The sequence below is a fragment of the Janthinobacterium agaricidamnosum genome (assembly GCF_003667705.1).
In the GTDB taxonomy this organism is placed as follows: Bacteria; Pseudomonadota; Gammaproteobacteria; order Burkholderiales; family Burkholderiaceae_D; genus Janthinobacterium.
Map to the genome: position 1 here is coordinate 4,067,337 of NZ_CP033019.1, position 112,704 is coordinate 4,180,040.

The window sequence follows — 112,704 nt, forward strand, 5'->3', positions numbered from 1 at the left end:
CTTGTCCAGCATGTCTTCTTCCAGTTCCGTCGCTTCGTTCAGGGATTCGATGCCTTCGCGCACCAGCACGTGGCAGGTGGTGCAGGCGCACGATTTTTCGCAGGCGTGCTCGATGTCGATGTCGTTTTCCAGCAGGATGTCGCAAATGGACTTGCCGCTTGGTGCTTCGATGACGGCGCCGTCCGGGCAAAGCTTGGCGTGCGGCAGGATAACGATTTGTGGCATGGTTTCTTCTTTCAGTCTGTCATTCGGAGCGCCGCCGCGGCGAGTGCCTGCGGCGTGCTGTTCAATTAGTGTTATACGACCTGATCCAGCGACTTGCCGGTGAGAGCAGTACGCACGCTGCGGTCCATGCGGCGCGAGGCGAAATCCTCGGTGCCGTCGGCCAGTGCCTCGATCGCCAGTTTTAATGCCTGGTGGTCGATGGCGCCGCTTTGCGACTGCGCAATGGCGTCGCGCACCTTCTGCATCAAGCCATCGACAGCCACGCGCTCGGCGTCGTCGAGCAAGCCGCCGTCCTCGTCCAGCGCCGACTGCGTGGCCAGCAGGATGCGTTCCGCTTCCACCTGCTCTTCGCGCAGCGCGCGCGCCACCATGTCGGTGTCGGCCGAGGTGTACGAATCCTGCAGCATGCGGGCGATGTCGTCGTCGCCCAGGCCGTAGGCCGGCTTGACGCTGATCGACGCTTGCACGCCCGAGCGCAATTCGCGCGCCGAGACGGACAGCAAGCCGTCCGCATCGACCTGATAGGTGATGCGGATGCGCGCGGCGCCCGCCACCATCGGCGGAATGCCGCGCAATTCAAAACGCGCCAGGGAACGGCAATCGCTGACCAGTTCGCGCTCGCCTTGCAGCACGTGCACGGCCAGGGCCGTCTGGCCATCTTTAAATGTCGTGAATTCCTGGGCGCGCGCGCACGGTATCGTCGAATTGCGCGGAATGATCTTTTCCACCAGACCGCCCATGGTTTCGATACCGAGCGACAGCGGAATCACGTCCAGCAACAGCCAGTCGTCGCCGGCGGCACGGTTGCCGGCCAGCAAGTTCGCCTGGATGGCCGCGCCCAGCGCCACCACTTTATCGGGGTCGATATTTGCGTGCGGCGTCGTGTGGAAGAATTCGCTCACGGCGCGCTGCACGTGCGGCATGCGCGTGGCGCCGCCCACCATCACCACGCCGTCGACGTCGTCCGCATCCACGTTCGCGTCGCGCAGGGCTTTCTTGATGGCGTTCATGGTCTTGGCCACCAGGTGCTGCGTCATGGCGGCAAAGTCCGCGGCCGTGATGCGCAGGTGGATCTCTTCGCCCGAGTTCAGGGCCGCGTCGATCATCGTTTCCGGCTTGGTCGACAGCGTTTCCTTGATTTCGCGCGCTTTCACCATCAGGATGGCCGTGTCTTCGTCCGACAGCGGCGCCAGCTTGGCCTGCTCGCTGATCCAGCAGAACAGGCGGCGGTCGAAATCGTCGCCGCCCAGGGCCGAGTCGCCGCCCGTGGACAGCACTTCAAACACACCCTTGCTCAGCTTCAGGATCGAGATATCGAAAGTGCCGCCGCCCAGGTCGTACACGGCGTACACGCCTTCGGAGGCGTTGTCGAGGCCATACGCGATGGCGGCGGCCGTCGGCTCGCTCAGCAGGCGAAGCACATTGATGCCGGCCAATTGCGCCGCATCTTTCGTCGCCTGGCGCTGCGCATCGTCAAAGTAGGCGGGCACGGTGATCACGGCGCCCACCAGGTCGTCGCCGAGCGAGTCTTCCGCGCGCTGGCGCAAGGTGGCGAGGATTTGCGCCGACACTTCGACGGGGCTTTTCACGCCGGCCACGGTTTTCAGCTGCACCATGCCAGGCGTATCCTGGAAGTCGTACGGCAGGTTTTCCGCGTAGGCGATGTCGGCCAGGCCGCGGCCCATGAAGCGCTTGACGGACACGATGGTGTTCTTCGGGTCGGTGGTTTGCGCGGACAGGGCCTTGTAGCCGATGTTGGCGTGGCCGTTCGGCAGGTAGCGCACGACGGACGGCAGCAAAGAGTGCCCTTCTTCATCGTTGAGCACCTCGGGAATGCTGTTGCGCACGGTCGCGACCAGGGAATTGGTGGTGCCAAGATCGATGCCGACGGCCAGGCGGTGCTGGTGCGGCGCGGTCGACATGCCTGGTTCGGAAATTTGCAGAAGTGCCATTGTATTCGTGCCTCGATTAATTTTTTGCGTGATGCAGCTGATGCCTGGTGCGCATTATAAGACGGGGGCCGGACTGGCGCTTGGCACGCCGGTCAAGCGATCGCCGGGTCAAGCCTCGATGGCCTCATAGGCAAAACGCACTTCCTCGCCGAATTTATCGAGGAACATCAGGGCGCGCACGCTTTGCGCCGCATTCACGTAGTCGGCGGCGTCGAGCTGGGCGGCCACCTGGGCCAGCAGTGCCTTGCGTTCGCCGCGCAGCTGGCGGTCCAGGGCGTCGAGCGCGTCGGCATCCTTGCCCGCGCGCGCATCGCCCAGTTCCTCGCGCCATTCCATCTGCTGCATCAGGAAGCTGACGGGCATGGCCGTGTTCGATTCCGTCTGCAGGTCGACGCCATTGAGTTCGCACAGGTATTGCGCGCGTTTTTGCGGGCTTTTCAGGGTTTGATAGGCTTCATTGGCGCGCGTGGCCCATTGCATCGCCACGCGCTTTTCAGCGCTGCTGGCGTTGATGAAACGGTCCGGGTGGACCTTGCCCTGCACGTCGCGGTAGGCCGCGTCGAGCGCGCTCATGTCGAGCCCGAACTGCGCCGGCAACTGGAATAATTCGAAGTGGTTTTGCATAATTGTCAGTGGTCGCTGTACCGCAATCGATGGGTACAGCGCACCGACCGGGGTCTTGCCAGCTGGTTAAATCCTGAAGGACTCGCCGCAGCCGCAGGCGTCTTTTTCGTTCGGATTGTGGAACTTGAAGCCTTCGTTCAAGCCTTCGCGCGCGAAATCGAGTTCCGTGCCGTCGATGTAAGGCAAGCTTTTCGGGTCGACGAAGACTTTCACGCCGTGCGATTCGAAGACGCTGTCTTCGGCCGCCGCCTCATCGACATATTCGAGCTTGTAGGCCAGGCCCGAGCAGCCCGTGGTGCGCACGCCGAAGCGCAGGCCCATGCCCTTGCCGCGCCGTTCGATATAACGGTTGATGTGTTTCGCCGCTTTTTCGGTCAGTGTGATCATGTATTTCTCCGTAACTGCCCCGGCCTTGCGGCTGGGGCGGGCTACCAACGATTAAGCTGCTGCAGGGTGACGCGTTTGATAATCCAATACCGCCGCCTTGATGGCGTCTTCCGCCAGGATGGAGCAGTGGATCTTCACTGGCGGCAGGGCCAGTTCTTCGGCGATCTGCGTGTTCTTGATGGCCAGCGCCTGGTCCAGGGTTTTACCTTTGACCCATTCCGTTACCAGCGAGCTCGACGCGATGGCCGAACCGCAGCCATAGGTCTTGAATTTCGCGTCTTCGATCAGGCCATCGGCGCCGACCTTGATCTGCAGTTTCATCACATCGCCGCAGGCGGGCGCGCCTACCATGCCGGTGCCGATGGTTTCATCACCCTTGTCGAAAGCGCCCACGTTGCGCGGGTTTTCGTAGTGATCGAGTACTTTGTCCGAGTAAGCCATTTTGATGCTCCTTTAATATTCTTGCCGGCCCCGTTCACGAGGCAAATTTATCTTCAAGTGCCTGGAAAACCGTAGCGAGCGGCAGTGAGTTGTGGCCGAGAAGCGGAACTGTGCTGTAGCACAGTGAGCATCGCAGGCCGCAAATCGCGACGCGCAGTAGGTTTAACAGGTGCTTTTAGTGGGCTGCCCATTGGATCGAATTAATGTCAATTCCTTCTTTGAACATGTCCCACAGCGGCGACAGCTCACGCAATTTGTGTACTTTCGATTTCAGCAGGTTCACGGCGAAGTCGATGTCTTCCTCGGTCGAGAAACGGCCGATGGTGAAGCGGATCGAGCTGTGCGCCAGTTCGTCGCTGCGGCCCAGGGCGCGCAGCACATACGATGGCTCCAGGCTGGCCGAGGTGCAGGCCGAACCGGACGACACGGCGATATCCTTGATCGCCATGATCAGCGACTCGCCTTCGACGTAGTTGAAGCTGACGTTCAGGTTATGCGGCACGCGGTGGTCCATGTCGCCGTTGATGTAGACTTCTTCGATCTCTTGCAGGCCCTTGGCCAGACGGTCGCGCAAGGCCTTGATGCGGCCGATTTCGCTGTCCATCTCTTCCTTGGCGATGCGGAAGCTTTCGCCCATGCCGACGATCTGGTGCGTCGGCAAGGTGCCCGAGCGCAGGCCGCGCTCATGGCCGCCGCCGTGCATCTGCGCTTCCAGGCGTACGCGCGGCTTGCGGCAGACGTACAGGGCGCCCACGCCTTTCGGGCCGTAGGTTTTGTGCGCCGTGAAGGTCATCAGGTCGACCTTGGTCTTTTGCAGGTCGATGACGACCTTGCCCGTCGCTTGCGCGGCGTCGCAATGGAAGATGATGCCTTTCGAGCGGCAGAACGCGCCGATCTCGTCGATTGGCTGGATCACGCCGATTTCATTGTTCACCAGCATCACCGACACGAGGATGGTGTCCGGGCGCACGGCCGCGGCCAGCTGCTCGACGGTGATCAGGCCGTTGTCCTGCGGTTCCAGGTAGGTCGCTTCGAAGCCGATGCGTTCCAGTTCGCGCACCGTGTCGAGCACCGATTTGTGCTCGGTCTTGACGGTGATGATGTGCTTGCCCTTGGTCTTGTAGAACTGTGCCGCGCCCTTGATGGCCAGGTTGTTGCTTTCCGTCGCGCCGGACGTCCAGATGATTTCGCGCGGATCGGCGTTCACCAGGGCCGCCACGTGGCCGCGTGCCTCTTCCACGGCTTTTTCCGCCGTCCAGCCATACATGTGGCTGCGCGATGCCGGATTGCCGAACTGCTCGCGCAGGTAGGGAATCATCTTGTCGGCGACGCGTGGATCGATCGGCGTGGTGGCCGAGTAATCCATGTAGATCGGGAAATGCGGTGCGGTTTCAAAGTGCACTTGTCCTACGTTTTTTTCTGGGGCGTTCATCAATAACTCCTGCAATCAGCAACTTGGTATTTTGTTATGTTCAACCGATGGCGGCGTGGTTACGGTGCATCACCATCACGCTTTGTTCGGCAATCTTTTGTCTCTGCTGGTCGACCAGGTCCTGCAAGGACACAGAATCCAGATAATCGACCATTTTTTCGTTGAGCGTGGACCACAATTCATGCGTCATGCAGCGCGCGCCCGTGGCCGCGTCGGCGCCGTGGCAATGCTCCTTGCCGCCGCACTGCGTGGCATCGAGCGGCTCGTCGACGGCGATGATGATGTCGGCCACCGTCACCTTGTCGGCACGGCGCGCCAGGCTGTAGCCGCCGCCCGGACCGCGGATCGATTCGACGATCTCATGCCGGCGCAGCTTGCCGAACAGCTGCTCCAGGTAGGACAGGGAAATCGACTGGCGCTGGCTGATGCCGGACAAGGTGACCGGTCCCTTGCCCTGGCGCAGGGCAAGATCGATCATCGCTGTCACGGCAAAACGGCCTTTTGTAGTCAGACGCATACATCCTCTGGTCAACTGGTTTAAAATATTGCGGTTTTTCAACTCCTCAAACCCCGAGTAGTTGAATGATTTAGTCAAGTATAACAAATTCGGCGGGGTTTGTCAGAGCGCCCCTCGATGACCACAGGGCTGGAAGGGGCATGGCCGGCCGCGCCAGGCGCGGCGGCATCAGGAAAACAACAATACTGCTCAGGCACGCAGAGCGCTACGTACTTTCATTAACTCAAACCCCAGCAGGTTCAAGCCGTCCCAGGTGGCGGGGTCCAGGATGCGCGGATTGTCCGACGCCAGGCCCACGCCCCAGATGCGGTCGACGGGACTGGCTTCGACGATGACGCGCTCGCCCGTGCCCAGCAAGAATTTGCGCAGCGCGGCTTTTTGCGAGAACTTGGCGAAGTTGCCATCGAAGACGATGCCGGCGCGCGCCGCCTCCCACGCCCTGGCGTCAAAATTGGCCACTTCGCGCCCCAGCTTCTTCACTTCCGACGGCCGGGCGGCCGCCACGATGCGCGCCTGCACGGCCGTGTCGCCGAACAGGGCCGCCTTTTGCGCCATCATGTAGTGCTCGGCCGTGGCATACGTCACGCCAGCGAGGCTGAACGGCGACGGAAACCACTGGCTGAAGCAGCTTTTGTCGGGCACCTGCGGCTGCGCCGGCGTGTGGCCCCAGAAATACAGATAGTCGGGCTCGCCGCCCGCCGCGATCCACGCCTTCAATTCTTCCACGTTACTGATTTGCATATTCCCCGCACTTCCGCCAGACAGGCGATGATTCAAGCTCAAGCACGCAACAGTTGCATCGGCCCAAACAGGGCCTGCATGTCGCTGTTGCCGATAAAGGACAGATTATACGGATGTTCCGCCGTCACCTGCGGCAAGGCTGCGGCCACCGGCAAGCGTTTGATGAGCTCGGCAATCTTGCCCCACAGCACCAGTTGCGGCAAGGCCGCCCCGCCCTGCTGCGCCAGCGCTTCCAGCACCACCTGCAGGAAGGGCAGCCAGCCGCGCGCATCCTGCACGGGCGGCACGTGGGAACGGAATACCAGCGCCGCGTTGAGCAACAAGAAGCCCTGCTCCGTCATCTTGCGCTGCAAGTCGGGCAGGGTCTGGATGACGCCGCTGCCGGCTTGCAGCGCGGCGGCGGCCACGGGCGCCATGGCGACGCCCGAGGTGTCGCCAGCCTGCAGCTGGCCATCGGCCACCAGCAGCATCTTCATGAAGTTGCGCAAGGAGGTGGCGCGGTTGACGGGTTTCGACAGGCCCGTGGCCGACCACAGGCTGCCGACGGCGCCATCCATGAAGCACACGCCCGTGGCGCTGTCGGCACGCGGATACGGCCCCTCGCCCACCAGCACGTAGCGCACCCGCGCCAGCGGCAGGGCAAAGGCGGCGAACAGCCGGCCCTGCGTGGGCAGGTAATCGTCAGCGGCCAGCGCCGGCAAATAGGCGGGATCGGCCGCCATCACGGCGTGCAAGCCGCGCAGCAGGACGGGACGCCAGGAAGCGTGCGCCAGGGACAGGGCATCGGTGATGCTGGCAGGAACGGTTGTTGCGGTCATGGCGCGTCAGTAAAATATTTGGGCAAACGCAAATTGTAGCCTACCGGCAAGCAGGCATTGACTGCACAAAATCAATTCCGCATAAAAAAGCCCCGGCCTGCATGCTGGCCGGGGCGGCTTACGTTTGATGCGGCTCAAACTTACTCGGCGTCAGGCTGCTGCGACGGATGGGCGACGGCAAAGGCCGGCAAGCCGGCGCAATGCGCGTGGATGCGCGCCACGCGCGGGTACGGCGCCAGGTCGATGGCGAAGCGCTGGGCATTGAATACCTGCGGCACCAGGCAGCAGTCGGCCATCGTCGGGCTGTCGCCATGACAGAACAGGCCAACTCCGGCCGGATCGCCCTGCGCCAGCAGCGCTTCCACGGCCGCCAGTCCCTCGGCCATCCAGTGGCGGTACCATTCCTGCTTGGCCTCGTCCGACAGCCCCAGGGTGTTTTTCAGGTATTTCAGGACGCGCAGATTCGTCAACGGATGGGCGTCGCAGGCAATCGCCAGCGCCAGCGCGCGCACGCGGGCGCGTCCCAGCGCATCCGCCGGCAGCAGCGGCACGGCTGGCCGCGTTTCATCTAGGTATTCGAGCATGGCCAGCGACTGCGTCAGGATGGCGCCCTCGTCGTCGAGCGCCGGCACCAGGGCCGACGGGTTGACGGCGCGGTAGGCCGGCAGCAGCTGCTGGCCGCCGTCCTGCAGCAGGTGCACGGGGATGCTGTCGTAGGCGATACCCTTCAAATTCAAGGCAATGCGCACGCGGTAGGCGGCCGAACTGCGGAAATAGGTGTACAGCTTCATGGGGCGCCCTCCCCTCAGGCGCGGCCGGCGTACAGGGCCACGGTTTGCTCGATGCTGCCGAAGATGCTGGCGCCCGCCGCGTCGCGCATCTCGATGCGCACCGTGTCGCCGAACTGCAGGTAAGCCGTCTTCGGCGCGCCGTGTTCGATGGTTTCATACATGCGCACTTCGGCCAGGCAGCAGTAACCGACGCCGCCGTTTTCGATGCTGGAGCCGAACAGGTTGCCCTGCTTGTTCGACACGGTGCCGGAGCCGACGATGCTGCCGGCGCCCAGTTCGCGCGTCTTCGCCGCATGGGCGACGAGCTGCGCAAAATTGAAGGTCATGTCTTCGCCCGCATTCGGTTTGCCGAACGGTTTGTCGTTCAAGTCCACCAGCAGCGGCAGGTGCAGCTTGCTGTCCGCCCAGTCGGCACCCAGTTCATCGGGCGTGACGGCGACGGGCGAAAACGCGCTGGCCGCCTTCGACTGGAAGAAACCGAAACCCTTGGCCAGTTCGCCCGGGATCAGGTTGCGCAAGGAGACATCGTTGACCAGCATCACCAGGCGGATCGCTTTCGCCGCGTCGGCCGCGCCGGCGCCCATGGCCACATCGCCCGTGATCACCGCCACTTCCGCTTCCAGGTCGATGCCCCACTCTTCCGACAGGGCGAAGATGGGGTCGCGCGGGCCGATAAAGCTGTCGGAGCCGCCCTGGTACATCAGCGGGTCCGTGTAGAACGAGGCCGGCACTTCCGCGTTGCGCGCCTTGCGCACCAGTTCCACGTGGTTGATGTAGGCCGAACCGTCGGCCCACTGGTAGGCGCGCGGCAGCGGCGAGTGGCACAGATTGGCATCAAACGGCTGCGCGTCCGGCGCCTGGCCCGCGTTCAAGGCCGCGTAGGCGGTTTCGAGCTTGGGCGCCACAGCGTCCCAGTTGTCGAGCGCCGCCTGCAGGGTGGGAGCGATGGCGGCCACGCGCTGGTACTGGCGCAGGTCGCGGCTGACGAGGATCAGGGCGCCGTCGCGGCTGCCGTTTTTCAGGGTTGCGAGTTTCATGGAGTGTGTTCCTTTTGAGGCGTAGTGTTCAGATGGATGCCGTGGGCGGCGCTCAGGCTTCGGCCGGCGCGTGCATCCAGGCGGCGTGCTTCGGCGCGCGGCGCGTCTGCGACCATTCTTCCAGCATTTCCCATTTGACGGCGTCTAGTTTGGCCATCATCTCGGGCGTGCCCACGTTGGCCGCCAGTTCCAGGCGGTGGCCGTTGGGGTCGAAGAAATAGATCGACTGGAAGATGGCGTGGTTCACCGGGCCCAGCACCTCGATGCCGGCGGCTACCAGGCGCTCCTTGGCGGCCAGCAGTTCCTCCATGCTGCCCACTTCCAGCGCCAGGTGCTGCACCCAGGCCGGGGTATTGCGGTCGCGGTCCATCGGCGGCTGCGTCGGCAGTTCAAAAAAGGCCAGCACATTGCCCTGACCCGCGTCGAGGAAGACGTGCATGTACGGGTCCGGCGCCTTGGTCGACGGCACCAGGTCTTCGGCGATGGCGAGGACGAAATTCATGTTCAAATGCTTGACGTACCACTCGACGGTTTTCTTCGCGTCGATGCAGCGGTAGGCGACGTGGTGGATTTGCTTGATCTTCATAATGTCTGTCTCCGATGGATGGCGGGTTTTTCAGCTTTTCACCATTAGAATCGAGTTACAGCTATCATACAAACAATTTTTAACCATCGATTTATCGGATTATCTTATGAGTCCCAGCCTGCGACAGATGCGCGCCTTCGTGGCGCTGGCCAAGACCGGCAGCTTTACCCTGGCCGCCGAATATCTGCACGTGACGCAATCCGCCTTGAGCGGCTTGATCAAGGAACTGGAAAGCGTGCTGGGCGTGCGCGTGGTCGAGCGCAGCACGCGCAAGACGCAGCTGTCGGAAATCGGCCGCGAACTGTATCCGCTGTTTGAAAAGATGATCGAGGACCTCGACGGCGCCATGGCCGGCATCGCCCAGCGCAAGGCCCTGAAGACGGGCCTGGTGCGCATCGCCGCGCCGCAGATGATGGCGTGCACCCTGCTGCCGGAAGTGATCGCCGCCTACCGCCAGGCGCACCCGGAGGTGCAGCTGCGCCTGGTCGACTGCCCCGTGGAAAACGTGTCGGCGCGCGTCTTCAGCGGCGAAGTCGATTTCGGCATCGGCCCCGAGCGCGATCCGACGGCGGAAATCGCCGCGCAAGTGCTGTTCGAGATGCCCTTCGTACTGGTCTTCCCCGAGCAGCATCCGCTGCAGCAGAAAGAGCGCGTGACCTGGGCCGACGTGGGCGACTACCCGTTCATTTCGCTGCAGGGCCAGTTCACAGAGCGTTTGCTGCGCGACATGCACGGCGCGTTTCGCGAACTGTCGCTCAATCCCTATAACGAAGTGACCTTCATGACGACGGCGCTGGCCATGGTCAGCGCCAACCTCGGCATCACGGTCTGCTTGCCGTACGCGGAACCGATGGTCAAACTCTACAAATTGCACATGCGCACCCTGCACGAGCCGGAACTGACGCGGCGCTTTTTCGTCTACACGAAGACGGGGCGTTCGCTGTCGCCGGCCGCCGAAAGCTTCATGGCCTTCCTGTTCCGCTTTGTCGAGACGCACGAGTGGAACGTGGGAGCGGGCGGCCCGGCCGCCCGCGACACCCCGCCGGCCGGCGGCCTCGCCGGCGCCCCTTTATAATGGCGCATCGCCCCTTATCCGCTTGCACCATGACCCAGCCTGACCAGCACGCCCTGTCGCCCACCGACGCCGCCACCATCGCCATCAACCAGCGCATGAACAAATTCGACGGCCATGAGCAGGTGTGGCTGTTCGGCTATGGCTCGCTGATCTACAAGGCGGACTTCCCCTATATCGAACGGCGCCCCGCCAGCATCGAAGGCTGGACGCGGCGCTTCTGGCAAGGTTCGCACGATCACCGGGGCACGCCGATGGCACCGGGCCGGGTCGCCACCATCGTGCCGCAGGCGGGCGCCGTGTGCGACGGCATGGCGTATCTGATCACGCCCGAAGTCTTCGCCCACCTCGACCACCGCGAAAAAAACGGCTACCTGCGCCTGGCCACCGACATCACTTTCGACGATGGCAGCAAGGTCGAAGGCCTGGTGTACATCGCCAACGAGGAAAACGCCGCCTTCCTCGGCGCCGCATCGGAACTCGATATCGCGCGCCAGATCGCCCGATCAAACGGCCCCAGCGGTCCGAACAGCGAGTACCTGCTGCACCTGGCCAGCGCCCTGCGCGAACTGGGCAAGAGCGATCCGCATGTCTTTTCCATTGAGCAACATCTGGCGCAGATGCAGGAACAGGATAATGCCGCACGATAGCGCCGCAGCGCACCCCTGCGGCATCAGCGCTGACGCTGGTTTAACTTAAAACAAATCCAGCTGCCCCGCATTGCCTTTTTTTACTTTTGCACCCAATGGCGGCACCACCAGTGGCCGGCGGAACTGCGTGCAATCGAGCTGTTTGAAGCGGCCACCCTTGCCGTGCAGCCCCAGCCGGTGCACGGCCTTTTCAAAGCGCTGGCGGATGAGGTCGGCCCACACGCCTTCGCCCCGCATGCGCGCGCCGAACGCGCTGTCGTAATCCTTGCCGCCACGCATTTCGCGCACCCGGTTCATCACGCGCTGTGCTCGTTCCGGGAAGTGCGCTTCCAGCCATTGCTGGAACAAGGGACTCACTTCCCACGGCAGGCGCAGCACCACGTAATGGGCGTGGATGGCGCCCGCGTCGCGCACGGCTTCGAGCAGTTGCTCGATTTCCGGCTCCGTCACGAAAGGAATGATGGGTGCGATGCTCACGCCCAAGGGGATGCCCGCGTCCGTCAGGGTGCGGATGGTACGCAGGCGCCGCGCCGGTGCGGCCGCGCGCGGCTCCAGCGTGCGCGCGATGGCCGGGTCCAGCGTCGTGACAGTGACGGCCACGGCCGCCAGGCGCCTGGCCGCCATGGGCGCCAGTATGTCGATATCGCGCTCGATCAGCGACGATTTCGTGATCAGCGCCACGGGGTGATCGCACTCGTGCAGCACTTCCAGCACGCGCCGCGTCAGCTGTCGTTCCCGTTCGCACGGCTGATACGCATCCGTGTTCACGCCCAGGGCGATCGGTTCGGCCACATACGACGGCCTGGCCAGTTCGCGCCGCAAGAGTTCGGGGGCGTTCACCTTGGCGTAGATGCGGCTTTCGAAGTCCAGGCCCGGCGACAGTCCCAAATAGCTGTGCGTAGGGCGGGCAAAGCAATAAATACAGCCATGTTCGCAACCCCGGTAGGGGTTCAGCGACACATTGAACGGCAAATCGGGCGAAGCGTTGCGCGTGAGGATGGTGCGCGCCTGCTCGTCGCTGACCTGCGTCTTCCAGGTCGGCGCCGCCTCCACATCCGCCTCGTCCAGGCCACCCACGCTCCAGCCATCATCGAAACCGGCGCGCGCATGCGCCTCGTAGCGCCCTTGCAGGTTCGAGACGGCCCCGCGCCCCTTGTGGGCTTTCAGCGATTGCGGCGGCAGTATGGCTTGCCCGGCGAAGCCGTCATCGTGCTCTGGAATGATTGCTTTCATGAACGGCCCCATCAACTGTATATACGTACAGTATACTATGCCGCTGTGCGGCCAAGATCAAGGGCTACCGTACTGCCGTTTCAAGCTTTTTCGCCGTGCGACATGACATAACTCAACTGCTGCGCGACAAAGCCGTCAAATGCCGTGATCAGGGGAACGAAGCGGGAAGCGTCCTGCTCCAACTGCATCAGGGCATAGCACGTCGCTTCCAGGGTCGATAACTGGTCTGGCGCATGCGCCTTGCGGATCAGATAATGGGAAGCGGGTGTATCGCGCAGCGGCAGGCGCGGCAACTGTTGCAACAGGGGATTCAGATACAGCATCTTGCGGCTCTTGCGCCAGGTGGCGTCCAGCACCACCAGCCGCAATTGGCTCGCAAATCGGGGCGGATCGAGCAAGATGGACGGGTCGAGCGCTGGCGGCGGCGCGATGCCCAGCGAACGGTCGCCTGGCGTATCCGGGTACAGCAGCACATTGTGCTTGTCGGCCAACAATTGGGCAAGGGTGTCGGGGGCAAACTGTTCGCCCGTCAGCAGGCGGCTGTTGGGCAGGCTCAGATGCAGCAAGCGGGCGCTGCCCTTGGCGTTGTGGACTTCCAGCGGATGCTGGAGGATCAGCACGTCCACGGCGTGGGCGACGGGGGCAGTCCAGCGGCAAATGCAGCTGGACGCAGCGCGCAGGCAGACCGGGCAGCGTGCCCGTTTGGCGGGTTCAGCCTGGAAGGAGGATGCGGCGCCAGGGCTGGCGATCGCGCTGGAAATAGAGCGGGAGGTACGGCGGGTGGTCATGGCGGAGCGCGTTCGCGGCTGTCTTCAAGCCGCGATTGTAGCGCCCACGCCATTCCAAGGGGAACCTGCGCTTAAAACTCTTCCCAGTCGTCGGCACCGGATGCCACCGGCGTCTTCGGTGTGCGTGCACGCACAGCGTCCGCTGGCGCCGCCTTGCCCGGCGCAGGCGCGGCCACGGAGGGTGCCGGCGTCCGCGGCGTGGCGTGCCGCATGGCAGGCCGCACCGCAGCTTTGATGGGCTCAGACGCCGTCACGGACGGAGCAGCACTGGCCGATGCATATTGCTGCGTGGCATCGAGCTTGAACACGCCCACCACGTCGGCCAGCTTGGCTGCCTGTTCCTGCATGGATTCGGCCGCCGCCGCCGCTTCTTCCACGAGGGCCGCGTTTTGCTGCGTTACCTGGTCCATCTGGCCGATGGCCCGGTTGACTTGTTCGATGCCGGTGCGCTGCTCATCGCTGGCGTCGGTGATCTGGTTCATGATCTGCGTCACGTGGCTGATGCTTTGCACGATCTCGTCCATGGTGCGGCCCGCCTTGTCCACCAGTTGCGAACCGGCCTCGACCTTTTGCACGGAATCGTCGATCAAGCCCTTGATTTCCTTGGCCGCCGCGCTGGAGCGCTGCGCCAGGTTGCGCACCTCGGAGGCCACGACGGCAAAACCACGGCCCTGCTCGCCGGCGCGGGCTGCTTCGACGGCCGCGTTCAGGGCCAGGATATTCGTCTGGAAGGCGATGGCGTCGATGACGCTGATGATGTCGACGATCTTGCGCGAGGAATCGTTGATCGAGCCCATGGTGCTGACCACTTCCGAGACCACCACGCCACCCTTGCTGGCGATCTGCGAGGCGTCGATGGCCAGCTGGTTGGCGCTGCGCGCATTGTCGGCGTTGAGTTTCACGGTGGAGGTCAGCTCTTCCATGGACGATGCCGTCTCTTCCAGCGAACTGGCCTGCTCTTCCGTGCGCGACGACAGGTCCAGGTTGCCGGCCGCGATTTCGCTCGACGCCGTGCTGATCGATTCGGTGCCGGCGCGCACCTGGCCCACGATACTGACCAGTTTATCGTTCATGTTTTTCAGCGCGTGCATCAATTGCCCCGTCTCATCGCGGCTTTCCACGACGATATGGCTGGTCAGGTCGCCGGCGGAAACGGCTTGCGCCACCTCGACTGCACGCGTGATGGGACGCGTGATCGAGCGCGTGATCCAGTAGGCGCAGGCAATGCCCAGCAAGATGGCCACCACGCCCAGCGAGATCAGCAGCAGGCGGCCGTTTTCGTAGCGCGAACGAATTTGCGCAGCCGTTTCGTCGAGCAATTTGGCTTCCAGCAGTTCCAGCTTCTTCAACGACGCCAGATAGATGTCGCGCTTGGCGACCATGTCGCCTTCGTACAGGCGCTTGCCCAATTCCAGATCGCCCGCATTCTTGGCCTTGAACACATTCTTGCGTACTTCCGTGTAAGCCTTGCGCGTGCTCAGCACCTCCTGGTACAGCGATTGCTCTTCGGCATTCAGCTCGCTTTTGCCGATAGCGTTCTGAATTTCCGTGGCGCGTGCCGACGAGACGGCCATTTCCTGTTCAAACTGCTTCTGGTGTTCGGGATCGCCGACTTTCCAGGCCGCCGCCGTGCGCGCCGCGTTCACCTCGATGACCTTGGTCCATTCACCAATCAGGCGCTCGTTGCGCACCTTGACGTTGACCAGCGCATCGGTTTCCTTGCTGGCGCTTTGCATCTGCACGATGCCCACCACGGTCAGGGTCGTCAACAGGAGCAGGACGGCGGCAAAACCGCCACCGAGACGTACGCCGATTTTGAGGTTTTTCATTGCGTGATTCCTATCTGAAAAAAACAATGCACAGACGCCACGAAACCGACCTGCTGCTACGTATCAATATAGCAGGCATCTGCCGTGCGGCAATCACGAGCGGCGACGCAACGGTAGGCGCGTCACCAGAATGGCAGCACGCCGCAGCGCACCACTTTGGAGCAGATTGTGAGTGAATCAGAGTGGTATTGCAAGAAATAACATGCAGAAAAGCAACAACCAGAAGACGGTATGCCGCCACGAACGGGCGGCAGGCAAGCAAGGTCAGTTTTGCTTCACATAGATCAATTTTGATGTATCGAAACCCAAGCCACCGGCTTTCTCGATCAGGCGCCGCTGCAAGGCAAGATCCATGGTGGGCGTGCGCGACAGCAACCAGAAGTAGGACTTGTCGGGGCCGCTGATCATGGAATAGCTGTAATCTTGCTGGTCCAAATCAAACACGATGTAGGAACCATAGAAGGGCCCGAAAAACGACACTTTCAGGTAGCCCACGTCTTTCTTGTCGACGAAATACGCCTTGCCTTCCGCTTCCTTCCACTTCGCGTCCGCATCCTTGTAGCCGCGGTTGAGCACTTTCAGGCCGCCATCCTGGCGCAGGCTGTAGTCGGCCGTCACGTGGCTCAGGCCCCGCTCGAACGAATGGTCGAGGCGCGCGATCTCATACCATTTGCCCAGATAACGGGTCGTGTCGAAATTGCTGACAGGTACAATATTCTCGGGCCGGCCTACGCAGCCGGCCAGCACGAGCACACATAGCAATAATATTCTTTTCATGTTTTTCTCCATCGGGTTGAATCAGTCAGGGCAGCAGCGCGCGGTCCAGGATGCGGCGGATTGCGCCATTGGCTTGCATGCGCACGATGGCGGCATTGAATTGTTCTATAAAGTCATCGCGATAAGGGTAGGCGGCAGGCCGGCGCTCCGTAAAACCCAGGTGGCCCTGCTGGCTGGCCAGCTGCGCGGTTTCCTGTATCGCCTGCATCGGCGTGCCCGGCGCACCCTCGCGCCGGATGCGCTGCAATTCCCACTGCGCCGACAGGCGGTCGCTGACATAGCAATCGATACGCCCGCGCATCAGCTTGAGCAGATTCGTGCGCGTGCCCTTGGCCGTATCGAACACGATGCTGGCCGCTTGCAGGGCTGCCGTCTGTTGCGCATCGCCCAGCAAAAAACCCGCGTTCACGCCGATGTGCAGGCCGCCGTAATCGGCGGGCCACTGCCGCAGCGCCCGTTTCGCCAGCACGTCCTGGTTGCACAGCACCACCAGCTGCTCCATCAGCAACGGCACGGAATAGCGCACGTACGGCCGCTCGCTGCGCCACGAATACGGCGGATACAGGGCAAACGCCTCGCCTGTCTGCAGCATCAGCACGCCCCGTTTCCACGGCACGGGACGCAGTTGCACCGCATATTGCGGCATCGATTGCACGGCTTCGCGCACGATCTCCGTGTAGATGCCTTTCAGCTGGCCGTTGTCGACGTAGGAGTACGGCGGATAATCGTCGTCGCCATAGATCACCAGCGGCGTCGCCCCCTCCGCCCGCGCACTGGCAGCGAGGAACAGGCATAGCGCGGCAGGCAGGATGAACATTCTGGACATGCCGGAAGATTAGCATGGAAGCGCGAAAACCGATCATCCGTTCGCGCTGTTCGTGCCCAGCATTTCGTCGAGTTGCGCCAGGGTGCTTGAATCCTTCACCACGGCGCGCAGCCACAGGTGCAGCGGCAGCTCGCCCCAGCTGGCAGCCTTGTCGGCCAGGTAGGCGACGGGGCTATGCGGCTCCGTGCGGCGGAAAAAATCGGCCACCTGACGCAGCTGGGCCAGCGCCTGCTGGCGCTGCACGATGGCGCCCCCGCCTGCGCCTGCGTCAGCGCCCTGGCCAGCGGCCCTCGGCACACCGGCAAAGTCCGCATCCGGTGACAGCGGCGCGATGAAATGAATGGCGTTTTCCAGCGCTTCGCGGGCGGCGCGAAAACTCGGACCGTCGACGCCGAAACGCGCGTCGACGCTGCGCTCGAACGCCAGCAGCGACTGCATGCAGTACTGGGCATCGGCCAGCAAGGCGTCGGAAAAGGCGCGCGAGTTCCTTTGCCGCGCCGCCTCCATCTGCGCCAGGGGCACGCCTTCGTCGTGGCGCGCATCGCCCCAGCCCTGCTCCGCCGCGCCCGGCACCAGGCTGGCGGCCGCACGCTGGCGCGCCGCATCGAAATCCTGCAGCGAAAACAGGCCGTCGGCGCCTTCCGTCAGCGGGATCTCGCGCAGCAGCTGCGGCGTGCGCGAGAGCAGCCAGAAGACATTGCCGATGCGCTGTTCCTGGTCGCCCTCTTCCGCCGGCGGATACAGGCCATCCCAATAGCGCTCGCACAGGCCGGCCAGCAGCGCGTAGCCGTCGCCCAGGCCGCGGAAGTGGCGCGTTTTCGCGTGCGCCTCGGCCAGCCACACGGCCACGCGCAAATCCTTGCTGTGCGTGGCGATCAGCTGTTCGCAGCGCGTCGCCACGAAAGGCCAGTCGGCTTCCTTCAGCGCCGTCACCCACTCGCCCTGGTCCAGGCTCGGGTCGTCGTGCTGGCGCGCGCGCGCGATGGCGTCGAGCTCCTGGCTGAAGGTGATGTCTTCGCCGCAGGGACTGACGGCGCTGACGGGGTGCAGCAACTGCTCCAGATTGAACATGGTGCCCTCCGCAGGGTGACGTTACTTGCTGACGTTATTTGATGGTGTATTTGAACTGCCCCTGCTTATTTGCAGTGACGCGTATCGACGCGAGCGGCTCGCCTGCCGCCATGCGCGCCAGCACCGCTTCGGCGATCGCCGGCAGCAGGCTGCCGTTCAGAATTTGATCGACATTACGCGCGCCCGAATCGACCTCGGTGCAGCGCGCCAGCACGGCGTCGACCAGGCCAGCATCGTGACTGAACTGCGCCTGGTGGTTGCGCGCGATGCGTGCGCCTATCCTCGCCAGCTTCAGGGCGATGATTTCGGCCAGCACCGCGTCGTTCAGGGGATAAAACGGCAGCACTTTCAGGCGCCCCAGCAGGGCCGGCTTGAAGTGCGCCACCAGTTGCGGGCGCACCAGTTCTTCCAGCGCGGCCGGCGTGGGCAAGTCTTGCGCGACCCGGTTCAGGCAGGCGGCCATCATGGCGCCGGACCCCAGGTTCGACGTGGCGATGATGATGGTGTTGCGAAAATCGACTTCGCGCCCTTCCGCATCATCGAGCACGCCCTTGTCGAACACCTGGAAGAACAATTCGAGCACGTCGGGGTGGGCTTTTTCCGCCTCGTCGAGCAGCACCACGCTGTAGGGCTGGCGCCGCACGGCTTCCGTCAGCACGCCGCCTTCGCCATAGCCGACATAGCCGGGCGGCGAGCCTTTCAGGCCCGCCACGCTGTGCGCTTCCTGGTACTCGCTCATATTGATGGTAATGAGCTTGCGCTCGCCGCCGTACAGCAGATCGGCCAGCGCCAGCGCCGTTTCCGTCTTGCCCGTGCCCGACGGCCCCGTGAACAGGAACACGGCTTGCGGCTTGTTCGGGTCGTCCAGGCTGGCGCGCGCCGTGCGCACGCGCTGCGCCACCGCGTCGATGACGTGGTCCTGTCCCAGCACCCGTTCGCGCAGCGCGCCCTCCAGGGTCAGCACCGTGCGGATCTCGTCCTTGAGCATTTTTCCCAGCGGGATGCCGGTCCAGCCGGCGACGATGCCGGCCACCACCTGCGCATCGACTTCCAGCGGCGACAGCGGCGCCTCTCCCTGCAGGGCCGCCAGCTCTTCCTTCAGCGCCAGCAGGCGCGCCGCGCCGATCTCGCCCGGCCGCTCGCCGCGCAGCTGCGCGCGCAAGTCGCCAATCTGCGCCACCAGCGTTTTTTCGCGCTCCCAGCGCTGCGCCAGCGCCGCGATCTGCGCCTGTCCTTCGTCATGCTCGCGCCGCAGCTGCGCCAGGCGCACGGCGCCGGCATTGTCGGGCGCTTCGCCATCGGCCGCTTCGCGGCTCAGGGCGGCGATTTCCGCACCGATGCGTTCCTGCCGCCGGTGCGCGTTTTCCAGCTGCGCCGGCGTGGCGCGCTGGCCCAGCGCCACCTTGGCGCACGCCGTATCGAGCACGCTGATGGCCTTGTCGGGAAGCTGGCGCCCGCTGATGTAGCGGTGCGACAGGCGTACCGCCTCGACGATGGCGGCGTCGCGCACGCGGATGCCGAAATGGCGCTCCATCAGCGGCGCCATGGCGCGCAGCATGGCGCAGGCGATGTCTTCGCTCGGCTCTTCCACCTTCACCACCTGGAAGCGCCGCGCCAGCGCCGCATCCTTTTCAAAGTACTTTTTGTACTCGCTCCAGGTGGTGGCGGCGATGGTGCGCAGGGCGCCGCGCGCCAGCGCCGGTTTCAGCAGATTGGCCGCGTCGTTCTGTCCCGCCTGGCCGCCGGCGCCGATCATGGTGTGCGCCTCGTCGATGAAGAGGATGATCGGATGCGGGCTTTTCGTCACCTCGTCGATGACATTTTTCAGCCGGCTTTCGAACTCGCCCTTCACGCTGGCGCCGGCCTGCAGCAAGCCCATGTCGAGCGCGTGGATGTGCGCGCCCTGCAGCACCTCGGGCACGTCGCCGGCGGCGATGCGCAAGGCCAGGCCTTCCACCACGGCCGTCTTGCCCACGCCCGCCTCGCCCGTGAGTATCGGATTGTTCTGGCGCCGGCGCAGCAGGATGTCGACGGCCTGGCGTATCTCGGCCTCGCGGCCGATCACGGGATCGAGCTTGCCGTCGCGCGCCAGCTGCGTCAGGTCGGTGGTGAACTGGTCCAGCGCCGGGGATTTGCTGGCCAGGGCGGCAACAGGATCTTCGGACAGGTCGGCAAGCTGCGGCACCGCCGCGCTTTCCTCTTCATCAGAACCTGCCGTCAGCTTGTCCGGATGGTGTTTCAACTGCTCCACGCTGAAGCGGGCGAACAGCTTCGAGCCGCGGTACGCGAGCTGCGACAGTTCCGGCTCCGTCAGCAGCGCCAGCAACAGATGGCGGCTGCGGATGGGCCCTGGCCGCGTCGTGTCCAGCGAAGCGATCAGCCAGGCGTGTTCGAACAGCAGCGGCAAGTGCCGCGAAAACACGGGCGTGCGCGCGCTGCCCGTCCTGAAGCCGCCGATCTCGCGGCGCAGGTCCGCCTCCAGCGCCGTCAGGCTGATTTCGCTGCGCCGCGCGATGGTGACGAAATCGCTGCGCTCCTGCTCCAGCAGCGCCAGGAACAGGTGCTCGACATCGACTTCGTACTGGCCCAGTCCCACGCAGATGGCGGCGGCGCGGGTGGCGGCCGTGCGCGCCGTGTCATTGAGTTTGGCGATCAAGGTTTTCAAATGATTGCTCATGCGGCGGCTCCCTTGCGGTTGATCGAATAGCGCAGCGACGACGGCTGCAGCACGGCGTCGAAATTCACCGCCTCGCCGCCGGCCATCACGGCCAGGGTGCCGCTGATGACGAAGCCGACGCGGTTGATGCTGCCCGCTTCGCGCTCCAGGCGGGCGCGTACATTGCGCAGGCGCGGTTCATGGCGTTCGATGGCCGCCTTCAGCGCGGCGCAGATGCGGGCGCGGTCATCGCTGCTGGACAGGCACATGCCGGCGAAATCGATGAGGCCATAGTTGACGATGGAGGCCGCGCATTCCGGATAGGCGTCGAGCGCGCCGGGCGGCAGGGCCACGCGCGTGTTGAGCAGTTCCTCCAGGTCGCGCGCCACCGCATCCTTCAATTGTTCCAGCGACAGGCGCACCGCCACGCCGCCCGCCGCACCGCCGCCGTCATCCATCAGGCGGTCAAACAGGCCAGGTACATAACTGTCCATGCGCTCTCCTGAAAAATCGGCGCGGCGCGCGGCGAAGGTGGCCGCCGCGCGCCGCGCACCATGGATCAAGCCACGCGGTTCGCGGCCAGGTCCCAGCCGCCCGAAGTATTGCCGCCGGCGCCGCCCGTCACTTTTTGCTGCGTGTATTTCCACTTCACTTTCGAGAATTTGAAGCCGACGTGTTCACCGAGGATGTCGCCTTCTTCCACATTCGGCGTCACGGCGCCGATCAATACGTTCTCGATTTCGATTTCAAAATACTTGACGCGCTCCCCTTGCCCGTCGGCGCGCATGAATTCGAAGCGCGCCTTGGGGATGGTCTTGCCGGCCGAGCAGGTCTGCAACAGCACCGGCGAGGCCAGGTCGGCCAGCTTGGAGATGACGATGTCTTTGTGTTCGCAGCGTTCGGCCGTGTGGCCGCCGCCCGTCGAGGCGGTGGCGGACTTCGGCTGCTCGACGCTCCAGCTGACCGATTTGCATTCGATCCAGTCCTTGTGCTTGTCATCGGTGGACTCGCCCTTGATGCCGTCTATCTGCAGATATACATCGATTGCCATGGTGTGCTCCTCTGGTTGAAAGATGGGTGATTCAGGAATTGGTCGACTTCGGCAACTCCGCGACCAGTCGGAGCGAAACGGATAATTCATCGAGCTGGAAGTGCGGCCGCAGGAACGACACGGCGCGGTACACGCCGGGCCGGCCCGGTACTTCATGCACCTGCACGGACGCCTCGCGCAACGGGAATTGCGCCTTCTGTTCCTGGCTGGCGTTATCGTCGAGCAGCACGTACTGCATCAGCCAGCGGTTCAGAAAATCTTCCACGCTGGAGGCGGCGGCAAAGCTGCCGATCTTGTCGCGCATCATGGCCTTCATGTAATGCGCGATGCGCGAGACGGCGAAGATGTACTGCAGCTGCGACGACAGCACCGCGTTGGCGTTGGCCGCGTCGCTGTTGTACTTGCGGCTTTTCTGCGCCGACTGCGCGCCGAAAAACGCCGCATACGCCGTGTTCTTGCAATGCACCAGCGAGATGAAGCCCAGGTCCGACAACTCCTTTTCGCGCCGGTCGGTGATCGCCACTTCGGCCGGGCATTTCAGGGCCACGTCTCCCTCGTCCGTCTTGAAGGTGTGGGTCGGCAGGTCGTCCACCAGACCGCCGCCCTCCACGCCGCGGATGGCGGCGCACCAGCCGTAGTCGGCAAAGGCGCGCGTCAGCTTGCTGCCAAACGCATACGCGGCGTTACACCACAGGTATTTGTGATGGTCGCTGCCGTCGACTTCCTCGACAAAGTTAAAACCGTCGACCGTGGTGCCGTCGACGGGATTGAACGGCAGCCGGCCCAGGAAGCGGGGCAAGGTCAGACCGACGTAGCGCGCGTCCTCGGATTCGCGGAAGGCTTTCCATTTCGCGTACTCGACGGTATCGAACACCTTGGCCAGGTCGCGCGGCTTGCCCAGGTCACCGTAGCTTTCCAGGCCAAACAGTTCCGGCGCAGCCGAGGCGATGAAGGGCGCGTGCGCGGCGGCGGCGACGTGCGACATCTGCTCGACGAAATACATGTCTTCCGGCTGGCGCGAGATGGCGAAGTCGCCCAGCAGCGCGGCAAATGGCGCACCGCCGAAAGTGCCGAATTCCTCTTCATACACCTTCTTGAACATGCTGCTCTGGTCGAACTCCAGCGCGGCCTGGAAATCCTTCACCAGTTCGCGCTTGGTGGCGTTGAACATGCGGATCTGCAGGCGCGTGCCCGTGTCGGAATTGCCGACCAGGTAGCGCAGCCCCGTCCAGCTTTGTTCGAGCTGCTGGAACGGCGCCGCGTGCATGATTTCGCTGAGCTGGGCCGAGATCAGGCGGTCGATCTCCGCCACGCGCGCGTCCAAGGTGGCCGACAGGCTGCTCGACATCAGCACCGTGCCGTCGAGCACCTGGGCCACCAGTTCCGAGATCAGGTCACGCGCGCGCGCATGTTCGGCACCGGACTTGGCGACGCGGCTTTGCTCGACGATCTGGTCGAGCAAGTCGGTCGCGGCCGGCGCACCGGGCGTGGATACTGCTAGGGCCTCTGCCTGGGTACTCATCTCAATCCTCCTGCGCTGGGAACTGCGGTTTCAGGGTAGCCAGGCTGTCCGTGTTGTTCAGCACTTCCGTCAGCAAGTCTTCCAGCTTGTCGTTGCCGGCCAGCTTGTTGCGCAGGTCGGCCAGCTTGGTGCGCGCCTCGAGCAGCTTGCGCAAGGGATCGACCTGGCGCACCACCGATTCCGGGCGGAAGTCGTCCATCGAGCGGAAGTGCAGATCGACGGCGAACGTGCCGCCCGCCTCGCTGATACGGTTCGGCACGGCGAAACGGGCCACCGGCTCCACGCCGGACAGCACTTCGTCGAAATTGGCGCTGTCGATGGAAACGAACTTGCGGTCCTTCAGGCGTTTTTTCTCGCTGTCAGGGTTGCCGCCAAAGTCGCCCAGCACGCCGACCACGAAGGGCAGCTCCTTGTTTTCAATCGCGTCGCCGATCTCGACGTCATAGGTCATTTGCACGCGCGGCGCGCGTACCTGCTTCAGGCGTTTTTGCACGCTGTCGGACTTGGACATGTCGCTTCCTTTGCAAGGAGATGGTGGGGATGCTCGCTTATTTCAGGCCGCTGAACGGGTCGGCCGCGCTGCCTTGCTGCGCCGCGCCCTTCGCCGCCGGCGTACCGGAACCGGCCGCGCGCTTGCCGGCCGCCGGCGGGCGCCTGGCCGGCGGCACCAGGACGTCTTCGCCTATGCTTGCGCGCAGCAGCTTGGCCAGGTCCTGCGCTTCCGAGCGCAACGAACCATTCAGATTATTTTGCCGCGACAGATCGGCCAGCGCCTTGCCGGAAAGGCGCAAGCCGCTGACGGCGACGATGCTGTTGGCCACCTTGTCGTCCGGGTCGCGCTCCAGCGCTTCAAGCGCATGGCCGATGGCGTCGCCGTACTGGCCGCGGTCGAACTTCATCTGCGCCATTTGCAGCCACGGCGCCTTGTCGGCGGGATAGCTCGCGCCGCCGCGCTGAAGCAGGGTCATGGCACGCTCGTACTGGCCGGCGCGCGCCGCCGCATCGGCGTCGCTCATCACTTGCGCCAGGGTCGGTGCGGCAGGTTTTGGGGACGCCGACTGATCCGGCGTGGCGCAGGCGGCCAGCAGCAAGGCGCTGGCAAGGCAGACAATACGGAGCGATATCGTGGCTGGCTTCATCGGGGTACTCCTTCACGTGGAGGACGCTACCGCTGGGAAAGATGGGCGGCGTGAAGACTATTATTGATCGGCAATTTTTTACCAAATTGAGATTAATCAGCAAAGAAGAAGTTCCACGCTACAGCCGCGCAGGACGACATGAATCCTGATCTGGCGCAGTAATTGTCTTGATCGCAGACCGATCTTGCGCCAACGCAAGCAGGTCGCCCGTGCATGCGTTTAAATGACTGCAACACTTTTGTTTCCACACTACATCTTGCAAAGGTCGCCCATGCCACCTGACGCCCTGCTCCGCCCGGCCCGCGCCACCGCGCTACCGCTGCTGGCATTGCTGCAAGCGTTGCTGCTGACCGGCTGCGCGGGCGGCGCCATCGGCACCCTGGCCAACGCGGCGCTGCAAATGGCCGGCGTGGCCAAGCCGCCGCCGGAACTGCCCGACGCGCAGCAGCCGCCGCGCAATGTCAGCATCCGCCTGCACGCGGCGCAGCGCCTGAACACCGATGCCGACGGCAGGCCGCTGGCGCTGGTGGCACGCATCTACAAGCTGCGCCAGAGCGCAGCCTTCGAGCAGGCGCCTTACGACAGCTTCCTCGACGCGCAGCGCGAAAAAGCGGCGCTGGGCGCCGACCTGATGGAAGTCAAAGAGGTGCTGCTGGTGCCGGGCCAGCGCTACGAAGTACAGGAAAAAGTCAGCAAGGAAGCGTATTTCATCGGCGTCGTGGCCCTGTTCCGCGCGCCTGCGACACAGCGCTGGCGCGCCACCTTTGCCGCCCCCGACGCGGAACGCAGCGGCATCACCGTCGGCCTGCATGCCTGCGCGCTCAGCATCAGCGGCACGTCCACGCTGTCGGCCCCGCGCTGCCAATAGCACCAACAGACACGCCACACATTCAAGGAGAAACGAGATGGGCATGGCAGCGAAAGTCTTGTGGGGAGAAGGCCTGTTCCTGCGGCCGCAGCATTTCCAGCGCCAGGACCAGTATCACGAAGCGCGCCTGCATCACACGGCCAGCGCGCTGCATCCCTACCTGTGGGGCGTGGCGCACATGGAGTGGGACCTGGCGGCGCTGAAGACGGGCACCCTGCGCCTGCAGGCCCTGTCGGCCATCTTCCGCGACGGCGAAGTGTTCGAGGCGCTGGGCGACGGCGCGCCCGGCAGCGATATCCTGCCCCCGCCGGTGGACCTGGAAGCGCTGCCGCCGGCGGTGCAGGAAGTGACGTATTACGCGGCCCTGCCCATCCTCAACCGCGAAGGCATGAATTACACGGCGCAGGCGTCAAATGCGGGTGCGCCGGCGGCCACGCGCTTTGCGCATGCCATGCGCGCCACGCCCGACCTGTTTACGGAGTCCGCCGTGGCCGACGTGGCCTATCTGAAAAAGACCGTGCGCCTGATTCCCGACAGCGAGGCGCGCGGCTCCTACGACTGCCTGCCGCTGATCGCCCTGCGGCGCACGGTATCGGGCGGCTTCGAACCCCTGCCCTCGTTCATGGCGCCCAGCCTGGCGATCGCCGGCGCGCCGCGCCTGCAAGGCGTGCTGGAACACCTGCTCGACGCCTTGCAGGCGAAAGTGAGCGCGCTGCACGGCCACCACCGCGAACCGAGCCGCAACGTGATCGAATTCCGCTCGGGCGACGTGTCCTCGTTCTGGCTGCTGCACACGGTCAGCACGGCCGCCGCCGCGCTGATGCACTATGTGCGCCACCCGGCCCTGCATCCGGAGCGCCTGTACGAGGCGCTGCTGGGCCTGGCGGGCGGCCTGCTCAGCTACTCCAAGCACTACACCCTGGCCAGCCTGCCCGCCTACGACCACGCGCAGCCGGGCGCCTGCTTCGATGCCATCGACGCCATCATCCGCGAACTGCTCGACACCGTCATCTCGTCGAAGTATTTTTCCATCGCCCTGCTGGAAGACAAGCCCTCGTACTACCTGGGCAAGCTCGATTCGGGCAAGATCGATCAGCACACCACCCTGTACCTGGCGATACGCGCCGCCATGCCCGCCATCGAGCTGGTGGACGTGGTGCCGCTGCGGGTGAAAGTAGGCGCGCCCGACGACGTGGAAAAATGCGTGCTCACGGCCATGCCCGGCCTGAAACTGTCGCATGCGCCGCAAGTGCCGGCGGCCATTCCCGTGCGGCCCGACACCTATTATTTTGCGATTGAAAACCGCGGCGCGCTGTACGAGCAGATGTTCAAGGCGCAGTCGATTTCCGTCTACGTGCCGGCCGGCATACGCGACCTGCAGCTGGAACTGATCGCGGTGACGGCATGAGCCAGCTCATCGAACGGCGCGCGGCGCCCTCCCTGCTGGGACCACGCGGTGCCGCCCCGGCAGGCAGCAGCCGGCATGCGGGCAGCGCCCTGCTGGACCTGATGCACGAAGGCTTTTACATGCTGTTCATGCTGAAGCACGGTTCGGCGCCCGGCGACGAGCAAAGCTTCATGGACCGCATCACGGCCTTCCTCGACGACTTCGAACGCGAAGCGAAGAAGATCCGCGCCGATGGCGACGATATCGAGGCGGCCAAGTATGCGTTCTGCGCGGCCGTCGATGAAATCATCCTCGCCTCGCCGTTCGCCCTGCGCAAGCAGTGGGAGCGGCGCCCGCTGCAGCTGCTGATCTTCGGCGACCAGCTGGCCGGCGAACACTTCTTCGACCGCCTCGACGCCTTGCGCGGCAAGGGCGCCATGCGCGTGCAGGCGCTGCAGGTGTTCCACATGTGTTTATTGCTGGGATTCCAGGGCAAGTATGCGATCGACGGCGGCGAAAAACTCAGCTATCTGACGGCGCGCCTGGGCGACGAGATCGCCCACATCAAGGGCAAGAGCCGCGGCTTCGCGCCGCGCGCGGAACGCCCCGACCAGGTGGTCAACAAACGCGGCAGCGACGTGCCGCTGTGGGCGCTGTCGAGCTTTTTCGCCCTGCTGGCCATCTGCGCCTACCTCGGTCTGAAAACGCATCTGACGCGCGGCACGCAAACGACCCTGGCCGCGTATGCGGACCTGGTCAAGCTGGCGCCGCGGCCCGCGCACCTGACCATTACTCTGCCCTGATCAGTGGGCGCGGATCATTGAGCAATGCGGAACTCGATGCGCCGGTTCCTCGCCCGGCCATCGGCCGTGGCGTTGCTGGCCACGGGACGGTCCGGCCCCTGGCCCGACACCAGCACGGTATCGGCCGCGACGCCCTTGCTGGCCAGGTAGGCGCGCACGGCTTCGGCCCGTGCCTGGCTCAGGGCCACGTTGCTGGCGCGCAGGCCCGTGTCGTCCGTATGGCCGATCACCTCCACCTTGCGGCCCCGCAGCCTGAGCATGGCGGCCGCCATATCGTCGAGGATGGCCTGGCCGGCCGGCGTGATGGTGGCCTTGCCGCTGTCGAATTCAATGATGCGTTTATCGAGCGCCGCATCGAGCAAGCCCTGCTCGGCCTCGGCCGCCTTGACACGCAAGCCATTGTTGACGGTGTAGGTGGGATTGAGGCTGGTGGCGATATCGCTGGCGATCTGCTGGCGCTGCGCCTCGTTCGCCACTTCGCCGCGCACGCTGACGTTGTTGCCGGCTATGCTGATCTGCCCCCGTGAAATCAGCTTCAGGTTCGGCGCGATCAGCTTTTGCACGTAGCCGTTCCAGTTGGCCGGCACCGCCACATTGCCGATGCTGATCTGGTCGACCACGCGCTCGGCGCCATACAGTTCGCGCAGGCGGCCCAGCACGGCCGCCTTGCCCGCCTCGTCGGCCAGGGTGCCCGTGACGAGGATCTGGCCCGGCATCGGCGTCTGCGGCGCTTGCGCCTGGGCGTGGCAGGCAGTGGCGGCAAGCTGCAGCAGGAAGAAAACGGTTGGTTTCATCGCAATCCCTCAGGTAAAGGTATTCGTGAACATGGCGCAGGCCGAGCGCAGCGACAGCTGCTCCTGCTGCAAACAGGCGGACAACCGGCGCAGCGCCGATGCGTGTCCCAGCTGCTCCTCGACCCAGTCGAGCTGGTCGAAGATGATCAGCCGTTCGCTGCCGGCCTGCGGATCGATCAGCGCGCGCAAGCCATGCGGGTCGGCGCCGCAAAAGCCGATCACCAGCACGGGCGCCTCGTCGAGGTGGGAAAAGAACAGCGCCAGTTCGAAATCGGCCTGGCGCAGGAAAGGCGCGATCAGATGCAGCCAGAAGCTGGCCACCAGTTCGCGCAGCTGCGCGTCTTGCGGCAGCGGCAGCACCAGGCTTTTTTCCAGGCGCGGCAAGCCGCTCCGCCGCACCGGCTGCAGCAGCAGGCCCAGGCCCAGCAGCAATTCGCGCACCGTCACCGGGAACGCGGGCGAAGCGAGCATCGTTTGCAGGCCATGCACGGTCTGCGCCTGCAAAAAGGCGGCCAGCCGCGCCGCGTGCTCAGGCGCGGCCGGTTCAATTTCCACCACGTTGCCGGCCAGCGCCAGCAAGGCCGGACCCGGCTCCGGGCTGGCCACGATACCCTGCGACAGCTGCTCCACGCGCTGCCACAGCGGCGCCAGCGCCAGCGGGCTGCAGCCGACAAAGGCTTCGGCGGCGTCGATTTCCAGCGCGCCCATGGCCATGAAGGGGAAGCGCCGCTGCGACTGGTCGTTGCTCGCTTCGAGGCGCCCGGCGATGGCGCGCCGGCTGCGCGTGCCGACGAAGGCGAAGCGCAGCGGCGGCAAGGCGTCGTAATTGAGCTTCCAGCGCGGCTCCACCGTCAGCGCAGTCATGACCTGCGCCAGCCAGTCGTCGAGCAGCTGCACCAGCGCGTGATTGTCGCAAGCCTTGATGAAATCGCCGCGCGCGGGGATCTTGCCGAAGTAACCGAGGCGCACCTGCTGTTGCGCGCGCATCATGGCGACACTCCCGCAGTCGCGGCGATGACCGGCACAGGAGCAGGCGCACCCACGATGGTCTCGGGCAGCTGCATGCCGCGAAAGCCCTGCTCCTGCACCGCCGCAGTCCCGCCCGCACCCGTCGCCGTCGTTTCCGCGCTGCTGGTGATTTTCAGGTCGACCGCCACGGCCACCTCGCCGCGCGCCCAGCGCAGTTCGAACACGCCGCCGTCCTTGCGCTTTTTGCTCGCCGCATCGATCATGCGCTTCAAGCCGAACTGCCCCGGCTCGTTGAACAGTTCCACCGTGCGTCCGTCGAAGGTGACGGCCGTGATGCGCGCCCCCTGCATGCCCGTCGCGCCCTGCGGCCCCGGATGGACCATGTTCGTCCACTGCGCCGGCGTGTTGCGGTAGCGCAGCTGCTGGCCGTCGATCTCCACCGTGTATTCCAGCGTGCCCGGTGCGGGCGACGGCTGGATCTGGAACACGGTTTGCGCCGCCGTCGACGTGGCCGCCACGCCGCCCGCGCCCAGCGGCGCGATCCAGCCGGGGAAGCGCGCCACCACCTGCGGCGACAGGCTGATGCCCATGTCGGCCCAGGTACGCGGCGCCAGCACGTCGCCGCGCCGCACCACCAGCGGCCCCATGGACGTCGTGACGAATTTCGCCACCAGGCCTTCCGGACCGAAGAACTGGCCGATCTCCAGGTTGCTCGCCTCGATGCGCGCCGTGGGCGCGAACGGATACTTGTTGGCCAGCGATTTCTGGAACGGTTCATATACCTGCGCCGCCCAAGTCTTGTTGATATCGAGTTCGGCCGGTGCGACGATGACGGCAAAGGTCTGCATCAGCGGGCGCACGAGGATGGGACGTATCGCCTGCTTTTGCGCGTCGCTCATCCCCGTGAGCAGCTGCTCGTCGACCAGTTTCAGGGCGTCGGCCAGCTCGGAGCCGCTGCCCTCCAAGGTCTGCTGCATGAACTGGCGCGCGCCCGGTCCTGCGTCTCCCTGGTTCTTCAGCAGGTTCAAGCGGCTGCGCAGTTTCGACAGCGCTTCCAGGTAGGCGCGCATCAGCGAGGCATTGTTGTCCCTGGCCGCCACCAGCTTGCCCACGCCGGCAAATTCGCGTCCCACGGGGCCCATCGGTTTGTCCAGGCGCGCCGGATCGAGCTGCGCATTGACGCCGGGATTGGCCGTCAGCTGCGACGGCGCGCGACGCAGCACGGTTTCCTTGAACCAGGCGATGATGCCCCGCTCGGCCTTGCGCAATTGGGCATTTTGCAGCGCCGGGTTGTCCCACGAGGTTTCTTCGTAAATCGTCGTCAGCAGTTTGGCGATCGGCGACGACTGCGGGTCGCCCAGGCGGTTCATCGCCTGCACGGCGCCGTCAAAACCCTTCAGGTCGGCGACGGCCACGCCCTGCACGAATTTTTGCCATTCGCGCGCGTAGTCGGCCTTGTACATGGCCACCAGGTTTTTCTCGATCTGCTCCGGGCTGCCTTCCAGGGTCAGGTCGTCGGTGGAAGCGCTTTTCAGCACCCAGTCGGCGCTTTGCAGTTCGCGGTTGGCGGCATCGCGAAACGCGCCCTCGACGAACTTTTCCCAGGCCTGGCGCGTAAAGGCGCCGGAGACGGCGTAGCTGCCCGCCAGCAGGGCCTGATCCTGTTCGCCGACGATGCGCGCCACCGTCATGCCGGGAAAGCGCGTCGAAGCGCGCGCCTTGATGTCGGCATACACGCGCTCGCGCGCCGGCATGCCGCGCACCACGCGGCGCAGGTTTTCGCGCGCCTGGTCGACCAGCGCCAGCTTTTGCTCGATGCGCGGCCAGGACGGGTCGCCGATCTGCGCCAGGTAAAACGTCAGCAGCCGTTCGGCGCTGCGTATCATCTGCTCGCGCGGCATGGCGCCCCGGTTGCCCTCCAGCCAGCCGCGCCAGAAGCGCGTCATCTGGTCGTTCAGGTGACTGCTCTCCGCATGCGTCTTGTCAGCCAGCATCAGATAGGTTTTCAGCGCGTTGTAAGCGTCTTCCACATTCGTCGCGCTGGCCGCCTGGTATTGCACGCTGCGCGGCGCGGCGGGAGCCGCAGCGGGCGATGCGGCGCCCGGCGTCTGCGGCGTGCGCGCCGTGGGCTGCAGCTGGTTGGCGCTGGCGTTCATCTCGAACAGCAAGGCTTCCAGCGCGCCCGCCACGGGGGTCAGCATGACCTGGCGCGCGCCGGCGAAATATTCCTCGCGCAGCTTGCGCTCCAGTAAATCGCCCTGATACAGGCCCAGGCGCAAGGACCACGGCCTTTGTTCCCGGTACGCTTCCAGCTGCTCGATGCGGTCCTGCAAGATCTCGAGCGCTTCCAGGCGCGATTGCAAGTCCAGGCGCTTCTCCTGCAGCTTCACGACTTTATTCAGATCGGCCTCGACGTTGGCCACCAGTTGCCGGTTGCCCAGGTAGGACCAGCTCCAGCCGCCCAGGCAGGCGCCCAGCGACACGGTGGCGGCAAAGAACACGGCATATTTGAAGCGCAGCCTGGCGCGGTTGGCATAGGTGGCCACCAGGTGCTTGTCGGCAAAAATCACCTTGCGGAACAACTCCAGCAGGAAATAGCCATGCTGGCGCGCGCCCGATGGCGCCGTGGCCGGGGCCGGCGCGAAGGCCAGGTCGAAGCGGCGCGCCACCTGCTGCGAGGAGGCACTGACGGGCTCGCCCTCCTGCAGCGCGCTGGTCAAGTAAAAGCCGCGGAACACGGGCTGGAACTGGAACGGGTTTTCCTCGAACAGGGTGGCGATGAAGGCGCGCAGGGCCGGCTTGATGGCGGCAAATTCCAGCGGGAAGGTGAACACGCCGGGCGCCATCGTCTTGCGTTGCCGGTGCGCCATGTTGGCCAGGCTCAGCTCCGTCAAGCCATCGTGCAATTCATCGAAGCTCTGGTCGAAAAAACTCAGCAAGTCGGCCGTGGGCAGCTTGCGCTGGTAGGGCATGGTGGCGCCCCATACGCGCTCGCGCTCGCTGCGTTCGGCATCGGCAAAAAACTCCGTGAAGCCGGCGATCAGGTCCGCCTTGGTAAACACGATGTACAGGGGCGCGAACACTTCCAGGCGCTCGATGACGTCCTGCACGCGCTTGCGCAGGCTGCGCGCCAGCTGCATGCCGACGTCGGGGTCGCCCTTCAATTCGGCGATGCTGACGGCGATGAGGATGCCGTTGATGGGCGCCTTGCGCCGGTATTTTTTCAGCAGGTCGAGAAAGCCGAACCACTCGCCCCGGTGCTCGTCGACGACGGAATAGCGCCCTGCCGTGTCGAGCACGATGCCGTCCGTGGTGAAAAACCAGTCGCAGTTGCGCGTGCCGCCCACGCCCTGCACGATCTTGCCGTCGGCGAAAGGAAACTGCAGGCCCGAATGCAGGATGGCGCTGCTCTTGCCGGCGGCCGGATTGCCGATGATCATGTACCACGGCAATTCGTACAGGGCGGCGGCGCCCGACTTGAGGCCCAGCTTGGAGGTCTTGATGGTCTCGATGGCGGCCAGCATGCCCGTGCGCACGGCATCGAGTTCGCCCTGCTGCGTGTTGCTGGCCGTCGAGGACGAGGCCGCCTGCGCGGCGGCGATCTCGGCCTCGTTGAGGATGGCCTGGCCCAGCGCCTGCGCATTGCGCCGCGCGCGGCGACGGCGCCACAGCCACAGGCCCAGCCACGTGACAAAAGCCAGCAGCAGCAAGGCCAGCGCCCAGATCAGCGCCACTTCCAGCACCTCGGCGCCCAGGTACAGGGACACGGCCAGCGCCACGAAGCCGAAGATGGTCAGATTGCGGCTGTCGGTGAGGAAATGCCAGAGTCGTCGCAGCATGATGAGCCCAGAGTGAGGTCGCAAAACAGGAGGAACGCCGCCGCGCAGCGAGGCGGATTCGGCCCATGCTGACAGCAATGCGGCGCGCCTTTGTTGACATACGACAAGTATCTGGTGCCAGCGCACGGCCCGCGCCGGTGTGCAATTGACGCTGCGCAAGTAAGCTTGCAGCGGTGAAATTCAGGCCGGTACGCGGCGCTAGAATGGCTGGCGCGGCTTACTTGCCCGGCCCGCGCGGTTGCGGCAATTCCGTGTGGCCAAAATCCATCATGGTCCAGCGCCCGCCCCAGCGCAGGCCTACCGATTCGGCCGTCACGCCATATAAACGGTAGCCGCGCATGGCCCAGGCATTTTTTTCAGAAATGATGAGCTTTCCTTCATGCATGAATGCGCAATCGGCGGCCAGGCCGTACTGGTGATAGCTCTGAAACGCCCTCGCGTTGGTCACGTTCGGGCCTGCCGCCGCCAGCTGGTCCTGGCGCGCGGGGCTGCGATAGCCCTCCAGCAAGACCATGTCATAGCCATGCACCTCCTTCATGATCTTGAAGACCAGCAGCAGGCGTTGCGCGAAATCGTGGTCGAGCAATTGCCAGTTGCGGCTGGCGCCGCCCAGCAGCGGGCGCAGCTGCGTGACTTCGGCAGTGGAAAACAGCAGCGGCGGCAAGGTCGGTGGCGGTACCAGCTGTTCGCCCTTAAGCAAGTCGCTGACCTGGTCATTGATGACGTGTTGCTGGTCGGCATAGCCGCGCAGGGCGATGCGGTCGCTGGACAGCCAGGCCAGCAGCGGGGGCACGATGACCAGCACGCTGCCTGCCAGGCTCAGCCAGCGATGCCGCCACAGCAGCCGCCATGCACGCGACATGCCCGAGCCCGTGTGCTGCTGCATGCGCTGCCACTGCGCGCCGCCTCCCCGCTGCAACCCTTGTGCGCGCCGCTGCATGCGCCAGCCCAGGTTGACGAGCGTGTGCAGCACGATGGCGCGGCCACCGGGAAACAGCAGCAGCCAGCAAGCGAGACAGGCGAGCAGGAAATACATCAGGACCAGGGCGACAAACATGGGGCGCTCCGTGACGGGAATCGGCGGGGCCGGGCAATCCATTGCTCGGCGGTATCGTTAGATCGTAGGCGTCCGCGGCCCGCATGAGCGCGGTTTACATCAAGGTCAGTCGAATTTGATCCATTGCGGAGGTGATATTTTGTCTTTACTGAAAACCGGAGATGGCCAGGCGCGCGGTCCTGACCTGCTGAGCAAGGCCGGCGCGGCTGGCGCGCGCATCGAAGGCAAGGGCATCCTGTCGCAGCTCGAGCACGGCGCCGCCGCGCCCGCAGCCATGCCGGCCCCGCGCTGGCGCCCCGGCTGGCGGTACGGCGCCGCCGGCGCACTGTGCCTGGCGGTGCTGATCATGGCCGTGCTTGCCTACGACACGGAGGTGCCGCCCCTGCCGCCGGCGCCCGTCACAGCCATGACCGAGATTCCGCCCGCGCCAGCAGCAACGGCGCTGCCGCACGCGGCACAGGCGGCCACCATCGTCAATACGGCGGCGCCGCCCTTGCCTGCTGCGGTCGCCGCGAACGCAAGCGCGCCGCCGAAGACGCCGCCGCCCGCGCGCCAGGCGGTCGCCCGCCCACAGGGAGCGAAACCGGCCGCCGCATCCGGCGACAGCGACGTCGCCTTGCTCACGGCGATGGTCGCGCATGCGCACCGGCAGGAAGGCATGGCGCCGCCCGTGCGCGACGTGGTGCTGCGCAGGCAGGAGCAGGGACAGGAACAGGGACAGGAACAGGACACGGCGGAACTGTTGCGGCGCTGTCAGCAGCTGGGCCTGATCGAAGGCATGCTGTGCCGTTCGCGCATCTGCTCGGGCCGCTGGGACAGCGATCCCGCCTGCCATTGAACGCCTGGGCGCCGCATGAAACCTCAGGCGCGCTCGGACACTTCGATCAGGTTACGGTCCGGGTCGCGCAGATACACGGAGCGGATGGGCCAATTGGCGCCCGTGCGGGACACTGGTCCTTCCTCGATGGCAATGCCCAGCGCCGCCAGATGGGCGATGAACACGTCCAGCGGCACGGCCGCGATGAAGCACAGGTCCAGCGCGCCGGGCGTGGGCAGGTCCGCCTTGGGCAGGAATTCCTTGCCGGCTTCATGCAGATTGATCTTTTGCGCGCCAAACTTGAAAGCATGGCGGCCGGTGCCGAACGTTTCCAGCTGCATGCCCAGCACGCGCGTATAGAAATCGATGCAGGCCGGTTTGTCGCGGGTGGTCAATACCAGATGATCGAGGTGGTCTATCATATAGTTTTCGGGTGAGCGGCCGCGTCCATGCGGCCTTGCAAGAAACCTTCCATCAGCGCCAGCAATGCCTGCGGCTGCTCCTGGTGCGGCGTATGCCCGCACTGCTCGACCATGGCGGGCATGGCGTTGAGGGCCTGCGCCACGATCGTGTCGACCTGGGCCGCGCTGCCGTACTGGTCCTCGCTGCCCTGCACCACCAGCGCCGGGCATTCGACGGAAGGCAGCAGGTATTCGATGTTCCAGAACTGGAAACCGTAGCTGAGCCAGGTGTCCGACCAGGCCTTGAAGATCGATTCCGTCTTGTCGCCATGGTATTTCGCCAGCGCCCGCAGCTTGCCCGCGCCAAACGCCGCGTCCGCCACGCGGATGCCATCGAGCGTGATGCCTTCGACAAACACGTGCGCCGCCTCGGTAATGATGCCACGCAAGCGCGGCGGCTGCTGCGCCGCATAGATCAGGGCGATGCTGCCGCCATCGGAGTGGCCGACGAGAAAATGGTCCTGCCCCGGCAGCAGTGCCGCCAGCACTTGCGGCAGTTCGCACAGCGCATAGTCGTGCAAATAATGGAGTTGGCGCCGCGCCGCCAGCGGCGACGACCGCCCATAGCCATGACGGTCATACAGCAAGCCGCGGCACCCCGTCGCCTGGCATAGCTGCGCGGGAAAATCTTTCCACATCGCACAGCAACCGAGTCCTTCGTGCAGGAATACCAGGCAGGGCTTGACGGGGTCGCCTTCGATCAGTTCGTAATAGATATCGGTTTCGGCACTCAGGTTCAGTATCGGCATGGGCTAGGCTCGCAACGGGTTCCGTATCGGCAGGTCGGCTGGGCCTATTGTGCCATTGTCCTGCGCCGCATGCGTGGCGGCCCCGTAAAAATAGCCTGGGGGAAAATATCTTGCCGCCTGCTTGCAAGGTGTTTGCGCCAGCACAATCGCACGCCGCTTTTCCGGCGGCCCAGCGCGCTTTCCGCCCCCGCGTATGCCTAGAATGAATTACTCCAACAGCATGGAGCAGGCGGCTACCTTATCAGCCAGGACGTGACACTGGCCGTCACGGCAGCACAGATAGGGCGTCTTGCCGCACGACGACAGGCGCGGCGTCCAAACTATCGATCAGGAGTACATCATGGAAATGAAAGTAGAACATCGCACCGGCAGCAACCTGGCACTGGATGAAACCGATACGCCGATGGAGCAGGAAGGCCAAAGCGCCCAAGGCGCGGCCGCACAGGACTTGAACCTGAGTCCCGCTGCCTTCACCACCTACTATACGTGGACGGCCAATGGCGTGCATCCTTCGGTCAACTTCGCCAATGCCAATGTGCACGCCAATTCGCGCGTATTTCTCAATATCAGCGAATATGGCGCGAATCCCCAGGACCGTTTCATCGGCGCCGCCCGCATGGCCGTGTATAACATCGCGCCATACAACGGCGGCTTCCGCGCCTGGGTAGAAATCTCCTGGGGCAGCCCGCTCAAGGTGCGCTTCGACGTGTTTGTCGATCCCTGATCCGGGCATCATTGCGCGTACCCCTGCCACCAGCGGGATGGCATCGTGCAGGCCGTTGATACACTGACGGCATGGCAAGCATGGATGAAAACCATGCGCACATGACAAAAGGGCCACGTGTTGCCACGTGGCCCTTTGCTGCTGCTTGTTCTGGCTCCCCGACCTGGACTCGAACCAGGGACCTGCGGATTAACAGTCCGTCGCTCTACCAACTGAGCTATCAGGGAAAGGAGGCCGAATTATATACGTCAAAATTTCCCATGTCCAGTCGTTACTACATGGTTGCCGCATGGCCAGCAAAACAGGCAGCCAGGGAGCATGCCTCGCCAGGCGGCGGGCCCCGTCTGCGCGCCGCCAGGCAAGATAGTAGAATAGCCATGCCTTGCCGATACGCAAGGCGCACAACGGCATGCCGGCAGCGGGGCGTCAACCACGCCGCCGCGCGGACATGCGCTTGCAAGGTTCGCCTTGCCCCTGGCTGACTGCTCTTACCCGACATGACAGAATCAAGCGCAACCCTGGTAGACAAGGCCGGCAGCGGCGACAGCTCGGCAGAAATTGCCGAACATATGGCGGCCGCCATCGTGGCGCGCCAATTGCCGCCCGGCACGCGGCTGCGCGAAGAGGCGCTGTGCCGGCTGTATGGCGTCAGCCGCACCAAGATCCGCGCCGCCCTGCTGATTCTCTCGAAAGACAAACTCATCCGCATGGTGCCCGACAAGGGCGCCTTCGTCAGCCAGCCCACCGAAGCGGAAGCGCGCGACATCTTTGCCGCGCGGCGCATCATCGAAGCGGCCCTGGCGCGCGAATTCGTCGCGCAGGCCAAACCTGCCGACTACAGGATGCTCGATCGGCACCTGAAAGCGGAACGCCTGGCGCTGGCGCAAGCGACGCCGCTGCGCTCGCAACTGCTGGGCGACTTCCACGTCTTGCTGGCCGATATCGCCGGCAACGCCGTGCTGCGCGACATCGTGCGCGAACTGGTGGGCCGCAGCTCGCTCATCACCATGCTGTACCAGTCGGGCCACGCGGCCGCCTGCTCGTGCGACGAACACGGCCGCTTTCTCGATGCGGCACGCAGCGGCGACGCCGATCTGGCGGCCCACCTGATGGTCGAGCACCTGGCGCACGTGGAAGCGGCCTTGCGCTTCGACGGCAGCGCCGGCGACGCAAAAAAAGACCTGGTCGCCGCGCTGCTCATGTAAGCGGCGCTAAAAGAAAAGGCCGCCCTGCTGATGCACGGGCGGCCTTGTCACTGCTTGCAGGCAAACTTGCTATTCGCCCAGGTAGATGAACTTGAACAGGAAGATGGCGGCGATGATGTAGGCCACTACCGATACCTGCTTGCCCTTGCCCGTCAACAGTTTCAATACCGCATAGGTGATGAAACCGAAGGCCACGCCGCTGGCCACCGAATACGTAAACGGCATCATCAGCGCCGTGATGGCGGCCGGGATGCTTTCCGTGCTGTCATCCCAGTCGATGAAGGTCAGTTCGCGCAGCATCAGGCAGGCCACGTACAGCAGCGCGGGCGCCGTCGCGTACGGCGGCACCGTGTGCGCCAGCGGGGCGAAGAACAGGCTGCCCAGGAACAGCAGCGCGACGGCGACGGCCGTCAAGCCCGTGCGGCCACCCGCTTGCACACCGGCAGCGCTTTCGACGAAGGCGGTGGTGCTCGACGTGCCCAGGCAGGCGCCGGCGGCGATCGCCGTGCTGTCGGCCAGCAAGGCCTTGTTCATGCGTTCCATCTTGCCGTCTTTCAACAAGCCGGCACGGTTGGCCACGCCCATCAGGGTGCCCGTCGCATCGAACAGTTCAACCAGGAAAAATACCAGCACCACGTTGACGATGCCGATCGACAGCGCGCCCATGATGTCGAGCTTGAACAGGGTCGGTTCGATGGCGGGCGGCGCCGAGACGATGCCGTTGAACTGGTTGCCGCCAAAGAAGAAGCTGGCGATGGTGATGGTGAGGATGCCGATCAGGATGGCGCCCGGCACTTTCAGGCGGTCCAGCGCGACGATGATGAAGAAACCGAGGATGGCCAGGATGGGCGCCGCCTGGTGCAAGTCGCCCAGTGCGATGATGGTGGCGGGGTTCGACACCACCACGCCCGCGCTTTTCAGCGAAATGATGGCCAGGAACAGGCCGATACCCACCGTGATCGCCGTGCGCAGCGCGGGCGGGATGCTGTTGATGATCATCTCGCGTATCTTGAACAGGCTGACCAGGATGAACAGGCAGCCGGAAATGAAGACGGCGCCCAGCGCCACTTCCCAGCTCATGCCCATGCCCTTGACCACCGCATACGAAAAATACGCGTTCAAGCCCATGCCCGGCGCCAGCGCGATCGGGTAGTTCGCGTACAGACCCATGATCAGTGTGCCGATGGCGGCCGCCAGGCAGGTGGCGACAAACACGGCGTCTTTCGGCATGCCCGCGTCGCCGAGGATGGTCGGATTGACGAAGATGATGTAGGCCATCGTCAGGAACGTGGTCAGGCCGGCCAACAGCTCCGTGCGCACATTGGTCCCGTTGTCCGTCAGTTTGAAATAGCGTTCCAGGAACTGCATGATTAACCCCTTGTTTTGGTAAAACCGCGCGCCTGGTCTTGGACTATGCGCATCTTTTTTTCTTGCAACAACTACTTACTTGCTTACTTGCTTACTTGATTACTTGCCTGGCGCGCCGGCCGGCTTGAAGGCCCACCAGCGGCTGCCCGCAAAATTCCAGACCAGCCCGATGCCCGTCGCCAGCACCTGCGCCAGCCAGTAATACCAGCCCAGCTGGTGTACCAGCAGCCACATCAGGCCCGTATTGATGCACCAGCCGATGCCAAGCAGGGTGAAATACTTGCTGGCCGCCTCGCCATGGCCCTTGTCGCTTTTAAACGTGAAAAAGTAATTCAGGAGGTAGTTGACGACGGAACCGAGGATGTAGCCGATGCCGGACGCGGCGGCGGCGCTGATGCCCGCCCATTCCACGCCGCCCCACAGCACGCTGTATTGCACGGCCGTGCCGGAAGCGCCGACGGCGGCGAAACGCAAGAATTGGTGATGCAGGGAATGGGACATTGTCAATTTTCAAATGAACGATAGCAGGATCGGGCCAGAATAAAAAATGGCTACGATTGCTCGTAACCATTTTTCAGCCTGCATTTTACTGCAAGTTGCGCCCAACGTTCATATTCGCCGCCGATACTCCACGGCTCCGATGCCTATTTCTTGACTTGACGGCACCGGCGAAGCCACACGCACAGCGCGATCAGCAGCAAGATGACCGCGATGCCGCCCGGCAGCATGAACGGCTGCGCCCGCGCCAGCAGCGGTTTTTCGCCGCCGCTGCGCGCCTGCGCCACGTAGGCAGGCGTCACCGACACCTCCGGGTTGCCGTACTGTTTCAGCACGTAATTGGCGATCGAAGCGATCTGCTCATCCGTCAAGGGCTGCACGTACGAGCGCTGGTCAAAGCGGGGCATGAACGCTTCGTGCTCTTCCCCTTCGATCTTGCGTTCGACGCCAAACAGGATGGCCGAGACCAGGTTGGCCGGCGTGTTGCCGCCCGTGGCCGTGTTGTTGAACAGGGCCGGATAACTTTGCCCCGTGCTGCCGGTGCCGCTGGCCGAATGGCAGCTGGCGCAATAGCCGGAAAACAGCACGGCGCCGCTATTCAAGGAGTGACGCTCGGTGGCAGCGGCCATGCCGCGCAATGCCGCTTCCTCGCTGGCGGCGCTGCCGTGGCTGAAGGCAGCCTTGGTCTGCCCCGGCGCGCGCACGGGCGGCACGGTGCGCAACCAGGCCACGATGGCGGCCACGTCGTCGTCGCGCAAAAATTGCAGGCTGTTCTGGATGGCTTCGGCCATGCCGCCCGCCGCCTGCCCCTTGCCTTCCACGTGACCCGTCTTCAGGTAAGCCGTGAGCTCCGCATCCGTCCACGCGCCGATGCCGCTGACCTTGTCGGACGTGATGTTCGGCGCATGCCAGGAGCCGAGCGCGGCACCCGCCAGGGTCTGGCTGCCGATTTCCGCCATCAGCGCGTTGCGCGGCGTGTGGCAGGCGCTGCAGTGCGCCAGCCCTTCGGCCAGGTAGGCGCCGCGGTTGATCTGCGCGCTCTTCGCCGGATCGGGCACGAAGCGTTTATTGTCGAGGAACAAGGTGTTCCAGCCCAGCATGGACAGGCGCACATTGAACGGGAATGGCAGGGCCGTCTGGCGCGCCGGCTCGTCGACGGGTTTGACTGCCTGCATGAAGTAGTAATACAGGTCGCCCACGTCCGTATCCGTCAGCTGCGCATAGCTGGTGTAGGGCATGGCCGGGTACAGATGGCTGCCATCGGCGCGCACGCCTGCGCGCAGGGCGTGCGCAAAGTCGGCTTCCGTGTAGTGGCCGATGCCGCCTTTTTTGGAGGGCGTGATATTAGTGGCATAAATCGTGCCCAGCGGCGAATCGATAGCGTAGCCGCCCGCATACGGCTTGCCGCCCGCTGCCGTATGGCAGGCCATGCAGTCGGCCGCGATGGCCAGGTAGCGGCCCCGCTCCAGCCGTGCATCGGGCTTGGCGGCTGTGCTTGCGGCCGGCGCGGCCGGACGGTCCGGCGTCAGGGTGACGGGCGGCGCCGGCGGCACAGGTGGTAAAGCACGCGCGGCCAGCGGCAAGCCGGCCGCCAGGGTCAGGCCCAGCAAGAAACGGCGCATCATGCAGCCTCCCTTGCCAGGGTGCGGGCGATGTCGTCGGCCGCGCGCAAGCCGAGCGCGGCCATGCTGAGGGTCGTGTTGACGACGCTGGCCGACGGCATGGCGCCGCCGCCCGGCAGCCACAGGTTGGCGTGGTCGTGGGCGCGGCAATTGCCGTCGACCACGGAGTCAAGACGGTTACTGCCCATGATGACGCCGCCCATGATGTGGTTATTCGCGTTCAGGCTGTCGGTGATATGGAATTCCACGGCGCCGAACAGCTTGCCGATGTGTTCGAGCTGCGCATGCGCGGCCTTCGCGCCATCGCGTACGTAATCGCCTACGTCATAGTAGATGTCGGGACAGGCCAGGCCCAGCGGGTCCTTGCGCGTCTTGCTCAAGGTCAGGCGGTTGTGCGCTTCGGGCAGCGGTTCCAGGCTGATCGACAGGTCCACGCCGAACGCGGCGCGGCGGCGGATCTCGTCGTCGAGGTCCTTGCCCACCAGGCCCAGCTTCAATGACTGCTGCGTTGCAGGTCCCACCCTGGTGATATTGTTCAAGATCATCTTGTTGGCCGAATACTGTGCGCGGAAGGCGCCGTCGCGCGGGCCCACCAGGCAGCTGCTTTGCGCGGGGCCTCGGCCCGTCCAGATCGGTTCATTGGCCAGGAAGGTACAGTGGAAACCCGAGTGGTCCATCATGTTGCGGCCGACTTGATCCGAACTGTTGGCGATGCCGTTCGGATTATTCTGGTTCGCCGCCAGCAGCAGCAAACGGGGCGTTTCGATGCCGTTGCAGGCGATGACGAAGGCCTTGCCCGTCGCCATGTGCGACTGTTTCTTGGCGTCATACCAGTGCACGGCCGTCACGCGGTTGTTCTGGTCCGTGTCGATGCGGTAGACGACGGCCTCGGCCAGCACGCCCGCGCCTTTCAGCTCGGCCCGCTCCACGTGGTGGATGCCGTTGTACATGGCGCCGATCGGGCAGATCGGCTGGCAATTGTTATTGCCGCAGCACGTGGGACGGCCCTGCCATGGGCGCGTCGAACGCCCTTGCGGAATCGGCACGGAACGGTAGCCGTGCGGGTTGACCACTTCGGCGAAGCGCTTGTCGCCATAGCCCCAGGGAACCATGTCCATCGGGTACGGCGCGCTGCGCTCGCTGGGCGACTGCAAGGCGGGATCGTTGGGGCCGGCCACGCCCATTTCCTGCTCGGCGCGGCAATAGTAGGGCTCCAGTTCCTCATAGGAAATGGCCCAGTCGCGCCCGACGCCGTAATCGCTCTTCATGCGCATGTCCGACGGCAAATGGCGCCAGCACGACGCGGCCCAATGCCAGGTCGTGCCGCCCACCGTGCGCAGATAGCCCTGCTGGAAACTGCTGCCGCTGGGGCCGGACAATTCCACATAGTTATTCTTCGGAAAATACAGAGGCGCGGGCGCATTGTCCGCCTGCGGATACAGGCCCTGGAAGTCGGAACCGACGCGGTTCTCGAACGGCATGTTGCGCCAGTTTTCCACGGCTTGTCCCCGCTCGATGCGCAGGCCCGCTTCCAGCATGATCACGGAATGGCCTTGCGCGGCCAGCTGGTCGGCCATCATGGCGCCGACGACACCCGTGCCGACGATGACAACATCGGCGACGACGTCGCCATTACTCTTGAATTGCGGTGATTTCATTTTGCTTGCTTGCCTTTCGGTTCGGGAGTGCCGGTAGTGGCCGGGGCCGGTACGGGTTTGGGCGCCACGGGCGCGGAGACGCGCACGGCCGGCGGCGCCTTCAGCCACCACAGGGGGCCGTAATTGCAATAGGTCGGCACGACCTGGCCATCGGCCACCGTGCGGTACATCAAGGCTTCCGCATACGCGACGACGATGGACTTCGTGCCCTGCTCAGGATGGCCGGTGACGGTGCCCGTGTACCAGGCGGCAACGATGGCCAGCGCCAGCTCACGCAAAGCCGCATCGGCGGCGCTGGCGGCGGCCAGCAGGGCCTTGGCTTCCTGGCCCGTGACGAGCAGCGCGCCCAGTTGCGGCAAGCGCTCGGCGAAGCCGGGCAGGTTCGTGCGCATGGCTTGCTCGATGCGCGCCGCCGTCGCGGCGGACAGGTCGCGGTGGCCCGTGATGGTTTGCGACAAGGTGTAGAACAGCATCGTGGCAGGCGCCCGGCCGGGCGCCGGAGCGCTGGCTGGCGCCGGCATGGCGGCCGAGAGCGGATTGCTCCAGAAACCGGCCTGCGCCAGCAAGGCGGCCAGGCCGATCAGGGCGTGGCGGCGGCTGATCCGGGGAAGGGATGAAACGGATGTTGCAGATGGTTCGCTGCCTGGATAGTTCATGAGACTCCCGCAAGACTTGTTGTTTTATTGACTTCGATGATTGCGCCACATTGCATTTGCGCATAAATGGAACCGGTTCCACATTATCCTACAGAAGTAAATTGTCTGCCAATGTAGTATTACTATTGAGAATTTGCCCTGCGCGATGCCGGCATGGATGCCAGCTGGCTGCCCAGCAAGAACATGTGCCGACCAGGGGCGAGATAGCGGCATCGCACGAGGGCGGCGTCCGGCGATATCGACGGCCATACGGGCCTCGTGCCAGTCAGGCTGTACCACGATTTATGGGGCCGCTTGGGCATCGCCCCCACGCCGGCACAGCTGCAGACGCTGCGCAGGAGGCAATGGTCACGGCGCCGCGGCATTTTCCTCGCGCCACTTGCGCACCATCTCGCTGCTGATTTCGCGTTCGTAGCAAATGGGGGCATAACCGCCCTTCCTGCTCCATGCGCTGCGTCCTCCGCAAGCGCTGCCATTCTTGGCGGCATGGTAGGGACAGGGGCAGCGCCCCGGATAGGCGGCAATCGATTCGGCGATGATCTGCTGCTTGACCTTCGCTTCGGACAAGGGCTGGCGTCCCTGGCCGCCGGCAAGGGGCGCATAGACGATGCCGGCGGCCAGCATCAGCACCAGGGCGCAGATATTCTTCATGGGAAGGCTTGTGTTCCTCGAGAGGCGGCAAATATGCCCTGCAAGTATGACAGATGCTTTTCGACACATCTGCGTGCAATGTCACAATGCAAAAAGCCCAACCGGTGAAGGCTGGGCTTTTCGATACTGCTGATGTTCTGGCTCCCCGACCTGGACTCGAACCAGGGACCTGCGGATTAACAGTCCGTCGCTCTACCAACTGAGCTATCAGGGAAAAGAGGCCGCATTCTATAGCGCAAATTTTCAGTTGTCCAGATTTACGCGAAAAAAATTATGCGCGGCATACCTCAGCCCGGATTTTCCTGCGGATGATAGTCGAACACGAGTACGCGGCCCAGCCATGGCTTAAGCAGCTCGACAAAAGCCTGGTGCGCGGCATGGGTCAGATACGCATCGCGCGCGCCCGTATCGGCAAAACTCAAGCTGAAGCAATCGGTAAAGCCGTCATCGAGGCCTTCCGGGCTGACGTTCGGCCCCCATTCGAATTGCAGCACGCCGGGGATGCGATGTTTAAGCTGGGAAAATTCATAGACCAGCTCGGCATGCTTGGCCGGTGTGATGTCCTCAAGAAAATCACAGAGAACGATATGGCGCAACGGGATAGAACAGGTCATGGTGGCAACTCTCCTATGGGGTTGCATTCAGGATAGCGCAAAACGGGAAAAGACACAGGCCGCAGCCTGCCATGGCGCCACTGCGGACGCGCTGCAGATATTTTTCATATGCAACATGTTATTCGGATAACATCCTACATGGACACCCCATACCTGCCAGCAACCATCCATACCAGCCCATGACAAAAAACAGCATAATGGCCGTGTTATTCATCGCCTTGATTCCATTTTATGCATGTAAAGCACAACCCGTTCCGCTTGCCATCGACGCGCTGCTGACTCCCGACATTGGCGGGATAAAGCAGTTTGTGGAAATCAAAACAGATGACTCCAACAAGCCTGCTCTTCTCTTTTTATCGGGCGGGCCGGGAAGTTCGATGATGAAAAATGCGGATGCGTTTACCGCCATCCTGAAAAAGAGATTTACGCTTGTGCAATGGGACCAGCGCGATGCAGGAAAAACCCTGAAACTGAATCCATCGCCACGCCAGCCTTCCGTCGCGCAGATGGAGCAGGACACGTACCAGGTCATCACGTTTCTACAAAAAGAGCTCAAGCAGCAAAAAATATACTTGCTGGGCAGTTCCTGGGGCAACGTCCTGGGCTTTTATATCGTCAAGCATCATCCGGAACTGCTGCATGCTTATTTCGCGTCCAATCCTGTCGTGAGCCAGCTGGAAAGCGAGAAAGAATTGCTGAAAACCTTGAAAGTGCATTTCAAGGACAATGCCGTCGCCAGCCAGGAACTGGACAGCGTTAGTTTCCCGTTTGCAAGTGACGAAAGCATGTTTTATTTAAGGAAATGGCTTTTTTACAAGGATGGCAAGGAATTTGCCACGAGCGAGGGCTTCAAGACGGGCTTTCTTCAATGGTCGAAAACCTGGTCGCCAGCCTGGAACGAGGTCATGAACATCGATCTGCCCAGGACCTTGAAGAGCGTTGACTGCCCCGTGTATTTCTTCGTCGGCAAAAACGATATCCAGACCTCGACCAGGATCACGCAAGCGTATTTTGAAACATTGAAGGCGCCAAAGAAGGGGCTGTTTTTCTTTGACCATTCCGGGCATCAAATTCACCAGGATGAACCGGTGCAGTTCCAGGAAGCCATCATCAAGACATTGGATGCGGCGCCGAAGTCCTGATACGACGCCCCGTCACGGGACACCAATCCCGGAAGCGGACAGGCTGGCCTGGTCGCCGGCAATGCTGGCGGCGGCCTTGCGGATCAGCGTCGCCACCGCATGGGCTTGCGAAATGTAAATGGCATGGCTGCCGGCGACTTCGACCACCTTCGAGCCCGCGCGTTCGGACATCTTGCGTTGCATCGCCGGCGCAATCATCTTGTCCTCAGTCGCCACCAGGTACCAGCTGGGCTTGCTCCTCCACGCTGGCGCGCTGACCACGCCGGTCAGCGCGGCCACTCCCCAGGGCACTTGCGATACCGCCATGAAGCGGGCCTTGTCCCTGGGCACATCGGCCGCGAAGGCGGCCGCAAACTTTTTCTGGTCGAGCAACAGGAAGCCATCGTGCGGCGGCAAGATCGGCGGCACCGGTGCGCCAGGCGGGGCATTCTTCAGCAAGGAATCGACGGACTCGCCTTGATCCGGCACAAACGCCGCGATGTAGACCAATGCCTTGACCTTGGGATCGTTCCCCGCTTGCGTGACCACGGCACCGCCATACGAATGACCAACGAGGACCACGGGACCCGGCGACGCGGCGATGACCCGTCCGGTCGCGGCCACATCGTCCGCCAGCGATAGCGTTGGGTTTTGCACAATGGCAACGTGACAACCCTCGTCACGCAGCGCCCGGTAAACGGCTTCCCAACCCGACCCGTCGACAAAACCGCCATGCACGAGCACGATCGTTGCCGACCCAACACTTGTGACCTCATCCATTTCAGCCCCTCCAGGAAGTTGAAGGCGATGACAGGCCTGCCGGCGCCTTGTCGCCTCCAGCATAGCGCCGGGTGCCTGGCGGCCTATGCGCGGGATCAAGAGTAATGACACGGATGCCTCATGCATGCTCTGAAACGCAAAAAGCCCAACCGGTGAAGGCTGGGCTTTTCGATACTGCTGATGTTCTGGCTCCCCGACCTGGACTCGAACCAGGGACCTGCGGATTAACAGTCCGTCGCTCTACCAACTGAGCTATCAGGGAAAAGAGGCCGTATTATATAGGGCAAGCAAGCACATGTCCAGATTCCCCCAGGGAAATTTCTATTCCGGACAGCAGCTGCCCGCCGACAGCGCAAAAACAAAAAAGGCCACGTTTTTCAACGTGGCCTTCCGAATTCTGGCTCCCCGACCTGGACTCGAACCAGGGACCTGCGGATTAACAGTCCGTCGCTCTACCAACTGAGCTATCAGGGAAAAGAGGCAATATTATATGTCGCTTGTTCCATATTTGCAAGATGGATACTGCATCTTCACAAACACGGCCAGCGCCGACTTTCTATTGCCATCAGCGCCACACTTGCATGCAGCGCCGAAGAAGCAAGATCTTAAAGCACTTTGGCGATCGCGTCAATAACGATGTCGATGTTGCGCGAATTCAATGCTGCCACGCAGATACGGCCCGTGTCGACGGCGTAGATCGATTGCTCGCGCAGGGAAGCCACTTGTTCCTTGCTCAGGCCCGAGTACGAGAACATGCCGATTTGCTGGCGCACGAATTCGAAGTCGTGGCCTGGCGCCTTGGCTTTCAGCTTTTCCACGAAGGCATTGCGCATTTCGCGGATGCGCACGCGCATGCCGGCCAGTTCCTCTTCCCACAGCTGGCGCAGTTCCGGCGTGGCCAGGACGGTGGCGACCACCTTGCCGCCGTGGACTGGCGGGTTCGAGTAGTTGGTGCGCACGACGCGCTTCAGTTGCGACAGCAGACGGGCCGCTTCATCGGCGCTGGCGGCGACGACGCTCAGCGCGCCCACGCGCTCGCCGTACAGCGAGAACGATTTCGAGAACGAGTTCGACACCAGCAGCGGGCCGCCCGCGTCGGCAAAGCGGCGCACCACGGCGCCGTCTTCGGCGATGCCGTTGGCGAAGCCTTGATAGGCCATGTCCAGGAACGGCACCAGGCCGCGCGACGTGACGACGGCGATGATCTGGTCCCACTGGGCCACGCTCAGGTCGGCGCCGGTCGGGTTGTGGCAGCAGGCGTGCAGCACGACGATGGAACCGGCTGGCATGGCGTTCAGGCTGGCCAGCATGCCGTCGAAGTTCACGCCATGGGTGACGGCATCGTAGTAGGTGTAGTTATTCACAACGAAACCGGCGTTCTCGAACAGCGCGCGGTGGTTTTCCCAGCTCGGGTCGCTGATGTAGACCTGGGCACCCGGCGCGAAGCGCTGCAGGAAGTCGGCACCGATCTTCAGTGCGCCCGTGCCGCCGATGGCTTGCACGGTGACGGCGCGGCGCTCTTGAATTACAGCGCTATCGGCGCCAAATACGAGTTCTTGCACCGCCTTGTCGTAGGCAGCGAGGCCTTCGATCGGCAGATAGGTGCGTGGGGCGGCCTGTTCGATCAGGATGGCTTCCGCCTTGCGTACGCAAGCTAACAGAGGCACTTTACCGTTGTCGTCATAATAGACGCCAACGCCCAGATTGATTTTGGCGGGATTCTGGTCCGCGTTAAATGCTTCGGTGATGCCCAGGATCGGGTCGCGTGGGGCCATCTCGATGGCGCTAAACAGACTGGCAGAAACAGTTGGGTTCGTCATGATAAGATTGGATTCGATTGGAAGCAGGTTCACAGCGGAGTTGTAGACAGCGCCCCGAAATACAACGCCAGGGCCGCCAGCAGAGCACTATTCTAACAAAGGTCTGATTCACATGCCCGAATTATCTACCGCCAGCGAGGCGGAAAGCGCAATTATCTCTTTCCCGGACTCCCCCTTCAAGCTGCACCAGCCCTTCCCTCCGGCCGGCGATCAGCCCACGGCAATCGACCAGCTGTCAGAAGGGATTGCCGACGGACTGGCCTTCCAGACCCTGCTGGGCGTGACCGGTTCGGGCAAGACCTACACCATGGCCAACGTCATCGCGCGCATGGGCCGGCCCGCCATCGTCTTCGCGCCGAACAAGACCTTGGCGGCGCAGCTGTACAGCGAGTTCCGCGACTTTTTCCCGCAGAACGCCGTCGAATACTTCGTCAGCTACTACGATTACTACCAGCCCGAAGCCTACGTGCCGCAGCGCGACCTGTTCATCGAAAAGGACTCGTCGATCAACGAGCATATCGAGCAGATGCGTTTGTCGTGCACCAAATCGCTGATGGAGCGGCGCGACGTCATCATCGTCGCCACCGTCTCGGCCATCTACGGTATCGGCAATCCGAACGAATACCACCAGATGATATTGACCCTGCGCGTCAAGGACAGGGTCGCCCAGCGCGACGTCATCGCGCGCCTGATCCAGATGCAGTACACGCGCAACGAGGTCGATTTCGGCCGCGGCACCTTCCGCGTGCGCGGCGACACGATCGACATCTTCCCCGCCGAGCATGCGGAGCTGGCCGTGCGCCTGGAAATGTTTGACGACGAGATCGAATCGATCCAGCTGTTCGATCCGCTGACGGGCCGCGTACGGCAAAAGATCCCCCGCTTCACCGTGTACCCGGGCTCGCACTACGTCACGCCCCGCTCCACCGTGCTGCGCGCCGTCGAGACCATCAAGGACGAGCTGCGCGAGCGCCTCGAGTTATTCCGCAAGGAAAATAAACTGATCGAAGAGCAGCGGCTGGAACAGCGCACGCGCTTCGACCTGGAAATGATGGCGGAAATCGGTTTCACCAAGGGTATCGAGAACTATTCGCGCCACCTGTCCGGCGCGCTGCCCGGCGAACCGCCGCCGACCCTGGTCGATTATCTGCCGCCCGACGCCCTGATGTTCCTCGACGAGTCGCACGTGCTGACGGGCCAGCTGAGCGCCATGTACAACGGCGACCGCTCGCGCAAGACGAACCTGGTCGACTATGGCTTCCGCCTGCCGTCCGCGCTCGACAACCGGCCCTTGAAATTCGAGGAATTCGAACAGAAGATGCGCCAGACCGTGTTCGTCTCGGCCACCCCGGCAGACTACGAAAAGAACCACTCCGACCAGGTGGTCGAACAGGTGGTGCGCCCCACGGGCCTGGTCGACCCGCAAATCATCGTGCGCCCCGCCAGCAGCCAGGTGGACGACCTGATGTCGGAAATCGTCGAGCGCATCAAGAAGGACGAGCGCGTGCTGGTGACCACCCTCACCAAGCGCATGTCCGAGCAATTGACGGAATACCTGGGCGACCATGGCATCAAGGTGCGCTACCTGCACAGCGATATCGAAACGGTGGAGCGCGTGGAAATCCTGCGCGACCTGCGCCTGGGCACCTTCGACGTGCTGGTGGGGATCAACCTGCTGCGTGAGGGCCTGGACTTGCCGGAAGTATCGCTGGTCGCCATCCTCGACGCGGACAAGGAAGGCTTTTTGCGCTCCGAACGCAGCCTGATCCAGACCATCGGCCGCGCCGCGCGTAACCTGAACGGCACGGCGATTTTGTACGGCGACCGCATCACGGACTCCATGCGCCGCGCCATCGACGAGACGGAACGCCGCCGCGCCAAGCAGATCGCCTTCAATACGGCCAACAACATCATCCCGATCGGTGTGAAGAAATCGATCCGCGAAATGATCGACGGCGTCTACAGCCCGCAGGAAGCGCGCGAGACCCTGCAGGTGGCGCAGGAAGCGGCGAAATTCGAAGCGATGAGCGAGAAACAGGTCAGCAAGGAAATCAAGCGCCTGGAAAAACTGATGGTCGACCACGCCAAGAACCTGGAGTTCGAAAAGGCGGCGCAAGTGCGCGACCAGCTGCACATCCTCAAGCAGCAGCTGTTCGGCGCGCCCGGCACCGACAATGTGGCGTCGATACTGGGCAAATAAGCCCCACGCGCTGGCATGGCGCAGGTCGGATTAGCTGGCTGACAGGCCAGCGCAATCCGACATCAGCACTTAAACCAACGCCAGCAATATTGTCGGATTACGCGGCGTGCCGCCGCTAATCCGACCTACGCGGCTTCATGCTTTCACATCCTCGATATACGCACGGATGATGCTGGCGAAATCCGCATCGGCCGTCAAGCCCAGCGACTCGGCCCGTGCCGTGTCCCAGGCGCCGGGCCAGCTCTTGACGATGCGCTCGACGGCCGGATCGGGCGCATAGCTGATGCGGGCAACGACGTCCGCGCCGGCGACTTGTTCCAGCGCGGCGATCATCTCGCCCACGCTCACGCTCAAACCCGGCAAGTTCACCGTGCGGCTGGCGCCAAAGGCCTCGCCCGCCAGTTCGTGGCCGGCGATCAGCGAGGCGATGGCGCCGCGCGGCGACAGCAGCCACAATCGCAAATCGGTGGACACAGGGCAGACGGCCGCCTCGCCATTCAACGGTTCGCGGATGATGCCGCTGGCGAAAGACGACGCCGCCTTGTTCGGCTTACCGGGACGCACGCTGATGGTGGGCAGGCGCAGCACGCGGCCATCGACAAAGCCGCGGCGGCTGTAGTCATTGAGCAGCAATTCGCCGATGGCTTTTTGCGCGCCGTACGACGATTGCGGGTTCAGCGCGGTGGTGTCCTGCACCACGTCCGGCAGCTTGCCGCCGTAGACGGCCACGGAGCTGGTGAAGACCACTTTCGGCTTGTGCCCCAGTTCGCGGCAGATATCGAGCAGCAAACGCGAGGCATCGAGGTTGATGCGCATGCCCAGCTCGAAATCGGCTTCCGCCTGGCCGCTGACGATGGCGGCCAGGTGGAAGATCGACGCGGTCTGCGCATCGATGGTGGCGCGCATCAAGGCGCCATCGGCGATGTCGCCCGTGACCACTTTGACGCGCGCATCGTGGAAGTCATGCGCGGCCACCACGTCGACCAAAACCAGCTCGCTGATCGCTTGCAGCTGGCCGTGGCTGTCCGTCAAGCGGCCTTGCGCCAGCAACTGGCGCGCCAGGCGCTGTCCCAGGAAACCGGCGCCGCCGGTAATCAGTACTTTCATCTTCATGCTCCTTGTTTGTTGTTGTATGCAGCGAGCCAGCCCAGGCCATCCTCGGTGCGCCCGCGCGGACGGTATTCGCAGCCGATCCAGCCCTCGTAGTCGAGCTCGTCGAGCAGCCTGAATAAATACGGGTAATTGACTTCGCCATCGTCCGGTTCATTGCGGGCCGGGACGCTGGCGATCTGCACGTGGCCGATGCCGTCGAAGTTGTTTTGGAACGTCATGGCGATATCGCCCTCGACGATCTGCGTGTGATAAAAATCCATCTGCACCTTGACGTTGGGCGCGCCCGACTCCAGGCGCAGCGCATGGCCCTGCGCCTGCGTGACGAGGAAATAGCCGGGCATGTCGCGCCCGTTGATCGGTTCGATCAGGAGCTCGATGCCATGCTCGCCCACGGCTTTCGCCGCGTACCGCAGGTTGGCCAGGTAGGTGGCGCGGTGCAGAGCGAGGTCGGCGCCCACGGGCAGCAGGCCCGCCATCATGTGCACGCGCGGCGTGCCCAGCGCCAGCGCATATGCGATGCCCTGTGCCACGCCAGCGCGAAATTCCGCTTCGCGGCCCGGCAGCGAGGCGATGCCCCGCTCACCGGCCGCCCAGTCGCCCGGCGGCAGGTTGAACAGCACGTTCTGCAGCTTGTTTTCGCGCAGCCAGCCGGCCACTTCCTGCGGCGCGTGATCGTAGGGGAACAAAAATTCGACGCCCGTGAAACCCGCTTGCGCGGCGGCGGCAAAGCGCTGCGGGAAAGGCACTTCATTGAACATCATGGTCAGATTGGCGGCAAAACGGGGCATGCGTGTCTCCTTGAATTCTATAGTTCGAGTTTGAATGTCTGCTTCAGATCCGCGATCTGCGCCGCGTCGAGCGGACGCGTGGGCACGTCGCGCAGCAGCAAAAACAGCTTGGCCGTCTCTTCCAGTTCCTCGGCCGCATACACGGCCGCTTCCAGGCTCGTGCCCGACACGACGGGACCGTGATTGGCCAGCAGCACGGCCGAGTGCTTGCGCGCCATGGCGCCGATCGCGCCCGCCAGCGCCGGGTCGCCCGGACGGTGATACGGCACCAGCGGCAAGCGCCCCACCTTCATCACAAAGTATGGCGTGAGCGGCGGGATGCAGTCGTCATGGTTCAAGCCGCACATGCACGACACGGCGGCCGAATGCGTCGAGTGCAGGTGCACGATGGCGCCCGCGCTGCTCCGCTCTGCGTACATGGCGCGGTGCAGGAACGCCTCCTTGGACGGCGGCGCTCCGCTGATCAGCTTGCCATCCCAATCGAGCTTGGACAGCTGCGCCGGATCGAGCCGGCCCAGGCTGGCGTTCGTCGGCGTGAGCAGCCAGCCGTCGGACAGGCGCACGCTCAGGTTGCCGCTGCTGCCCGCCGTCAAGCCCCTTTCGAACAGGGACTTGCCGAAGTCGACGATCAGCTCGCGCTGGCGCGATTCCGTGGCGCTCATGCCAGCACCTGCCAGGCCTTGCTGAAGAAATCCACGGTGCCGAAATTGCCGGACTTGAGCGCCAGCGCCAACGGTGCCCTGCCTTCGTCGCCCGGCGCTGGCAAGGCTAGCGTCCAGGGCACGCCGGGGTCGATTTCGGGGCCGATGCGCAAGCCGGCAATGCCCAGCGCTTTCACCACGGCGCCCGAGGTTTCGCCGCCGGCGACGATCAACTGGCCCACGCCGAGGCGCACCAGTCCCTGCGCGATGGCGGCCAGGGCTTCCTCGACGAGGGCGCCGGCACGCTCCACGCCCAGCTGCGCCTGCACGGCGCGCACGGCGTCCGGCGTGGCCGTGGCATAGATCAAAATGGGGCCTTGCGCCAGGTGTTGATTCGCCCAGGCCAGCGCCTGCGCCACCACGGCGTCCACCACCTCGCCGCCCGCGGCCAGCGACAAAGGGTCGACGTGGAAGGACGGCGCCAGTTCGCGCAGGTGCGCCACCTGCTGCTGCGTGGCCACGGAACAGCTGCCCGAGATCACGGCGCGCAATCCGGAGGCCGGCGGCAAGCGCCCCGCCTGGCCCGCAGGCGATGGCGACAACTGGCCCCGCTGTCGAAAATTCTGCGGTAATCCCAACGCGATGCCGGAACCGCCCGTGATCAGTTTCAAGTCGGCGCAAGCGGCACCGATGGCTTCCAGGTCGCGGTTCGACACGGCATCGACGACGGCGAAATGGCAGCCCTGGCCGCGCAAGTCCGTGAAGCGCTGGGAGATGGCGGCCGCGCCCTTCTCCACCACACTGTAATCGGCCAGGCCCACCTTGGCCTGCACCTGCTGCTGCAGCACGCGCACCAGATTCGAATCCGTCATCGGCGTCAGGGGATGGTCGCGCATGCCCGACTCGGCCAGCGGCACGTCGCCGACGAAGAGGTTGCCCTTGTAGATGGTGCGGCCGTTGGCGGGAAACGCGGGGCAGGCGATCGTGAAGTCCGTGTCGAGCGCCCGCATCAGCGCTTCGGCCACGGGACCGATATTGCCGCGCGGCGTGGAGTCGAACGTGGAGCAGTACTTGAAGTAGAACTGGCGGCATCCGGCTTGCTGCAGCCAGGCCAGCGCGGCCAGCGATTCGGCCACCGCCTCTTCCGGCGCATTCGTGCGCGACTTGAGCGCGATGACGACGGCATCGACGTCGGCTGGCGGCGGACCTTGCGGCACGCCGATCAGCTGCACCGTGCGCATGCCGGCCTTGACCAGCATGCCGGCCAGGTCGGTGCCGCCCGTGAAATCGTCGGCGATACATCCCAGTAATACAGTCATCATGATTCCTTTTTGATTCAGTTACGCTTTCGCCGGCAGATCGATACCGGGGAAAGTTTTAATCACGGCCGCATCGTCCTCGCCGCCAAAGCCAGCGGCCGACGCCTGCATGAACATCTGGTGCGCCGTGGCCGACAGGGGCAGTGGAAAGACGCTCTTTTTCGCGTAATCGAGCACGATGCCCAGGTCTTTCACGAAAATGTTCACGCTTGATAACGGCGTATAGTCGCCCTTCAAAATGTGCGGCACCCGGTTCTGGAACATCCAGGAACTGCCGGCGCTGTTTGAAATGACTTCGTACAAGGCATCGGCGTCGCAGCCGGCGCGCAAGCCCAGCGCCATCGCTTCGGCGGCGGCGGCGATGTGCACGCCGGCCAGCAGCTGGTTGATCATCTTGACTTTCGAGCCCTGCCCCGGCTGCTCGCCCAGGCGGTACAGCTTTGCACAGATGGCGTCGAAAATACCGGCGCAAGCGTCGAACGCATCGGGCGCGCCGGCCGCCATCACCGACATCTCGCCGGCTTGCGCCTTGGCCGCGCCGCCGGAAATGGGCGCGTCGATGAAGCGCAGTCCCATGGCCGCCAGGCGCGCACCGAGCGCTTCGGCAAATTCGGGCGCCACGGTGGCGCAGGCGATGACGACGCTGCCCGGCGCCAGGGCGCTGGCCGCGCCGTGTTCGCCAAACAGCACGACCTCCGTCTGCTGCGCATTGACGACGACGATCAGCAAGGCTTGCACCTGCGCCGCCAGCGCGGCCGGCGATTGCGCCGCATGGGCGCCCTTGTCGACCAGCGTTTGCACGGTTTCCGGGCGCACGTCGCAGGCATGCACGTCGAAGCCCGCGCGCAGCAACGATTGCGCAATGCCCATGCCCATGGCGCCCAGGCCGATCACGCCCACTTTTTTCATTTCCACGTTCATCTGCTACTCCAGTCTTATTTGTTCACCAGCTTGGCCGGCACGCGCATGATGATGAATGCGCCGATCACCAGGATGCCGGCCAGCAGGTAGATGGCGATGTCGGTCGATTGCGTCAGGTCCTTGATCGAACCGATCATGTACGGCGCCGCGAAGCCGGCCAGGTTGCCCACCGAATTGATGGCGGCGATGCCCGCGGCGGCCGAGACGCCGCCGAGGAAAGCCGTCGGCAGGCTCCAGAACATCGGCGAGGCGGCCAGGATGCCGCCGGCGGCGATCGTCAGGAAGAAGATGGCCCAGCCCGTGTTGTGGGCGCCGGCCAGCGCGCTGCAGACGATGGCGGCGGCGCCGACCACCAGCGGGATCGCCATGTGCCAGCGGCGTTCGCGGTATTTGTCCGAGCTGCGGCCCAGCAGGATCATCGACGCCACGGCCACGGAGTACGGAATCGCCGTGAACAGGCCGATATTGAGCACGCCCGTCACGCCGGCCGCCTTGATCAGGCTGGGCAGCCAGAAGGTCAGCGAATACTGGCCCATCACGCAGCAGAAATAAATCAGGGCCATGACCCAGATGCGCGGGTCGGCGAACATGGCGCGGATCGACGGGTGCGATACCTTGCCCTGCGCTTCCGTGGCAATGCGCTGCTCGAGGATGACTTTTTCGTCTTCCGTCAGCCACTTCGCGGCGCGGATGCTGTTATCGAGGTACAGCAGCACGGCCACGCCCATCAGCGCGGCGGGTATCGCTTCGAGCACGAACATCCACTGCCAGCCCGCATAGCCGTGCCAGCCGGCGAAGGTTTCCATGATCCAGCCCGACAGGGGGCCGCCGATCAGGCCCGCCACGGGGATGGCGGCCATGAAGGTGCACACCATGCGCGCGCGGCGCTCGGACGGATACCAGTAGGTCAAATAGAGAATGATGCCGGGGAAGAAGCCCGCCTCGGCGATGCCGAGCAGGAAGCGCATCACGTAGAACTGGGTTGGCGTGGTGACGAACATGAAGGCGCCCGAGATGATGGCCCAGGTGATCATGATGCGGGCGATCCACACGCGCGCGCCGATCTTGTGCAGCATCACGTTGCTGGGCACTTCGAACAGGAAGTAGCCGAGGAAGAACACGCCGGCGCCCAGGCCGTACACGGTTTCGGAAAACTGCAGGTCGGCCAGCATTTGCAGCTTGGCGAAGCCCACGTTGACACGGTCGAGGTAAGCGACGATGTAACACAGCATGAGGAAGGGGATGATGCGCCAGGTCACCTTGCGATAGACGGCGTCGTCGATGGTTTTCTGGCTGGCGGCCACGCCGGCCGGCTGCCCGGGCAATGCTTGTGATACGTCCATGCTTGTCTCCTGATCGCTGGGGGATCGACCGTGCCGGGTTTTTATGGTCCACCGGAGGTGGCTGGCAACTTGTCTAAAATTTGTATGGATGTATATTATGTGTGTGTTTTGTGTGTGTCAAGCTGTATATTCCATATAATGGCAAGCAGGCAAGCCCGCATAAAAACCGCTAGCACAAGGATGCACCCGATGGACCGCACGTTCCGCTTTACCCTTCCCCCGCCGGAGCCCGCCGCGGGCAGTTTCACCACCGGCACGCTGGGTGCGCGGGTGGCGGCACGGCTGCGCCAGCAGATTCACAACGATGGCCTGGCCGGCGGCACGCGTCTGCCGTCCGAGCAAGCGATGGCAACGCACTTCGGCGTCAGCCGCACGGTGCTGCGCGAAGCCATCGCCCTGCTGCAGGCGGACGGCATCGTCGCCACGCGCAAGGGCAGCGGCACGTTCGTCTGCGCGCAGGATGGCGCGAAGACTGGCGAACGGGGCGACGAGCTGACGGAGCAGTCCGTGCAGTCGCTGCTGAATCTGATCGAGGTGCGCCAGGGACTGGAAGCGGAAATCGCCGCGCTGGCGGCCGTGCGGCGCACGCCGGGCCAGCTGGCCGACATCGAACACGCACTGCGCCGCATCGAGGAAGCCGTGGCGGCCGGCGTCGACGGCGTGGAAGAAGACGTGCGCCTGCACCTGTGCATCGCCGAGGCGACGGGCAACCCCTACTGGCCGAAATTCGTCGCCATGTTCGCCGACCCGATTCGCTCGGCCGTCAAGGTGACGCGCGCGAATGAAGCGCGGCGCACGGACTTTTCCATCGAAGTGCGGCGCGAACATGAAAAGATCGTGCAGGCGATCGCCGATGGCGACCCGCAGCGGGCACGCCAGGCGGCCATGGAACACATGCAGCACGCGGCCGAGCGCGTGCGCCTGGCCGACCGCGAATTCTGGCGCGGCGACGGCGGCGCGCTGGCGCGCACGCTGGGGCGCGATCCCATCATGCAAAAATAAGATCTACGTCACCGCCTCACCTGCGCTGCGCTCATGCCCGCCGCCCCTGCTTTCCTATGCTCGCGCTCATCATGTCGAACAGGGTGCGTGACGCGGGCGGCATCGCGTGCTGATGCCGGCTGATCAAGCCCAGCGTGCGCTTGACGGCGGGATTGACGAGGGGCACGCCGACCACCGCGCCTTGCCGCTCCGGCAGAATCGACAGGCCCGGCACCGCCGCCACGCCCAAGCCCGACTCCACCAGCGCCAGGATGCCTGACACGTGGTTGATCTCGCACGAGATCCACGGGTGTTTTTCCACGCCGGCCAGCGCCGCATCGAGCACGCTGCGGTCGCCGCTCGACTTGGCCACCGAGATATAGCGTTCGTCGACGGTATCCTTCCAGCTCAGCTTCTTGCGCTTGGCCAGTCTGTGATCGGCCCGCATCGCCAGCACGTAGGTCTCGACGTAGATGGGCTGGAAATGGATCTCCGGATTTTCCGCGCCCGTAAAGCTGATGCCGAAATCCGCCTCGCCAGACAGCACGAGGTTGAGCACGTCCTGCGCGCTTTCGTCATGCACGCGCACGCGAATTTTCGGAAACTGCGCGCTGAAGCGCTTGAGCACGTCCGGCAGGAAATGCCACACGGCCGAGGGCACGCAGGCGAATGTCACCGTCCCCGTGCGGTGCGCGGCCAGGTCGGCCACTCCCAGCACGGCATCTTCCAGGCCGTTGAGCGCATCGCGCACGTTTACCAGGAACACCTGCCCCACATTGGTCAGCTGCACGCGCCGTGTGGTGCGCTCGAACAGCTTGACCCCCAGCGCATCCTCGAGTTTTCGATGCGGCGGCTGAGCGCCGGCTGCGACAGGAACAGGTCCGCCGCGGCCTGGCGAAAGCTGTTGCGCTCCGCCACGGCCACAAAAGCCTGCAAATCATGAAGCTCGTAATTGATGCGCTGCATGCATTAATCCCCGGGAAAATTGCAATTATCAAATTATGCCATTTCAACGATGATGGGGTCTGAATGCTGAGCCTCGCCAAGAAGGCCTGAACTGAAAAAGGAGACATGATGCGACACCATTCCACGTTCGCGCTTTTACCGGCGGCCGGCGGCACGACGCTGCCGGCGTCACGGAAACACACCTCAACAACCGCCACGGCACGGGCTTGACACCCGGCCTCATGAAAAAATTTTAACATCAGGAGAACCATCATGCCTCAGCATACTCTGCTGCAAACCTCGCGCCCGCTGCTCGCGGCGCTGGTGCTGCTGGCCGCCGGCGCGGCCCATGCCGCCGACATCCGCGTGGTCAGCTCGGGCGGCTTCGCCCAGGCCTACAAAAACCTGGCGCCCGCCTACGAACGCGCCAGCGGCGACCAGTTGCTGTCCGAATGGGGACCGTCGATGGGCACCATCAGGAATGCGATCCCGGCGCGGCTGGCGCGCGGCGAGCCGATCGCCGTCGTCATCATGGTCGGCGACGCGCTCGACAAACTGATGCAGGAAGGCCGCCTCGTCCCCGGCAGCAAGGTGGTCCTGGCCAATTCGCCGATTGCCTGCGCCGTGCGCCACGGCGCGGCAAAGCCCGACATCAGCACCTCCGAGGGCTTGCGCAGCGCTTTCCTGCAGGCGCACAAGGTGGCCTATTCGGACAGCGCCAGCGGCGAATACATCGAGAAGCAACTGATGAAGACACTGCACATCGCGGAGCAGATGCAGGGCAAGGCCGCCAAAATTCCCGCCACCCCCGTCGGCGAAATCATCGCGCATGGCGAGGCCGATTTCGGCTGCCAGCAGCGCAGCGAGCTGCTGCCGGTCCAAGGCATCGACATCGTCGGCCTGCTGCCGCCGGAAGTGCAGCTGATGACGCAGTTTTCGGCGGCGCTGGTCCCGGGCGGCAAGGAACCGGAAGCCGGCCGCGCCTTGCTGCGCTTCCTCGCCGCCCCTGCCAACGCCGGCGCGATCGAAGCGACCGGGCTGCAGCCGGCATCGGCACCAGCGACAGCAACGCACTAGGCGACGTCACTCATCTTTCATCGAGGTAAATCATGGCCATTCCATCGACCGCCGCGCCCCTCGCCGAGCCGACAGCGCCGCGCACACAGGCACGCCCTCCCTCGCGCATCGCCACCGTCATCCGGGTGACGAGCGGGAACTTCATCGAAATGTACGATTTTTTCCTGTTCGGCTTTTACGCGACGTATATTGCCAAGGCCTTCTTCCCCGCCACCAGCGAATACGCGGCCCTGATGATGACCTTCGCCACCTTCGGCGCGGGGTTTTTCATGCGGCCGCTGGGCGCCATCATCCTCGGCAGCTATATCGACCGCATCGGCCGGCGCAAGGGACTGGTGCTGACCCTGGCCATCATGGCTTCCGGCACGGCGCTGATCGCCTTCGTGCCCGGCTATGCGACCATCGGCTTGCTGGCGCCGTTCCTCGTGCTGATCGGGCGCTTGCTGCAAGGTTTCTCCGCCGGCGTGGAGCTGGGCGGCGTGTCGGTCTACCTGTCCGAGATGGCGACACCCGGCAACAAGGGCTATTACGTCAGCTGGCAATCGGCCAGCCAGCAAGTCGCCATCATCTTTTCCGCGGCGCTCGGCTACTATCTCAACGCAACCTTGAGCAAGGAATTCATCGCGGACTGGGGCTGGCGCATCCCGTTCTTCATCGGATGCTCCATCATCCCCGTGGTGTTCTACATCCGCCGTTCGCTGCAGGAGACCGAGGCCTATCTGACGCGCAAGTCGCATCCGACGTTCCGGCAAATGCTCAAGACCATCAGCCTCAACTGGCCGCTGGTCGTCAGCGGCGCGATGCTGATCGTGCTGACGACAGTGGCGTTCTATCTGATCACCGTCTACACGCCGACCTTCGGCAAGAGCGTGCTCAAACTGAGCACCGAAGACAGCCTGCTCGTCACCTTGTGCATCGGCCTGTCGAACTTCCTCTGGCTGCCCGTCATGGGCGCGCTGTCCGACCGCATCGGGCGCTGGCCCATCATGGCCGCGTGCGCGGCGCTGACGATGCTGACCGCGTACCCGTCCCTGTCCTGGCTGGTCGCCCATCCCAGTTTCGAGCACATGCTGATGGTCGAGCTGTGGCTGTCCTTCCTGTACGGCAGCTACAACGGCGCCACCATCGTCGCGCTGACGGAAATCATCCCGGCCAGCGTGCGGACCACGGGCTTTTCGCTGGCCTACAGCCTGGCCACCGCGCTGTTCGGCGGCCTGACGCCGCTGGTGTCGACCCTGCTGATCGAGAGCACCGGCGACAAGGCGGCGCCAGGCTACTGGATGGCGGGCGCCGGCGCCATCAGCCTGCTGGCAACGTGGCTGATCTATCGAGGCATCGTCAAGGAGCGCCATCCCGTTCCAGCCTGAACCAGTACGGCCTGGCCAGACGGCGCATTACGGCCAGGCTGGCCGGCGCATGTGGAACAGGCTGGCCGGTCCGATCTCGAAATAATCGGCCGGGCCGCCGCCGCGCAAGATCGGCGCGGCGGCGGCCGTGTCGTACACGCCGTCGACCAGCAGATGGTGCGCGATGTGCACGCCCACCACCTCCCCCAGCACCAGCCAGCTGCCCACGCCTTGCCCGTTCACACCCTGCAGCTCGATGATCTGCGTGCGCCGGCATTCGAAGGACACGGGGCTTTCGGCCACGCGCGGCACGTCCACGATGCGCGAGGCGGCCGGCGTCAGGCCGGCCAGCGCGAATTCGTCGACTTCGGGCGGCGCCGGCGCGCAACTGGCGTTCATGGCCTCGGCCAGCGGACGGGTCGCCAGGTTCCACACAAACTCGCCCGTCTGTTCGATATTGCGCAAGGTATCCTTGCGGCCGATGCTGGAAAAGCCGATCAGCGGCGGATGGTAATTGAAGGCGTTGAAAAAGCTGTACGGCGCCAGATTGAGCACGCCCGCACTGCTGCGCGAGGCGATCCAGCCGATCGGACGCGGCCCCACGATGGCGTTAAAGGGATCGTGCGGCAGGCCGTGGCCCTGCGCAGGTTCATAAAAATGGATGGGGTCAAGCACGCGGATTCCTGAAGTCAAAGGAAGTCAACGGCGCCCGGGATGGAACGCCTGGAACGACAGCTTACTGGAATTGCCGCCACCGCGTTGCCAGCCCGCCGGCGCGCCGGGTGCGCTCGCGCACGCAGCGCGACAATTGTATGGCGCACGGCCCTTGGCCTCGCTTATGATGGGGCAACTCAACCCTTATCATTGCGCTATCGCCCATGCCTACCCTCACGCTGCACCAGAAAGTGTTCCTGCTCCTCTTGAGCATCGTCACCATCGGCTTCGGCTGGATATTGGCGCCGTATGCGGGCGCCATCTTCTGGGGCGTCATCCTGGCGATCCTGTTCGCGCCCGTGTACCGCTGGCTGCTGGCCAAAACCCGGGGCCGCGCCGGCCTGGCGTCGCTGCTGACCTTGCTGTTGATCATCGTCATCGTGATCCTGCCGCTGTCGCTCATTTCCGTGTCGCTCGTGAACCAGGCGGCCAGCGTGGTGGAGATGGTGCGTTCGGGCGAAATCACGGTCGCCATGTTCTTCAATAAAATCATGGCCGTGCTGCCGCAGTGGCTGATCAACCTGCTCGAGCGCTTCAACCTGACCAGCCTGGCGAGCCTGCAGGACAAGCTGGCCGAGGGCGCCACGCAGGTAAGCCAGGTGGTGGCCGTCAAAGCCATCAATGTGGGCCTGTACACCTTCGAATTCCTCACCAGCCTGTGCATCATGCTGTACCTGCTGTTTTTCCTCATGCGCGATGGCTCGACCCTGTCGGCCCGCATCAAGAACGCCGTGCCGCTGAGCCGCAAGTACAAGCAGCGCCTGTTCACCAATTTCACCACGGTGATCCGCGCCACGGTGAAAGGCAACATCCTCGTGGCGATCGCCCAGGGTGCCCTCGGCGGCCTGGCGTTCTGGTTCCTCGACGTGCCGGCGCCCCTGCTGTGGGCCGTGCTGATGGCCTTCCTGTCGCTGCTGCCGGCCGTCGGCGCCGCCCTCGTGTGGGCGCCCGTGGCAGCCTATTTCCTGGCCACGGGCGCCATCTGGCAAGGCGCCGGCCTGGCCGCCTTCGGCGTCTTCGTCATCGGCCTCGTCGACAACGTGCTGCGCCCTATCCTGGTGGGCAAGGACACGAAGATGCCCGACTACGTGGTGCTGCTGTCGACCGTGGGCGGCATGGCCCTGTTCGGCCTGAACGGCTTTGTCATCGGCCCCGTGGTGGCGGCCCTGTTCATCGCCTCGTGGGACCTGTTCGTCTCGGCCAGCGAATTCCAGGCTGAGGATTAAAGCCTGGCACTGGGGGAGCGGGCAATGCCACGGCGCCGACATCAGCATGGCCCGGACCGCTTGCATTGATCCGGTGATTGCACTATCGTTGCTGCACGCGCGTGTTGCCAACCTTGCACAGGAGATCCCACCGTGTCGCTGATCCTCTACGGCCATCCCTTTTCCTCGTACACGCAAAAGGTGCTCATCGCCCTGTACGAAAACGCCATACCGTTCGATTTCCGCCGCCTGGCGCCGGACATGCCGCAGCACCTGCAGCAGTGGCTGGCGCGCTGGCCGCTGCGCAAGTTTCCGCTGCTGGTGGATGGGGAGCGCAACGTCGCCGAGACCAGCATCATCATCGAATACCTGCAGCTGGCCCATCCCGGCCCGCTGCGCCTGCTGCCGGACGACGCCATGCAGGCCCTGGACGTGCGCTTTCTCGACCGCTATTTCGACCTGCACGTCATGACGCCCGTGCAGCATGCCGTCGGCGCCGCCCTGACGGGCGACCCGGCGAAGACCGAGGAAGGCCGCGTGTTTGCCGGCAACAAGCTGGACCTCGCCTACGCCTGGCTGGAAACCCGCCTGGCCGGCAAGACGTGGGCGACGGGCGAAGACTTTACCTTGGCCGACTGCGCCGCCGCTCCGTCGCTGTTCTATGCGGACTGGACGCAGCCGATTCCCGCCACGCTGCCCCTGCTGCGCGCCTATCGCGCCCGCTTGCTGGCCCGTCCATCGTTCGCCCGCGCGGTGGAAGAGGCACGTCCGTACCGCCACCTCTTCCCCCTGGGTGCGCCGCAGCGCGACTGACCTTGTTCAGTAAACCTGTTCAGGCAAACACGGGCCGGAAAAAACTGCGCTCGTAGCTGACGATGCAGCGCGTCTCCTCGGCATAGCGGAAGGCGGCCTGGCATTCGGCGTCCTGCATCGAATCGCTGCGGTACTGCTCGTACAAGGCCAGGCTGGGAAACGAGAACATGGCCAGGGCCACGTTGCTCGCGCCTTCCGATGGCAAAAAGTAGCCGTGGTGCTGGCCGCCGAAGCGTTCGACCAGCGGTATCCACAGCTTGCCGTAGGCTTCGAATTCCCGCAATTTATACGGGTCGATGATGTAGCGCAAATAACAGGTGATCATGCGGTTTCCTTGTGTATGTTCAACTCCATCAGCATGCCGGATTCCCAGGAGCCGATGGCGGACAATGGCGAGCCAGGCAAAAAGTCCAGCGCGCAGGGATACGTAAATTCTTCCTGCTCCAGGACGCAGAGCCCGGGCCAGCCATACAACAGCAGCTTGCCCTTGCCGATGCGTCCCAGCGCGCTGCCGTCGGGCAGCCAGCGCAAGGCGTCGCCCGTGCCGCCGCCCGCCTCCACCGGCACCGTGGCCAGCCGGCGGCCATCGGCCAGCGCATATACCGACAGGAACTCCTCTCCACCCGCGTGATGCAGCGCGGCCAGGGACGCTCCGTCGGGCGATGGCGCGCACGACTTCAGTCCTGGCAGCGACAGCACCTTGCGCCCGCCGCCCGCCCGCAGGGGCCAGTCCCATACGCTGCAGTAGTCGGGCGGCTGCACCTGCCCCTCGTCCACCGATTTGACGCCGTGCAGGACCAGCAAGCGCCGCCCGCCATCGATGGCGTGCATGGCGCGCAGCATCTCGCCCGGATGCGCCTGCGTGAAGAGCAGCTCGCCCGTCTGCGCGTCGCGCAGCCGCAGGCTGCCATCCCAGCCCCCATCGGCAAGATACTGCCCGCACGGCGACCACGCGGGGCCGCAGCCTTCGCCATCCTTCCTGTTCTGGAAATTGAGCAGCAGTTGTCCCGTCTGGGCATCCACCACGGCCAGCAGGCCCGTCGTGCTCTTGATGGCCAGCCGGCCCCCATCGGGCGAAAAGGCAAAGCCCGACATGTGCGCGATGAATTTGCCGCGCCACAGTTTCTGGCGTGCCGCCACGTCCCACAGGACCAGGTCGCGCCCCAGCACCGCCAGGCGCGTGCCGTCGGGCGAGAACCGCACGCCGTAGCTGCAGCCCAGCTTCAGCGGCTTGCGCGCTGCCGTCATGGGCGCGCCAGGCGGTAGACGACGCTGTCGATATCGTAATGACGTTCCATGCCCACATATTGCATGCCCAGGCGCGTCATGACCTTGATCGAGGCGGCGTTGTCGGGATGGGCCACGGCCACCACTTCCGGCGCGCCGACGACGTCGAACGCATGCGCGACGATGGCGGCCGCCGCCTCGCTGGCATAGCCCTGCCCCCAGCCCGTGCGCGCCAGGCGCCAGCCGATTTCATGCGGTTTGCTTTTGTCGCCATCGAGATGCTGCAGGCAGGCCATGCCCACCATCTCGCCGTCATCGAGGCGGATCAGCGCCCACCACGAGTAGCCCCACTCGGCCCAGCGGCCCGTGATGCGCGTGATGGCCGCGCGCGTATTTTCTTCCGTCTCGGGCTGGCCCGCGTTCAGGTAGGTCATCACCTCGGGATCGGTGTTGAGCGTGCGCATGCGCTCGTAGTGGCTCTCGTTGATCGGTTCCAGGCGCAGCCGCGCCGTCGTCAGTATGGTCATCGCATTTCCTTGGACGAAAAAAAAGACGATACACGATCGTCTTTTTTTTGCAAGCGCGCACGCAATTACTTGCCTGCTTCGCCCTTCTTGATCCACGCCGCCAGCTGGTGCGGACGCAGGCCGTCGTAGTCTTCGAACGGCTGATGGATCCACGGATTATGCGGCAGTTCGTCGAGGAAGTAGTCGGGACGCACGACGGAGCAGCCCTTGAGCCAGATCACGGCCGATTTGACTTCGGTCACGTCAGGGAAGTTTTCCTTCAGGTGACGCGTGACCTTGTCCAGCGTGACGCCGGAATCGGCCAGGTCGTCGACCAGCAGGATGCGGCCGGCCAGCGGGCCCTTGGTCATGGTCATGTACTTGGCGATATCGAGGTCGCCGCGCACCGTGCCCGCGTCTTCGCGGTAGGAGCTGGTCGACAGGATGGCCAGCGGCAAATCAAAAATGCGCGAGAACACGTCGCCAGGACGCACGCCGCCGCGCGCCAGGCACAATACCTGGTCGAATTTCCAGCCCGATTCATAGACCTTGAGCGCCAGGCGCTCGATCAGGCGGTGGTACTCTTCCCAGTTGACCCAGAGATGTTGATCGTTCGATTGTGGGGTAGTCATGATAGTGAAATCTTATTATTAGCGTGATTAAAAAAATCCGCCTTGCGGCGGATTGTGTCCAGCAGCTTACTCGAATGGGTGGCGCAGCACGATCGTTTCTTCACGATCCGGACCGGTCGAAACCATGTCCACCGGTACGCCGACCAGTTCTTCGATGCGCTTGATGTAGGCGCGCGCCGTGGCAGGCAGGGCCGCCAGCGATTTCGCGCCGACCGTGCTTTCCGTCCAACCCGGCATCTCTTCGTACACGGGCACGCAACGGGCGGCTTCTTCAGCGCCCGATGGGAAGATGTCCGTGGCCACGCCGTCGATGGTGTAGCCGGTGCACAGTTTCAGCGTTTCGATACCGTCCAGCACATCCAGCTTGGTCAGGCACATGCCCGTCACGCCGTTGATCTGCACGGAGCGGCGCAGCAAGGCGGCGTCGAACCAGCCGCAGCGGCGGGCACGGCCCGTCACGGTGCCGAATTCATGGCCGACTTGCGCCAGATGGTGGCCAACGCCCGCATCCGTTGGCAGTTCCGACGGGAACGGGCCGGAACCGACGCGCGTCGTGTAAGCCTTGGTGATGCCCATGATGTAGTGCAGCATGCCAGGACCGACGCCCGAACCGGCGGCGGCATTGCCGGCCACGCAGTTCGACGAGGTGACGAACGGATAGGTGCCGTGGTCGACGTCGAGCAGGGAACCCTGCGCGCCTTCGAACAGCAGATTCGCACCGGCCTTGTGCGCCTTGTACAGCGCGCTCGACACGTCGGTGACCATCGGACGCAGACGCGGCACATAGGCCAGCGCGTCGTCGAGGGTCTTCTGATAGTCGACTTTCGGCGCCTTCAGGTAGTTTTCCAGCACGAAGTTGTGGTAATCGAGGTTTTCGGCCAGCTTTTCGGCAAAGCGCTTCTCGTTGAGCAGGTCGGCGATACGGATCGCGCGGCGCGCCACTTTGTCTTCGTAGGCCGGGCCGATGCCCTTGCCGGTGGTGCCGATCTTCGCATCGCCACGCTTGGCTTCACGCGCCAGGTCGATCGCGGTGTGGTAAGGCAGGATCACGGGCGCCGCGTCCGACACTTTCAGGCGCGAGGCAACTTCGACGCCGACCGCTTCGAGCTTGTCGATTTCGCGCAGCACGTCCGGCACGGAAACGACCACGCCGTTACCGATGTAGCAGGCGACGCCTGGACGCATGATGCCCGACGGGATCAGCTGCAGTGCGGTTTTGACGCCGCCGATGACCAGCGTGTGGCCTGCATTGTGGCCGCCCTGGAAGCGCACCACGCCTTGGGCGTGATCGGTCAACCAATCGACGATCTTGCCTTTACCTTCATCGCCCCATTGGGTGCCGATGACAACAACGTTCTTTGCCATAATTTTCTTTGACATCACTCAACCTAAGTTTTTAAGAATCCAGCTACTACCATTATCGGCAAGTACCAGCACGCGATCGCACTCGAACTCGTCTTGTTCATTACTGTGACCCGGCATACTCTGGATCACGACCTCGCCCGCCTTGCGCAACTCGGCGATTTTTTCCTTCAATTCTGGCGCGCTGCCCCACGGCGCGCGGATCGAATGCTTCCGTTCCGCGGTCGGCAACAGGCGCGCCAGTTCGCGCAAATCGAGCGAGAAGCCGGTCGCGGGACGTGCCCGGCCGAACGCTTCGCCGACGTGGTCATAACGGCCGCCGCGCGCAACCGCGTTCGGCAAGCCTGGTACATACAGCGCAAACATCGCGCCGCTTTCATATTGGTAGCCGCGCAGGTCGGCCAGGTCGATCGCCACTTCGGCGCGGCCCAGCGCGGATCCTGCCAACGCGGCCAGTTCGGCCAGCGCCTTGAGCACGCCCGGCAGCGGCGGCAGCACTTCGCGCGCACGCGCCAGCACGTCGATGTCGCCGTACAGGTTCGGCAAGGCCAGCAGCGCATCGCGCGTGACGGCATCGTAGGATGCGGTCACGGCACGCAGGCCCGGCGCATCTTTCGCGCGCAGCAAGGCGTACAGCGCAGCTTCGTCGCGCCCGGCGGCGGCGTCTTGCGCAATGATAGCGCGCAACAGGCCGACGTGCGACAGATCCAGGCGCACGCTGTCGAAACCGGCCAGTGCCAGCGAAGCGAGCGCCAGTTCCTGGATCTCGGCATCCGCTTCCAGGCCGGCGTGGCCATAGATTTCGGCGCCGATCTGCAGCGGTTCGCGGGTGGCGTGCAGGCCCGACGGACGGGTATGCAGCACGCTGCCGGCGTAGCACAGGCGGGTGACGGTGGCACGGTTGAGCAGGTGGGCGTCGATACGCGCCACTTGCGTCGTCATGTCGGCGCGCAGGCCGAGCATGCGGCCCGACAGCTGGTCGACCAGTTTGAACGTGCGCAGGTCGGTATCCTTGCCAGCGCCGGTCATCAGCGATTCCAGATACTCGAGCAGCGGCGGCATCACCAGTTCATATCCGTACAGACGGAAATTATCCAGCATGAGGCGGCGCAGCTCTTCGATCTTGCGCGCTTCCGACGGCAGAACATCGGCAATATTTTCGGGCAAAAGCCAATTCGGCATGAGGGAGCGAGATACGGAAGAAAGTTGAAAAAATGCATCATGCGAGGCAGCGGCGGGCGCGCCAGGCAAGAGGCCGAACCTGATATTTTACGCGAAAACACGGGCCTTTAGGGATAAGTTGTCCGAAACGCTGCCGCACGGCCCTAAAAACACCGCATTTTACGCCTTCCCGCAACAACTAGACGGGCACAAAAAAACGGGGCCGGCATCAATGCCGGCCCCGCTGCTGCCGCCCCCGTCCTTGCGGCCGGGTGCAGTGCGATGCTGTCTTACTTCTTGGACGGAGCGGCCGTGCCGTTACCCTTGAAGTACTTGAAGAATTCCGAACTCGGATCGACCACCATCACGTCGCCCTTGTCCTTGAACGTGGCGCGGTAAGCTTCCAGGCTGCGGTAAAACTTGTAGAACTCCGGATTCTTGCCAAACGCTTCCGCATACACCTGCGACGCCTTGGCATCGCCCTCGCCGCGGATCTTCTCGGCTTCGCGATACGCTTCGGCCAGGATCACCGTGCGCTGCTTGTCGGCGTCGGCGCGGATCTTCTCGGAGTCGGCCGAACCGGTCGAACGCAGTTCATTGGCCACGCGCACGCGCTCGGACTTCATGCGCTCGTACACGGAGTTGTTGATCTGCTCGACGTAATCGACGCGCTTCAGGCGCACGTCGACGATGCCTACGCCGATAGCCTCGGCCTCGGCCGCCACCTTGGCCTTGATCGCCTGCATCACCTTGCCACGCTCGCCCGAGATCACTTCGCGCACCGTGCGCTTGGTGATTTCATCGTTCAGCGCCGCCTTGACGATTTGCGACATGCGGTTGCGCGCACGGCTTTCATCGCCGCCGAAGCTGCGGAAATAGGTCTTCGGATTGACGATGCGCCACTTCACATACGCGTCGACGAGGATATTCTTCTTCTCGGCCGTGATGAAGCGTTCCGGTTCCGGCGTATCGAGCGTCAGGATACGCTTGTCCAGGTAGATGACGTTCTGGAACGGCGGCGGCAGCTTGAAGTACAAGCCTGGCTTGCTGATCTCGTCCTTGACTTCACCGAGGGCGAAGACGATGGCGTATTTACGCTGATCGACGACGAACACGGTCGAGGAAAGGAGCATGATCGCGATGAAGCCCGCGATCAGGGCGGCAACGATACGGTTCATTAGCGGCTCTCCCGTTCACGCGAAGAGCGGCTGTCACGGCGCTGATTGACTTCTACTGTCGGCATGGCTTCCTGTGGCAAAACGGTGTTGGCTGCGGGTGTCGCGGCAGCACGGGCGGCGGCAGCGGCAGCATCGGTGGCAGCCGTCTGGGCGATCAACTTGTCGAGCGGCAGATACAGCAGATTGCTGCCCGTCTTGGCGTCAACCATGACCTTGCTGGCACTGCTGAACACTTGCTGCATCGTTTCCAGGTACATGCGGTCGCGCGTGACAGCCGGCGCCTTCTGGTACTCGACCAGCACCTGCTTGAAGCGCGACGCGTTACCTTCGGAGTTCTCGGTCACCATGGCCCGGTAGGCCTCTGCTTCCTGCACCAGGCGGAATGCTGCGCCGCGGGCTTTCGGAATGACGTCATTGGCGTAGGCCTGGCCTTCATTCTTCTGGCGTTCACGGTCCTGGCCTGCCTTGACGGCATCGTCGAAGGCGGCTTGCACCTGCTCCGGCGGCTGCACGGCCTGCATCGTCACGTTGTTAATCAACACGCCAGCCTTGTAATCTTCAAGAATCTGCTGCATCAATTTCTGCGTATCAAAAGCCACTTTTTCGCGGCCTTCATACAGCACGAAGTCCATCTTGCTGCGGCCGACCACTTCGCGGATCGCCGTCTCGGCGACCTGGCGCAAGGTGTCTTCCTGGTCGCGCAGGCTGAACAGCCATTCCACGGGATCTTTCAAGGTGTACTGCACCGCGAACTGGATGTCGATGATGTTTTCATCATCCGTCAGCATCAGCGACTCGCTGGCCTGCTTGTTGCGCAGCGAGGTGCGATAACCCACTTCCACCGTGCGCACCTGCGACACGTTGACGGTTTCATCGGTCTGGAACGGATACGGCCAGCGCCAGTTGAGACCGGCGGGCGCCGTGCGCGTGTATTGGCCAAACGTCAGCACCACGCCGCTCTGGCCCTCTTGCACGATGAAGGCGCCGCTGGCGAGCCAGATGAAGACGGCGATCACGCCAACGACGCCGGCGGTGATGCCGGCCCCCTTCATGTCGGGGCGCGGGCCATTGCCGCCACCGTTGTTATTGCCGCCGTTGTCGGGACGGTTCTTCTGTCCGAAAAAGGCGTTCAGGCGCTGATTGAAATCGCGCCACAACTGATCGAGGTCCGGCGGACCTTCGCCGGGCTTTTTGCCTTCTTGGGCTTTCTTGCCGTCGTCCTTGCGATTGCCCCAGCGGGGATCGTTCAGGGACAACTTCAAGCCTGTTTTTTTGAGTAGGGAGACAAGCATAACTATCGTGTTCCGACTTGGGAGTGGGTGGAAATCCTATCGTCCTCGCCAGGCTCTTCGTCCTGGTCCGGGGCGGCGCCATCGTGCTGGTCGTACTGACCGTCAAACTGATCTTCCTGCGGTGCTTCGTCGTTCTGATACAGGTGGGCAGAACGGGGCGCCTTCCTGGCCATCTCGACGATCGCATCGCGCAGCAGGTCGAGCCCGCTGCCCTTCTGCGCACTGACGAACACGCGACTGATCGTAGCATATTCGTCGCGTTCCACCGAAGGCTCCAGCCCGGCCGCATCGATCTTGTTCCACACGAGGATTTGCGGAATATGATCGGCGCCGATCTCTTTCAAGACCAGGTTGACCTGCTCGATCTGCTCCATGCGCACCGGCGACGCGGCGTCGACGACGTGCAGCAGCAGATCGGCATGAATGGTTTCTTCGAGCGTGGCGCGAAAGGCAGCCACCAGCTGGTGCGGCAATTCGCGTACGAAGCCGACCGTGTCGGAGATCACCACGTTGCCCACTTCCTGGCCCAGGTAAACCCGGCGCGAGGTGGTGTCGAGGGTGGCGAACAACTGGTCGGCGACATACACGCCGGCCTTGGTCACGGCATTGAACAGGGTCGACTTGCCGGCATTGGTATAGCCGACGAGGGACACCGAGAATGTGTGATTGCGGCCGCGCGCGCGGCGCTGCGTTTCGCGCTGCTTGTGCAGTTTTTCCAGGCGCGCGCGCAGGGCCTTGACACGGTCGCCGATCAGCCGGCGGTCGGTCTCGAGCTGCGTCTCGCCGGGACCGCGCAAGCCGATACCGCCCTTTTGCCGTTCCAGGTGGGTCCAGCCGCGGATCAGGCGCGTGGCCAGATGCTGCAGCTGGGCCAGCTCGACTTGCAGCTTGCCCTCGTGGCTCTTGGCGCGCTGCGCGAAGATGTCGAGGATCAGGCTGGTGCGGTCGAGCACGCGCACATTCAGGCGCTTTTCCAGATTGCGCTGCTGGGCGGGCGAGAGGGCGTGATTGAAGATGACGATTTCCAGGCCATCGTTGACGACGACGTCGCCAATTTCATCGGCCTTGCCGCTGCCGACGAAATACGCGGAATCGGGACTGGAACGCTTGGCCGTGATGGTGGAAATCGGGTCCGCGCCAGCCGAACGCGACAACAGCATGAGTTCCTCCATGCTGGCGGCGAAGTCGCTGTGACCGAAGTCAACCCCGACTAGTGCCGCGCGCATGATGGCATCTGATGAGTTGCGGCGAACGCCGACGCCGATGCAAACGCATCAGCGCCGCTGGCGCGGACGGGGGCGATGGAGGGTGAAAGGCGCTGGGCCGTCAAGCTCAACGCTTTACTCCGCTTCAGATTCAATATTGAGATTGACGGCACGGGCCGGCACCACTGTCGAGATGGCATGCTTGTACACCATCTGTGTCACCGTATTGCGCAGCAATACGACATATTGATCGAACGATTCGATATGGCCCTGCAATTTAATGCCATTGACCAGGTAGATCGAGACAGGAACATGCTCTTTGCGTAATGCATTGAGGAATGGGTCTTGTAACAGTTGCCCTTTGTTGCTCATAACAGCTCCGTTGTTTATGTTGTTGTGTAAGAATTGGAGGCGACTCGCTTGATTTCAAGTGCTCTCACACCTTTCAAAGAAAGAAAGATGCGTCATAGCTACTGTAACCTGTTTTCGCGATCGCTGTCGCGCATGGCGCATTAACACTTTATTATTTCCGTGCAAATAACCATTGAATTGGCTGTCGGCGCCGCATTATCTCCGCGGCGCCTTAATATGCACTTAATCCAGCTGTTAACTCATTACTTGCTTGGCGTGCGTGCAAACGGGTTTTTACCCGTACGCAATTCGATGCGCAGCGGCGTGCCGACCAGGGCAAACGTATCGCGGAAATGTTTTTCCAGATAACGCTTGTAGGGATCGCCAACGGCGTCGAGCGCATTGCCGTGAATAACGATCACAGGCGGGTTCATGCCGCCCTGGTGGGCATAGCGCAGCTTCGGACGGATCGAACCCTTGCGGCGCGGTTCCTGCTTCTCCACGGCTTCGATCAGGGCGCGCGTCAGCTTCGGCGTCGACAGGTCGCACATGGCGGCCGCATACGCGGCGTTGAGCGACTTCATCAATGGACCGATGTTGGTGCCCTTCAGCGCCGAAATGAAATGCATCTGCGCGAACGACAGGAAATCGAGCTTGCGGTCGATATCGATCTTGATTTCATCGCGCTGGTGCGATTGCAAGCCATCCCATTTATTCACGGCCACGACCAGTGCGCGGCCCGATTCCAGGATAAAACCGGCGATATGCGCGTCCTGCTCCGAAATATCCTGCTGCGCGTCGAGCATCAGCACGACCACGTTGGCTTCGGAAATCGACTGCAGCGTTTTCACCACCGAGAATTTCTCGATCGCTTCAAACACCTTGCCGCGGCGGCGGATACCGGCCGTGTCGATCAGGGTGTATTGCTGGCCATCGCGCTCGAACGGGATTTCGATCGAATCGCGCGTCGTGCCCGGCATGTCGAAGGCGATCACGCGCTCTTCGCCCAGCAGGGTGTTGATCAAGGTCGACTTGCCCACGTTCGGACGGCCGACAAGGGCGATCTTGATGCCGCGGTCGGTCTTTTCCAGCTCTTCAGGCTCATCCGGACGCTGCGCGAACGCCAGGTCCAGCATCACTTCGACGAGGTCGTTGACGCCGTCACCGTGCGCCGACGAGATCGCATACGGATCGCCCATGCCCAATTCATAGAATTCGGACACGACGGCCGTGTAGCGCATGCCTTCGCTTTTGTTAACCACCAGCAAGACCGGGCGGCCGCTCTTGCGCAGGAAGTCGACGATGGTCTTGTCATGCGGGGTCAGGCCCTGACGGCCGTCCACGATGAACACCACCACGTCGGCCTCGGCCACGGCCTGCTTGGTCTGCAGTGCCATCTGGTGCATGATGCCTTCCTTGGCGACGGGTTCGAAACCACCCGTATCGATGACGAGGAAGGGACGTTCGCCGACACGGCCTTCGCCATAGTGACGATCGCGCGTCAACCCAGGCAAATCCGCCACCAGCGCATCGCGCGAGCGGGTCAGACGATTGAATAAAGTCGATTTCCCAACATTGGGTCGACCTACTAGTGCAATTACCGGCTTCATTGTATTACTCGACCGCGAGAGCGGTCACTGTCCCTGATTGGGTTTGAAAAATCAAATTCGAACCGGCAACGACGGGAGCCGAAACAATCGGGCTACCGTCGGTGCTGACACGACCTATTAATGCGCCATCTTCCCGTGACAGGAAGTGGATATAACCTTGATAGTCGCCGACGGCGACGCTGCGGCCGTAGGAGGCCGGCGTCGACAGGCGGCGGCGCGCCAGCGCCTCATTCTTCCAGGCGCTCTGGCCGGCTTCGCGGCTGAACGCCACCACGGCACCCTGGTCATCGGCAACAAACACGAAACGCTGGTCGACGGCGACGCCCACATCGGACGAAATCGGCTTGGTCCAGCGCGGCACACCCGTGGCGGCGTCGAAGCAGCCCGCCTTGCCCTGATACGTGACGGCGCACACTTCGCCTTCGAACACCACCGGCGTGCCGGCGATGTCGGAGACGCGCTCCAGTTCGGTGGCGCCGCGCGGTTCGCTGACGACGATCTCCCAGCGTACCACACCGGTCGCTGCCGTCAGTGCCAGCAGCTTGCCGCCCGGCTGGGCCACGTAGATGTTCGCGCCGCCCAGCACCATGCCCGGCGCATTGCGCAAGGTCAATGCCGGCGTGGCGCGCTGCACCGTCCATTTGCGTTCGCCCGTCTTGGCGTCGAAGCCGACGATGCGGTTGTCCACGCTGCGCACCACGACCACGCCCTGCCCCACGACGGGCGCCGTCAATACTTCGCTGGACGCCTGCGCCTTCCACAGCTGCTTGCCATCGGCGTCAAACGCCAGCACGGCGCCCTTGGCGGCGCCGACGGCGACGACGGCACCATCGCTGCCGGCACCCGAGGTGATGTCGCTGCCGGCCTTGATGCGCCACGTTTCACGGCCGCTGGCCGCATCCAGGCGCGCCAGCGCGCCATCGGCGCTGACCACGTACAGGCTGCTGCCGGCCAGCGCAGGCGTCAACGCGTACACGCCGGCCTTGCCGATCGAATACTTCCAGGCGTCGCGCACGGCAATGCTCGATTTTAACTCGACCAGCTTGGCCGGCTCGACTTTCGGATCTTTCGAGGCGAACGGGTTCCAGGACGAGCAACCGGCCATCAGGGCCAACAGACTTGCAGCTACCAGCTTTTCAGTGACACGCATAAGTGTTATCCAACCTTTTTCTTGTACTTGTAAGGGCAAGGCAGGCGGCGCACAACGCCGCGCGGCCGCACCACCATCAGTGTTCCTGTCAGGCGGCGGCCTTGTCAGCCTTGGCCTTGTCTTCCGGTACCGTGCCGCCGATCGCTTCCAGTTTGACCTGGATCAGTTGACGGCCTGGATTGTTCCTGTCCGTCGCGGCTATCGCGGCCAGGTAGGCCGTGCGGGCATCGGCCAGCTTGTTTTGCGCCACCAGGATGTCGCCCTTGCGGTCGGCCACGGCACCGGCAAATTGCGCCACGGTGGCCGTCGCCAGCACCTTCAGCGCTTCATCGTAGGCTTTTTCGTCCAGCAGGACGCCGGCCAGACGCAACTTGGCGATGGCCTTGTACTCTTCCGTACCGTGCTCGGCCACCCATTGCAGCTGGGTCTTGGCCGTTTTCAGGTCGTTCGCGTCGAACGCCACCTTGGCCGCGGCCAGGGCGCTCATCTGTGCATATGCCGTACCGCTGAAACGCGATTGCATGTCGCTGGTCGCGCGCATCACCTTGGCCGTGTCCTTGGCGGCGATGGCGTTCTGCAGTTCGTCGTACAGCTGGCCCGCTTGCGCGGCCTGCGTGCGCTGGTAGTACTGCCAGCCAGCCCAGCCGCTGTAGCCGGCCAGCGCCACGATCAGGACCCAGGAGGTCAGATTGCCATTGCGCTGCCACCAGGCCTTGAGGGTTGCCAGTTGTTCTTGTTCTTCGTGATCGTATGCCATGGGTCGTCAGTTTGAATGAGTAGTTGATCGAGGGTAGTACGGTCTTGCTGCAAATTAATGGTGGTGATGCACGTGGCCGCCAGGACCGTGGTCGTGGCCGCAATCGTGGTCGCCGATGATCTGGTCCACCACGTAATCGACGACATCGTCGAACGGCACCGTGCTCTGCTGCGCGCCCGCATCGGCTTCGCGCATGGCTTTCACCGTCGCGACGTTGTTGGCGATTTCATCGTCGCCCAGGATCACGGCAAACGCCGCGCCGCTGGCATCGGCCTTTTTCATTTGCGTCTTGAAGCTGCCGCCGCCGTTGCTCGCTGCGCAATGTAGCACAACGTCCAGGCCCGCATCGCGAATCCGCTCGGCCAGCACGAACGCTTGCAAGCCGGCCTGCTCGCCCTGGTGCACCAGGTAGACGTCGCACTGGGCCGGCGCTTCCGGCTCGGCCGCATCCTTCATCAGCAGCACCAGGCGTTCGACGCCCATGCCGAAACCGACGGCGGGCGTCGATTTGCCGCCGAACATTTCCACCATGCCGTCATAGCGGCCGCCGGCGCAGACCGTGCCTTGCGCGCCCAGCTTGTCGCTGACCCACTCGAACACCGTGCGGTTGTAGTAATCGAGGCCGCGCACCAGGCGTGGATTGATGGTGAACGGGATATTGTTGTGGTTCAAGATCTTCTGCACGCCGTGGAAGTGGGCCAGCGATTCCTCGCCCAGGTAATCGAGCAGCTTCGGCGCGCCATTGACCAGGTCCTGCATGGCAGGGTTCTTGGTGTCGAGGATGCGCAGCGGATTGCTGTGCAGGCGGCGCTTGGCTTCTTCGTCGAGCAGCTCGCTGTGGCTTTCCAGGTAGGCGATCAGGTCGGCGCGGTGGCGCAGGCGCTCGGCCGCGTCGCCGATCGAGTTCAGTTCCAGGCGGATGCCTTCCAGGCCCAGGTCATCCCACAGACGGCGCGACAGCATGATGATCTCGGCGTCGATGTCCGGGCCCGTGAAACCGATGGCTTCCACGCCGAACTGGTGGAACTGGCGGTAGCGGCCTTTCTGCGGGCGTTCGTGACGGAACATCTGGCCCTTGTACCACAGGCGTTTCGGGCCTTCATAGACGAGGTTGTGCTCGACCACGGCGCGCACCACGCCGGCCGTGCCTTCCGGGCGCAAGGTCAGGTTATCGCCGTTCATCGAATCGGTGAACGAATACATTTCCTTTTCCACGATATCGGTCACGGCGCCGATGGCGCGCGCGAACAATTTCGTCTCTTCCACGATCGGCGTGCGGATTTGCTGGAAACCGTAGCTTTGCAGAACGGACTGGGCCGTATTTTCAAACAATTCCCACAGCGGGGCGTCGGCGGGCAGGATATCGTTCATGCCTTTGACGGCGGTGATTTTATCGAGCTTTTTATTTTCGGACATAGTGTTCTTCTTTGCTTTAACTTGATTGCCGGATTACGCGCGTAGCGCTAATCCGACCTACGCTGCTGCGCCGTAATGGCTTTTAACATAATTGAGGACGATGTCCTGGAATTCCTCGACGATGCGTTCGCCGCGCAGGGTGACGACTTTTTCGCCGTCGACAAACACGGGGGCGGCTGGCGACTCGCCCGTGCCGGGCAGGCTGATGCCGATGTTCGCATGCTTCGATTCGCCGGGACCGTTGACGATGCAGCCCATGACGGCCACGTTCATCGCTTCCACGCCCGGATACGATTTCTTCCACTCCGGCATCTGCTCGCGCAGATACGTCTGGATGTTGTCGGCCAGTTCCTGGAAGGTGGTCGACGTCGTGCGCCCGCAGCCGGGACAGGCGATCACCATGGGCGCGAACTTGCGCAAGCCCATGGTTTGCAAAATTTCCTGGCCGACGATCACTTCGCGCGTGCGGTCGCCGCCCGGTTCCGGCGTGAGCGAAATGCGGATGGTGTCGCCGATCCCCTCTTGCAGCAGCACGGCCAGGGCCGCCGTCGAAGCGACGATGCCCTTGCTGCCCATGCCCGCTTCCGTCAGGCCCAGGTGCAGCGGATAGTCGCAGCGCTGCGCCAGTTCGCGGTACACGGCGATCAGATCTTGCACACCAGAAACTTTGCACGACAGGATGATCTTGTCGCGGCCCAGACCCAGCTCTTCGGCGCGCACGGCGTTTTCAATCGCCGACGTCACCAGCGCCTCGTACATCACGGCTTGCGCCGGCCATGGATCGGCACGGCCCGCATTTTCATCCATGATGCGCGCCAGCAAGGCCTGGTCCAGGCTGCCCCAGTTCACGCCGATGCGCACCGGCTTGTCATACTTGCAAGCCACCTCGATCATTTGCGCAAATTGCGTGTCGCGCTTGGCGCCCTTGCCCACGTTGCCCGGATTGATGCGGTACTTCGACAGCGCGCGCGCGCAATCGGGGTAGTCGTTGAGCAGGGTATGGCCGTTGTAGTGAAAATCGCCCACCAGCGGCACGTCGATGTCCATCTTGTCGAGCTGCTCGCGGATGTAGGGCACGGCCGCAGCCGCTTCCGGACGGTCCACCGTCAGGCGCACCAGTTCCGAACCGGCACGCGCCAGTTCCTTGATCTGGATCGCCGTGCCGATGGCATCGGCCGTATCCGTGTTCGTCATCGACTGCACCACCACGGGGGCGTCGCCGCCCACCCAGATCTGGCGCTGGCCGTGCGCGATCAGCACCTTGCGGCTGTCGCGGCGGCCGGATGGGCCGGAGCCGATCGCTGTTTTCGAGGTAGCCATAATATTATCTTCTGAGTTTGCTTGAACGATTACTGCAATTATTTGATGCTGACACGCGAGATCGTGCCGCCGGCCACGGTCGGCAGATCCAGCTTGGCGCCGCGCAAGGTTGCCTGCACGACACCCGGCTTGCCCACCACCAAAGTGGCCGGTCCCGTGATATCGAACGTTTCCGTGCTGCCCGCCTTGACCATGCGCGAAATCAGCGGAGAAGCGCCGGGACGGCGGATCTCGACCCAGGAATCCTGCTCCACCTTCAGCACCAGCGCATTCGCGCCCACGGCAGCGGCAGCAGCGGGCGGCGTGACGGCAGCCGTCGCCGCTGTCGCCGGAGCTGGCACGGCGGCTGGCGGCACGGCGGCGGCCGGCGCCGAAGCGGCGGCAGCGGCAGGTGCGCCCGTCTGCGTATCGTTGCCTGGCGGCGGCGGCACGGAAATCAGGGGCACGGACGGCGACTGCACGGGCGTCAAGTCCTGGCCCGGCTTGATCAGGGTCGTTTCCACCGGGCCTACTTCCGCATGCGCGGTTTCCTTCTCGGCGTGCGAGGACAGCAGGCTGGCCGGCACATAGCCGAGTTTATAGGCGCCAAAGGCGGCCGCCACGACGACGGCCACGGCGCCGGCGATCCAGATTGGCGTCTGGTTCGACGAGCGCTGCGTCATCGACGGGAAACGCGATTCCGAGAACGTGGCGGAAATCTCGCGCCGCACGGGCGCGGCCGGGTCTTGCGCCGGCGCCGGATGGACTTCGATCATGGCCACCAGCGGCGCCGCGTCGAGACGCACCACCTTGGCGTAGGCGCGCACGAAACCGCGCACCACGGCCACGTTCGGCAAGGCCGCCATGTCGCCTTCTTCCAGCGCGATCACCTGGCGCGGCGCCAGCTTGAGCTGGTCGGCCACCTGCTCCACGGGCCAGCCCAGCGCTTCGCGCTGCGCCTTCAACTGTGCGCCTGCCAACGCAAGATTGCCCTGGGGCTGCTGCTGAGGCGTTTCTGCCCACTCTGAATTCATTGGTATCCCTGTCTCACTCATCAAACGCCCCATTTTGATAAGCAGCATATTCGGGGGAGCCGGAATGGTGGTTGCGCAAATGCGCCCCCAGGCCAGCTTCCGCACCCGCATCCCCGAGCTTATGCTGCACCTTGATCCCGAGCCACAGCACATCGGCCGTCTGGCTCTCCATTGTCGCTACTTTACCGAGCCGCTCAAGGTAATGAGCCGCTTGCCGGTAGTCTTGCTGTTGGTAATACACGCGCACCAGGCCGGCATACGTGATTGCCGCGCCAGGTGCGATGCGCTCCGCCTTGAGCCAGTAGTCAGCGGCACGCGGGTAATCTTTCATGACCAGGCTGCACGCCGCCGCATTATGCAGCGCCAGTTCAGGCGTGCCATAGGCGGCATCTTGCAATGCGGCATCGAAATACGCCAGCGACTGCGCCGCGCGCCCGGTCTGGCACAGAAACTGGCCATAATTATTGCTCAACTCGGGATTGTGGGGCGCGAGGCGCAATGCGTAAAGAAAATCTTTTTCAGCAGCCCCAGGTTGATGCATGGCAGCAAAAATCAGGGCGCGCATGCCGCGCACCTGGACGTTGTCCGGCACCAGCTGCACCGCCTGCTCTGCTTCGGCCAACGCCACCACAAACTGATCCTGCATATAATAGGCGCTGGCCAGCTGCAAGCGCAAGGCGGCGCGCTGCTCGACAGATGCAGCTTGCTCCTTGTCTGCGGTGGAAGCACAGCCGACCAGCAGCACAGCCAGGCAAACAGCGGCCACAGCAAGCGAGCGTTGGTAAGCCATGCCTTCCCTCATCAGGAGCGGATCTCCACGATCTTGCCGAAATTGGCGCCAAATTTCTGTTGATACTCAGTCATCTTTTCCATGCGTTCCTGCACCCGCGTGCGGTCCTTGACTTCGCCGGCCAGCTGGCCGCAGGCCGCATCGATATCGTCGCCGCGCGTCTTGCGCACGGTGGTGATGATGCCGCCATCCATCAGCACCTGGGCAAACGCCTTGATGCGCGGGTTTTTCGAGCGGAACAGGCCCGACTCGGGGAACGGGTTGAACGGAATCAGGTTGAACTTGCAGTTCACGCCGAACTCGCGGTCTTGCACCAGCGCCAGCAGTTCGCGCGCGTGCTCGTCGCTGTCGTTGACGCCGTCCAGCATGCAGTATTCGAAGGTGATGAAATCGCGCGGCGCGAATTCCAGGTAGCGCTTGCACGCCGCCATCAATTCCTTCAGCGGGTATTTCTTGTTCAGTGGAATCAGCCCGTCGCGCAAGGCGTCGTTCGAGGCGTGCAGCGAGACGGCCAGGGCCACCGGAACTTCCTGCGACAGCTTGTCCATCATCGGCACCACGCCCGACGTCGACAGGGTCACGCGGCGGCGCGACAGGCCGTAGGCGTTGTCGTCAAGCATCAATTTCAGGGCCGTGACGGTCGGCTCAAAGTTCAGCAGGGGCTCGCCCATGCCCATCATCACCACGTTGGTGATCTGGCGCTCGCCTTTCGGGCCCGGTTCGATGCCCTTGGTGCGGCGCAATTCGAACTCCGCCATCCACAGCTGGCCGATGATTTCGCCGACGCTCAGGTTGCGGTTAAAGCCTTGCTTGCCCGTCGAGCAGAAACGGCAGTTCACGGCGCAGCCGGCCTGGGTCGAGATGCACAGGGTGCCGCGGTTTTCTTCCGGGATGAACACGGTTTCCACGGCATTGCCATTGCCCACGTCGACCAGCCACTTGCGCGTGCCATCCGTCGACGTGTGGTCGCTGATGATGGCAGGGGCGCGCACTTCGGCGCGCGTAGCCAGCTTGTCGCGCAGCGACTTGGCCAGGTCCGTCATGGCGTCGAAGTCGGAGGCGCCGAACTGGTGTATCCAACGTTGCAATTGTTTCGCACGAAACGGTTTCTCTCCCAGCTCGGCGCAGTAGGCGATGAGTTGCGCGGGATCGAGGTCCAGCAAGTTGGTGAGAGTCGTCGTATTCATGATCTTGTCTATTCTAAAAATCCGTCCCCGCGCGCATCAGGGGCAAAGCACCACAGCGCAGCGGGAACAGGGGGTGATAAGTTATTTCACAGATAACGCCAGGAAATAACGTTATCTAAGGCAATTAAGCCTTCAGTTCTGGGAAGAAGTAAGCGATTTCCACTTTAGCAGCTTCGACAGCGTCGGAACCGTGTACGGCGTTAGCGTCGATCGAATCGGCGAAATCGGCGCGGATCGTGCCTTTTTCTGCTTTCTTCGGATCGGTCGCGCCCATCAGGTCACGGTGGGCCAGAACGGCGTTTTCGCCTTCCAGGGCTTGGATCATGACTGGACCGGAAACCATGAAGTCGACCAGATCCTTGAAGAAGCCGCGCTCTTTGTGCGCTGCGTAGAAGCCTTCAGCTTGTTCGCGCGACAGTTGGGTCATGCGTGCTGCAACGATTTTCAGGCCAGCGTTTTCAAAACGGGTGTAGATTTGACCGATTACGTTTTTTGCAACTGCGTCTGGTTTGATGATCGACAGGGTGCGTTCGATTGCCATGTGTGAAAACTCCAATAAAAGTAAGGTTTAAAACGGTAAATTGATAACTCAATCAACCTTTGATTTTACCATACTCCACCCCATATCACCCAGACGGGCAGGGGCATCTTGCCGCCCTGTCCCTGTTTAATGAAATCTTAAGCTGCTTTTTTGGCAAATTCCGGCCCCCATGCTATCCTTGGGTAAAGCAGTAATTTGAATTGACAACACGGAGGCACTATGAATCAGAACATGCAACGCACCTTTGACCTGTCGGGGGGCATGCAGCAAGTCCGCCACCAGGTCTTGCGCAACACTTACTGGCTGCTGGCACTGTCCATGATACCGACCGTGCTGGGCGCCTTCATCGGCGTGCAAATGCATTTGCCGATGCTGACCGGTGGCATGGGCTTCATCATCTTCATGGCCGTCGCATTCGGCTTCATGTACGCGATCGAGAAAACCAAGAACTCGGGCCTCGGCGTCGCCGTCCTGCTGGGCTTTACCTTCTTCATGGGCCTGATGCTCACGCCTATCCTGACGCGCACGCTCGGCTACTCGAACGGCGGCATGCTGATCATGACGGCATTCGGCGGCACGGCCACCATCCTGGCCGTGATGGCGACGATCGCCACGGTGTCGAAGCGCGATTTCTCGGCCATGGGCAAATGGCTGTTCGCCGGCGTGATCGTGCTGATCCTCGCATCGGTGGCGAACATCTTCCTGGGCCTGTCGGCACTGTCGATCGTGATCTCCATGGTCGCCATCGCCATCTTCTCGGCCTACATCCTGTATGACGTGCAGCAAATCATCAACGGCGGCGAGACCAACTACATCTCGGCCACCCTGCGCATCTACCTGGACGTGTACAACATCTTCACCAGCCTGCTCTCCCTTCTGGGCTTCGCTGGCGGTAGCCGCGACTAAGCGCTAACGCAAAAACGCCCAGGGCGGCGTTGCAGTGCTTTGCCCTGAACGTTTTATGCGCTGCGCTTATGCGCCAGAGCATGAAAACAAAAGCCGACCCGCGGGTCGGCTTTTTTACGTCCGTTCAAATTACTTGATCTTCTCCGCCACCTCGAGCAAGCAGGCGCGGGCGCGGTCCAGGGTCGGGTTGTCGCGCTGGGCCGCATACACGGCGTAGGCGGAATGCGAGAATTCTGGCGCGTCGCGCACGCGGTACAGCAAGCCTGCGTCGAGATACGGCTGCGCGCTGCCGATGCGAAAGTAGCTGGCGCCGCCCACTTCCAGCAGGTACACGAGGGCCAGCGGGCCCAGCGAGATCGACACGGGCGGGCTGCTCAGTTCAGGATACGCCGCCTGGTGGTTGGCCGCGAAGCTGGGTCCCCAGTCGACGTACACATAGGTATCGGCCTGCATCTGCCCGTCGGCGCGCGTGGTCACCATCACCAGCTTTTCCTCGGCCAGCAATTCGCTGGCCAGACCCGGGCGCTGCGGCGGGTTGTACAGCACGGCGAGGTCCAGCGAGCCGTCGTGCACGGCGTCGAGCAGGCGCGCGGGACTGTCGACTTCCGCCCGCAGGGCGATCTCGGGGCAGTCGCGGCTCATGCGTATCAGCCAGTCGCCGAGCAGCGGCTGCCACAAACTCAGCTCGCAGCCGATGCTGACGGCGTCATCGCGCCCCGGCGGCAAGGCCACCTGATGGCGCGCCCGCTCCCACACCTGCACCATGGTGGCCGCGTGGCGCATGAAACGCTCGCCGGCCGAGGTCAGGCGCGCGCCCGCCTTGTTGCGCACGAACAATTGGCGCCCCAGCTGCTGCTCCAGCGTGCGGATGCGGGCGCTGACGGCGGTCTGCGTCACGTGCATGCGTTCGGCCGCCATGATGAAGCTGCCGCAGGAAGCCACTTCGAGGAAGGTACGCGCTTGATTGATGTCCATCAAGCCATCATATCAGCTGACGCGCATCTCAACTGACACGCTCGTAGCCACCCAATACGCCCTGCTTCGACAAGACCCACTGCCACAGCTGCAGGTCGCGCGCGCGGAAGGCGCCCGCGCAGGACAGCAAATAATATGACCACATGCGGTGGAAGCGCTCGCCCAGCTGGGCCGCAAACTGCGGCCACGCCTGCTCAAAGTTCGCATGCCAGGCCATCAGGGTCTTGTCATAGTCGGCGCCGAAGTTGTGCAAGTCCTCTGCCACGAACAGGTCATCGATAGCGTCGCCGATCTGGCCGATGGAGGGCAAGTCGCCATTCGGGAAGATGTACTTGTCGATCCATGGATCGCACGCGGAATCGCGCTTGTTCTTGCCGATCGTATGCAGCAGGAACAGGCCGCCGTCTTCCAGGCAGCGGTGCGCCACTTGCATGAAGGTGCGGTGATTCTTGTGCCCCACGTGCTCGAACATGCCGATGCTGACGATGCGGTCGAATTTTTCATCGGTGTCGCGGTAATCCTGCAGGCGGAAGTCCAGGTTTTCTCCGCCCGGCATGCCGCGCGCGTAGGCGACCTGCTCTTGCGAAATCGTCACGCCCACGCATTGCACCTGGTATTTTTCCGCCGCATAGCGCATGAAACTGCCCCAGCCGCAGCCGATGTCGAGCACGCGCATGCCCGGTTCCAGGCGCAGCTTGCGGCAGACCAGATCGAGCTTGGCTTCCTGCGCCTCGGCCAGTTTGCCGGCGTCCTTCCAGTAGCCGCAGGTATAGGTCATGCGCGGATCGAGCATGGCCGCATAGAAGGCGTTGCCCAGGTCGTAGTGCTCCTTGCCCACCATCCACGCGCGTCGCTCCGTCTGCAGGTTGAACAGGCGCGCGTACAGCGCGTGGAAGGCCAGGCGCATGGGGCGCACGTCGTCGGCCACCCTGGCGCGCAGCAGATGGCAAAAGAATTCGTCGAGCTGCTGCGCATCCCAGTCGCCATCCATGTAGGCCTCACCCAGGCCCAGGTTGCCGCTGGCGAAAGCCCGTTCGGGTACGCCCGGTTTGCGCAGCTGCATGTCCCAGGCGGCGCGGCCATTCAAGTGGATATCGGCGCGGGCCAGCAGCTCGGCCGCTTCGCGGGTCAGCCGCGTGTCGAGCTGGAGTTCCGTACTACTTGCCGGTGCTTGCTGTAACTGTGTCATTTGCTGCGTGTTCATGCCCTGCCGCCTCCAGATGGTTGTCGGTGCTGGCGCACGCCGGCAAGTCATTCAGGTGCCCGGCGGCGCACCAGCCATCAAATTATCCGCCCGCCATGACCATCTGGATAATGAAACATCATGGTCATTCATATCAAAATAATTGCTGCAAAATGATTTCAATCAATTATTTTATGGAAATATCTTATACAGGAAGCGCACCGTAGCATGAAAAAAGCCGCCTGTTCGGCGGCCGTTCCCTGCGCGTTCGCGGCAATGCGCAGGCCAATCAAAAGTCGTGATTCGGCGGATACTTGCTGTAAAAATCGTTATCCCATTTGAAGTTGGTAAACGCCACCGTCATCGACACGTCGAGCGCTTCGACGAAATGCCAGCAGCCAACGGGCAAAAACAGGATTTCGCCCGGCGCCAGCACGCATTCGCGCACCTGCACGTCGGCCATCAGCGGATAGCGCTGCAGGTCGATGGCGCGTCCGTCGACGGGCGTAAAACAGTGACGCTGGTTGTACACGCGCGCGACCTCGCAGGCGGCCATGATGCGCAACCGCTTGCGCCCTTTGACTTGCGCCATGAAGTTGTTCGTCAGGTCATGGTGGAACGGCGTCACCGTACCAGCCGGGCCGAACCATAGAAAACCCGTCGGGCCGCCACTCTGCTCCAGGTACTCGGGCAGCTGGCCGATATCGTCCCACAGCTCGCGCAAGGCTTGCCGGTTCTGCGAATTGTTATTTGCCGTCATATAGAAATCATTGGTCGCACCGCTACCCTCGACCAGGCTCGCGTACTCGCCGAACGCCATCTTGCGCTTGTGCGCCACGCTGTTCATTTCATACTGGGCATCCGCTTCGCGGCCGAACTGCACTTCCACTTCACGCTGCGCAAAATGGTCGCGGAAGTAGGCCGGGCTCCACTTGGCCATGGCGGGCCACTCATCCATCATGCCCGTGATGATGACGGGCTGGTTGGTCGAATAGTATTCGTCGAGGAATTCCTGCGCGGAGAGCCTGTCGCGGCGGGGAATCTCGGGCGGGCGCAGCTGGTTCAGCTTGCGCTGGATATCGATCACCCAGTCGCGCTTGGCCAGGCGGTTCGACAGGCGCACGGCGCCGGCCAGGTAGGGACTGTGCAGCGCCAGCTCCACTTCGCGGCGCGCCAGGGTTTCCGTGATGCCGGCCTTTTGCAGCACCGGCATCAGCGCCGACGGGTGGCTGCCCAGCATGAGGTTTTCCGCAATCCAGCTGCGCCACTCGCGGCTCAGTTCCTGTTCCTGTTCCTGTTGCTTGACTCCGAATGCCGATACCGCCGCCATCGCCCGTCTCCTCTTTTTTTATATGAACAAGCGGCCGGGTCGCAATGCCACCCGGCCGCATCCTGCTACGCTAGCACACGGTTAGCGTACCTTCCACACCTCGGTCGCCAGCACGCCATTCGCGTCGCCATCGAGTTCCCACGAGAACGCGCCGCGCAAGCCCTGGTCCTTCACGTATTTCACCTTGGTGCCGATGACGGTCGGATCATCATAGCTCCACCACTGGCCGCCCGCCCCCGTGTACAGGTACAGCTGCTTGGTCACGGGATGGTAGTAGCGCGTGCCGGCTTTGGCGACGAGGATTTTATAGTCCTCGATACCCGACTCGTACGTACCCGGCGCCGTGCCCGTGGCCGCCTGGTACAAGCCATCGCCGTTCGGTCCCGGCGCCACGCCCGTCCAGCCGCGGCCATAGAACGGTATGCCCAGCAGCAGCTTGTCGCGCGGCACGCCGGCGGCAATCATGTACTGCACCGCCTTGTCGCCCACGTATTCGCGCGCCATGCCCGTTGACGGATCGGCAGGGTCGGCAAACAGCTGGGCGTTGAAGTTGGTGCTGTTTTCCCAGCCGCCGTGGAAGTCGTACGTCATCAGGTTGATCCAGTCCATGTACTGCGAGTACAGGGCCGGTTCCGTGTTGTCGATCTTGTCCTTGCCGGCACCGACAGCGGCCGTCAACAGGTAGCGCTTGCCGTTGGCGGCGCCGAGCGCATCGAGCTGGCTGCGGAATTCCGCCATCAGCAAGGTGAAGTTGCGCTTGTCGTTGGGGCTGACCGTGTTGTACGGCTGGCCGCCGCCGACCGGGTATTCCCAGTCGATGTCGATGCCGTCAAAGATGTTGGCCGCCGCACCCACGCCGCCGCGACCGCCCTGCACCGGCAGGTTGCCCTTGATGTAGATATCGATACACGAGCGCACCATCTGCTTGCGCAGCGCATCGGTGGCCGAACCGACGGAGAAGTTCTTCGACCAGCTCCAGCCGCCCAGGGAAATGAACAACTTGAGGTTCGGGTGCGCCGCCTTCAGCTTTTTCAGCTGCAGGAAGTTGCCCGACAATGGAGCGTCCCACGGAATGGCCTGGCCATCGACGGTGCGCTTCGGCGTGCGGATGTAGTCGGCCTCTGCATCGCCGCCCGTGCCCGCGTCCGGCGAATTCGGATTCGTCGCGCCCGGCTCCGTCTTGGTGATCATGCCGCATTCGTAGCCGCCGTTTTTCGGATAGATATTGCCGAAGGCATAGTTAATGAAGGTCAACTTGTCGGCCACGCCGCTGGAATGCACGTTCGCCACCTCATAGTCGCGGCCATATACGCCCCATTGGGCGAAATAGGAACCGACTTCGCGGCCGGTTGGTGTCGGCGTTGGCGTCGGCGTCGGGGTAGGTGTCGGGGTTGGCGTTGGAGTCGGCGTTGGAGTCGGCGTTGGAGTCGGTGTCGGCGTTGGCGTCGGGGTTGGCGTCGGCGTGGTGCTGCAGATTTCCAGGCTGGTCCACGGCTTGCCCGTGCCGGCAGCGCCGCTGCTGGTCGACGGGTTGTCGCCCTGCGTCCAGTAGTTGGCGCGGTAATTCGTGCCCGCATAGCTGACGGTGGCGCCCGCGCTGTAGGCCGTGCCGGCTGCCCATGCCAATGCGCAGGTGCCGCCGGTTGGTGTCGGCGTCGGAGTGGGTGTCGGGGTTGGATTCGGCGTCGGGGTGGGCGTCGGGGTTGGCGTGGGAGTCGGTGTCGGGGTCGGCGTAGGAGTTGGCGTAGTTCCGCCATCGCACGTGCCGCCGGCGCTCCACAGGCTAGGCGTGGAAACGGGGTTCCAGCCCGAGCCCACGTGGTCGGTCTGCGTCACCAGGGCCGTGTAATTGGCGCCCAGGTAAGTGACCACCGTGCCCGCGTTGTACGTGCCGCCCTCTTGCCACGGCACGCAGGCGACCACCGTGCTGGCCGCCAGCAATTGCGAGCCAGCCGGCGCGCTGGCATCGCCGCCACCGCCGCAAGCCGCCAGCACGCCACCGCTGGCCAGACATATCATCATGTTCCTGATCGTTTTTTTGAGTATTAAATTTTCCACGCTGTCTCCTGTTCAGGTTTGCGGAAATACCACTCTGCTTCGATAAAAAGCTACCCTGTGATTTTGTTTTTCTGCAGTTGCAAGAACAGCATGCTGCTGAAAAAATAGGCGGTCAAGTGGTTTTGAAGTGGCCTCGAAGTGGGCAATACCACTTCGCACAAAAAGCGCAGCGGCTTATGCGAACGGCGTGTTGTCCTACTGGACAATCAAAAAACGGCAGAGGGAGGATGAAAAAAGACGCTGGATCGGGAAAAGACAGACCAGTTTTTTAATACGCTGTAAGTGGTATTGCTGTTGCTTGCTACGCCGTTGAATACGGCAGCGGCGGGTGCCTGCAAAGCCACCCGCCGAGCCAGGCAGAATTATTGAGGCAAATCAAACACTGCCATGGATTCCACGTGCGAGGTATGCGGGAACATATTCACCACGCCCGCCTTGCTCAATACATAACCCGCTTCCAGCGCCAGGATGCCGGCGTCGCGCGCCAGGGTCGACGGGCTGCACGACACATACACGATACGCTTGGGCAGCAGGTCCGGACGCACTTGCGACAGGCCGACAAGCGCCTGGCACAGGGCCATGGCGCCATCGCGGGGTGGGTCGACGAGGATGCGATCAAACCGGCCCAGCGCGATCAGGTCGTCCGTCGTCACTTCGAACAGGTTACGCGTCGAGAACGAGGTTTTTTCCGCCAGGCCATTGGCCAGCGCGTTTTCCAGCGCCCGCTCCGTCAGGGTGGTGCTGCCTTCAATACCGAGCACTTCGCTGCCTTGCGTGGCCAGCGGCAACGTAAAATTGCCCAGGCCGCAGAACAGGTCGGCCACGCGGTCGGTCGGCTGCACTTCCAGCAAACGCAGGGCTTTCGATACCAGCACGCGGTTGATGTGGTGGTTCACTTGCGTAAAATCAACAGGCTTGAACGGCATCTTGACGCCGAATTCCGGCAGCAGGTAGTGCAATTGCTTGTCCAGCGGATAGAACGGCACGGCCGTTTCCGGGCCCTTCACCTGCAGCCACCATTGCACGCCGTACTCGTCGGCAAAAGCCTTCAATTTCGTTTCATCGTCCGCCGTCAATGGCGCCATGATGCGCAAGACCATGGCGGTGACATCTTCGCCGACAGCCAGCTCGATCTGCGGCATCTGGTCGAAGATCGACAGCGACGCAATCAAGCCGCGCAGCGGCAGCAGCATGGCCGAGATGTGCGGCGGCAGGATTTCACAGCTATCCATGTCGGCGACAAACGCCGATTTCTTTTCGTGGAAGCCCACCAGCACGGCATCTTTCTTCTTGACGTGGCGCACGGACAGGCGCGCGCGGTAGCGGTAGCCCCAGGTCGGACCATACATGGGGCGCATGATGCTTTGCGGACGTACCTTGCCGATATGCCACAGGTTGTCTTCCAGCACGCGCTGCTTGATCGCCACCTGCGCTGATGGTTCCAGGTGCTGCATCGAGCAGCCGCCGCAATTGTCGAAATGCTTGCACTTGGGCGTCACGCGCATGGACGATTCGCGGTGCAGCGCCGTCATGCGGGCCATTTCCCAGTTTTTCTTCTTCTTGAACGTCACAAAGCTGACGCGCTCGCCTGGCAGCGCGCCTTCGACAAACACGACCTTGCCCGGCGAGCCGTCTTCGTTCTCAATATGGCCAACGCCACGGGCGTCCATGTCGAGCGATTTGATTTCGATGATATTTTCTTGCATAGCGATCAATAGGTAAGAGTGGGCCAGGACGCAGGGCCGCGCTGGAACTTGCAAACAATGGGGGAAAGGTCAGGCGCCGCGAGCGGGGCGTATGATAGCAGATGCAGCCCCGGAAATACCGGGACCGGGCGTCCTAGAGCAGAGAGTCGCGCACGACGCCGCGCGCGGCCATAGCCCGTTTGAGTTTAATCAACGCTTCCTGCTGGATCTGGCGCACGCGCTCGCGCGTCACGCCCATTTCCTCGGCCAGGGTTTCCAGTGTGGCCGGATCGTCGTTGTCGAGGCCGAAACGGCGCATGATGACGACCCGTTGCTTGTCGGGCAGCTTGGTCAGCCAGTCGCGCACCAGCACCGTCATTTCATGGTGTTCCGCGCGCGCGTCGGGGCTGTCTTCGCTGGCGCCCGGTAACATGTCCATCAGCGACGACTGCGGATCGTTGTCGAGCGGCGCGTCGAGCGATGTGGCGTGCTCGGACAGGGCCAGGATATCCTGCACCTCTTCCACGGGACGGCCCACGAGGTGAGCGATATCTTCCGCAGTGGCATCCTTGCCGTCGTGGTGCTGGGCTTCCAGGTGGTATTTGCCGCGCAAGATTTGATTCAGTTCGCGCACCATGTGCACGGGCAGGCGCACCGTGCGCGCCTGGTTCATGATGGCGCGCTCGATGCTCTGGCGTATCCACCAGGTGGCGTAGGTAGAGAAACGGAAACCGCGCTCGGGCTCGAACTTGTCGATGGCGCGCATCAGGCCGATGTTGCCCTCCTCGATCATGTCGAGCAGGACCACGCCGCGGTTGATGTAATGCTTGGCGATCGACACAACGAGGCGCAGGTTGTGCTCGATCATGGTTTGCCGGGCTTCGAAATTGCCCTGCTTGGCCAGGGTGGCGTAATGCACTTCTTGCGCCGCCGTCAGCAGGGGCCGCGTGCCGATCTGGTTCAGATAGTGCTGCGTGGTATCGGTCGACAGCTCGGCCGCCAGCACCTTTTTCAATTCATCGACACTTTCGACCACCACGCTGACGCTGGCTACCTCGCCGCCCTCGCCCGCGTCGACGGCGTCAATGCCGTCGAGCTCGCCGGTATCGTCCGTCACGACTTCATCCGCCCCGTCTTCCGGCAGTTCCGGGTCATCGTCCAGCTGATCGTGCGGCGCGTGTGTCATTGCTTTACCTAACGGTTAGGCAGGAATTTCGAAGGGTCGACAGGCTTGCCCTGCTGGCGAATTTCAAAGTGCAGCTTCACGCGGTCGGCATCGGAATCGCCCATTTCAGCGATGGCCTGGCCTTTGTTGACGTTCTGCCCTTCCTTCACCAGGATGCTGCGGTTATGCGCATATGCCGACAATAAACTATTACTGTGCTTCACGATGACAAGATTACCATAACCACGGATTCCGCTCCCGGCATACATGACTTTTCCCGCGCCGGCGGCCACCACTTGCTGGCCCGCCTTGCCGGCGATATCGACGCCCTTGTTCTTGCCTTCGTCAAAAGTGCCGATGACCTTGCCTTCGGAAGGCCACATCCAGCTGATCCTGTCGTCGCCAGGCGCCGATGCGGCAGGGGCTGCAGCGGCGGCGGCCGGTGCGGCGGCGACAGTTGCTGCCGGCCCGGGCGCCGGCTTGGCGTCGCCGGTGCCGCCATCGGCGCGCAGCTCGGCCAGGGTGGCGTCGGAATACGCGCGCTTCTCGCCGCGCGGGCCCGTTTTCTTCGGCACGGCAGGCGCGGCCGGCTTGATTTCCGTCGACGGCGGCATCACGACGGCCGACGTTTGCGCGCCGCCTGTCTCGCCAGTCGGCGGCAGCACGCGCAACACCTGGTCGACCTTGATGTCGTTTGGATTGCTCAAGTCGTTCCAGGCCACCAGGTCGCGGTAATTCTGGCCGTGCTCGAGGGCGATGCGCAACAGGGTGTCGCCGCGCTTGACCGTGTAATAGGCCGGATCGCGGTCGCGCGGATCGCTGGCGGCGGCACTGCTGCTCGATGGATGGCGCTCAACGACGGGTGCCTGGACGCCCGTCGTGCCGCAACCGCTCAACAGCGCGGCCAAGGTGATGCTACATAGAAGTATGTTACTTTTCTTAATCATTCGCATGTAATTATATGTCCTGCTTGCTAGCTGATCCGGGGATCATATGGTGCCCGGGCGCAAAGGCACGAAATGGCAATCTTCCAGGGTTTGGCTAGTCCATTCCATTTTCCCCACCCGGGTAATGAGTTGTAAGTGTTGCAATTTAGCCCCCACCGGCGCAACCAGACGCCCGCCGGGCGCCAGCTGTTCCAGCAAGGCTTGCGGGACTTCCAGGCCGGCTGCGGCAAGGATGATCCCGTCGAAGGGCGCCGCCTGCGGCAGGCCAAGCATACCATCTCCGTACTGCAAGCGCAGATTCGACACGCGCAGCGGGCGCAAATTGGCCTTCGCCAGCTCGTGCAGGGGCCGGATGCGCTCGATCGAATACACCTCCTTCGCCACCAGCGACAGCACCGCCGCCTGGTAGCCGCAACCCGTGCCGATTTCCAGCACGCGCTGCAAGCTGCCGCCCTGGCGCATCATCTCGATCATGCGCGCGACGATATACGGCTGCGAGATGGTCTGGTGGTGGCCGATGGGCAAGGAGGCGTCGATGTAGGCTTGCGACGCCAGCGCCTCGTCCATGAACAGGTGGCGCGGCACGGCTTGCAGGGCGTCGAGCACCACCTGGTCCTTGACGCCCTGCTTCGCCACGCGGGCCACCATGGCCCGGCGCACGGCCTCCGAGACGAGCGGGTTTTGCCGCGGCGGCGACACCACGGCCGGCTGCGCCCGCTCATTGGCGATGGCTTGCGCGCGCGACGGCGCGATGGCCGCGTGCGCGCCATACGGCTGCGCCACGCCGCGCGCCGCGTTTTGCGCCGCATTCTGCGTGGCCGTCTGCGGCGTGGCGATCCTGGACTGGGCCAGCGACTGCCCCCCGCCCTGCCTGGCGGGCTTGCCGGCCAGCGAATCGAGGGAAAGGGGGAAGGTGCGCGGCTTGTCAGTCATAGTGAGCGGTCATGCCAGGCCTTTCGCCAGTGCATCGAGTTGGGTGGTATGGGTCAGGTCGATCTGCAGCGGCGTGATCGATACTTGTCCATGTTCAACGGCGTAAAAGTCCGTGCCCGGGCCGCCTTCCTTGGCCGCGCCGGCGGGGCCGATCCAGAAGATTTCACGGCCACGCGGGTCGAGCGCGCGGATCACGGGCTCGGCCGAATGACGCTTGCCCAGGCGCGTGGCCGCCATGCCTTGCAATTGCTCGTAAGGAATGGCGGGGATATTCACGTTCAGCAAATACGGTTTCTGCAGGGCGTCGAACTGGCGCTCGACGATTTCCCGCGCCACGCGGGCGGCCGCGTCCAGGTTGGCCCAGCCGAACTGCGACTGGGAAAAGGCGATGGCGGGAATGCCGAACAGATAGCCTTCGGTGGCGGCGGCCACAGTGCCCGAGTACAGGGTGTCGTCGCCCATGTTGGGGCCATTGTTGATACCGGACACCACCAGGTCGGGACGTTCGATGAGCATGCCCGTCAACGCCACGTGCACGCAGTCGGTGGGCGTGCCGTTGACAAAATAAAAGCCGTTGGCAGCCTTGTGCACGGACAAAGGCCGGTCCAGCGACAGCGAATTGGACGCGCCCGAACGGTTGCTGTCGGGCGCCACCACCACGATGTCGGCAATGGGCGCGAGCGCGTCGGCCAGGGCCGCCAGGCCTGGCGCCAGGTAACCGTCGTCGTTACTGATAAGGATTCTCATAACGAGATTTTACCTGAAGCAATGCCCACACTGCGCATGCCGCACGCCGATAGGCAGCATTTTTTGTGCCGCCGCGCGAACCTGGCGCGCAAGCTCAGCGCTGCTCGATGCGCGCCTCCGACAGCGCCCCTTCCAGCGCCTGCACCTCATCCTCCTGCAAGGCCAGCAAGGCATTCAGGTCGCCTTGCAACTTGTACATTCTTTTCAGCTGCGCCATGCCGCGCCTGCGCAGCTTGCCCGGCACGCCCGGGCGCAGCAGGCAGGACTTCAAATGTTCGGCCAGTTCGCCCGCCTGCGCATACTGTTCCCGTTCGATCATGCCTTGCAACATCGAGATCATGCTGGCCAGGGTGTCCGGCTCGGCCGCATCCTGTTCGTTGGCGCGGCCGGCCAGGATGGTTTCCTGCAAATGCCGCGCACCGTCGAGCACGCTGTCCGCATGCCCCGTGACGGGCGCATTCAAGAGCCGGTCGCTGCCGCTGAGCACGGCGTCTTCCAGCAGGCGCGCCGCCTCGCTGTCGCCCTGCTGCTGCAGGGTGCCGGCCAGTTGCTTCTTGCTGTGCAAGGTATCGAGGTGGTCTTCGCCCAGCAGGCGCGCATGCACTTCCAGCACCTGCTCCTGCACGCTGCGCGCCGCATCGAGTTCACCGCGCCGCAGCAGCGCCTCGGCCAGCTTGCGTTGGCTCATCAAGGTTTCCGGATGATCGAGCCCGCGCGTGCGCTCGCGCGCCGCCACCTGGTCTTCATGCAGCTGGCGCGCGCCGGCCCAGTCACCCTGCCCGGCCACGATATCGGCCAGCAAGTCGCGCGTGGACAGGGTGGTCGCATGGTCGCTGCCCAGGCGCCGCTCCTGCACCCGCAGCACGGCGGCGAGCAGGCGCCGCGCACCCTCCAGATCGCCTTCGCGTCCCAGCACCTGCGCCAGGGCCAGCTTGCTGCGCAAGGTATCGCCATGCTCGGCGCCAAACAGGCGCTCGCGCGCCGCCACCACCGTGCCCAGCAATTGCCGCGCCTGCGCCAGCCTGCCCATGCGCAGCAAGGTGGCGGCGCGGCCATCCATCGCATCCAGGGTCAGCGGATGCTCGCCGCCCAGCTGGCGCACATAGGTGGCCAGCACCGTATCCTGCAGCAGCAGCGCCGCCGCCAGCTCGCCCTGCAGCAACAGGGTTTTCGCCAGGCAAGCCCGGGCGGCCAGGGTATCGGGATGCTCGCTGCCCAGCACGCGCTCGCGCACGTCGAGCACGTCTTCTTCCAGGAAGCGCGCTTCATCGAGCTTGCCCAGCTGGCGCAGCAGGCGTGCCATGCCGCTCTTGCACGCCAGGCTGTCGGGATGCTCCTCGCCCAGCAGGCGCACGCGGATCTCGACGCTCTGGCGAAAGGCGTCGAGCGCCTGCGCGCTGCGTCCATCCTTGCGGTACAGCTCGCCCAGACGGGCCAGATCGCGCGCCAGCGGCAGGGCCACGGCGCGGCCCGGTTCCAGCTGCAAGGCCTGGCGCGCTTCGCTGATGGCGCCCAGCAAGGCGATTTCGCGGCTCGACTGCCAGGGGAAATAGCCGCCCGTCAGCCAGTGCAAAAAGGCTTCGAAGGTGCGCGTGAGGGAAAAGCGGTCGCCGCCCTGGTCGATGCGCACGGCCAGCTGCTCGCCATAGGCAAAGGTTTTCGTCTGCTGCAGCTGGACTTCGTCGAAATAGCTGTCGAGGGCGATCTGCGGCAAGCCGTAGGACGTGCGCAGCAGGCGCTCGAACATGGGCTGAAAACCGGCGATGCCCTTGTGTGCGTCGCCGCGGCGCCACTCGGCACGCTGCGCCCCGTCGCCCATTTCTATGCGCGACGGCAAGGGGTACACGAGCAGCGGACGCTGTTCATCTTCATGGCTGCGGCGGTACTCGATGGCCCGCGTGACGAGCGCGTCGACGCCTTCCAGGCTTTGCCGGTTCGGCGTGAAGACCACCACCAGCTTTTTCGGCAGCAAGGTGGTGCAGATGCCGGCGCTGTCGGTGCGCCCCGTGCGCGAATCGACGAGCACATAGCGGAAATGCTGGGCCAGGGTATCGGCAAAGCAGCGGAACAGGGCCGGGCAGCTGTCGAACAGCTGGTCCCAGCGCATCTGCGCCAGGCGCTCGCTGTAGCTGGCGTCGAAGCGCCCCGCGCGCATCAGGTACAGGGGACTGCCCTGGTCGACGCGCACCACGTACTGCTGCCAGTCGATGGCGTCGAGCACGCGCTGGGCCAGCGCCGCGTCCTCGCGGCCCCCATCTTCGCGCCCACCGGCCTGCCCGCCAGCGCGCGCGCCCGCCGTTTCCAGGCTGATACGCTCGATCTGCTGGCGGCACGCCTCGAAGAACTCGAGCACGCCCGGCCGCTCCTCGTGCTGCTCGAAATAATGGTGCAGGCCCGGCGCTTCCATGTCCCAGTCCAGCATCAGCACGGGCACGCTGGCGTTTTCACGGCGCGCCAGCAGGACGGCGATGTTCGACAGAGCCATGGTGCGGCCGGTGCCGCCCTTGTAGGAATAGAAGGTGACGACTTCGCCAGGGGCGCTCAAAGGTGGCAGGGAGAGGCGTTGGCATTCCATGACGGGACCTTTTACGTGATTAACGTGGAAAGTGGGGAGGCGGAATGGCGCGCCATTCCGGTGGAATATCGGGCAACACGAAACGGCTGCAATCGTGGCCGGGCGGTGTTGACCGCTTGAGCAAGTGGTAATGCGTGGCGATGCGCTGCACGATGCGTTCGATGTCGGGCAGGTATTGCGGATTCGACTTCAGGTCGCCGCTGGCCAGCGTATAGCCGGAAAAATCGACGTACAGACCCGACTCCGTGATTTGCGGCGGCAAGCCGTCCGGATGGCGCGTCATGATGATGGGAATGATCAGGTGGCTGGGCAGCTCATACCAGGCGCGGCGCTCCTGTTCGATCAGCTGCATGGCGGCAAATTCGCGCCGCGTATAGCCATGCGCTTCATATTTCGGCGTGTACAGCACGATCATGCAGACGCTCTGGCACATGGCGCGCGCCACGCGCTGGTCGATATCGTCGCCGCCGCCCAGTTGCTCGCTGTCGATGAACAGGACTTCCTCGCGGTCGAGGTGCGGCTCCAGATAGCACGCCAGCGCCTCGATGAGGTCATTCTTGAACTTGTTCATGAACGCATATTGGCCGTGTGCATAACTCAAGAAACAGCCGTAGCGGATCTCCATGGCATCCCCCTGTTCCCCGTGCGGCCCTGCCATCGCCGCGCCTCATCCTGCAAGGCATGAGCTCACTGTAGACTGCCCGGCAACAAGACTGTTTGCGCTGGCACAAAGATGTGTCTGGCGTCCTGGACACGCGTCACAATGCCAGAAAATGGCGTGATCGCGCCGCTTTCCGGCATGCCAGGCGCGCAGGCACGCAGCGCGCGAAAAACGCTACTCGCTTGATAACAAAGGGAAATAAGCCGGCGCACGGATGGCGCCGGCAAGCAAGGCTAGGCGCCCTTGGCGGGCAGGTTGCGGAAGAACTCCACCACTTCAGCCGTGTCGCGCGTGCGCTTGAACGGCGGCAGGCTTTGCCAGATGCGCTTGCCGTATGGCTTGGAGATGAGGCGCGGATCGCAAATCATCAGCACGCCCCGGTCGCCCTCGTCGCGGATCAGCCGGCCCGCGCCCTGCTTCAGGTTGATGATGGCTTCCGGCAGCGAGTGGTGCATGAAGCCATTCTTGCCCTGCTTTTCCATCACTTCGATGCGCGCGGCCAGCACCGGGTCGTCCGGCGGCGCGAACGGCAGCTTGTCGATGATCACCAGGGACAAGGCATCGCCGCGCACGTCGACGCCTTCCCAGAAGCTCTGGCTACCGATCAGCACGCCATTGCCGGCCGCGCGGAACTGATCGAGCAATTCCGTGCGGCCCCTTTCTCCCTGCACGAACAGGGGAAAGTTCAGGCCGCGCTGCTTGAATTCGTCGGCCAGGCGCTCGGCGGCCCGCTTGACGGCGCGCAAGGTAGTGCACAGGAAGAAGGTGCGCCCGCCCGCCGCCTCGATGATGGGCAGGGCGCAGTCGATGACGGCATCCGTGTAGCCCAGCGCGTTCGGTTGCGGCAGGTTTTGCGGCACGAACAGCAAGCCTTGCTGGCCATAGTCGAACGGACTCGGCCACGTATGCGACGGTTCGCCCGTCAAGCCCATCTGTTCGGAAAAATGCTTGAAATCGTTCTTCACGGCCAGGGTGGCCGACGTGAAAATCCAGCTGCGCGGCGTGCCTTCGCGCTGGTTGTTGAAGATCGGCGCGATCGACAATGGCGTTTTATGCAACTGCAAAGAGCTGGAAAACGCTTCCACCCAGAACACGGCTTCTTCGCCGGCCGCCACTTTCGCCTTCGGATCAAACTTCCAGCCGCTCAGCTGCTGCGCCAGTTCGACGCCGCGCACACGGCACTGCTCCAGCGTCTCCGCCCGTTCCGCCTGCGTTTCCAGCACGGCCACCATGCCGTCAAGCTCATCTTTGAGGGTGTCGAGCGCGGGGAAAAAGTCGCTCGACGGGGCGATCTGCGGCAGGGACAGGCGCACGATATCCTGCGGGAACGTCAAACGCAGGTCGCGCGCCGCCTTTTCCACCACGGTGACGGTCTTGGCCCAGTCGATGCCGCGCGCGTGCGCGAGCCCCTCGGCCAGCACGTCGCGGCACAGTTCCAGGATTTGCGAGGTCGACACTGTGTTACCGAAGAACAAAGTGGCCGTATCGGGCAGCTGGTGCGCCTCATCGAAGATGATGGTATTGGCCGAAGGCAGCAATTCCGCCACGCCCGTGTCTTTCAGGGCCACGTCGGCAAAGAACAAATGGTGGTTGACCACCACCACGTCGGCCTGCTGCGCTTCCTTGCGGGCCTTCATGACGAAGCAATCCTGGTAATACTGGCACTCGGCACCCATGCAGGTGTCGCGCGTGGACGTCACCAGGTTCCAGATCATGGCGTTTTCCGGCACCTTGGTCAGTTCGGCCTTGTCGCCGGAGCTGGTCATCTTGATGAAGCGCGAAATTTCGCGCAGATGGCCCACGTCGTCGCGCGAGGTCATGCGCCCGTTCTGCAGCGTGCGTTCCAGGTGATAGTGGCAGACGTAGTTCGAGCGACCCTTCAGCAGGGCGACGGAGACGGGCGCCTGCAGCGCGGCGCGCACGGTGGGGATATCGCGCAGGAACAATTGATCCTGCAAGTTCTTGGTGCCGGTGGAAACAATAGTCTTGCCGCCCCACATCAGGGCCGGTACCAGGTAGGCGAAGGTCTTGCCGGTACCCGTGCCCGCCTCGGCGATCAGGGTCGTCTGGCTGTCGATGGCGCTGGCGATGGCCTTGGCCATGTCCGTTTGCGAACGGCGCGGCTTGTAGCTGCCCACGGCCGGACCGAGCGGGCCGCCGGCGCCAAACAGGCGCTCGATGTCGGCATCGTGCTTGCCAGGCGCCGCCTGTGGTTCGGCCGGCGGACTGGCTTGCAGATCGGTCGGCTGGCCATCTGGGTTTACTGGCAATAAATTGTGATCGGTCAAAATATACTTAGGTGAAGGCTGGACTGGACGCTACTGGCGCCCCTCAGGCGGGAACGTCGGGCACCAACTGCATTTTCAGCAAGGTGATGTGATCCTTCAATTGCAATTTGCGCTTTTTCAGGCGGCGCAGCTGCAGCTCATCATGGTGGCCATCGAGTATCAGCAACTCGATGACGGCATCGAGGTCGCGGTGCTCCACGTTGAGTTCAATCAGGCGCCGCTCTATTTGCTGTGCATCGCTCATGTGTTGCGTTCCAGGCAGTGTTGGTAACAGTGTTGGGAAACCGGCGCGGCGCGCGCAGGCAGCCATGGTGCATAGTTTAACCTGCCGCGCGCGTTAGGGCACGCCATTTCCGGCGTGCCCCTGCGCGGCGGTGTTATTTGACCGGCGGCACAGGCACGGCAGCCGCCGGCGCGCTGGCAGCGGCGGCTGCCTTGGCGGCCTTGGCATCGGCTTCAGCCTGGCGCTCGGCCAGGCGCTGGGCCACGCGTTTCTGGCGCGCCACGGCGTCAGCCTGTTTCTTCGCATAGGCTGCTTCGCGGGCGGCGCGGCGCGGCGCCTCGGCCGCATCGTCGGCGGCTTGTTTCGCCACTTTCGCCGCTTGCTCAGCCTCGCGCTCGGCAACGCTCTTGCCTTGCGGCTTGGGCGGCGCCGGATCGGGCGTGACCACTTTCACGGGCTTGGGCACGGCCGCGGCCCGCTGCTCGGCATCGAGGCGCGCACTTTCCTGCGTCCTGGCCAGGTCGATATCGCGCAGGCGCACGGACTCGGCGCGCTTGAAATAATTCGCTTCCGCGTCGATGGCGCGCAGGCGCACGAGGATCAGGCGGCGCTTTTCCTTGGCCTTGTCGAGGCAATTATTCACGAAAAACTTGTTGTAGCACTCGATTTCGCGCGCGGCAAACTCGTTTTCCGCCGCTTCGCGCTCGCTGGCCGACTGCTTCAGCTTGGCGTCCGCCTCTTCCACGGACAAGGTGGCGGGCACCTGCGGTGCGCCGACCTCATCCAATGCCGCAGCCCCCTTGTGCGCGCAGGCGGACAACGCCAGGACCAGGCCCAGCGCCGCACCCAGCTTGTATAGTGTATTTGCCATCATGTTCCTTATCCCTGCCTCAAACGATCGCGTCGGCCGCGCCGCGCTGTTCTTTTTCCATGTATTCGCGCGATTGCATCTCGATGATACGCGAAACGGTGCGGTGAAACTCGTTGGCCAGCATGCCGTTCGTGTACAGCTCATCAGGCGGCACTTCGGCCGACATGATCAGCTTGACCTTCTGGTCATAAAACACGTCGATCAGCCAGGTGAAGCGGCGCGCCTCGGACGACTGCGCCGCCGACATGGCCGGTATGCCGGACAATATCACCGTATGGAAGCGGCTGGCGATTTCCAGGTAGTCATTTTGCGAGCGGGGCCCGCCGCACAGGGTGGCGAAATCGAACCAGATGATGCCGCCGGCGCGGCGCAGGCAGTGGATTTCGCGGCTTTCGATGCGGATGCGCGCATCTTCGTCGGCCGTCTCGGCGATGCGCGTGTAGGCGTCGCGCAGGGCCCGGTCCGTGTCCGCGCCCAGCGGCGTATAGTAACTCTCCACCTGCTCCAGCGCGCGGCCGCGGTAATCGACGCCGGCGTCGACGTTGATCACGTCGAGCTTGTCCTTGAGCAGCGCGATGGTCGGCAGCATGCGGTCGCGGTGCAGGCCGTCCGGATACAGCAGGTCGGGGTCGTAATTCGAGGTCATGATGAAGGACACGCCATTGGCGAACAGGGCCGACAGCAGGTTGTACAGGATCATCGCGTCGGCGATGTCCGAGACGTGGAATTCATCGAAACAGATGAGGCGGTATTTCTTGGCGATGCGCTTGGCCACCTCGTCGAGCGGATCGGCCACGCCTTTCAATTCATCGAGCTGCTGGTGCACGCCGCGCATGAATTCGTGGAAGTGCAATCGCGTCTTGCGCACCAGGGGCACGACCGAGTAAAAACTGTCCATCAGGAACGATTTGCCGCGCCCCACCCCGCCCCACATGTACACGCCCTTCGGCACGGCGGGACGATTCAGCAGGCGCTTGAAGGTGCTCGAGCGCTGGCCCTTGTAGGCCACCCACTCGTCATAGCACAGCTGCAGGCGGTCGACCGCGCGCCGCTGGGCGGCGTCGGCCTTGAAATCACGCTTCTGCAACGCGTGCTGGTAAAACTCTTCTACGTTCATGGGATTCGCTTTAACGCACAAGGGCGCCGGCGGAAAAAAATCCGCGAGCGCCCCTGCTGGACTAACTACAATTAGAAGTTCAAGGTACGCTTGTCAACCGCCAGTGCCGCTTCCTTGGTCGCTTCGGACAGCGATGGGTGAGCGTGGCAGATGCGCGCGATGTCTTCGGCCGAGGCCTTGAATTCCATCGCCACGACGGCTTCGGAAATCAGTTCGGACGCCATCGGGCCGACGATGTGCACGCCGAGGATTTCATCGGTGGTCGCATCGGCCAGGAATTTCACCATGCCCGAGGTGTCGCCCAGCGCGCGCGCACGGCCGTTGGCCATGAACGGGAAGGTGCCGGCCTTGTAGGCGATGCCTTCCGCCTTCAGGGTTTGCTCGGTCTTGCCGACCCACGCGATTTCCGGCGAGGTGTAGATTACCCAAGGAATCGTGTTGAAGTTGGTGTGGCCATGCTGGCCGGCGATACGCTCGGCCACGGCAACGCCTTCTTCTTCGGCCTTGTGCGCCAGCATCGGGCCGCGCACGACGTCGCCCACTGCCCACACGTTCGGCAGGTTGGTCTTGCAGTCGCCGTCGACGGCGATGAAGCCGCGCTCGTCCAGCTGCAGGCCGACCTTGTCGGCGCCCAGGCCGTTCGTGTTCGGCGTGCGGCCGATCGAGATGATCAGCTTGTCGAACACGGCTTTTTGCGCTTCGCCCTTGGCGTCCACGAATTCCACGGTGACGTCTTTCTTGCCTGGCGTGATCGTACCGATCTTGCAACCGAGGTTGATCTTCAAGCCTTGCTTGGTAAACAGCTTAGACGCTTCCTTGGCGATCTGCTCGTCCACGGCGCCCAGGAAGACCGGCAGGCCTTCGAGCACGGTGACGTCGGAACCCAGGCGGCGCCAGACGCTGCCCATTTCCAGGCCGATCACGCCGGCGCCGATGACGCCCAGCTTGGCGGGTACGGCGTCGATGGCCAGTGCGCCCGTGTTCGACAGGATCAGTTTTTCGTCGAATGGCGCGCCCGGCAGTTCGCGCGCGTTCGAGCCCGTGGCGATGACCACGTGCTTGGCCGACAAGGTTTCGTTGGCTTCGCCCGTCACGCTGATTTCATACGCGCCAGCGGCGGCGGCAGCGAAAGCGGCGCGGCCGTGGAAGAAGGCGATCTTGTTCTTCTTGAACAGGTACAGGATGCCGTCGTTGTTCTGCTTGACGACGGTGTCTTTGCGCTTGAGCATCTGGCCCAGGTTCAGCTTCAGGCCGGCGACGTCGATGCCGTGCTCGGCGAAGCTGTGGCCCGCGTGTTCGAAATGCTCGGACGATTGCAGCAGCGCTTTCGACGGGATGCAGCCGACGTTGGTGCAGGTACCGCCAGGAGCGGCGCCGCCCTTGGCGTTCGACCACTCGTCGACGCAAGCGACGGAAAAGCCCAGCTGCGCTGCGCGGATGGCGGCGATGTAGCCGCCAGGGCCCGCACCGATGACAACTACGTCAAATTGTTTAGTACTCATGTTTTGTTATTCCAATCTCTTCGTCTGGTACGAAAATCCACAATAGAAGGTAAATCACCACGCCGAAGCCGAAGGTCAATGTAAACAGGACGAAGACGAGGCGCCAGATCCACGCTTCCATGCCGGAAGCGCGGCCCAGGCCGCCGCAGACGCCGCCAAGCCAGCGGTCGTCGCGCGAACGGCGCAGGCGGTTGAATTCCTGCACCAGGTCGTTCGCCGGGCCGGCAGCGGCACCGGCGCCGGACGTGCTGTCCGGCTTGTCCAGGTTGATATTGCTCAGGAGCTTGGCTTTCGCTTGCGCGAATTCCGCGTCGCTCAGGGCGCCCGCCAGGTGCAACTCGTGCAGACGCTTGATTTCTTCAGAGATGTTCATAGGAATCCTCTTTCATTGAGATCAGCCAGCTGCGTCTTCTGGCAAGGGGTATCAGCTACATTGCCCCGGCGGCTACGCCGGGGGACTACAGTGCTTACAGGTCCAGCAGCAGGCGTGCAGGATCTTCCAGCGCTTCTTTCATCGCCACCAGGCCCAGGACGGCTTCGCGGCCGTCGATGATGCGGTGGTCGTAGGACATGGCCAGGTAGTTCATCGGACGCACCACGATCTGGCCGTTTTCGACAACGGCGCGGTCCTTGGTCGCATGCACGCCCAGGATGGCCGATTGCGGCGGGTTGATGATCGGGGTCGACAGCATGGAGCCGAAGGTGCCGCCGTTCGAGATCGAGAACGTGCCGCCCGTCAGGTCGTCCAGGGTCAGCTTGCCTTCCTTGGCTTTCGCGCCGAATTCACCGATTTTTTTCTCGATGTCGGCGATCGACAGCTGGTCCGCGTTGCGGATGATAGGCACGACCAGGCCGCGCGGCGAACCGACGGCGATACCGATGTCGAAGTAGCCGTGGTAAACGATGTCGTTGCCGTCAACGGAAGCGTTGATGATCGGGTACTTTTTCAGGGCAGCGACGGCGGCCTTGACGAAGAAGGACATGAAGCCCAGCTTGACGCCGTGCTCTTTCTCGAACTTGTCCTTGTACTTGTTGCGCAGGTCGATGACCGGCTGCATGTTCACTTCGTTGAACGTGGTCAGGATGGCGTTCGTCGATTGCGATTGCAGCAGGCGCTCGGCGATACGTGCGCGCAGGCGGCTCATCGGCACGCGCTCTTCAGGGCGGTCGCCCAGGTTGGCGGCCGACGGCGTGGCAACTTGTTGCAGCGCCGGCTTGGCAGCGGCTGGCGCCAGCGGCGCAACGGCTGGCTTGGCGGAAGCGGCCAGGGCGTCGCCCTTGGTCACGCGGCCATCTTTGCCCGAACCGGCGACGTCGCCGGCGGACAGGCCTTTTTCGGACAGGATTTTGGCGGCGGCAGGCATGGCGACATCGCCTTTGGTCGCAGCAGCTGGCGCCGAAGCGCTGGCGGTGTCTTGGGCAGCGGCAGCCAGGGCTGGCGCAGGCACGGCGGAGACTTCCATCGGGCTGACCTTGGCCGAGCCGTCGGTATCGATGATGGCGATGACTTCGCCGGCAACGACGGTGGCGCCGTTATCCTTGATGATTTGCACGATCACGCCAGCGGCCGGCGCCGGCAGTTCCAGCACTACTTTATCGGTTTCGATGTCGATCATGTTTTCGTCGCGCGCGACTGCTTCGCCGACTTTCTTGTGCCATGCCAGCAGGGTCGCTTCCGCAACCGATTCCGACAACTGGGGAACTTTGACTTCGATTTGTGCCATGTAAAACTCCGTTTATTTTGTTATTGCGGCGCCGCCCTGCGTAGCAAGGGCGGCGCTCCGTCATGATGTATGCGAGCAGGCGCCATGCACTCGCATGGCGCCCCTTATCGAGCCACTTACTTGGTCAGGATAAAACCCTTCAGCTTCGAGAATGCCGTTTCCAGCAGGTCTTTTTGCTGGGCGTAGTGCTTGTCATAGTAACCGACAGCAGGCGACGCCGAAGCAGGACGGCCGGCGTAGGCCAGACGCTGACCCGATTCCAGGCCTTCGAAGATGTTGTGCTGGATCTGGAACCAGGCGCCCTGGTTTTGCGGCTCGTCCTGTGCCCAGACGACTTCGACCAGGTTCGGGAACTTCTTCAGTTCAGCAGCGAACGACTTGTGCGGGAACGGATACAGCTGTTCCAGGCGCACGATGGCCGTGTCGGTCTGGCCACGGGTCTTGCGTGCGTTGACCAGGTCGTAGTAGACCTTGCCCGAGCAGGCGACCACGCGCTTGACTTTCTTGGCGTCGATTTTGTCGTCGACTTCGCCGATGACGGTCTGGAAACCGCCCTTGGCCAGGTCGGTCAGCGGCGAACCGGCATCCTTGTTGCGCAGCAGCGACTTCGGCGTCAGGATGACCAGCGGCTTGCGGAACTGGCGCACCATCTGGCGGCGCAGCAAATGGAAGATCTGCGAAGCCGTCGTCGGCTGCACCACTTGCATGTTGTTGTCTGCGCACAGCTGCAGGAAACGCTCGGGACGCGCGGACGAGTGCTCAGGACCCTGGCCTTCGTAACCGTGCGGCAGCATCATGACCAGGCCCGAAGCGCGGCCCCACTTCACTTCGCCGGAGCTGATGAATTGGTCGATCACCACTTGCGCGCCGTTGGCGAAGTCGCCGAACTGGGCTTCCCAGATCGTCAGGGTGTTCGGTTCAGCGGTCGAGTAGCCGTATTCGAAGGCCAGTACGGCTTCTTCGGACAGCACCGAGTCGATGACGGTGAACGGCGCCTGGTTGTCCGACACGTTTTGCAGCGGAATGTAGGTGCCTGCATCCCAACGCTCGCGGTTCTGGTCATGCAGCACGGCGTGGCGGTGCACGAAGGTGCCGCGGCCGGCATCCTGGCCCGTCAGGCGGATGGCGTAGCCGGACGATACCAGCGATGCGTAGGCCAGGTGTTCGCCCATGCCCCAGTCCAGGTTCATTTCGCCGCGGCCCATGGTGGCACGGTCGCCCAGCACTTTTTCCACCAGCGAGTGGACCTTGAAGTCTTCCGGCACGGTGGTGATGCGGGTGGCCAGGCGTTTCAGTTCCGTCATCGGCACGGCGGTGTCGGCCGAATCGGTCCATTTCTTGTTCAGGAACGGCAGCCAGTCGACGGCGTACTTGTTCTTGAAGTTCGAGATGACGGGATCGACGGTGTGCTTGCCGGCGTCCATGGCGTCGCGGAACGCTGCCACCATCTTGTCGCCGCCATCGGCAGGGATCACGCCTTGCGCTACCAGCTTGTCCGCGTACAGCTTGCGGGTGCCTGGATGCTGGCCGATCTTCTTGTACATCAGCGGCTGCGTCAGTGCCGGCGTATCTTGCTCGTTGTGGCCAAGCTTGCGGTAGCAGATGATGTCGAGGACGATGTCCTTCTTGAATTCCATGCGGTAGTCGAGCGCGATCTGCGTCGCCAGTACCACGGCTTCCGGATCATCGGCGTTGATGTGCAGGACCGGTGCTTCGATCATCTTGACGACGTCCGAGCAGTACAGGGTCGAGCGTGCATCGCGCGGATCCGAGGTGGTGAAACCGATCTGGTTGTTGATCACGATATGCACCGTGCCGCCGGTATGGTAGCCACGGGTTTGCGCCAGATTCAGCGTTTCCATGACCACGCCCTGGCCGGCGAAAGCGGCATCGCCGTGCACCAGGATAGGCAGCACTTGCGCGCCCTGCGCGTCGCCGCGGCGGTCCATGCGGGCCTTGACGGAACCTTCGACCACAGGGTTGACGATTTCCAGGTGCGACGGGTTGAACGCCAGCGACAGGTGGACCGGGCCGCCTGCGGTGGAGATGTCCGACGAGAAGCCCTGATGGTATTTCACGTCGCCGGCAGGCAGGTCATCGCCATGCTTGCCTTCGAATTCTTCGAACAGTTCCTGCGGCGCCTTGCCCAGGGTGTTCACCAGCACGTTCAGGCGGCCGCGGTGGGCCATGCCGATCACGATTTCCTGCACGCCTTTTTCGCCGGCGCGCTGGATGGTTTCATCCATCGAGGCGATGAAGGTTTCGCCGCCTTCCAGGGAGAAGCGCTTCTGGCCCACGTAGCGGGTGTGCAGATAGCGTTCCAGGCCTTCAGCCGCGGTGAGGCGGTCGAGGATGTGGATTTTTTTCTCTGGGGTGAAATTCGGGGTGGAACGGATCGATTCCAGTTTCTCTTGCAGCCAGCGCTTTTCGGCCGGATCGGAGATGTACATGAATTCGGCGCCGATCGAACGCGTATAGGTATCGCGCAGATAGTTGAGCAGATCGCGCAGGGTGGCGGTCTCGGGGCCAAAATAGGTATTGCTGATGTTGAACACGGTGTCCATGTCCGCGTCGGTGAAACCGTAGAAGCTCGGCTCGAGCTCAGGGATCATCGGACGCTCCTGGCGTTGCAGCGGATCCAGGTTGGCCCAGTGCGAACCGAGGTAGCGGTAAGCGGCGATCAACTGCGTGGCGGCGACGCGCTTGCGGCCCATTTCAGCATCGAAGGAAGCGGTCACTGTGCGGATCGGACCTGCTTTTGCGCGCTCGGCGAACGAGGCGACGACGGAGGCATGTGCCACGTCAGGCTTGTTGGTGCCATCGACGGCAGGCACGTGCTGCATTGCGTCGAAGTAGGAACGCCAGTTATCGGGTACCGAGCCTGGATTGTTCAGATACGCCTCGTACAGGTCTTCCACGTACGGAGCATTCCCACCGAACAGGTAGGAGTTGGTCGTTAATTGCTGCATATATTGCTCACCTTTCTTCGCGCTTCGCGAGGAATTAGCGGGTTAATCTAACCTTCCGCGACACGGCCTGACCGGTTAGCGGATTGCACATCAAGTTGTGGGGAAGGGCTTTTTTATTGCACCAGCATTCTGCATACCGTCATTTAGAATAGCACGCGGTATTGTAACGCAACAACTGCAAGTTGAATTTTATTTGGCAAGCAAATGTAAGCTGTGTTGTTGATTTTCCCGGGCTTGCAAGCCTGTCACTGTTGTGCTTACGGCACATCGGCGGCCCTGCCGGCGTGCCGCTTGCGCCCAACTGGTCTGCCCGGCAACGGCCCCGCCGCGATGGCCGCCAGCCAATCAGGATCGCCGGCAAACCACTCGACCAGAAAGTCGAGCATGGTGCGCAGCAGCGGCGACATGTGCTGGCGCGAAGTGTAGACACCATAGATGCCCATATCCTGCGGCACGTAAGCGGGCAGCAGTTCCACCAGCTGTCCGCTGGCGATCAGCGGCGCGGCCGAATAGCGCGGCTGCATGGCGATGCCCGCCCCCGCCACCGTGGCCACCAGCAAGACCAGCGACTCATTCGCCGACAGGCGGCCGCTGACGGGGACAGTGAGCGCTTCCCCGTCATGCGTAAATTGCCACAGGCTCTTGCCGAAATACGTGTACGTCAGACAGTTGTGCAGGGCCAGGTCTTCCGCCCGGCGCGGCGTGCCGTGCGCCGCCAGGTACGATGGTGCGGCGCACACCACCGACGCGCAGCTGGCCAGCTGGCGCGCGATCAGGTTCGGTTCAAGCGCGTTCGTGATGCGGATCGCCAGGTCGATGCGCTGTTCCACCAGGTTGACGGCGCGGTTCTCCATCTGCAGGTCGACGGCGGCGCGCGGGTAGCGCCGCAGGTAAGCGGTCACTGCGCCAGCGAGCGCCGTCTGCGCCAAGGATTGCGAGCAGGTGATGCGCAACAAGCCGTGCGGCGTGTCGACGCCCTCGGGCGAGGTGACGGCCATGGCGCCGGCCACTTCCAGCATCTGCCGGCAGCGCGCCAGGGTGGCGTCGCCCGCATCCGTCAGGCTCAGGCGGCGCGTGGTGCGATGCAACAGGCGCGCCCCCGCCCACTCTTCCATCTCGGCCAGGTAGCGCGTCACCATGGCGCGCGACATGTCGAGCGCCTCGCTGGCGGCCACCATGCTGCCCCGCTCGGCGATGGCGACGAATACTTGTGCGGCGGTGATACGGTCCATGCGCTACTCCTTGATTCATCCGATCCATGCAACTAAGTATTGCAATCTACCCTATTTGTCGCGCCTGGTCGAAAGGATAATATGCGAGATGAGCACCTAATGCAGAAAGAATAATATGTTTGCACGCGCCGCCCTTCCCTCCCGTACCTTGGAAACCTTCCAGCTCGATGTACTGGGCCGCGCACCGTCCACTTCGCTGCTGCTGAGCGGCGTGGCCGACGCCATCCTCGTCAATGCCCAGTTCCTGCGCGACGATGCGGCGCAGTTAGCGCACACCATCGCCGCCAGCGGCAAGCGCCTGATCACCATCTATATCAGCGCGGCCGAACCGCAAGCGTATTTCGGTCTGGACGTGCTGCGGCTAGCCTTTCCGCAAGCCCGCATCCTCGCCAGCGGCGCCACGGTCGAAGCGATCCGCCGCCAGGCCAGCGCCAGGGTCGCCCACTGGGGCGGCATCCTCAAGCACAATGCGCCGCGCTGCATCGTCATGCCCCAGCCCTATGAAGGCAGCAGCCTGCAGCTGGAGGGGCGGCAGGTCGCGCTGCGCCAGCTCGAAGCAGCGCTGAACTGAGGCCGCTCCGGCCGGTTCTACAACGCAGCCAGGAAGCGCTCATACTCTTGCGCGCTGCGCGCCAGCCGCTCGGCATAGCCCGTTTCTTTCGGCCCGTCTTCCGCGCCATAGAAGGCGAAGAAGCGGCCATTGTCGGCGCCGATATACGCCAGGGTGACATCGAACGGCGCCAGCAGCTGCGCCAGGGTGACGTTCCACTTGCCTTGCGGCGTGAAGTCTTCCTCGCGGATGCCTGCCGTGACGGCCAGCGCCACCTTGCGGCCCCTGAAGGCGTCGCCGCCCGAGCCGTAGGCCCAGCCATACGCCAGCACCTCGTCGAGCCACCGCTTGAGCAGGGGCGGGCAGTTGAACCAGTACACGGGGAACTGCAAGACCACGTGGGCGTGCGACTCCACCAGCTCCTGTTCGCGCGCCACATCGATGTGCCCGTCCGGATAAGCCTGGTGCACGTCGTGGATGGTATAGCGGTCCGGATACCGCGCCAGTTCCTGCAGCCAGCGCTTGTTGGCCACCGACGTGGCGAGGGAGGGATGGAAGACGATCACAAGGGTTTTCATCATGCTGCTTTCCTGAAAATGAAAGGGATGCACCGGCCCCGCCTTTTCAAAAAAGCAGGCAAGCCGATGCCCTGCTCTATGGCGCACCGCACGTGCCGCGCGCTTCCAAGGGCAGAAACAGCATAGCCATGCTGGGTACTTTTCACAAGTACGCACATTAACTACCCATACCATACAAAAAGTAAGCTACTAGACTATGGAAAAGCGCCTTGCCAGGTGCATCCGCATCAGACTGGCTGGTGCCGCTCGCCCCACTCGCAGAGGGTATGCAGCACGGGGATCAGCGAGTCCCCCTTGCTGGAGAGCGAGTATTCCACCTTGGGCGGCACTTGCGGATACTCCTTGCGGACGATCAGCGCGTCCGCTTCCAGCTCCTTCAGCACGACGCTGAGGGTCTTGAAGGCGATGCCGCCCAGATGCCGCTTGAGTTCGTTATGCCGCAGCACCTTGTTTTCCGCCAGCGCGTACAGGATCAGCATCTTGTATTTCCCGCCGATCAGCGACAAGGTGTAGCCAAATGCAGTCTCGCCGAGGGCCACGCCGCTCGGGGCGCAGGTTTCTTCATTCATCGCGTTGTGCTTCCTGTTGGTCAGAGTGCGAGCATAACAGCCCGGCGGCCCCGGCTTGCGTCGAGCACGCGCATAAAAAAACGGGCCGAAGCCCGTTTTTTTGTTTGCTCGATACCGCTCTGGATTAACGCTTGTCCAGTGGCAGTACTTCACGCGTGGTCGAACCGACGAACAGCTGGCGCGGACGGCCGATCTTTTGCTCTGGGTCGGCGATCATTTCGTTCCACTGGGCGATCCAGCCGATCGTACGGGCCATAGCGAAGATACCGGTGAACAGCGATACAGGGATGCCCAGCGCCGATTGCACGATGCCCGAGTAGAAGTCGACGTTCGGGTACAGTTTGCGCGACACGAAGTATTCGTCGTTCAGCGCAATCTTTTCCAGTTCCATCGCCAGCTTGAACAGCGGATCGTCTTGCAGACCCAGTTCTTGCAGCACTTCGTAGCAGGTTTCACGCATCAGCTTGGCGCGTGGATCGAAGTTCTTGTACACGCGGTGGCCAAAGCCCATCAGCTTGACGCCCGAGTTCTTGTCCTTGACTTGCGCGATGAAGGCAGGGATGTTCTCGACGGTGCCGATTTCTTTCAGCATGTTCAGTGCCGCTTCGTTGGCGCCGCCGTGGGCAGGGCCCCACAGGCAGGCGATACCGGCAGCGATACAGGCGAACGGGTTGGCGCCCGACGAACCGGCCAGACGGACGGTCGAAGTCGATGCGTTTTGCTCGTGGTCCGCATGCAGGATCAGGATGCGGTCCAGGGCGCGCACCAGCACGTCGTTGACCTTGTACTCTTCGCACGGGTTGGCGAACATCATGTGCATGAAGTTGGCGCTGTACGACAGGTCGTTACGTGGGTACACGAACGGCTGGCCGACCGAGTACTTGTAGGTCATGGCGACCAGGGTCGGCATCTTGGCGATCAGGCGGATGGCCGACACTTCGCGGTGACGCGGGTCGTTGATGTCCAGCGAGTCATGGTAGAACGATGCCAGCGCGCCGACGGTGCCCACCAGGACCGACATCGGATGCGCGTCGCGGCGGAAGCCACGGAAGAAGAATTGCATCTGTTCGTGCACCATCGTGTGCTTGGTGACGGTGTCGACGAACTTGGCTTTCTGCGCCGCGTTCGGCAGTTCGCCGTTCAGCAACAGGTAGCACGATTCCATGAAGTCGGCGTTGACGGCCAA

The 112,704-nt window shown here is 63.4% G+C and carries 106 protein-coding genes, 4 tRNA genes and 1 pseudogene (2 of these 111 running past the window's edge); 17 read left to right on the forward strand and 94 right to left on the reverse strand.

Translation table 11 applies throughout. The features are described from left to right. The 12 genes from fdx to D9M09_RS18455 all read right to left on the reverse strand — a co-directional run. Positions 1-225, reverse strand: the 5' portion of a protein-coding gene (gene fdx / locus D9M09_RS18400) for an ISC system 2Fe-2S type ferredoxin (protein ID WP_070311300.1). The gene continues 117 nt to the left of window position 1, outside the view; 225 of the gene's 342 nt are visible here — the first part of the coding sequence; it begins with the start codon at positions 223-225; its stop codon lies off the left edge, out of view. 71 nt (positions 226-296) lie between these two features. Continuing rightward, positions 297-2,177, reverse strand: coding sequence for a Fe-S protein assembly chaperone HscA (hscA, locus tag D9M09_RS18405; protein ID WP_121670081.1), 1,881 nt, complete (start codon positions 2,175-2,177; stop codon positions 297-299). A 108-nt stretch (positions 2,178-2,285) separates the two neighbouring features. Next, positions 2,286-2,801 (reverse strand): Fe-S protein assembly co-chaperone HscB, encoded by a 516-nt coding sequence (gene hscB / locus D9M09_RS18410; RefSeq protein ID WP_121670082.1) that lies wholly within the window; start codon positions 2,799-2,801, stop codon positions 2,286-2,288. A 66-nt stretch (positions 2,802-2,867) separates the two neighbouring features. Beyond that, the gene (gene iscA, locus D9M09_RS18415) at positions 2,868-3,188 is read right to left on the reverse strand and encodes an iron-sulfur cluster assembly protein IscA (protein WP_034750079.1); all 321 of its coding nucleotides are present in this window, start codon (positions 3,186-3,188) and stop codon (positions 2,868-2,870) included. Positions 3,189-3,239: 51 nt separating this feature from the next. Beyond that, positions 3,240-3,629 carry a Fe-S cluster assembly scaffold IscU gene (gene iscU, locus D9M09_RS18420; RefSeq protein WP_034779562.1) on the reverse strand — a complete coding sequence of 130 codons (390 nt, stop codon included), beginning with the start codon at positions 3,627-3,629 and terminating at the stop codon, positions 3,240-3,242. Positions 3,630-3,804: 175 nt separating this feature from the next. Continuing rightward, on the reverse strand, positions 3,805-5,061 hold the full coding sequence (locus tag D9M09_RS18425) for an IscS subfamily cysteine desulfurase (RefSeq protein WP_070224138.1): 1,257 nt from the start codon (positions 5,059-5,061) through the stop codon (positions 3,805-3,807). A 40-nt stretch (positions 5,062-5,101) separates the two neighbouring features. Next, positions 5,102-5,578, reverse strand: a complete 477-nt coding sequence (iscR, locus tag D9M09_RS18430) for a Fe-S cluster assembly transcriptional regulator IscR (protein WP_034750086.1) — start codon at positions 5,576-5,578, stop codon at positions 5,102-5,104. 189 nt (positions 5,579-5,767) lie between these two features. After that, positions 5,768-6,319 (reverse strand): NADAR family protein, encoded by a 552-nt coding sequence (locus D9M09_RS18435; protein WP_099410984.1) that lies wholly within the window; start codon positions 6,317-6,319, stop codon positions 5,768-5,770. 38 nt (positions 6,320-6,357) lie between these two features. Next, positions 6,358-7,137: a uracil-DNA glycosylase gene (locus tag D9M09_RS18440; protein WP_121670083.1), complete on the reverse strand. Its 780-nt coding sequence runs from the start codon at positions 7,135-7,137 to the stop codon at positions 6,358-6,360. Positions 7,138-7,277: 140 nt separating this feature from the next. Further along, on the reverse strand, positions 7,278-7,928 hold the full coding sequence (gene maiA, locus D9M09_RS18445) for a maleylacetoacetate isomerase (RefSeq protein ID WP_121670084.1): 651 nt from the start codon (positions 7,926-7,928) through the stop codon (positions 7,278-7,280). A 14-nt stretch (positions 7,929-7,942) separates the two neighbouring features. Further along, positions 7,943-8,965 carry a fumarylacetoacetate hydrolase family protein gene (locus tag D9M09_RS18450; RefSeq protein ID WP_121670085.1) on the reverse strand — a complete coding sequence of 341 codons (1,023 nt, stop codon included), beginning with the start codon at positions 8,963-8,965 and terminating at the stop codon, positions 7,943-7,945. Positions 8,966-9,017: 52 nt separating this feature from the next. Further along, a complete protein-coding gene (locus tag D9M09_RS18455) occupies positions 9,018-9,551 on the reverse strand; it encodes a VOC family protein (RefSeq protein WP_070224143.1) in 534 nt (177 codons plus the stop codon). Between the two features lie 106 nt (positions 9,552-9,657). On the opposite strand from D9M09_RS18455, the gene D9M09_RS18460 reads away from it, so the two are divergent. Both D9M09_RS18460 and D9M09_RS18465 read left to right on the forward strand, forming a co-directional pair. Then, positions 9,658-10,626, forward strand: coding sequence for a LysR family transcriptional regulator (locus tag D9M09_RS18460; protein WP_121670086.1), 969 nt, complete (start codon positions 9,658-9,660; stop codon positions 10,624-10,626). Positions 10,627-10,655: 29 nt separating this feature from the next. Then, the gene (locus D9M09_RS18465) at positions 10,656-11,273 is read left to right on the forward strand and encodes a gamma-glutamylcyclotransferase (protein WP_240453417.1); all 618 of its coding nucleotides are present in this window, start codon (positions 10,656-10,658) and stop codon (positions 11,271-11,273) included. Between the two features lie 45 nt (positions 11,274-11,318). Here D9M09_RS18465 and D9M09_RS18470 read toward each other — a convergent pair whose 3' ends face one another. The 12 genes from D9M09_RS18470 to D9M09_RS18525 all read right to left on the reverse strand — a co-directional run bounded on the left by D9M09_RS18470 (position 11,319) and on the right by D9M09_RS18525 (position 24,165). After that, positions 11,319-12,506, reverse strand: coding sequence for a PA0069 family radical SAM protein (locus D9M09_RS18470; protein WP_121670088.1), 1,188 nt, complete (start codon positions 12,504-12,506; stop codon positions 11,319-11,321). Between the two features lie 80 nt (positions 12,507-12,586). Continuing rightward, on the reverse strand, positions 12,587-13,294 hold the full coding sequence (locus D9M09_RS18475) for a tRNA-uridine aminocarboxypropyltransferase (protein ID WP_121670089.1): 708 nt from the start codon (positions 13,292-13,294) through the stop codon (positions 12,587-12,589). 71 nt (positions 13,295-13,365) lie between these two features. Then, the gene (locus D9M09_RS18480; RefSeq protein WP_121670090.1) at positions 13,366-15,123 is read right to left on the reverse strand and encodes a methyl-accepting chemotaxis protein; all 1,758 of its coding nucleotides are present in this window, start codon (positions 15,121-15,123) and stop codon (positions 13,366-13,368) included. A 264-nt stretch (positions 15,124-15,387) separates the two neighbouring features. Beyond that, positions 15,388-15,900, reverse strand: a complete 513-nt coding sequence (locus tag D9M09_RS18485; RefSeq protein WP_121671147.1) for a lipocalin family protein — start codon at positions 15,898-15,900, stop codon at positions 15,388-15,390. Positions 15,901-15,925: 25 nt separating this feature from the next. Further along, positions 15,926-16,726, reverse strand: coding sequence for a substrate-binding periplasmic protein (locus D9M09_RS18490; RefSeq protein WP_070288787.1), 801 nt, complete (start codon positions 16,724-16,726; stop codon positions 15,926-15,928). A gap of 33 nt (positions 16,727-16,759) precedes the next feature. Continuing rightward, positions 16,760-17,797: a type VI secretion system protein TssA gene (tssA, locus tag D9M09_RS18495; RefSeq protein ID WP_070311269.1), complete on the reverse strand. Its 1,038-nt coding sequence runs from the start codon at positions 17,795-17,797 to the stop codon at positions 16,760-16,762. A gap of 34 nt (positions 17,798-17,831) precedes the next feature. Then, positions 17,832-20,474, reverse strand: coding sequence for a type VI secretion system ATPase TssH (gene tssH, locus D9M09_RS18500; protein WP_121670091.1), 2,643 nt, complete (start codon positions 20,472-20,474; stop codon positions 17,832-17,834). Further along, positions 20,471-20,947, reverse strand: a complete 477-nt coding sequence (tssE, locus tag D9M09_RS18505; RefSeq protein WP_070224151.1) for a type VI secretion system baseplate subunit TssE — start codon at positions 20,945-20,947, stop codon at positions 20,471-20,473. Before tssE ends, tssH begins: the two co-directional genes overlap by 4 nt. A gap of 65 nt (positions 20,948-21,012) precedes the next feature. Then, positions 21,013-21,504, reverse strand: a complete 492-nt coding sequence (locus D9M09_RS18510) for an Hcp family type VI secretion system effector (protein ID WP_034750126.1) — start codon at positions 21,502-21,504, stop codon at positions 21,013-21,015. Between the two features lie 31 nt (positions 21,505-21,535). Further along, positions 21,536-23,026, reverse strand: coding sequence for a type VI secretion system contractile sheath large subunit (tssC, locus tag D9M09_RS18515; protein WP_070224152.1), 1,491 nt, complete (start codon positions 23,024-23,026; stop codon positions 21,536-21,538). 1 nt (position 23,027) lies between these two features. Then, positions 23,028-23,537: a type VI secretion system contractile sheath small subunit gene (gene tssB / locus D9M09_RS18520; protein ID WP_121670092.1), complete on the reverse strand. Its 510-nt coding sequence runs from the start codon at positions 23,535-23,537 to the stop codon at positions 23,028-23,030. Between the two features lie 37 nt (positions 23,538-23,574). After that, entirely contained in the window at positions 23,575-24,165 is a 591-nt protein-coding gene (locus tag D9M09_RS18525) for a tetratricopeptide repeat protein (protein WP_099411616.1), read from the reverse strand. A gap of 271 nt (positions 24,166-24,436) precedes the next feature. On the opposite strand from D9M09_RS18525, the gene tssJ reads away from it, so the two are divergent. Genes tssJ through icmH form a run of 3 tightly spaced genes read left to right on the forward strand, consistent with a single transcriptional unit; the run spans position 24,437 to position 27,223 of the window. Next, positions 24,437-25,033 (forward strand): type VI secretion system lipoprotein TssJ, encoded by a 597-nt coding sequence (gene tssJ, locus D9M09_RS18530; protein ID WP_121670093.1) that lies wholly within the window; start codon positions 24,437-24,439, stop codon positions 25,031-25,033. 37 nt (positions 25,034-25,070) lie between these two features. Next, positions 25,071-26,441: a type VI secretion system baseplate subunit TssK gene (tssK, locus tag D9M09_RS18535; RefSeq protein ID WP_121670094.1), complete on the forward strand. Its 1,371-nt coding sequence runs from the start codon at positions 25,071-25,073 to the stop codon at positions 26,439-26,441. Beyond that, on the forward strand, positions 26,438-27,223 hold the full coding sequence (gene icmH, locus D9M09_RS18540) for a type IVB secretion system protein IcmH/DotU (protein ID WP_070224157.1): 786 nt from the start codon (positions 26,438-26,440) through the stop codon (positions 27,221-27,223). Before tssK ends, icmH begins: the two co-directional genes overlap by 4 nt. Before the next feature lie 14 nt (positions 27,224-27,237). On the opposite strand, the gene D9M09_RS18545 is transcribed toward icmH, so the two are convergent. The 4 genes from D9M09_RS18545 to D9M09_RS18560 all read right to left on the reverse strand — a co-directional run bounded on the left by D9M09_RS18545 (position 27,238) and on the right by D9M09_RS18560 (position 33,882). Beyond that, positions 27,238-28,017, reverse strand: coding sequence for an OmpA family protein (locus D9M09_RS18545; protein WP_121670095.1), 780 nt, complete (start codon positions 28,015-28,017; stop codon positions 27,238-27,240). 9 nt (positions 28,018-28,026) lie between these two features. Further along, entirely contained in the window at positions 28,027-29,007 is a 981-nt protein-coding gene (tagF, locus tag D9M09_RS18550; protein WP_121670096.1) for a type VI secretion system-associated protein TagF, read from the reverse strand. Beyond that, a complete protein-coding gene (gene tssM / locus D9M09_RS18555; RefSeq protein WP_121670097.1) occupies positions 29,004-32,825 on the reverse strand; it encodes a type VI secretion system membrane subunit TssM in 3,822 nt (1,273 codons plus the stop codon). The genes tagF and tssM overlap by 4 nt, the downstream gene beginning before the upstream one ends. 217 nt (positions 32,826-33,042) lie before the next feature. Then, positions 33,043-33,882, reverse strand: coding sequence for a M15 family metallopeptidase (locus tag D9M09_RS18560; RefSeq protein WP_121670098.1), 840 nt, complete (start codon positions 33,880-33,882; stop codon positions 33,043-33,045). 139 nt (positions 33,883-34,021) lie between these two features. Here D9M09_RS18560 and D9M09_RS18565 point away from each other — a divergent pair, with 139 nt between their 5' ends. Next, positions 34,022-34,720 carry a hypothetical protein gene (locus D9M09_RS18565; RefSeq protein ID WP_240453418.1) on the forward strand — a complete coding sequence of 233 codons (699 nt, stop codon included), beginning with the start codon at positions 34,022-34,024 and terminating at the stop codon, positions 34,718-34,720. 23 nt (positions 34,721-34,743) lie between these two features. Here the strand turns inward: D9M09_RS18565 and D9M09_RS18570 are convergent, their stop codons facing one another. Together D9M09_RS18570 and D9M09_RS18575 are read right to left on the reverse strand one after the other, a co-directional pair. Then, positions 34,744-35,121, reverse strand: coding sequence for a VOC family protein (locus D9M09_RS18570; RefSeq protein ID WP_070224162.1), 378 nt, complete (start codon positions 35,119-35,121; stop codon positions 34,744-34,746). After that, complete coding sequence (locus tag D9M09_RS18575; protein WP_070224163.1) at positions 35,118-35,909, reverse strand: alpha/beta fold hydrolase; 792 nt, start codon at positions 35,907-35,909, stop codon at positions 35,118-35,120. Before D9M09_RS18575 ends, D9M09_RS18570 begins: the two co-directional genes overlap by 4 nt. A 340-nt stretch (positions 35,910-36,249) precedes the next feature. Here D9M09_RS18575 and D9M09_RS18580 point away from each other — a divergent pair, with 340 nt between their 5' ends. After that, positions 36,250-36,633, forward strand: a complete 384-nt coding sequence (locus D9M09_RS18580) for a hypothetical protein (protein WP_227742012.1) — start codon at positions 36,250-36,252, stop codon at positions 36,631-36,633. A gap of 151 nt (positions 36,634-36,784) precedes the next feature. On the opposite strand, the gene D9M09_RS18585 is transcribed toward D9M09_RS18580, so the two are convergent. Further along, positions 36,785-36,860 (reverse strand) — tRNA-Asn (locus D9M09_RS18585). 270 nt (positions 36,861-37,130) lie between these two features. Here D9M09_RS18585 and D9M09_RS18590 point away from each other — a divergent pair. Further along, positions 37,131-37,838, forward strand: a complete 708-nt coding sequence (locus D9M09_RS18590; protein WP_070224164.1) for a GntR family transcriptional regulator — start codon at positions 37,131-37,133, stop codon at positions 37,836-37,838. Between the two features lie 69 nt (positions 37,839-37,907). On the opposite strand, the gene D9M09_RS18595 is transcribed toward D9M09_RS18590, so the two are convergent. From D9M09_RS18595 to D9M09_RS18630, 8 genes are all read right to left on the reverse strand, one after another. Beyond that, complete coding sequence (locus tag D9M09_RS18595; protein ID WP_121670099.1) at positions 37,908-39,206, reverse strand: NCS2 family permease; 1,299 nt, start codon at positions 39,204-39,206, stop codon at positions 37,908-37,910. 99 nt (positions 39,207-39,305) lie between these two features. After that, positions 39,306-39,707: a GtrA family protein gene (locus tag D9M09_RS18600; protein WP_070224166.1), complete on the reverse strand. Its 402-nt coding sequence runs from the start codon at positions 39,705-39,707 to the stop codon at positions 39,306-39,308. A gap of 143 nt (positions 39,708-39,850) precedes the next feature. Continuing rightward, the gene (locus D9M09_RS18605) at positions 39,851-41,329 is read right to left on the reverse strand and encodes a c-type cytochrome (protein WP_240453419.1); all 1,479 of its coding nucleotides are present in this window, start codon (positions 41,327-41,329) and stop codon (positions 39,851-39,853) included. Next, the gene (locus D9M09_RS18610) at positions 41,326-42,984 is read right to left on the reverse strand and encodes a GMC family oxidoreductase (protein WP_070224167.1); all 1,659 of its coding nucleotides are present in this window, start codon (positions 42,982-42,984) and stop codon (positions 41,326-41,328) included. The genes D9M09_RS18605 and D9M09_RS18610 overlap by 4 nt, the downstream gene beginning before the upstream one ends. Continuing rightward, the gene (locus D9M09_RS18615; protein WP_121670100.1) at positions 42,981-43,640 is read right to left on the reverse strand and encodes a sugar dehydrogenase complex small subunit; all 660 of its coding nucleotides are present in this window, start codon (positions 43,638-43,640) and stop codon (positions 42,981-42,983) included. The genes D9M09_RS18610 and D9M09_RS18615 overlap by 4 nt, the downstream gene beginning before the upstream one ends. A 348-nt stretch (positions 43,641-43,988) precedes the next feature. Next, on the reverse strand, positions 43,989-44,291 hold the full coding sequence (locus tag D9M09_RS18620) for a hypothetical protein (RefSeq protein ID WP_205602266.1): 303 nt from the start codon (positions 44,289-44,291) through the stop codon (positions 43,989-43,991). Positions 44,292-44,429: 138 nt separating this feature from the next. Beyond that, positions 44,430-44,505 (reverse strand) — tRNA-Asn (locus D9M09_RS18625). Between the two features lie 73 nt (positions 44,506-44,578). Continuing rightward, positions 44,579-44,905: a Dabb family protein gene (locus tag D9M09_RS18630; protein WP_070224169.1), complete on the reverse strand. Its 327-nt coding sequence runs from the start codon at positions 44,903-44,905 to the stop codon at positions 44,579-44,581. Positions 44,906-45,108: 203 nt separating this feature from the next. Here D9M09_RS18630 and D9M09_RS18635 point away from each other — a divergent pair, with 203 nt between their 5' ends. Next, on the forward strand, positions 45,109-46,047 hold the full coding sequence (locus D9M09_RS18635) for an alpha/beta fold hydrolase (protein WP_240453420.1): 939 nt from the start codon (positions 45,109-45,111) through the stop codon (positions 46,045-46,047). A 12-nt stretch (positions 46,048-46,059) separates the two neighbouring features. Here D9M09_RS18635 and D9M09_RS18640 read toward each other — a convergent pair whose 3' ends face one another. The 4 genes from D9M09_RS18640 to D9M09_RS18655 form a co-directional block, all read right to left on the reverse strand. Then, positions 46,060-46,806, reverse strand: coding sequence for an alpha/beta hydrolase (locus tag D9M09_RS18640; RefSeq protein WP_070311895.1), 747 nt, complete (start codon positions 46,804-46,806; stop codon positions 46,060-46,062). 186 nt (positions 46,807-46,992) lie between these two features. Beyond that, positions 46,993-47,068: transfer RNA gene (locus D9M09_RS18645), tRNA-Asn, on the reverse strand. Between the two features lie 136 nt (positions 47,069-47,204). Continuing rightward, positions 47,205-47,280, reverse strand: a tRNA-Asn gene (locus tag D9M09_RS18650). A gap of 131 nt (positions 47,281-47,411) precedes the next feature. After that, complete coding sequence (locus D9M09_RS18655) at positions 47,412-48,626, reverse strand: aromatic amino acid transaminase (protein ID WP_205602267.1); 1,215 nt, start codon at positions 48,624-48,626, stop codon at positions 47,412-47,414. Positions 48,627-48,738: 112 nt separating this feature from the next. On the opposite strand from D9M09_RS18655, the gene uvrB reads away from it, so the two are divergent. Next, positions 48,739-50,826 (forward strand): excinuclease ABC subunit UvrB, encoded by a 2,088-nt coding sequence (gene uvrB / locus D9M09_RS18660; protein WP_121670102.1) that lies wholly within the window; start codon positions 48,739-48,741, stop codon positions 50,824-50,826. 135 nt (positions 50,827-50,961) lie between these two features. On the opposite strand, the gene denD is transcribed toward uvrB, so the two are convergent. Genes denD through D9M09_RS18690 form a run of 6 tightly spaced genes read right to left on the reverse strand, consistent with a single transcriptional unit; the run spans position 50,962 to position 56,951 of the window. Then, entirely contained in the window at positions 50,962-51,933 is a 972-nt protein-coding gene (gene denD, locus D9M09_RS18665) for a D-erythronate dehydrogenase (protein WP_121670103.1), read from the reverse strand. A 2-nt stretch (positions 51,934-51,935) separates the two neighbouring features. Beyond that, positions 51,936-52,727 (reverse strand): 2-oxo-tetronate isomerase, encoded by a 792-nt coding sequence (otnI, locus tag D9M09_RS18670; RefSeq protein WP_099411633.1) that lies wholly within the window; start codon positions 52,725-52,727, stop codon positions 51,936-51,938. Positions 52,728-52,744: 17 nt separating this feature from the next. After that, positions 52,745-53,389 (reverse strand): 3-oxo-tetronate 4-phosphate decarboxylase, encoded by a 645-nt coding sequence (gene otnC / locus D9M09_RS18675; protein WP_070221939.1) that lies wholly within the window; start codon positions 53,387-53,389, stop codon positions 52,745-52,747. Further along, positions 53,386-54,687: a 3-oxo-tetronate kinase gene (gene otnK, locus D9M09_RS18680; protein ID WP_121670104.1), complete on the reverse strand. Its 1,302-nt coding sequence runs from the start codon at positions 54,685-54,687 to the stop codon at positions 53,386-53,388. Before otnK ends, otnC begins: the two co-directional genes overlap by 4 nt. A 21-nt stretch (positions 54,688-54,708) precedes the next feature. Continuing rightward, the gene (gene ltnD / locus D9M09_RS18685; RefSeq protein ID WP_121670105.1) at positions 54,709-55,608 is read right to left on the reverse strand and encodes an L-threonate dehydrogenase; all 900 of its coding nucleotides are present in this window, start codon (positions 55,606-55,608) and stop codon (positions 54,709-54,711) included. Positions 55,609-55,622: 14 nt separating this feature from the next. Then, positions 55,623-56,951, reverse strand: a complete 1,329-nt coding sequence (locus tag D9M09_RS18690) for an MFS transporter (protein ID WP_121670106.1) — start codon at positions 56,949-56,951, stop codon at positions 55,623-55,625. 189 nt (positions 56,952-57,140) lie between these two features. On the opposite strand from D9M09_RS18690, the gene D9M09_RS18695 reads away from it, so the two are divergent. Continuing rightward, positions 57,141-57,953 carry a FadR/GntR family transcriptional regulator gene (locus D9M09_RS18695; protein WP_070310460.1) on the forward strand — a complete coding sequence of 271 codons (813 nt, stop codon included), beginning with the start codon at positions 57,141-57,143 and terminating at the stop codon, positions 57,951-57,953. 31 nt (positions 57,954-57,984) lie between these two features. Here D9M09_RS18695 and D9M09_RS18700 read toward each other — a convergent pair whose 3' ends face one another. Both D9M09_RS18700 and D9M09_RS30060 read right to left on the reverse strand, forming a co-directional pair. Beyond that, positions 57,985-58,722, reverse strand: coding sequence for a LysR substrate-binding domain-containing protein (locus D9M09_RS18700; protein ID WP_430886701.1), 738 nt, complete (start codon positions 58,720-58,722; stop codon positions 57,985-57,987). A 36-nt stretch (positions 58,723-58,758) separates the two neighbouring features. Beyond that, positions 58,759-58,898, reverse strand: a pseudogene (locus D9M09_RS30060) (helix-turn-helix domain-containing protein); the annotation flags it as partial. A gap of 252 nt (positions 58,899-59,150) precedes the next feature. Between D9M09_RS30060 and D9M09_RS18705 the strand changes: the two are divergent. Continuing rightward, positions 59,151-59,954 (forward strand): substrate-binding domain-containing protein, encoded by an 804-nt coding sequence (locus D9M09_RS18705; RefSeq protein WP_121670107.1) that lies wholly within the window; start codon positions 59,151-59,153, stop codon positions 59,952-59,954. Between the two features lie 32 nt (positions 59,955-59,986). Further along, complete coding sequence (locus D9M09_RS18710) at positions 59,987-61,321, forward strand: MFS transporter (RefSeq protein ID WP_121670108.1); 1,335 nt, start codon at positions 59,987-59,989, stop codon at positions 61,319-61,321. A gap of 27 nt (positions 61,322-61,348) precedes the next feature. On the opposite strand, the gene D9M09_RS18715 is transcribed toward D9M09_RS18710, so the two are convergent. Further along, entirely contained in the window at positions 61,349-61,975 is a 627-nt protein-coding gene (locus tag D9M09_RS18715; RefSeq protein ID WP_121670109.1) for a flavin reductase family protein, read from the reverse strand. 203 nt (positions 61,976-62,178) lie between these two features. On the opposite strand from D9M09_RS18715, the gene D9M09_RS18720 reads away from it, so the two are divergent. Continuing rightward, positions 62,179-63,240: an AI-2E family transporter gene (locus D9M09_RS18720; RefSeq protein ID WP_070292228.1), complete on the forward strand. Its 1,062-nt coding sequence runs from the start codon at positions 62,179-62,181 to the stop codon at positions 63,238-63,240. Positions 63,241-63,372: 132 nt separating this feature from the next. Beyond that, positions 63,373-64,032 carry a glutathione S-transferase family protein gene (locus D9M09_RS18725; protein ID WP_121670110.1) on the forward strand — a complete coding sequence of 220 codons (660 nt, stop codon included), beginning with the start codon at positions 63,373-63,375 and terminating at the stop codon, positions 64,030-64,032. A gap of 19 nt (positions 64,033-64,051) precedes the next feature. On the opposite strand, the gene D9M09_RS18730 is transcribed toward D9M09_RS18725, so the two are convergent. The 19 genes from D9M09_RS18730 to ndk all read right to left on the reverse strand — a co-directional run bounded on the left by D9M09_RS18730 (position 64,052) and on the right by ndk (position 82,730). Beyond that, the gene (locus D9M09_RS18730; RefSeq protein WP_034752016.1) at positions 64,052-64,357 is read right to left on the reverse strand and encodes an NIPSNAP family protein; all 306 of its coding nucleotides are present in this window, start codon (positions 64,355-64,357) and stop codon (positions 64,052-64,054) included. After that, positions 64,354-65,280 (reverse strand): WD40 repeat domain-containing protein, encoded by a 927-nt coding sequence (locus D9M09_RS18735; RefSeq protein WP_121670111.1) that lies wholly within the window; start codon positions 65,278-65,280, stop codon positions 64,354-64,356. The genes D9M09_RS18730 and D9M09_RS18735 overlap by 4 nt, the downstream gene beginning before the upstream one ends. After that, positions 65,277-65,786 carry a GNAT family N-acetyltransferase gene (locus D9M09_RS18740; protein ID WP_121670112.1) on the reverse strand — a complete coding sequence of 170 codons (510 nt, stop codon included), beginning with the start codon at positions 65,784-65,786 and terminating at the stop codon, positions 65,277-65,279. Before D9M09_RS18740 ends, D9M09_RS18735 begins: the two co-directional genes overlap by 4 nt. A 65-nt stretch (positions 65,787-65,851) precedes the next feature. Then, on the reverse strand, positions 65,852-66,397 hold the full coding sequence (locus D9M09_RS18745; RefSeq protein ID WP_034752020.1) for a phosphoribosyltransferase: 546 nt from the start codon (positions 66,395-66,397) through the stop codon (positions 65,852-65,854). 66 nt (positions 66,398-66,463) lie between these two features. Then, on the reverse strand, positions 66,464-67,777 hold the full coding sequence (locus D9M09_RS18750) for an adenylosuccinate synthase (RefSeq protein WP_034752021.1): 1,314 nt from the start codon (positions 67,775-67,777) through the stop codon (positions 66,464-66,466). 3 nt (positions 67,778-67,780) lie between these two features. Then, positions 67,781-68,941 carry an ATP phosphoribosyltransferase regulatory subunit gene (locus tag D9M09_RS18755; RefSeq protein ID WP_121670113.1) on the reverse strand — a complete coding sequence of 387 codons (1,161 nt, stop codon included), beginning with the start codon at positions 68,939-68,941 and terminating at the stop codon, positions 67,781-67,783. A gap of 269 nt (positions 68,942-69,210) precedes the next feature. Next, the gene (gene hflC / locus D9M09_RS18760) at positions 69,211-70,098 is read right to left on the reverse strand and encodes a protease modulator HflC (RefSeq protein WP_070221917.1); all 888 of its coding nucleotides are present in this window, start codon (positions 70,096-70,098) and stop codon (positions 69,211-69,213) included. Next, complete coding sequence (hflK, locus tag D9M09_RS18765) at positions 70,098-71,390, reverse strand: FtsH protease activity modulator HflK (protein ID WP_121670114.1); 1,293 nt, start codon at positions 71,388-71,390, stop codon at positions 70,098-70,100. Before hflK ends, hflC begins: the two co-directional genes overlap by 1 nt. Before the next feature lie 2 nt (positions 71,391-71,392). Continuing rightward, positions 71,393-72,616 (reverse strand): GTPase HflX, encoded by a 1,224-nt coding sequence (gene hflX / locus D9M09_RS18770; RefSeq protein ID WP_046685708.1) that lies wholly within the window; start codon positions 72,614-72,616, stop codon positions 71,393-71,395. 114 nt (positions 72,617-72,730) lie between these two features. Next, on the reverse strand, positions 72,731-72,967 hold the full coding sequence (gene hfq, locus D9M09_RS18775; protein ID WP_008450615.1) for an RNA chaperone Hfq: 237 nt from the start codon (positions 72,965-72,967) through the stop codon (positions 72,731-72,733). A 242-nt stretch (positions 72,968-73,209) separates the two neighbouring features. Beyond that, the gene (gene der, locus D9M09_RS18780; RefSeq protein WP_070221915.1) at positions 73,210-74,556 is read right to left on the reverse strand and encodes a ribosome biogenesis GTPase Der; all 1,347 of its coding nucleotides are present in this window, start codon (positions 74,554-74,556) and stop codon (positions 73,210-73,212) included. A gap of 4 nt (positions 74,557-74,560) precedes the next feature. Beyond that, positions 74,561-75,706 (reverse strand): outer membrane protein assembly factor BamB, encoded by a 1,146-nt coding sequence (bamB, locus tag D9M09_RS18785; protein ID WP_070221914.1) that lies wholly within the window; start codon positions 75,704-75,706, stop codon positions 74,561-74,563. A gap of 88 nt (positions 75,707-75,794) precedes the next feature. After that, positions 75,795-76,463, reverse strand: a complete 669-nt coding sequence (locus D9M09_RS18790; RefSeq protein WP_121670115.1) for a YfgM family protein — start codon at positions 76,461-76,463, stop codon at positions 75,795-75,797. A 54-nt stretch (positions 76,464-76,517) separates the two neighbouring features. Beyond that, entirely contained in the window at positions 76,518-77,879 is a 1,362-nt protein-coding gene (hisS, locus tag D9M09_RS18795; protein WP_070221912.1) for a histidine--tRNA ligase, read from the reverse strand. 57 nt (positions 77,880-77,936) lie between these two features. Next, complete coding sequence (gene ispG / locus D9M09_RS18800; RefSeq protein ID WP_121670116.1) at positions 77,937-79,199, reverse strand: flavodoxin-dependent (E)-4-hydroxy-3-methylbut-2-enyl-diphosphate synthase; 1,263 nt, start codon at positions 79,197-79,199, stop codon at positions 77,937-77,939. Positions 79,200-79,237: 38 nt separating this feature from the next. After that, positions 79,238-80,158 carry a helix-turn-helix domain-containing protein gene (locus tag D9M09_RS18805; RefSeq protein ID WP_346428558.1) on the reverse strand — a complete coding sequence of 307 codons (921 nt, stop codon included), beginning with the start codon at positions 80,156-80,158 and terminating at the stop codon, positions 79,238-79,240. Positions 80,159-80,225: 67 nt separating this feature from the next. Further along, positions 80,226-81,002: a type IV pilus biogenesis/stability protein PilW gene (pilW, locus tag D9M09_RS18810; RefSeq protein ID WP_121670118.1), complete on the reverse strand. Its 777-nt coding sequence runs from the start codon at positions 81,000-81,002 to the stop codon at positions 80,226-80,228. A gap of 11 nt (positions 81,003-81,013) precedes the next feature. Further along, a complete protein-coding gene (gene rlmN / locus D9M09_RS18815; protein WP_034752035.1) occupies positions 81,014-82,189 on the reverse strand; it encodes a 23S rRNA (adenine(2503)-C(2))-methyltransferase RlmN in 1,176 nt (391 codons plus the stop codon). A 124-nt stretch (positions 82,190-82,313) separates the two neighbouring features. Further along, positions 82,314-82,730, reverse strand: coding sequence for a nucleoside-diphosphate kinase (gene ndk / locus D9M09_RS18820; protein ID WP_070223377.1), 417 nt, complete (start codon positions 82,728-82,730; stop codon positions 82,314-82,316). A 219-nt stretch (positions 82,731-82,949) separates the two neighbouring features. On the opposite strand from ndk, the gene D9M09_RS18825 reads away from it, so the two are divergent. Then, positions 82,950-83,636, forward strand: a complete 687-nt coding sequence (locus tag D9M09_RS18825; protein WP_034752039.1) for a Bax inhibitor-1/YccA family protein — start codon at positions 82,950-82,952, stop codon at positions 83,634-83,636. 129 nt (positions 83,637-83,765) lie between these two features. Here D9M09_RS18825 and D9M09_RS18830 read toward each other — a convergent pair whose 3' ends face one another. The 20 genes from D9M09_RS18830 to D9M09_RS18925 all read right to left on the reverse strand — a co-directional run bounded on the left by D9M09_RS18830 (position 83,766) and on the right by D9M09_RS18925 (position 109,821). Further along, the gene (locus D9M09_RS18830; RefSeq protein WP_070292234.1) at positions 83,766-84,611 is read right to left on the reverse strand and encodes a LysR family transcriptional regulator; all 846 of its coding nucleotides are present in this window, start codon (positions 84,609-84,611) and stop codon (positions 83,766-83,768) included. Between the two features lie 28 nt (positions 84,612-84,639). Further along, a complete protein-coding gene (gene cfa / locus D9M09_RS18835) occupies positions 84,640-85,800 on the reverse strand; it encodes a cyclopropane fatty acyl phospholipid synthase (protein WP_121671151.1) in 1,161 nt (386 codons plus the stop codon). A gap of 283 nt (positions 85,801-86,083) precedes the next feature. Beyond that, positions 86,084-87,124, reverse strand: coding sequence for a cupin-like domain-containing protein (locus tag D9M09_RS18840; RefSeq protein ID WP_121670119.1), 1,041 nt, complete (start codon positions 87,122-87,124; stop codon positions 86,084-86,086). An 81-nt stretch (positions 87,125-87,205) separates the two neighbouring features. Further along, complete coding sequence (locus tag D9M09_RS18845) at positions 87,206-89,146, reverse strand: glycosyl hydrolase family 18 protein (protein ID WP_276208644.1); 1,941 nt, start codon at positions 89,144-89,146, stop codon at positions 87,206-87,208. 398 nt (positions 89,147-89,544) lie between these two features. Continuing rightward, positions 89,545-90,888, reverse strand: a complete 1,344-nt coding sequence (rlmD, locus tag D9M09_RS18850) for a 23S rRNA (uracil(1939)-C(5))-methyltransferase RlmD (protein ID WP_121670121.1) — start codon at positions 90,886-90,888, stop codon at positions 89,545-89,547. Between the two features lie 133 nt (positions 90,889-91,021). Next, positions 91,022-92,053, reverse strand: coding sequence for an RNA polymerase sigma factor RpoS (rpoS, locus tag D9M09_RS18855; RefSeq protein WP_070290598.1), 1,032 nt, complete (start codon positions 92,051-92,053; stop codon positions 91,022-91,024). A gap of 8 nt (positions 92,054-92,061) precedes the next feature. Then, positions 92,062-92,979: a peptidoglycan DD-metalloendopeptidase family protein gene (locus D9M09_RS18860; RefSeq protein WP_121670122.1), complete on the reverse strand. Its 918-nt coding sequence runs from the start codon at positions 92,977-92,979 to the stop codon at positions 92,062-92,064. 42 nt (positions 92,980-93,021) lie between these two features. Further along, on the reverse strand, positions 93,022-93,912 hold the full coding sequence (locus D9M09_RS18865; RefSeq protein ID WP_121670123.1) for a protein-L-isoaspartate(D-aspartate) O-methyltransferase: 891 nt from the start codon (positions 93,910-93,912) through the stop codon (positions 93,022-93,024). 9 nt (positions 93,913-93,921) lie between these two features. Further along, complete coding sequence (gene surE, locus D9M09_RS18870; RefSeq protein WP_121670124.1) at positions 93,922-94,659, reverse strand: 5'/3'-nucleotidase SurE; 738 nt, start codon at positions 94,657-94,659, stop codon at positions 93,922-93,924. 94 nt (positions 94,660-94,753) lie between these two features. After that, complete coding sequence (locus D9M09_RS18875; protein WP_121670125.1) at positions 94,754-97,234, reverse strand: tetratricopeptide repeat protein; 2,481 nt, start codon at positions 97,232-97,234, stop codon at positions 94,754-94,756. 19 nt (positions 97,235-97,253) lie between these two features. Continuing rightward, complete coding sequence (locus D9M09_RS18880; protein WP_070219201.1) at positions 97,254-97,859, reverse strand: toll/interleukin-1 receptor domain-containing protein; 606 nt, start codon at positions 97,857-97,859, stop codon at positions 97,254-97,256. A gap of 269 nt (positions 97,860-98,128) precedes the next feature. Then, complete coding sequence (locus D9M09_RS18885) at positions 98,129-100,165, reverse strand: ATP-dependent DNA helicase (protein ID WP_430886674.1); 2,037 nt, start codon at positions 100,163-100,165, stop codon at positions 98,129-98,131. A 61-nt stretch (positions 100,166-100,226) separates the two neighbouring features. Beyond that, complete coding sequence (locus D9M09_RS18890) at positions 100,227-100,427, reverse strand: YdcH family protein (protein WP_034752051.1); 201 nt, start codon at positions 100,425-100,427, stop codon at positions 100,227-100,229. A gap of 133 nt (positions 100,428-100,560) precedes the next feature. Then, a complete protein-coding gene (locus D9M09_RS18895) occupies positions 100,561-101,280 on the reverse strand; it encodes a hypothetical protein (protein ID WP_205602269.1) in 720 nt (239 codons plus the stop codon). 16 nt (positions 101,281-101,296) lie between these two features. Then, positions 101,297-102,394, reverse strand: a complete 1,098-nt coding sequence (gene zapE / locus D9M09_RS18900) for a cell division protein ZapE (RefSeq protein ID WP_070290592.1) — start codon at positions 102,392-102,394, stop codon at positions 101,297-101,299. 71 nt (positions 102,395-102,465) lie between these two features. Continuing rightward, entirely contained in the window at positions 102,466-103,896 is a 1,431-nt protein-coding gene (gene lpdA / locus D9M09_RS18905) for a dihydrolipoyl dehydrogenase (protein WP_121670126.1), read from the reverse strand. Continuing rightward, positions 103,886-104,269 (reverse strand): PspC domain-containing protein, encoded by a 384-nt coding sequence (locus D9M09_RS18910; protein WP_070219197.1) that lies wholly within the window; start codon positions 104,267-104,269, stop codon positions 103,886-103,888. The genes lpdA and D9M09_RS18910 overlap by 11 nt, the downstream gene beginning before the upstream one ends. A gap of 94 nt (positions 104,270-104,363) precedes the next feature. Further along, entirely contained in the window at positions 104,364-105,620 is a 1,257-nt protein-coding gene (gene odhB, locus D9M09_RS18915; RefSeq protein ID WP_070219196.1) for a 2-oxoglutarate dehydrogenase complex dihydrolipoyllysine-residue succinyltransferase, read from the reverse strand. Between the two features lie 116 nt (positions 105,621-105,736). Beyond that, a complete protein-coding gene (locus tag D9M09_RS18920; RefSeq protein WP_046685725.1) occupies positions 105,737-108,589 on the reverse strand; it encodes a 2-oxoglutarate dehydrogenase E1 component in 2,853 nt (950 codons plus the stop codon). Positions 108,590-108,846: 257 nt separating this feature from the next. Then, positions 108,847-109,821, reverse strand: coding sequence for a LysR family transcriptional regulator (locus D9M09_RS18925; RefSeq protein WP_121670127.1), 975 nt, complete (start codon positions 109,819-109,821; stop codon positions 108,847-108,849). 115 nt (positions 109,822-109,936) lie between these two features. On the opposite strand from D9M09_RS18925, the gene D9M09_RS18930 reads away from it, so the two are divergent. After that, positions 109,937-110,392 (forward strand): hypothetical protein, encoded by a 456-nt coding sequence (locus tag D9M09_RS18930; protein WP_121670128.1) that lies wholly within the window; start codon positions 109,937-109,939, stop codon positions 110,390-110,392. A gap of 17 nt (positions 110,393-110,409) precedes the next feature. On the opposite strand, the gene D9M09_RS18935 is transcribed toward D9M09_RS18930, so the two are convergent. The 3 genes from D9M09_RS18935 to gltA all read right to left on the reverse strand — a co-directional run. Next, positions 110,410-110,952 (reverse strand): NAD(P)H-dependent oxidoreductase, encoded by a 543-nt coding sequence (locus D9M09_RS18935; protein ID WP_121670129.1) that lies wholly within the window; start codon positions 110,950-110,952, stop codon positions 110,410-110,412. A 224-nt stretch (positions 110,953-111,176) separates the two neighbouring features. After that, positions 111,177-111,518 (reverse strand): winged helix-turn-helix transcriptional regulator, encoded by a 342-nt coding sequence (locus tag D9M09_RS18940; protein ID WP_121670130.1) that lies wholly within the window; start codon positions 111,516-111,518, stop codon positions 111,177-111,179. A 124-nt stretch (positions 111,519-111,642) separates the two neighbouring features. Continuing rightward, a protein-coding gene (gene gltA, locus D9M09_RS18945; protein WP_034752071.1) for a citrate synthase crosses the window boundary here: on the reverse strand, positions 111,643-112,704 show its 3' portion. The gene runs 240 nt beyond the window's last position; only the last 1,062 of its 1,302 coding nucleotides appear in the window; the start codon falls outside the window, past its right edge; its stop codon occupies positions 111,643-111,645.

Bases quoted from the DNA above. Each gene is read 5' to 3' on its own strand.
- tssA (WP_070311269.1), bottom strand. From the start codon at position 17,797: ATGTTCAATCTGGAGCAGTTGCTGCACCCCGTCAGCGCCGTCAGTCCC.
- D9M09_RS18720 (WP_070292228.1), top strand. From the start codon at position 62,179: ATGCCTACCCTCACGCTGCACCAGAAAGTGTTCCTGCTCCTCTTGAGC.
- pilW (WP_121670118.1), bottom strand. From the start codon at position 81,002: ATGGCTTACCAACGCTCGCTTGCTGTGGCCGCTGTTTGCCTGGCTGTG.
- D9M09_RS18450 (WP_121670085.1), bottom strand. From the start codon at position 8,965: ATGAAACTCGCAACCCTGAAAAACGGCAGCCGCGACGGCGCCCTGATC.
- D9M09_RS18595 (WP_121670099.1), bottom strand. From the start codon at position 39,206: ATGCAGTTCCTGGAACGCTATTTCAAACTGACGGACAACGGGACCAAT.
- D9M09_RS18455 (WP_070224143.1), bottom strand. From the start codon at position 9,551: ATGAAGATCAAGCAAATCCACCACGTCGCCTACCGCTGCATCGACGCG.
- D9M09_RS18630 (WP_070224169.1), bottom strand. From the start codon at position 44,905: ATGACCTGTTCTATCCCGTTGCGCCATATCGTTCTCTGTGATTTTCTT.
- D9M09_RS18740 (WP_121670112.1), bottom strand. From the start codon at position 65,786: ATGACCATACTGACGACGGCGCGGCTGCGCCTGGAACCGATCAACGAG.
- D9M09_RS18580 (WP_227742012.1), top strand. From the start codon at position 36,250: ATGGAAATGAAAGTAGAACATCGCACCGGCAGCAACCTGGCACTGGAT.
- D9M09_RS18460 (WP_121670086.1), top strand. From the start codon at position 9,658: ATGAGTCCCAGCCTGCGACAGATGCGCGCCTTCGTGGCGCTGGCCAAG.
- hscB (WP_121670082.1), bottom strand. From the start codon at position 2,801: ATGCAAAACCACTTCGAATTATTCCAGTTGCCGGCGCAGTTCGGGCTC.
- otnC (WP_070221939.1), bottom strand. From the start codon at position 53,389: ATGAGCGCCACGGAATCGCGCCAGCGCGAGCTGATCGTCGACTTCGGC.
- zapE (WP_070290592.1), bottom strand. From the start codon at position 102,394: ATGAACGTAGAAGAGTTTTACCAGCACGCGTTGCAGAAGCGTGATTTC.
- lpdA (WP_121670126.1), bottom strand. From the start codon at position 103,896: ATGAGTACTAAACAATTTGACGTAGTTGTCATCGGTGCGGGCCCTGGC.
- D9M09_RS18875 (WP_121670125.1), bottom strand. From the start codon at position 97,234: ATGGAATGCCAACGCCTCTCCCTGCCACCTTTGAGCGCCCCTGGCGAA.
- D9M09_RS18655 (WP_205602267.1), bottom strand. From the start codon at position 48,626: ATGACGAACCCAACTGTTTCTGCCAGTCTGTTTAGCGCCATCGAGATG.
- D9M09_RS18930 (WP_121670128.1), top strand. From the start codon at position 109,937: ATGTTTGCACGCGCCGCCCTTCCCTCCCGTACCTTGGAAACCTTCCAG.
- D9M09_RS18920 (WP_046685725.1), bottom strand. From the start codon at position 108,589: ATGCAGCAATTAACGACCAACTCCTACCTGTTCGGTGGGAATGCTCCG.
- tssM (WP_121670097.1), bottom strand. From the start codon at position 32,825: ATGCTGCGACGACTCTGGCATTTCCTCACCGACAGCCGCAATCTGACC.
- D9M09_RS18830 (WP_070292234.1), bottom strand. From the start codon at position 84,611: ATGGACATCAATCAAGCGCGTACCTTCCTCGAAGTGGCTTCCTGCGGC.
- D9M09_RS18750 (WP_034752021.1), bottom strand. From the start codon at position 67,777: ATGTCAAAGAAAATTATGGCAAAGAACGTTGTTGTCATCGGCACCCAA.
- ispG (WP_121670116.1), bottom strand. From the start codon at position 79,199: ATGGCTACCTCGAAAACAGCGATCGGCTCCGGCCCATCCGGCCGCCGC.
- D9M09_RS18910 (WP_070219197.1), bottom strand. From the start codon at position 104,269: ATGAACATCTCTGAAGAAATCAAGCGTCTGCACGAGTTGCACCTGGCG.
- D9M09_RS18475 (WP_121670089.1), bottom strand. From the start codon at position 13,294: ATGACCACCCGCCGTACCTCCCGCTCTATTTCCAGCGCGATCGCCAGC.
- D9M09_RS18605 (WP_240453419.1), bottom strand. From the start codon at position 41,329: ATGATGCGCCGTTTCTTGCTGGGCCTGACCCTGGCGGCCGGCTTGCCG.
- D9M09_RS18480 (WP_121670090.1), bottom strand. From the start codon at position 15,123: ATGAAAAACCTCAAAATCGGCGTACGTCTCGGTGGCGGTTTTGCCGCC.
- hisS (WP_070221912.1), bottom strand. From the start codon at position 77,879: ATGTCCGAAAATAAAAAGCTCGATAAAATCACCGCCGTCAAAGGCATG.
- uvrB (WP_121670102.1), top strand. From the start codon at position 48,739: ATGCCCGAATTATCTACCGCCAGCGAGGCGGAAAGCGCAATTATCTCT.
- D9M09_RS18575 (WP_070224163.1), bottom strand. From the start codon at position 35,909: ATGCCGATACTGAACCTGAGTGCCGAAACCGATATCTATTACGAACTG.
- D9M09_RS18695 (WP_070310460.1), top strand. From the start codon at position 57,141: ATGGACCGCACGTTCCGCTTTACCCTTCCCCCGCCGGAGCCCGCCGCG.
- D9M09_RS18425 (WP_070224138.1), bottom strand. From the start codon at position 5,061: ATGAACGCCCCAGAAAAAAACGTAGGACAAGTGCACTTTGAAACCGCA.
- hflX (WP_046685708.1), bottom strand. From the start codon at position 72,616: ATGCGCGCGGCACTAGTCGGGGTTGACTTCGGTCACAGCGACTTCGCC.
- odhB (WP_070219196.1), bottom strand. From the start codon at position 105,620: ATGGCACAAATCGAAGTCAAAGTTCCCCAGTTGTCGGAATCGGTTGCG.
- denD (WP_121670103.1), bottom strand. From the start codon at position 51,933: ATGAAAGTACTGATTACCGGCGGCGCCGGTTTCCTGGGACAGCGCCTG.
- D9M09_RS18560 (WP_121670098.1), bottom strand. From the start codon at position 33,882: ATGTTTGTCGCCCTGGTCCTGATGTATTTCCTGCTCGCCTGTCTCGCT.
- D9M09_RS18745 (WP_034752020.1), bottom strand. From the start codon at position 66,397: ATGACTACCCCACAATCGAACGATCAACATCTCTGGGTCAACTGGGAA.
- D9M09_RS18925 (WP_121670127.1), bottom strand. From the start codon at position 109,821: ATGGACCGTATCACCGCCGCACAAGTATTCGTCGCCATCGCCGAGCGG.
- D9M09_RS18525 (WP_099411616.1), bottom strand. From the start codon at position 24,165: ATGAAGCCAGCCACGATATCGCTCCGTATTGTCTGCCTTGCCAGCGCC.
- D9M09_RS18470 (WP_121670088.1), bottom strand. From the start codon at position 12,506: ATGAAAGCAATCATTCCAGAGCACGATGACGGCTTCGCCGGGCAAGCC.
- hflC (WP_070221917.1), bottom strand. From the start codon at position 70,098: ATGAACCGTATCGTTGCCGCCCTGATCGCGGGCTTCATCGCGATCATG.
- D9M09_RS18825 (WP_034752039.1), top strand. From the start codon at position 82,950: ATGAATCAGAACATGCAACGCACCTTTGACCTGTCGGGGGGCATGCAG.
- D9M09_RS18865 (WP_121670123.1), bottom strand. From the start codon at position 93,912: ATGACTGACAAGCCGCGCACCTTCCCCCTTTCCCTCGATTCGCTGGCC.
- maiA (WP_121670084.1), bottom strand. From the start codon at position 7,928: ATGAAGCTGTACACCTATTTCCGCAGTTCGGCCGCCTACCGCGTGCGC.
- hfq (WP_008450615.1), bottom strand. From the start codon at position 72,967: ATGAGCAACAAAGGGCAACTGTTACAAGACCCATTCCTCAATGCATTA.
- tssK (WP_121670094.1), top strand. From the start codon at position 25,071: ATGGGCATGGCAGCGAAAGTCTTGTGGGGAGAAGGCCTGTTCCTGCGG.
- ltnD (WP_121670105.1), bottom strand. From the start codon at position 55,608: ATGAACGTGGAAATGAAAAAAGTGGGCGTGATCGGCCTGGGCGCCATG.
- rlmN (WP_034752035.1), bottom strand. From the start codon at position 82,189: ATGAATACGACGACTCTCACCAACTTGCTGGACCTCGATCCCGCGCAA.
- surE (WP_121670124.1), bottom strand. From the start codon at position 94,659: ATGAGAATCCTTATCAGTAACGACGACGGTTACCTGGCGCCAGGCCTG.
- D9M09_RS18935 (WP_121670129.1), bottom strand. From the start codon at position 110,952: ATGATGAAAACCCTTGTGATCGTCTTCCATCCCTCCCTCGCCACGTCG.
- D9M09_RS18615 (WP_121670100.1), bottom strand. From the start codon at position 43,640: ATGAACTATCCAGGCAGCGAACCATCTGCAACATCCGTTTCATCCCTT.
- D9M09_RS18620 (WP_205602266.1), bottom strand. From the start codon at position 44,291: ATGAAGAATATCTGCGCCCTGGTGCTGATGCTGGCCGCCGGCATCGTC.
- D9M09_RS18940 (WP_121670130.1), bottom strand. From the start codon at position 111,518: ATGAATGAAGAAACCTGCGCCCCGAGCGGCGTGGCCCTCGGCGAGACT.
- tssE (WP_070224151.1), bottom strand. From the start codon at position 20,947: ATGGACAGTTATGTACCTGGCCTGTTTGACCGCCTGATGGATGACGGC.
- D9M09_RS18490 (WP_070288787.1), bottom strand. From the start codon at position 16,726: ATGTCCAGAATGTTCATCCTGCCTGCCGCGCTATGCCTGTTCCTCGCT.
- tagF (WP_121670096.1), bottom strand. From the start codon at position 29,007: ATGATGCGCGCGCAACAGCAGGTGCGCCTCGGTTACTTCGGCAAGATC.
- iscU (WP_034779562.1), bottom strand. From the start codon at position 3,629: ATGGCTTACTCGGACAAAGTACTCGATCACTACGAAAACCCGCGCAAC.
- D9M09_RS18860 (WP_121670122.1), bottom strand. From the start codon at position 92,979: ATGATTAAGAAAAGTAACATACTTCTATGTAGCATCACCTTGGCCGCG.
- D9M09_RS18755 (WP_121670113.1), bottom strand. From the start codon at position 68,941: ATGCCGAATTGGCTTTTGCCCGAAAATATTGCCGATGTTCTGCCGTCG.
- D9M09_RS18735 (WP_121670111.1), bottom strand. From the start codon at position 65,280: ATGACGGCAGCGCGCAAGCCGCTGAAGCTGGGCTGCAGCTACGGCGTG.
- tssJ (WP_121670093.1), top strand. From the start codon at position 24,437: ATGCCACCTGACGCCCTGCTCCGCCCGGCCCGCGCCACCGCGCTACCG.
- D9M09_RS18710 (WP_121670108.1), top strand. From the start codon at position 59,987: ATGGCCATTCCATCGACCGCCGCGCCCCTCGCCGAGCCGACAGCGCCG.
- rlmD (WP_121670121.1), bottom strand. From the start codon at position 90,888: ATGCAAGAAAATATCATCGAAATCAAATCGCTCGACATGGACGCCCGT.
- hscA (WP_121670081.1), bottom strand. From the start codon at position 2,177: ATGGCACTTCTGCAAATTTCCGAACCAGGCATGTCGACCGCGCCGCAC.
- D9M09_RS18690 (WP_121670106.1), bottom strand. From the start codon at position 56,951: ATGGACGTATCACAAGCATTGCCCGGGCAGCCGGCCGGCGTGGCCGCC.
- rpoS (WP_070290598.1), bottom strand. From the start codon at position 92,053: ATGACACACGCGCCGCACGATCAGCTGGACGATGACCCGGAACTGCCG.
- D9M09_RS18440 (WP_121670083.1), bottom strand. From the start codon at position 7,137: ATGACCGCAACAACCGTTCCTGCCAGCATCACCGATGCCCTGTCCCTG.
- D9M09_RS18610 (WP_070224167.1), bottom strand. From the start codon at position 42,984: ATGAAATCACCGCAATTCAAGAGTAATGGCGACGTCGTCGCCGATGTT.
- D9M09_RS18545 (WP_121670095.1), bottom strand. From the start codon at position 28,017: ATGAAACCAACCGTTTTCTTCCTGCTGCAGCTTGCCGCCACTGCCTGC.
- D9M09_RS18790 (WP_121670115.1), bottom strand. From the start codon at position 76,463: ATGGCATACGATCACGAAGAACAAGAACAACTGGCAACCCTCAAGGCC.
- tssC (WP_070224152.1), bottom strand. From the start codon at position 23,026: ATGAGTACCCAGGCAGAGGCCCTAGCAGTATCCACGCCCGGTGCGCCG.
- bamB (WP_070221914.1), bottom strand. From the start codon at position 75,706: ATGCGTGTCACTGAAAAGCTGGTAGCTGCAAGTCTGTTGGCCCTGATG.
- D9M09_RS18845 (WP_276208644.1), bottom strand. From the start codon at position 89,146: ATGATGATATGTCTGGCCAGCGGTGGCGTGCTGGCGGCTTGCGGCGGT.
- D9M09_RS18510 (WP_034750126.1), bottom strand. From the start codon at position 21,504: ATGGCAATCGATGTATATCTGCAGATAGACGGCATCAAGGGCGAGTCC.
- D9M09_RS18485 (WP_121671147.1), bottom strand. From the start codon at position 15,900: ATGAAAAGAATATTATTGCTATGTGTGCTCGTGCTGGCCGGCTGCGTA.
- ndk (WP_070223377.1), bottom strand. From the start codon at position 82,730: ATGGCAATCGAACGCACCCTGTCGATCATCAAACCAGACGCAGTTGCA.
- der (WP_070221915.1), bottom strand. From the start codon at position 74,556: ATGAAGCCGGTAATTGCACTAGTAGGTCGACCCAATGTTGGGAAATCG.
- D9M09_RS18570 (WP_070224162.1), bottom strand. From the start codon at position 35,121: ATGATAGACCACCTCGATCATCTGGTATTGACCACCCGCGACAAACCG.
- otnK (WP_121670104.1), bottom strand. From the start codon at position 54,687: ATGACTGTATTACTGGGATGTATCGCCGACGATTTCACGGGCGGCACC.
- otnI (WP_099411633.1), bottom strand. From the start codon at position 52,727: ATGCCCCGTTTTGCCGCCAATCTGACCATGATGTTCAATGAAGTGCCT.
- iscA (WP_034750079.1), bottom strand. From the start codon at position 3,188: ATGATCACACTGACCGAAAAAGCGGCGAAACACATCAACCGTTATATC.
- D9M09_RS18890 (WP_034752051.1), bottom strand. From the start codon at position 100,427: ATGAGCGATGCACAGCAAATAGAGCGGCGCCTGATTGAACTCAACGTG.
- D9M09_RS18640 (WP_070311895.1), bottom strand. From the start codon at position 46,806: ATGGATGAGGTCACAAGTGTTGGGTCGGCAACGATCGTGCTCGTGCAT.
- hflK (WP_121670114.1), bottom strand. From the start codon at position 71,390: ATGCTTGTCTCCCTACTCAAAAAAACAGGCTTGAAGTTGTCCCTGAAC.
- iscR (WP_034750086.1), bottom strand. From the start codon at position 5,578: ATGCGTCTGACTACAAAAGGCCGTTTTGCCGTGACAGCGATGATCGAT.
- tssB (WP_121670092.1), bottom strand. From the start codon at position 23,537: ATGTCCAAGTCCGACAGCGTGCAAAAACGCCTGAAGCAGGTACGCGCG.
- D9M09_RS18600 (WP_070224166.1), bottom strand. From the start codon at position 39,707: ATGTCCCATTCCCTGCATCACCAATTCTTGCGTTTCGCCGCCGTCGGC.
- icmH (WP_070224157.1), top strand. From the start codon at position 26,438: ATGAGCCAGCTCATCGAACGGCGCGCGGCGCCCTCCCTGCTGGGACCA.
- D9M09_RS18590 (WP_070224164.1), top strand. From the start codon at position 37,131: ATGACAGAATCAAGCGCAACCCTGGTAGACAAGGCCGGCAGCGGCGAC.
- D9M09_RS18435 (WP_099410984.1), bottom strand. From the start codon at position 6,319: ATGCAAATCAGTAACGTGGAAGAATTGAAGGCGTGGATCGCGGCGGGC.
- D9M09_RS18705 (WP_121670107.1), top strand. From the start codon at position 59,151: ATGCCTCAGCATACTCTGCTGCAAACCTCGCGCCCGCTGCTCGCGGCG.
- D9M09_RS18880 (WP_070219201.1), bottom strand. From the start codon at position 97,859: ATGGAGATCCGCTACGGCTGTTTCTTGAGTTATGCACACGGCCAATAT.
- tssH (WP_121670091.1), bottom strand. From the start codon at position 20,474: ATGAGCAATCATTTGAAAACCTTGATCGCCAAACTCAATGACACGGCG.
- D9M09_RS18730 (WP_034752016.1), bottom strand. From the start codon at position 64,357: ATGATCACCTGTTATTTGCGCTACATCATCGACCCGTATAAATTGCGG.
- cfa (WP_121671151.1), bottom strand. From the start codon at position 85,800: ATGACACAGTTACAGCAAGCACCGGCAAGTAGTACGGAACTCCAGCTC.
- D9M09_RS18465 (WP_240453417.1), top strand. From the start codon at position 10,656: ATGACCCAGCCTGACCAGCACGCCCTGTCGCCCACCGACGCCGCCACC.
- D9M09_RS18840 (WP_121670119.1), bottom strand. From the start codon at position 87,124: ATGGCGGCGGTATCGGCATTCGGAGTCAAGCAACAGGAACAGGAACAG.
- D9M09_RS18895 (WP_205602269.1), bottom strand. From the start codon at position 101,280: ATGATGGCAAATACACTATACAAGCTGGGTGCGGCGCTGGGCCTGGTC.